The organism is Flavobacterium fragile, assembly GCF_023634865.1.
Classification (GTDB): domain Bacteria; phylum Bacteroidota; class Bacteroidia; order Flavobacteriales; family Flavobacteriaceae; genus Flavobacterium; species Flavobacterium fragile.
Genome location: NZ_JAMLJN010000001.1, coordinates 346,029 through 461,371 on the forward strand (window position 1 = coordinate 346,029; position 115,343 = coordinate 461,371).

The 115,343-nt window shown below is 32.9% G+C and carries 112 protein-coding genes, 6 tRNA genes and 1 pseudogene (2 of these 119 cut by a window edge); 68 read left to right on the forward strand and 51 right to left on the reverse strand.

What is annotated here, in order from left to right:
- The 5 genes from NAT47_RS01650 to NAT47_RS01670 all read right to left on the reverse strand — a co-directional run.
- On the reverse strand, positions 1-1,374 hold the 5' portion of the coding sequence (locus NAT47_RS01650; RefSeq protein WP_250579696.1) for an aromatic amino acid hydroxylase. Its footprint begins 384 nt before the window's first position; only the first 1,374 of its 1,758 coding nucleotides appear in the window; it begins with the start codon at positions 1,372-1,374; the stop codon falls past the left edge of the window.
- Positions 1,375-1,508: 134 nt separating this feature from the next.
- Positions 1,509-5,459 (reverse strand): T9SS type B sorting domain-containing protein, encoded by a 3,951-nt coding sequence (locus NAT47_RS01655; RefSeq protein WP_250579697.1) that lies wholly within the window; start codon positions 5,457-5,459, stop codon positions 1,509-1,511.
- Between the two features lie 123 nt (positions 5,460-5,582).
- On the reverse strand, positions 5,583-6,098 hold the full coding sequence (locus NAT47_RS01660) for a DUF4136 domain-containing protein (protein WP_250579698.1): 516 nt from the start codon (positions 6,096-6,098) through the stop codon (positions 5,583-5,585).
- 51 nt (positions 6,099-6,149) lie between these two features.
- Positions 6,150-8,135: a urocanate hydratase gene (locus tag NAT47_RS01665; protein WP_250579700.1), complete on the reverse strand. Its 1,986-nt coding sequence runs from the start codon at positions 8,133-8,135 to the stop codon at positions 6,150-6,152.
- A gap of 59 nt (positions 8,136-8,194) precedes the next feature.
- Complete coding sequence (locus NAT47_RS01670; protein WP_250579701.1) at positions 8,195-8,371, reverse strand: DUF5522 domain-containing protein; 177 nt, start codon at positions 8,369-8,371, stop codon at positions 8,195-8,197.
- Positions 8,372-8,399: 28 nt separating this feature from the next.
- On the opposite strand from NAT47_RS01670, the gene NAT47_RS01675 reads away from it, so the two are divergent.
- From NAT47_RS01675 to hemL, 5 genes are all read left to right on the forward strand, one after another.
- Entirely contained in the window at positions 8,400-8,729 is a 330-nt protein-coding gene (locus tag NAT47_RS01675) for a hypothetical protein (protein ID WP_250579702.1), read from the forward strand.
- Positions 8,730-8,855: 126 nt separating this feature from the next.
- Entirely contained in the window at positions 8,856-10,652 is a 1,797-nt protein-coding gene (locus NAT47_RS01680; protein ID WP_250579703.1) for a T9SS type A sorting domain-containing protein, read from the forward strand.
- A gap of 39 nt (positions 10,653-10,691) precedes the next feature.
- Complete coding sequence (locus tag NAT47_RS01685; protein WP_250579705.1) at positions 10,692-11,603, forward strand: 1-aminocyclopropane-1-carboxylate deaminase/D-cysteine desulfhydrase; 912 nt, start codon at positions 10,692-10,694, stop codon at positions 11,601-11,603.
- The gene (locus NAT47_RS01690; protein WP_250579707.1) at positions 11,590-12,426 is read left to right on the forward strand and encodes a glucosaminidase domain-containing protein; all 837 of its coding nucleotides are present in this window, start codon (positions 11,590-11,592) and stop codon (positions 12,424-12,426) included. The genes NAT47_RS01685 and NAT47_RS01690 overlap by 14 nt, the downstream gene beginning before the upstream one ends.
- On the forward strand, positions 12,426-13,712 hold the full coding sequence (gene hemL, locus NAT47_RS01695) for a glutamate-1-semialdehyde 2,1-aminomutase (protein WP_250579709.1): 1,287 nt from the start codon (positions 12,426-12,428) through the stop codon (positions 13,710-13,712). Before NAT47_RS01690 ends, hemL begins: the two co-directional genes overlap by 1 nt.
- A 32-nt stretch (positions 13,713-13,744) precedes the next feature.
- Here hemL and NAT47_RS01700 read toward each other — a convergent pair whose 3' ends face one another.
- From NAT47_RS01700 to lysS, 3 genes are all read right to left on the reverse strand, one after another.
- On the reverse strand, positions 13,745-14,068 hold the full coding sequence (locus NAT47_RS01700; protein ID WP_250579711.1) for a hypothetical protein: 324 nt from the start codon (positions 14,066-14,068) through the stop codon (positions 13,745-13,747).
- An 82-nt stretch (positions 14,069-14,150) separates the two neighbouring features.
- Positions 14,151-14,567, reverse strand: a complete 417-nt coding sequence (locus tag NAT47_RS01705; RefSeq protein ID WP_250579712.1) for a periplasmic heavy metal sensor — start codon at positions 14,565-14,567, stop codon at positions 14,151-14,153.
- A 102-nt stretch (positions 14,568-14,669) separates the two neighbouring features.
- On the reverse strand, positions 14,670-16,367 hold the full coding sequence (gene lysS / locus NAT47_RS01710) for a lysine--tRNA ligase (protein WP_250579714.1): 1,698 nt from the start codon (positions 16,365-16,367) through the stop codon (positions 14,670-14,672).
- A 259-nt stretch (positions 16,368-16,626) separates the two neighbouring features.
- On the opposite strand from lysS, the gene lipB reads away from it, so the two are divergent.
- The gene (gene lipB, locus NAT47_RS01715; RefSeq protein WP_250579716.1) at positions 16,627-17,331 is read left to right on the forward strand and encodes a lipoyl(octanoyl) transferase LipB; all 705 of its coding nucleotides are present in this window, start codon (positions 16,627-16,629) and stop codon (positions 17,329-17,331) included.
- A gap of 84 nt (positions 17,332-17,415) precedes the next feature.
- Here the strand turns inward: lipB and NAT47_RS01720 are convergent, their stop codons facing one another.
- On the reverse strand, positions 17,416-18,075 hold the full coding sequence (locus NAT47_RS01720; protein WP_250579959.1) for a ribonuclease HII: 660 nt from the start codon (positions 18,073-18,075) through the stop codon (positions 17,416-17,418).
- A 198-nt stretch (positions 18,076-18,273) separates the two neighbouring features.
- On the opposite strand from NAT47_RS01720, the gene NAT47_RS01725 reads away from it, so the two are divergent.
- The 31 genes from NAT47_RS01725 (at position 18,274) to NAT47_RS01875 (ending at position 51,586) form a co-directional block, all read left to right on the forward strand.
- On the forward strand, positions 18,274-21,552 hold the full coding sequence (locus NAT47_RS01725) for a SusC/RagA family TonB-linked outer membrane protein (RefSeq protein WP_250579718.1): 3,279 nt from the start codon (positions 18,274-18,276) through the stop codon (positions 21,550-21,552).
- Between the two features lie 11 nt (positions 21,553-21,563).
- Complete coding sequence (locus NAT47_RS01730; RefSeq protein WP_250579719.1) at positions 21,564-23,066, forward strand: RagB/SusD family nutrient uptake outer membrane protein; 1,503 nt, start codon at positions 21,564-21,566, stop codon at positions 23,064-23,066.
- Positions 23,067-23,083: 17 nt separating this feature from the next.
- Complete coding sequence (locus NAT47_RS01735) at positions 23,084-23,905, forward strand: hypothetical protein (RefSeq protein ID WP_250579722.1); 822 nt, start codon at positions 23,084-23,086, stop codon at positions 23,903-23,905.
- Between the two features lie 109 nt (positions 23,906-24,014).
- Positions 24,015-25,961, forward strand: coding sequence for a putative porin (locus NAT47_RS01740; RefSeq protein ID WP_250579724.1), 1,947 nt, complete (start codon positions 24,015-24,017; stop codon positions 25,959-25,961).
- A 76-nt stretch (positions 25,962-26,037) separates the two neighbouring features.
- Positions 26,038-27,399 (forward strand): pyridoxal-phosphate dependent enzyme, encoded by a 1,362-nt coding sequence (locus NAT47_RS01745; RefSeq protein ID WP_250579726.1) that lies wholly within the window; start codon positions 26,038-26,040, stop codon positions 27,397-27,399.
- A gap of 94 nt (positions 27,400-27,493) precedes the next feature.
- Entirely contained in the window at positions 27,494-28,762 is a 1,269-nt protein-coding gene (locus NAT47_RS01750; protein WP_250579727.1) for a DUF2851 family protein, read from the forward strand.
- Between the two features lie 11 nt (positions 28,763-28,773).
- The gene (locus NAT47_RS01755; protein ID WP_408610581.1) at positions 28,774-29,010 is read left to right on the forward strand and encodes a PspC domain-containing protein; all 237 of its coding nucleotides are present in this window, start codon (positions 28,774-28,776) and stop codon (positions 29,008-29,010) included.
- Between the two features lie 177 nt (positions 29,011-29,187).
- Entirely contained in the window at positions 29,188-30,066 is an 879-nt protein-coding gene (locus tag NAT47_RS01760; protein ID WP_250579728.1) for a ComEA family DNA-binding protein, read from the forward strand.
- A 37-nt stretch (positions 30,067-30,103) separates the two neighbouring features.
- Positions 30,104-31,270, forward strand: coding sequence for an acyl-CoA dehydrogenase family protein (locus NAT47_RS01765; protein WP_250579729.1), 1,167 nt, complete (start codon positions 30,104-30,106; stop codon positions 31,268-31,270).
- A 147-nt stretch (positions 31,271-31,417) separates the two neighbouring features.
- Positions 31,418-31,612: a 30S ribosomal protein S21 gene (rpsU, locus tag NAT47_RS01770; RefSeq protein ID WP_250579730.1), complete on the forward strand. Its 195-nt coding sequence runs from the start codon at positions 31,418-31,420 to the stop codon at positions 31,610-31,612.
- A 65-nt stretch (positions 31,613-31,677) separates the two neighbouring features.
- Complete coding sequence (locus NAT47_RS01775) at positions 31,678-32,568, forward strand: tyrosine-type recombinase/integrase (RefSeq protein ID WP_250579732.1); 891 nt, start codon at positions 31,678-31,680, stop codon at positions 32,566-32,568.
- 31 nt (positions 32,569-32,599) lie between these two features.
- Positions 32,600-32,902, forward strand: coding sequence for a ribosome hibernation-promoting factor, HPF/YfiA family (hpf, locus tag NAT47_RS01780; protein ID WP_250579734.1), 303 nt, complete (start codon positions 32,600-32,602; stop codon positions 32,900-32,902).
- Between the two features lie 92 nt (positions 32,903-32,994).
- Positions 32,995-33,068: transfer RNA gene (locus NAT47_RS01785), tRNA-Thr, on the forward strand.
- Between the two features lie 32 nt (positions 33,069-33,100).
- Positions 33,101-33,182: transfer RNA gene (locus tag NAT47_RS01790), tRNA-Tyr, on the forward strand.
- Positions 33,183-33,257: 75 nt separating this feature from the next.
- A tRNA-Thr gene (locus NAT47_RS01795) sits at positions 33,258-33,329 on the forward strand.
- A 57-nt stretch (positions 33,330-33,386) separates the two neighbouring features.
- Positions 33,387-34,574 carry an elongation factor Tu gene (tuf, locus tag NAT47_RS01800; RefSeq protein ID WP_250579736.1) on the forward strand — a complete coding sequence of 396 codons (1,188 nt, stop codon included), beginning with the start codon at positions 33,387-33,389 and terminating at the stop codon, positions 34,572-34,574.
- Between the two features lie 52 nt (positions 34,575-34,626).
- Positions 34,627-34,698: transfer RNA gene (locus NAT47_RS01805), tRNA-Trp, on the forward strand.
- Between the two features lie 15 nt (positions 34,699-34,713).
- Positions 34,714-34,908 (forward strand): preprotein translocase subunit SecE, encoded by a 195-nt coding sequence (gene secE / locus NAT47_RS01810; RefSeq protein WP_250579738.1) that lies wholly within the window; start codon positions 34,714-34,716, stop codon positions 34,906-34,908.
- 10 nt (positions 34,909-34,918) lie between these two features.
- Positions 34,919-35,470 (forward strand): transcription termination/antitermination protein NusG, encoded by a 552-nt coding sequence (nusG, locus tag NAT47_RS01815; RefSeq protein WP_250579740.1) that lies wholly within the window; start codon positions 34,919-34,921, stop codon positions 35,468-35,470.
- Between the two features lie 67 nt (positions 35,471-35,537).
- On the forward strand, positions 35,538-35,975 hold the full coding sequence (gene rplK, locus NAT47_RS01820) for a 50S ribosomal protein L11 (protein ID WP_026724872.1): 438 nt from the start codon (positions 35,538-35,540) through the stop codon (positions 35,973-35,975).
- A 21-nt stretch (positions 35,976-35,996) separates the two neighbouring features.
- Positions 35,997-36,686 carry a 50S ribosomal protein L1 gene (rplA, locus tag NAT47_RS01825; protein WP_250579742.1) on the forward strand — a complete coding sequence of 230 codons (690 nt, stop codon included), beginning with the start codon at positions 35,997-35,999 and terminating at the stop codon, positions 36,684-36,686.
- 22 nt (positions 36,687-36,708) lie between these two features.
- Positions 36,709-37,206: a 50S ribosomal protein L10 gene (gene rplJ / locus NAT47_RS01830; protein ID WP_250579744.1), complete on the forward strand. Its 498-nt coding sequence runs from the start codon at positions 36,709-36,711 to the stop codon at positions 37,204-37,206.
- A gap of 55 nt (positions 37,207-37,261) precedes the next feature.
- Complete coding sequence (gene rplL / locus NAT47_RS01835; RefSeq protein WP_250579746.1) at positions 37,262-37,633, forward strand: 50S ribosomal protein L7/L12; 372 nt, start codon at positions 37,262-37,264, stop codon at positions 37,631-37,633.
- A 245-nt stretch (positions 37,634-37,878) separates the two neighbouring features.
- Positions 37,879-41,691, forward strand: coding sequence for a DNA-directed RNA polymerase subunit beta (rpoB, locus tag NAT47_RS01840; protein WP_250579748.1), 3,813 nt, complete (start codon positions 37,879-37,881; stop codon positions 41,689-41,691).
- A 68-nt stretch (positions 41,692-41,759) separates the two neighbouring features.
- Positions 41,760-46,058, forward strand: coding sequence for a DNA-directed RNA polymerase subunit beta' (gene rpoC, locus NAT47_RS01845; protein WP_250579749.1), 4,299 nt, complete (start codon positions 41,760-41,762; stop codon positions 46,056-46,058).
- Positions 46,059-46,161: 103 nt separating this feature from the next.
- Positions 46,162-46,470: a DUF3467 domain-containing protein gene (locus tag NAT47_RS01850; RefSeq protein ID WP_250579750.1), complete on the forward strand. Its 309-nt coding sequence runs from the start codon at positions 46,162-46,164 to the stop codon at positions 46,468-46,470.
- 46 nt (positions 46,471-46,516) lie between these two features.
- Positions 46,517-47,020 (forward strand): GNAT family N-acetyltransferase, encoded by a 504-nt coding sequence (locus tag NAT47_RS01855; RefSeq protein WP_250579752.1) that lies wholly within the window; start codon positions 46,517-46,519, stop codon positions 47,018-47,020.
- A 49-nt stretch (positions 47,021-47,069) separates the two neighbouring features.
- Entirely contained in the window at positions 47,070-48,533 is a 1,464-nt protein-coding gene (locus tag NAT47_RS01860) for a TlpA family protein disulfide reductase (protein WP_250579754.1), read from the forward strand.
- A gap of 49 nt (positions 48,534-48,582) precedes the next feature.
- Positions 48,583-49,443, forward strand: coding sequence for a hypothetical protein (locus NAT47_RS01865; protein ID WP_250579755.1), 861 nt, complete (start codon positions 48,583-48,585; stop codon positions 49,441-49,443).
- Positions 49,434-50,381 carry a hypothetical protein gene (locus NAT47_RS01870; protein WP_250579756.1) on the forward strand — a complete coding sequence of 316 codons (948 nt, stop codon included), beginning with the start codon at positions 49,434-49,436 and terminating at the stop codon, positions 50,379-50,381. Before NAT47_RS01865 ends, NAT47_RS01870 begins: the two co-directional genes overlap by 10 nt.
- A 59-nt stretch (positions 50,382-50,440) precedes the next feature.
- A complete protein-coding gene (locus NAT47_RS01875; protein WP_250579757.1) occupies positions 50,441-51,586 on the forward strand; it encodes a hypothetical protein in 1,146 nt (381 codons plus the stop codon).
- A 5-nt stretch (positions 51,587-51,591) separates the two neighbouring features.
- On the opposite strand, the gene rluF is transcribed toward NAT47_RS01875, so the two are convergent.
- From rluF to NAT47_RS01890, 3 genes are all read right to left on the reverse strand, one after another.
- Positions 51,592-52,380 (reverse strand): 23S rRNA pseudouridine(2604) synthase RluF, encoded by a 789-nt coding sequence (gene rluF, locus NAT47_RS01880; RefSeq protein ID WP_250579758.1) that lies wholly within the window; start codon positions 52,378-52,380, stop codon positions 51,592-51,594.
- Positions 52,381-52,527: 147 nt separating this feature from the next.
- Positions 52,528-53,307, reverse strand: a complete 780-nt coding sequence (locus tag NAT47_RS01885; protein ID WP_250579759.1) for a zinc ribbon domain-containing protein — start codon at positions 53,305-53,307, stop codon at positions 52,528-52,530.
- A gap of 2 nt (positions 53,308-53,309) precedes the next feature.
- Entirely contained in the window at positions 53,310-54,404 is a 1,095-nt protein-coding gene (locus tag NAT47_RS01890; RefSeq protein ID WP_250579760.1) for a Nif3-like dinuclear metal center hexameric protein, read from the reverse strand.
- Positions 54,405-54,511: 107 nt separating this feature from the next.
- Here NAT47_RS01890 and lpxK point away from each other — a divergent pair, with 107 nt between their 5' ends.
- Entirely contained in the window at positions 54,512-55,525 is a 1,014-nt protein-coding gene (gene lpxK, locus NAT47_RS01895; protein ID WP_250579762.1) for a tetraacyldisaccharide 4'-kinase, read from the forward strand.
- Positions 55,497-56,309, forward strand: coding sequence for a purine-nucleoside phosphorylase (locus tag NAT47_RS01900; RefSeq protein ID WP_250579763.1), 813 nt, complete (start codon positions 55,497-55,499; stop codon positions 56,307-56,309). The genes lpxK and NAT47_RS01900 overlap by 29 nt, the downstream gene beginning before the upstream one ends.
- Before the next feature lie 81 nt (positions 56,310-56,390).
- Here the strand turns inward: NAT47_RS01900 and gap are convergent, their stop codons facing one another.
- From gap to recF, 8 genes and pseudogenes are all read right to left on the reverse strand, one after another.
- A complete protein-coding gene (gap, locus tag NAT47_RS01905; protein ID WP_250579764.1) occupies positions 56,391-57,401 on the reverse strand; it encodes a type I glyceraldehyde-3-phosphate dehydrogenase in 1,011 nt (336 codons plus the stop codon).
- A 96-nt stretch (positions 57,402-57,497) separates the two neighbouring features.
- Positions 57,498-58,373, reverse strand: coding sequence for a lipoyl synthase (gene lipA, locus NAT47_RS01910; protein ID WP_111567673.1), 876 nt, complete (start codon positions 58,371-58,373; stop codon positions 57,498-57,500).
- A 107-nt stretch (positions 58,374-58,480) separates the two neighbouring features.
- Positions 58,481-58,615: pseudogene (locus NAT47_RS01915) on the reverse strand (sigma factor-like helix-turn-helix DNA-binding protein); the annotation flags it as partial.
- A 44-nt stretch (positions 58,616-58,659) separates the two neighbouring features.
- Entirely contained in the window at positions 58,660-59,283 is a 624-nt protein-coding gene (locus NAT47_RS01920; protein ID WP_250579765.1) for a TlpA family protein disulfide reductase, read from the reverse strand.
- A gap of 53 nt (positions 59,284-59,336) precedes the next feature.
- Entirely contained in the window at positions 59,337-59,900 is a 564-nt protein-coding gene (locus NAT47_RS01925; protein WP_073580296.1) for an RNA polymerase sigma factor, read from the reverse strand.
- Positions 59,891-61,000, reverse strand: coding sequence for a glycosyltransferase (locus NAT47_RS01930; protein WP_250579766.1), 1,110 nt, complete (start codon positions 60,998-61,000; stop codon positions 59,891-59,893). Before NAT47_RS01930 ends, NAT47_RS01925 begins: the two co-directional genes overlap by 10 nt.
- 166 nt (positions 61,001-61,166) lie before the next feature.
- The gene (gene murB / locus NAT47_RS01935) at positions 61,167-62,174 is read right to left on the reverse strand and encodes a UDP-N-acetylmuramate dehydrogenase (protein ID WP_250579767.1); all 1,008 of its coding nucleotides are present in this window, start codon (positions 62,172-62,174) and stop codon (positions 61,167-61,169) included.
- Between the two features lie 35 nt (positions 62,175-62,209).
- A complete protein-coding gene (gene recF / locus NAT47_RS01940) occupies positions 62,210-63,289 on the reverse strand; it encodes a DNA replication/repair protein RecF (protein ID WP_250579768.1) in 1,080 nt (359 codons plus the stop codon).
- Positions 63,290-63,424: 135 nt separating this feature from the next.
- On the opposite strand from recF, the gene NAT47_RS01945 reads away from it, so the two are divergent.
- The 6 genes from NAT47_RS01945 to NAT47_RS01970 all read left to right on the forward strand — a co-directional run bounded on the left by NAT47_RS01945 (position 63,425) and on the right by NAT47_RS01970 (position 69,513).
- Complete coding sequence (locus NAT47_RS01945; RefSeq protein WP_250579769.1) at positions 63,425-64,204, forward strand: tetratricopeptide repeat protein; 780 nt, start codon at positions 63,425-63,427, stop codon at positions 64,202-64,204.
- Between the two features lie 2 nt (positions 64,205-64,206).
- On the forward strand, positions 64,207-64,692 hold the full coding sequence (gene ribH / locus NAT47_RS01950) for a 6,7-dimethyl-8-ribityllumazine synthase (protein WP_250579770.1): 486 nt from the start codon (positions 64,207-64,209) through the stop codon (positions 64,690-64,692).
- A gap of 234 nt (positions 64,693-64,926) precedes the next feature.
- Complete coding sequence (gene mutL / locus NAT47_RS01955; protein ID WP_250579772.1) at positions 64,927-66,783, forward strand: DNA mismatch repair endonuclease MutL; 1,857 nt, start codon at positions 64,927-64,929, stop codon at positions 66,781-66,783.
- On the forward strand, positions 66,783-67,580 hold the full coding sequence (locus NAT47_RS01960) for a rhomboid family intramembrane serine protease (RefSeq protein WP_250579961.1): 798 nt from the start codon (positions 66,783-66,785) through the stop codon (positions 67,578-67,580). Before mutL ends, NAT47_RS01960 begins: the two co-directional genes overlap by 1 nt.
- Before the next feature lie 35 nt (positions 67,581-67,615).
- On the forward strand, positions 67,616-68,470 hold the full coding sequence (locus NAT47_RS01965) for a rhomboid family intramembrane serine protease (protein ID WP_250579773.1): 855 nt from the start codon (positions 67,616-67,618) through the stop codon (positions 68,468-68,470).
- Complete coding sequence (locus NAT47_RS01970) at positions 68,470-69,513, forward strand: endonuclease/exonuclease/phosphatase family protein (RefSeq protein WP_250579774.1); 1,044 nt, start codon at positions 68,470-68,472, stop codon at positions 69,511-69,513. Before NAT47_RS01965 ends, NAT47_RS01970 begins: the two co-directional genes overlap by 1 nt.
- 3 nt (positions 69,514-69,516) lie before the next feature.
- On the opposite strand, the gene NAT47_RS01975 is transcribed toward NAT47_RS01970, so the two are convergent.
- The 7 genes from NAT47_RS01975 to NAT47_RS02005 form a co-directional block, all read right to left on the reverse strand.
- Complete coding sequence (locus NAT47_RS01975; RefSeq protein ID WP_250579776.1) at positions 69,517-70,128, reverse strand: WbqC family protein; 612 nt, start codon at positions 70,126-70,128, stop codon at positions 69,517-69,519.
- Positions 70,129-70,155: 27 nt separating this feature from the next.
- Positions 70,156-71,709: a signal peptidase I gene (lepB, locus tag NAT47_RS01980; RefSeq protein WP_250579778.1), complete on the reverse strand. Its 1,554-nt coding sequence runs from the start codon at positions 71,707-71,709 to the stop codon at positions 70,156-70,158.
- Between the two features lie 36 nt (positions 71,710-71,745).
- Complete coding sequence (gene dapB, locus NAT47_RS01985; protein ID WP_250579780.1) at positions 71,746-72,453, reverse strand: 4-hydroxy-tetrahydrodipicolinate reductase; 708 nt, start codon at positions 72,451-72,453, stop codon at positions 71,746-71,748.
- 44 nt (positions 72,454-72,497) lie between these two features.
- The gene (locus tag NAT47_RS01990; RefSeq protein ID WP_250579782.1) at positions 72,498-73,058 is read right to left on the reverse strand and encodes a DUF5683 domain-containing protein; all 561 of its coding nucleotides are present in this window, start codon (positions 73,056-73,058) and stop codon (positions 72,498-72,500) included.
- Positions 73,058-73,957, reverse strand: a complete 900-nt coding sequence (locus NAT47_RS01995; protein WP_250579783.1) for a ParB/RepB/Spo0J family partition protein — start codon at positions 73,955-73,957, stop codon at positions 73,058-73,060. Before NAT47_RS01995 ends, NAT47_RS01990 begins: the two co-directional genes overlap by 1 nt.
- A gap of 9 nt (positions 73,958-73,966) precedes the next feature.
- A complete protein-coding gene (locus NAT47_RS02000) occupies positions 73,967-74,731 on the reverse strand; it encodes a ParA family protein (protein WP_250579785.1) in 765 nt (254 codons plus the stop codon).
- 131 nt (positions 74,732-74,862) lie between these two features.
- Complete coding sequence (locus NAT47_RS02005) at positions 74,863-75,990, reverse strand: methionine aminotransferase (protein ID WP_250579786.1); 1,128 nt, start codon at positions 75,988-75,990, stop codon at positions 74,863-74,865.
- Between the two features lie 74 nt (positions 75,991-76,064).
- Between NAT47_RS02005 and NAT47_RS02010 the strand changes: the two genes are divergently transcribed.
- Both NAT47_RS02010 and NAT47_RS02015 read left to right on the forward strand, forming a co-directional pair.
- Positions 76,065-76,628: a hypothetical protein gene (locus NAT47_RS02010; RefSeq protein ID WP_250579787.1), complete on the forward strand. Its 564-nt coding sequence runs from the start codon at positions 76,065-76,067 to the stop codon at positions 76,626-76,628.
- Between the two features lie 66 nt (positions 76,629-76,694).
- Positions 76,695-77,615, forward strand: a complete 921-nt coding sequence (locus NAT47_RS02015; protein ID WP_250579788.1) for a glycerophosphodiester phosphodiesterase family protein — start codon at positions 76,695-76,697, stop codon at positions 77,613-77,615.
- Positions 77,616-77,683: 68 nt separating this feature from the next.
- Here the strand turns inward: NAT47_RS02015 and scpA are convergent, their stop codons facing one another.
- The 6 genes from scpA to udk form a co-directional block, all read right to left on the reverse strand.
- Positions 77,684-79,813 carry a methylmalonyl-CoA mutase gene (gene scpA / locus NAT47_RS02020; protein WP_250579790.1) on the reverse strand — a complete coding sequence of 710 codons (2,130 nt, stop codon included), beginning with the start codon at positions 79,811-79,813 and terminating at the stop codon, positions 77,684-77,686.
- Between the two features lie 11 nt (positions 79,814-79,824).
- Positions 79,825-80,118, reverse strand: coding sequence for a type II toxin-antitoxin system RelE/ParE family toxin (locus tag NAT47_RS02025; RefSeq protein ID WP_250579791.1), 294 nt, complete (start codon positions 80,116-80,118; stop codon positions 79,825-79,827).
- Positions 80,108-80,341 carry a hypothetical protein gene (locus tag NAT47_RS02030; RefSeq protein ID WP_250579792.1) on the reverse strand — a complete coding sequence of 78 codons (234 nt, stop codon included), beginning with the start codon at positions 80,339-80,341 and terminating at the stop codon, positions 80,108-80,110. The genes NAT47_RS02025 and NAT47_RS02030 overlap by 11 nt, the downstream gene beginning before the upstream one ends.
- Positions 80,342-80,588: 247 nt before the next feature.
- Positions 80,589-81,950, reverse strand: a complete 1,362-nt coding sequence (locus NAT47_RS02035) for a methylmalonyl-CoA mutase subunit beta (RefSeq protein WP_250579794.1) — start codon at positions 81,948-81,950, stop codon at positions 80,589-80,591.
- Between the two features lie 11 nt (positions 81,951-81,961).
- Positions 81,962-82,315, reverse strand: a complete 354-nt coding sequence (locus NAT47_RS02040; protein ID WP_250579795.1) for an FtsB family cell division protein — start codon at positions 82,313-82,315, stop codon at positions 81,962-81,964.
- Complete coding sequence (gene udk, locus NAT47_RS02045; RefSeq protein WP_250579797.1) at positions 82,315-82,923, reverse strand: uridine kinase; 609 nt, start codon at positions 82,921-82,923, stop codon at positions 82,315-82,317. Before udk ends, NAT47_RS02040 begins: the two co-directional genes overlap by 1 nt.
- A gap of 191 nt (positions 82,924-83,114) precedes the next feature.
- On the opposite strand from udk, the gene NAT47_RS02050 reads away from it, so the two are divergent.
- Positions 83,115-83,189: transfer RNA gene (locus tag NAT47_RS02050), tRNA-Pro, on the forward strand.
- A gap of 132 nt (positions 83,190-83,321) precedes the next feature.
- On the forward strand, positions 83,322-84,269 hold the full coding sequence (trxB, locus tag NAT47_RS02055; protein WP_250579798.1) for a thioredoxin-disulfide reductase: 948 nt from the start codon (positions 83,322-83,324) through the stop codon (positions 84,267-84,269).
- A gap of 66 nt (positions 84,270-84,335) precedes the next feature.
- Here the strand turns inward: trxB and NAT47_RS02060 are convergent, their stop codons facing one another.
- Positions 84,336-85,784 (reverse strand): glyceraldehyde-3-phosphate dehydrogenase, encoded by a 1,449-nt coding sequence (locus NAT47_RS02060; RefSeq protein WP_250579799.1) that lies wholly within the window; start codon positions 85,782-85,784, stop codon positions 84,336-84,338.
- Positions 85,785-85,915: 131 nt separating this feature from the next.
- Entirely contained in the window at positions 85,916-87,298 is a 1,383-nt protein-coding gene (locus NAT47_RS02065; protein WP_250579800.1) for a S1C family serine protease, read from the reverse strand.
- Positions 87,299-87,421: 123 nt separating this feature from the next.
- On the opposite strand from NAT47_RS02065, the gene dapF reads away from it, so the two are divergent.
- The 5 genes from dapF (at position 87,422) to NAT47_RS02090 (ending at position 91,464) form a co-directional block, all read left to right on the forward strand.
- On the forward strand, positions 87,422-88,210 hold the full coding sequence (gene dapF / locus NAT47_RS02070) for a diaminopimelate epimerase (RefSeq protein WP_250579801.1): 789 nt from the start codon (positions 87,422-87,424) through the stop codon (positions 88,208-88,210).
- A gap of 15 nt (positions 88,211-88,225) precedes the next feature.
- A complete protein-coding gene (locus NAT47_RS02075) occupies positions 88,226-88,756 on the forward strand; it encodes a GNAT family N-acetyltransferase (protein ID WP_250579802.1) in 531 nt (176 codons plus the stop codon).
- A gap of 10 nt (positions 88,757-88,766) precedes the next feature.
- Positions 88,767-89,807: an endolytic transglycosylase MltG gene (gene mltG / locus NAT47_RS02080; protein WP_250579803.1), complete on the forward strand. Its 1,041-nt coding sequence runs from the start codon at positions 88,767-88,769 to the stop codon at positions 89,805-89,807.
- Positions 89,808-89,817: 10 nt separating this feature from the next.
- On the forward strand, positions 89,818-90,723 hold the full coding sequence (locus NAT47_RS02085) for a DUF2279 domain-containing protein (protein WP_250579804.1): 906 nt from the start codon (positions 89,818-89,820) through the stop codon (positions 90,721-90,723).
- A 96-nt stretch (positions 90,724-90,819) separates the two neighbouring features.
- The gene (locus NAT47_RS02090; RefSeq protein ID WP_250579805.1) at positions 90,820-91,464 is read left to right on the forward strand and encodes a peptidoglycan-binding protein LysM; all 645 of its coding nucleotides are present in this window, start codon (positions 90,820-90,822) and stop codon (positions 91,462-91,464) included.
- Between the two features lies 1 nt (position 91,465).
- Here NAT47_RS02090 and NAT47_RS02095 read toward each other — a convergent pair whose 3' ends face one another.
- The 3 genes from NAT47_RS02095 to dnaA are packed head-to-tail and all read right to left on the reverse strand — an operon-like array spanning position 91,466 to position 94,092.
- Positions 91,466-92,200, reverse strand: coding sequence for an SAM-dependent methyltransferase (locus NAT47_RS02095; protein ID WP_250579806.1), 735 nt, complete (start codon positions 92,198-92,200; stop codon positions 91,466-91,468).
- 5 nt (positions 92,201-92,205) lie between these two features.
- A complete protein-coding gene (locus NAT47_RS02100; RefSeq protein ID WP_250579807.1) occupies positions 92,206-92,661 on the reverse strand; it encodes a low molecular weight protein-tyrosine-phosphatase in 456 nt (151 codons plus the stop codon).
- Between the two features lie 3 nt (positions 92,662-92,664).
- Complete coding sequence (gene dnaA / locus NAT47_RS02105; RefSeq protein WP_250579808.1) at positions 92,665-94,092, reverse strand: chromosomal replication initiator protein DnaA; 1,428 nt, start codon at positions 94,090-94,092, stop codon at positions 92,665-92,667.
- A 201-nt stretch (positions 94,093-94,293) separates the two neighbouring features.
- On the opposite strand from dnaA, the gene NAT47_RS02110 reads away from it, so the two are divergent.
- The gene (locus NAT47_RS02110) at positions 94,294-94,704 is read left to right on the forward strand and encodes an acyl-CoA thioesterase (RefSeq protein ID WP_250579809.1); all 411 of its coding nucleotides are present in this window, start codon (positions 94,294-94,296) and stop codon (positions 94,702-94,704) included.
- On the opposite strand, the gene NAT47_RS02115 is transcribed toward NAT47_RS02110, so the two are convergent.
- From NAT47_RS02115 to ribD, 3 genes are all read right to left on the reverse strand, one after another.
- Entirely contained in the window at positions 94,701-95,315 is a 615-nt protein-coding gene (locus NAT47_RS02115; RefSeq protein WP_250579810.1) for an IMPACT family protein, read from the reverse strand. The genes NAT47_RS02110 and NAT47_RS02115 overlap by 4 nt on opposite strands.
- A 129-nt stretch (positions 95,316-95,444) precedes the next feature.
- Positions 95,445-96,050: an HAD family hydrolase gene (locus NAT47_RS02120; RefSeq protein ID WP_250579812.1), complete on the reverse strand. Its 606-nt coding sequence runs from the start codon at positions 96,048-96,050 to the stop codon at positions 95,445-95,447.
- Complete coding sequence (ribD, locus tag NAT47_RS02125) at positions 96,043-97,086, reverse strand: bifunctional diaminohydroxyphosphoribosylaminopyrimidine deaminase/5-amino-6-(5-phosphoribosylamino)uracil reductase RibD (protein ID WP_250579814.1); 1,044 nt, start codon at positions 97,084-97,086, stop codon at positions 96,043-96,045. Before ribD ends, NAT47_RS02120 begins: the two co-directional genes overlap by 8 nt.
- Before the next feature lie 327 nt (positions 97,087-97,413).
- Here ribD and NAT47_RS02130 point away from each other — a divergent pair, with 327 nt between their 5' ends.
- Genes NAT47_RS02130 through NAT47_RS02145 form a run of 4 tightly spaced genes read left to right on the forward strand, consistent with a single transcriptional unit; the run spans position 97,414 to position 100,190 of the window.
- Entirely contained in the window at positions 97,414-97,908 is a 495-nt protein-coding gene (locus NAT47_RS02130; RefSeq protein ID WP_250579816.1) for a GNAT family N-acetyltransferase, read from the forward strand.
- Positions 97,909-97,924: 16 nt separating this feature from the next.
- On the forward strand, positions 97,925-98,854 hold the full coding sequence (locus NAT47_RS02135; protein ID WP_250579818.1) for a CDC27 family protein: 930 nt from the start codon (positions 97,925-97,927) through the stop codon (positions 98,852-98,854).
- Entirely contained in the window at positions 98,844-99,731 is an 888-nt protein-coding gene (gene prmC / locus NAT47_RS02140) for a peptide chain release factor N(5)-glutamine methyltransferase (RefSeq protein WP_250579820.1), read from the forward strand. The genes NAT47_RS02135 and prmC overlap by 11 nt, the downstream gene beginning before the upstream one ends.
- Positions 99,732-99,773: 42 nt before the next feature.
- Positions 99,774-100,190, forward strand: coding sequence for a four helix bundle protein (locus tag NAT47_RS02145; RefSeq protein WP_250579821.1), 417 nt, complete (start codon positions 99,774-99,776; stop codon positions 100,188-100,190).
- Positions 100,191-100,244: 54 nt separating this feature from the next.
- On the opposite strand, the gene NAT47_RS02150 is transcribed toward NAT47_RS02145, so the two are convergent.
- Positions 100,245-101,486, reverse strand: coding sequence for an ABC transporter permease (locus NAT47_RS02150; RefSeq protein ID WP_250579822.1), 1,242 nt, complete (start codon positions 101,484-101,486; stop codon positions 100,245-100,247).
- Between the two features lie 154 nt (positions 101,487-101,640).
- On the opposite strand from NAT47_RS02150, the gene NAT47_RS02155 reads away from it, so the two are divergent.
- From NAT47_RS02155 to NAT47_RS02165, 3 genes are all read left to right on the forward strand, one after another.
- Entirely contained in the window at positions 101,641-102,003 is a 363-nt protein-coding gene (locus NAT47_RS02155; RefSeq protein ID WP_250579823.1) for a four helix bundle protein, read from the forward strand.
- 56 nt (positions 102,004-102,059) lie between these two features.
- Positions 102,060-103,430 (forward strand): histidine--tRNA ligase, encoded by a 1,371-nt coding sequence (gene hisS / locus NAT47_RS02160; protein WP_250579824.1) that lies wholly within the window; start codon positions 102,060-102,062, stop codon positions 103,428-103,430.
- 248 nt (positions 103,431-103,678) lie between these two features.
- Entirely contained in the window at positions 103,679-104,026 is a 348-nt protein-coding gene (locus tag NAT47_RS02165; RefSeq protein WP_250579825.1) for a hypothetical protein, read from the forward strand.
- Position 104,027: 1 nt separating this feature from the next.
- Here NAT47_RS02165 and NAT47_RS02170 read toward each other — a convergent pair whose 3' ends face one another.
- The 4 genes from NAT47_RS02170 to NAT47_RS02185 form a co-directional block, all read right to left on the reverse strand.
- Positions 104,028-104,972, reverse strand: a complete 945-nt coding sequence (locus NAT47_RS02170) for a tRNA dihydrouridine synthase (protein WP_250579826.1) — start codon at positions 104,970-104,972, stop codon at positions 104,028-104,030.
- 33 nt (positions 104,973-105,005) lie between these two features.
- Entirely contained in the window at positions 105,006-105,539 is a 534-nt protein-coding gene (locus NAT47_RS02175) for a CIA30 family protein (RefSeq protein WP_250579828.1), read from the reverse strand.
- A gap of 86 nt (positions 105,540-105,625) precedes the next feature.
- Complete coding sequence (locus tag NAT47_RS02180; RefSeq protein WP_250579829.1) at positions 105,626-106,312, reverse strand: carboxylesterase family protein; 687 nt, start codon at positions 106,310-106,312, stop codon at positions 105,626-105,628.
- Between the two features lie 63 nt (positions 106,313-106,375).
- A tRNA-Met gene (locus tag NAT47_RS02185) sits at positions 106,376-106,449 on the reverse strand.
- A 154-nt stretch (positions 106,450-106,603) separates the two neighbouring features.
- Here NAT47_RS02185 and NAT47_RS02190 point away from each other — a divergent pair.
- Positions 106,604-106,996 (forward strand): START-like domain-containing protein, encoded by a 393-nt coding sequence (locus NAT47_RS02190; protein WP_250579830.1) that lies wholly within the window; start codon positions 106,604-106,606, stop codon positions 106,994-106,996.
- Between the two features lie 54 nt (positions 106,997-107,050).
- Positions 107,051-107,890 carry an aminotransferase class IV gene (locus NAT47_RS02195; RefSeq protein ID WP_250579831.1) on the forward strand — a complete coding sequence of 280 codons (840 nt, stop codon included), beginning with the start codon at positions 107,051-107,053 and terminating at the stop codon, positions 107,888-107,890.
- Here NAT47_RS02195 and NAT47_RS02200 read toward each other — a convergent pair.
- The 5 genes from NAT47_RS02200 to NAT47_RS02220 all read right to left on the reverse strand — a co-directional run bounded on the left by NAT47_RS02200 (position 107,883) and on the right by NAT47_RS02220 (position 112,427).
- On the reverse strand, positions 107,883-108,443 hold the full coding sequence (locus tag NAT47_RS02200; RefSeq protein WP_250579832.1) for a YqgE/AlgH family protein: 561 nt from the start codon (positions 108,441-108,443) through the stop codon (positions 107,883-107,885). The two genes, NAT47_RS02195 and NAT47_RS02200, sit on opposite strands and share 8 nt — an antisense overlap.
- 122 nt (positions 108,444-108,565) lie before the next feature.
- On the reverse strand, positions 108,566-108,841 hold the full coding sequence (locus NAT47_RS02205) for an HU family DNA-binding protein (RefSeq protein ID WP_073584108.1): 276 nt from the start codon (positions 108,839-108,841) through the stop codon (positions 108,566-108,568).
- A gap of 176 nt (positions 108,842-109,017) precedes the next feature.
- Positions 109,018-109,965, reverse strand: a complete 948-nt coding sequence (gene fmt / locus NAT47_RS02210) for a methionyl-tRNA formyltransferase (protein WP_250579833.1) — start codon at positions 109,963-109,965, stop codon at positions 109,018-109,020.
- Positions 109,965-111,851, reverse strand: a complete 1,887-nt coding sequence (locus NAT47_RS02215; protein WP_250579834.1) for a RecQ family ATP-dependent DNA helicase — start codon at positions 111,849-111,851, stop codon at positions 109,965-109,967. Before NAT47_RS02215 ends, fmt begins: the two co-directional genes overlap by 1 nt.
- A 36-nt stretch (positions 111,852-111,887) precedes the next feature.
- Positions 111,888-112,427 carry an AAA family ATPase gene (locus tag NAT47_RS02220; RefSeq protein WP_250579835.1) on the reverse strand — a complete coding sequence of 180 codons (540 nt, stop codon included), beginning with the start codon at positions 112,425-112,427 and terminating at the stop codon, positions 111,888-111,890.
- 126 nt (positions 112,428-112,553) lie between these two features.
- Between NAT47_RS02220 and NAT47_RS02225 the strand changes: the two genes are divergently transcribed.
- The 4 genes from NAT47_RS02225 to NAT47_RS02240 all read left to right on the forward strand — a co-directional run.
- Positions 112,554-112,838 carry a DUF493 domain-containing protein gene (locus NAT47_RS02225; protein WP_250579837.1) on the forward strand — a complete coding sequence of 95 codons (285 nt, stop codon included), beginning with the start codon at positions 112,554-112,556 and terminating at the stop codon, positions 112,836-112,838.
- A 7-nt stretch (positions 112,839-112,845) separates the two neighbouring features.
- Positions 112,846-113,547, forward strand: coding sequence for a DUF4290 domain-containing protein (locus tag NAT47_RS02230; protein WP_250579839.1), 702 nt, complete (start codon positions 112,846-112,848; stop codon positions 113,545-113,547).
- A gap of 8 nt (positions 113,548-113,555) precedes the next feature.
- Entirely contained in the window at positions 113,556-114,866 is a 1,311-nt protein-coding gene (gene murA, locus NAT47_RS02235) for a UDP-N-acetylglucosamine 1-carboxyvinyltransferase (protein ID WP_250579841.1), read from the forward strand.
- A gap of 71 nt (positions 114,867-114,937) precedes the next feature.
- Positions 114,938-115,343, forward strand: the 5' portion of a protein-coding gene (locus NAT47_RS02240; protein ID WP_250579843.1) for a sulfite exporter TauE/SafE family protein. 362 nt of this gene lie beyond the right edge of the window; 406 of the gene's 768 nt are visible here — the first part of the coding sequence; the start codon lies at positions 114,938-114,940; the stop codon falls past the right edge of the window.

The following is a 115,343-nucleotide window of genomic DNA, read 5'->3' on the forward strand; positions in this document are numbered from 1 at the left end:
GCCCACAGCCATATCATAAATACCCCAATCTGGTTGGAAAAGAACCGTGTCATTGTGGGTAACGGTGCAGTTTTTGAATTTAATCAAAAGGATTTCTCCCTGTAAATTGCGAGTCCCAGTAATAATTTCACCAACAACTTTAATGTTGCCTTCAAATTCTAAAGTCACTTGTTCGCCTTCATAAATGTCATAAGCACGCAAATCTCTCGGACTCATCTCTTCAATCGCTAAATTGATGCCTTTTAGTTTTCCAATTGGTGAACCAAAACCTTCAGGATGAGAGGATGTTCCGTGACCTACTAATTCTTTTTCTCTGTAGGAAAGTGCTGTTTTTCCTGTAGTTTGAACATAAACGGGTTTTCCCTCATGCTCAATAACATTTGTAAATACTCCTGAAATCTGAAGCCCTGTGCTCAATTCGATGGTTCCTAATGCTTTAGAATAAATCAATTTTTGAATTCCTGATAATCCTCCAGTGCGTAATGCCATTTTATTAGCAAATTCTTCTAATACTTCGCTCAATTTCGCAAAATCTGGAGTAACATAAAGTTGAGGTTGCGGTTTGGTAATATCAAAACTTTGATCAGCTGCCGAAATATCATAAGGAATTTTCTTCACATTATCCGTCATACACCAAGCGCTTTCTCCAATAGAAGAAAGTAATCCAGCGCCGTAAATTTTTGGGTTATCAACCGTTCCAATTAATCCGTATTCTACTGTCCACCAATGTAAATTTCTAATGCGCGACATTTCCGATAATTCACCCATGTTATTCTGTAAGAAATCCACTTGCTCTTCCGCTTTTTTAATTTCTTCTGCTGGTGTGTCTTCCGCTTCTTTTAAAATAGAAAGCAAACGAATTGCTTCATACAATTCATAATCACGTGCCGACGATATGGCTTTACAACCAATTTCACCAAAACGTCTCAAATATTCAGCATATTCCGGATTCGCAATGATAGGAGCGTGTCCAGCACCTTCATGAATGATATCGGGAGCCGGAGTATATTCAATATGTTCTAATTGACGAATATCACAAGCAATAACCAAAACATTATACGCTTGAAATTCCATAAAGGCATTCGGCGGAATAAATCCATCAACGGCAACTGCAGCCCAACCGATTTCTTTTAAAATTCGGTTCATGCCATACATGTTGGGAATATTGTCGATTTCCAAACCTGTTTTTTGTAAGCCTTCTAAGTACGAATTATGAGCAACTTTTGAAAGATAAGCTACATTTTTACGCATAACATAGCGCCACACGGCTTGGTTAATAGGCGTGTAGTCTTCATAGACTTGTGGTTTGATGAATTGTTTTAAATGTGGTGGTAATCTGTCAATCAACGGATTGCTTTCAAAATGCGTTTCCATAATTATTTTTCGAGTATTGGTTGTAAAAATACGTTTTTTTAATAAATCATGAAAATTACATCTTTGATAATTTGAGTAGACGATTTTTAAGAAATTTTAAATAAAAAAGGCACTTTACAGTGCCTTTAGAGAAATTATCGCTTCAAAGAGAAATGGGCTTTGAATTGTTTTGGATTGCCGTTTTCTGTGTAGTCTACTGTAAACCAATAATCAGTTGAGGGCAGTTGTTGTTGATTGTAAGTTCCGTCCCAACTTTCTTCACCTTGTAATTGTTTTATTAATTTACCGTAACGATCAAAGATATTGATTTTGTCTGTAGCTTGTAATCCTGCAATGAACCAAGTATCATTATAACCATCGCCATTAGGTGTAAAATATTGAGGATATTCAATTACATAAACTTCATAAGTTAAATAGGTACAACCTTGAGTGTCCACAGCAGTAATAGTATGTAGGCCTGAACTTACATTGGTAAATACATTAGAAGATTGAAGCGCTCCATTATCTAATTGATATTCTAAAACGCCAGTTCCACCCGTAACGGTTACCAATAATGTAGCATTTCCGCTAAAATAATTACTTTGTTCAACAGTAATTCCATCTGATGGCGTCGAAGAGGTTATGGTAGCGGTTACTATCTCTGAACTACAGTTGGTGCTTCTAACAGTTGCCATTACACCATAGGTTCCCACCTCGTCAGCCGTAAAAGTTGCCGTATTTGAATTTGGTATAGGATTGTTATTAAAATACCATATAAAGTCATGTGTAGCACTACTTAAACCAGAGTCTAAAACAAAAGTTTGGAAGGGGTTTCCAGTAGCATCCACACAAATAACACCATCGGTTAAAACGGGTTCAGGTATTGGATTCACGTTGATTCGTACCACAATTGTTTCTCCATCACAACCCGATAGAGAAGGTGTGATATAGTAGTCTACATATCCAGCTGCATTTCCTGTTGTAGTTAATGTTTGAGCAATTAAAAGATCGGTACCAGTATAGGTTCCATCCATTGCACCATCAACTCCCATGGGTTGTACTACCCAATTAATAACGGTGTTTGGCTCAAAAGTAGAAACCGTGATAGCGGTACTTTGGTTACTACACAAAACAGGTTGATTGGAGTTAGTAAATATTGAAGGTTTTGGATTAACCGTTACGGTTACCAATTCAGGATTTCCAGGACAACCGTTTAAAATAGGAGTCACTTGATAGGTTACACTTCCTGAGGATAATCCAGTGGTAGTAAGGGTTTGAATAATTTCATTTCCAGAACCATTGGTAGCTCCTGTTACACCAGCTGCATTCAAAACAATCCAATTGAATTGGGTTCCAGAAATTGAGCTTGTAAAAGAAATAGCCGTAGTTGCTCCAGAGCATATAGGCAAGTTATTATGAACAATGTTAACGTTTGGAATTGGGCTAACTAAAATTTGTACTTGAGTAGCAGGTCCCACACATCCATTAGCTTCTGCAAAAATGGTGTAGGTAAGGGCTACTGTTGTTGTAGTATTGGGTGAAACATCTAAAGTTTGGTTAATACTATTGCCAGACCCTCCTGATGCTCCTGTAATATTCGCCCCTGTCACAGTCCATGAAAATACCGCATTAGGGACATTACTAGAAAGTGAAATAGAAGTTGTTCCACCTGAACAAAACGAAGACATAGCGCTTGAGGCAATTACTACAGGAACAGGATAGATAGTCACGGTCAATTGAGTGGATACCGCGCATTGGCCATTATCTGGAGTAAAGGTGTAGGTAGTTGTTGTCGTATTATTAAAAGCGGGTGACCAAGTTCCTGTAATTCCTTCCAAAGAAGTGTTTGGTAAAGGCGATACAGTCGAACCGGTACACATGGGAAGTATAGGGTTAAAATTTGGAGTTGTACCAGAAGTTAAGGTAACACCTCCATTTAAAGTCACGTTTCCACACCCACCAACAGTAGTAATGGAATAAGAAAAATCTCCAGCAGCAGTTCCACTAATCGTTACAGTATTTCCAGAAGTGGTAGCTGTTACACCAGTTGGTAAACCTGTTACAGTTGCGCCAGTAGCTCCTCCTCCAAAAGTATATTGAATAGAGGCAATCGCATTCCCCGAACAAACAGTTTGCGTATTATTGGCAGAATCTAAGACTAAAGTTGCATTTGATGAAACGGTAATACTTCCATTTAAAGTCACGTTTCCACAACCACCAACAGTAGTAATGGAATAAGAAAAATCTCCAGTAGCAGTTCCACTAATCGTTACAGTATTTCCAGAAGTGGTAGCTGTTACACCAGTGGGTAAACCTGTTACAGTTGCGCCAGTAGCTCCTCCTCCAAAAGTATATTGAATAGGGGCAATCGCATTCCCCGAACAAATAGTTTGCGTATTATTGGCAGAATCTAAGACTAAAGTTGCATTTGATGAAACGGTAATACTTCCATTTAAAGTCACACTTCCACACCCACCAACAGTAGTTATGGTATAAGAAAAATCTCCAGCAGCAGTTCCACTAATCGTTACAGTATTTCCAGAAGTGGTTGTGGTAACACCAGTGGGTAAACCGGTTACATTCACCCCAGTAGCTCCTCCTCCAAAAGTATATTGAATGGGGGCAATCGCATTCCCCGAACAAATAGTTTGCGTATTATTGCCAGAATCTAAGACTAAAGTTGCATTTGATGAAACGGTAATACTTCCATTTAAAGTAACACTTCCACACCCACCAACAGTAGTTATGGAATAAGAAAAATCTCCAGTAGCAGTTCCACTAATCGTTACAGTATTTCCAGAAGTGGTAGCTGTTACGCCAGTTGGTAAACCTGTTACAGTTGCGCCAGTAGCTCCTCCTCCAAAAGTATATTGAATAGGGGTAATCGCATTCCCCGAACAAACAGTTTGCGTATTATTGGCAGAATCTAAGACTAAAGTTGCATTTGATGAAACGGTAATACTTCCATTTAAAGTAACGCTTCCACACCCACCAACAGTAGTAATGGAATAAGAAAAATCTCCAGTAGCAGTTCCACTAATCGTTACAGTATTTCCAGAAGTGGTAGCTGTTACACCAGTGGGTAAACCAGTTACATTCACCCCAGTAGCTCCTCCTCCAAAAGTATATTGAATAGGGGTAATCGCATTCCCCGAACAAACAGTTTGCGTGTTATTGGCAGAGTCAAGAGTTAAGGTGCTGCCTGAAATATTTATAATTATTTGATCAGATAGGGTAGCGCCACATGTATTGGTAGCAGTTAAAGTTAAAGTAATCGTGCTGCCAGATAAAGCAGAGGTAGGGACAGTGTATGAAGTCGAAAGAGTGTTAGTATTCGAAAAACTACCTGTAGTTGCTGACCAAGAAACACTAGTTTGTCCTTGCGCACTTCCTGTTAAATTAATGGTTTGTCCAGGACATGCTGTTACAGGAGAAGTTCCTGCCTCAACTGTGAAAGGAGCTATAGGAGCAATACAACCGTTGTTGATATAACTAGGTGTTCCTGATGGTGTAAAGTTTACAGTAGCTCCATTTTCTGTACCAATATTCCCAGAAGTATCTACAAGATTTGATCTTTCATAGGTTACACTATCGGAACAACCACTTCCAAAAGAAACGCTTAAGGTTCTAGTTCCAGGAATAGGATTATAGTTAGCAAAATGACCTCCAGTTCTTGAGGGATTGTTCTGAAAAATCATGTAGATTGTGGAGGCAAGGGAACTGAAAGAATTCAAATTGACATCAAGATTTTGACTTGTGACAAGAATTACAGTTGCATTTGCGGGTAAAATCCCTCCAGGTGGTTCTAAAATTAAACCACACCCGCCAGAAGCAGTTATATAGGCATTTAACTGTGTAACTTTAGCAGCTGTTGTAGCATTCTGAACGACACCTAGCCATATTTGTGCGGGAAAAGTAACTGTTAAATTGCTTGTGTTTAGAGGAGCAGGTCCAATTTTCATTCGAAACATTTCGTTTAATCCTTCATCTGCTCCATTATCGCAAGCATCTACAAGAATACTTTCGATCTGAAAACACTGAGAATAAGTTTTGTTTGATAGTAGTAACAAACCGATAGATAGGGCAAAAATCTTTAAAAAATTCATTCTTTAAAAGAAGCTTCATTTGAAAAGCAGCGGCAAATTTACAAAATCAAACGGCTTTAATATTAAGTCATAATTAATTATTAAAAAAAAAAGGTGTAAATTCTAATTTACACCTTTTTAAATTTATTTTTGAGGAGGATATTGCTCTAAAATTTTGGAAACAAATTCTTTAATTCGAGCATCTTTTTTTTCTGTGTTATTAGTTAAATAACCACTTCCTTCTCCTTGCCAGACTAATTCTTTTGTTTTAGCATCGATAATGTCAATAAAAAGGGTGCCTTCTGGAGTGGTAGTTACATTAGTGTAACCAATGCCCCAATAAGGATTCCAACCCCAACCAAAACCGTAATTTTGATAAATATCTACGCGCTCTCTTTCTTTCGTAAAAATACTAATCAAAACATCTGGATTTTCTGATTTTGAAAAACCTTTAGAGGCCATCACTTCATCAATCGAATATAAAATCCTTTTTTTGTCTAAATCTGAAATTTCAACCTTGTCTATACCGTTTTTTAGAAAAGCATAGGTGGTGTAACTATTGAAATTGGCTTTTTTATCATAGTCTGCATTGACTCTTACTGAACTACAAGAAGCAAGAGTAGCTATGAATACTATTGAAAGTAATTTTAATGTTTTCATAATATATAGTTTTAATGAATTCGATGTATATACGAATCATTTGATTTTTGATTACAGTAATGATTCGTCTACTATGTTAGGGATGGTAACTTTTAATAAAGGTTGCGTCTCCATGGCTCTTTTTATAGCAAAAATAGCACCTTCATTTCTTGCCCAACTCCTTCTTGAAATTCCGTTGTTGACATCCCAGAAAAGCATTGACTCTAAGCGTCTTGATGCTTCTTTAGTTCCATCAAGAACCATACCAAATCCACCGTTTATTACTTCGCCCCAGCCTACGCCACCTCCGTTGTGGATAGAAACCCAAGTAGCACCACGGAAACTATCACCAATCACATTGTGAATTGCCATATCAGCAGTAAATCTAGAGCCATCATAAATATTTGAGGTTTCTCTGTATGGAGAATCGGTTCCAGAAACATCATGATGGTCGCGACCTAAAATAACATAACCAATTTCTCCACGAGCAATCGCTTGATTGAAGGCTTCTGCAATTTTAATTCGGCCTTCAGCATCGGCGTAAAGTATTCTGGCTTGAGAACCAACCACTAATTTGTTTTCTTGCGCACCTTTAATCCACTGAATATTATCGGCCATTTGTTGTTGAATTTCCTCTGGTGAGTTTTTCATCATTTCTTCTAAAACATCGCAAGCAATTTTGTCGGTTTTCGCTAAATCTTCTGGATTACCTGAAGCACAAACCCATCGGAATGGTCCAAATCCATAATCAAAACACATCGGTCCCATAATGTCTTGCACATAACTCGGATATTTAAATTCTCTACCTAATGTTGGATGATCACTCATAACATCAGCTCCAGCTCTTGAAGATTCTAATAAAAAGGCATTTCCATAATCAAAGAAATAAGTGCCTTTTGCTGTGTGTTTGTTGATGGCTGCAGCATGTCGACGAAGTGTTTTTCTAACTTCTTCCTTAAAGCGCTCTGGTTCGTTAGCCATCATTTCATTTGACTCTTCAAAAGTAAAACCGATAGGATAATAACCACCCGCCCAAGGATTGTGTAACGATGTTTGATCGGAACCCAAATCAATAAGTAAATTTTCTTGATCGAAACGCTCCCATACATCCACTATGTTGCCTAAGTAAGCAATAGAAACTACTTCTTGGTTTTCTAACGCTTTTTTAACTCTTGGAACTAATTCGTCAATGGTATTAATGATTTCATTTATCCATCCTTGTTCATGACGGATTTTAGTGATTTTTGGATTGACTTCAGCACAAACGGTAACACAGCCCGCAATATTTCCAGCTTTTGGCTGAGCACCACTCATTCCTCCCAATCCAGAAGTTACAAATAATCCTCCTTTAGGTGATTTTTTAATTTTTCTAAAACCATTTAAAACCGTAATGGTAGTTCCGTGAACAATACCTTGTGGACCAATGTACATGTAACTTCCTGCAGTCATTTGTCCGTATTGCGAAACACCTAGGGCATTCATTTTTTCCCAATCGTCGGGTTTGGAGTAATTCGGGATAACCATACCGTTGGTAACGACCACTCTTGGTGCTTCTTTATGAGAAGGAAACAATCCCATGGGATGACCAGAATACATCACTAATGTTTGCTCGTCTGTCATTTCGGCCAAATATTTCATAGTGAGGCGATACTGTGCCCAATTTTGAAAAACAGCACCATTTCCACCATACGTAATTAATTCATGTGGATGTTGTGCAACAGCATAATCTAAGTTATTTTGAATCATCAGCATTATCGCTTTCGCTTGTTCACTTTTTCCAGGATATTCTGAGATAGGACGTGCATACATTTTATATTCAGGACGCAAACGATACATGTAAATTCTACCATAGGTTTCCAATTCTTCCTTGAATTCTGGAATTAAAGTTGCATGATGTTCTGGATCAAAATAACGTAAGGCATTTTTTAAGGCTAATTTTTTTTCTTCTTCTGAAAGAATTTCTTTTCGTTTTGGAGCGTGATTAATATCAACTTCAAATGGTTTTGGATTTGGTAAAACCGATGGAATTCCCTCTAATATTTGTTCTTGAAATGTCATTTTTTTTATATATTGTACTATTGTATTTTTTTTAACTAGGTACTGTTACTAAATACGGATTACTTTTTTAAAGTTCCTGTTTTTTTGTCAAAGCCATAAGGGCAATGACGACAACCGCTTTTACAACAATACCCTCTTTTTAAATGGTATTTTTCCGTAAAGCACTTGTAGCCTTCAGGGGTGTAATAGAAATCTTCGCCTTCTTTTAAATTATTTGGATTTAAATCATGATTCATAAAGGCAAATTTAGCAACTTTGTATGAAATGATAGTTATAGTTTTTAAATATTTAGTTCCCAAGGGTTTTCGGGGTCTAACCCTTTTTCCTTTTGTCTTTTTATTAAATAAAAAAGATAAAACCAATGCTGTTTTATTAAATCATGAGAGAATTCATATCAAACAACAGCTGGAATTATTGGTAGTTTTCTTTTTTGTGTGGTACGGTCTGGAGTTTGTTTTTCGCCTAATTCAATTTCGAGACAAAGCTAAGGCTTACCAAAATATTTCTTTTGAACGTGAGGCGTATCAATTTGAGCAAGATTTAGATTATGTGAATAAGCGTAATTTATTTTCTTTTTTTTCTTTTGTCATTTGATTTAATAAAAGATATAAATCTTAAGACTAGCTTAAAATGATGTTTTTCTCAATTAATAGTAACAAATTAACTGTTTTTTTTAAACGAAATTGATTATATTTGATAATCAACTTTATACACACTCTCATGAAAAGAAGTTTATTGTTTATTTTAAGCTGTCTAAGTTTTACATCCATATTCTCTCAATTGTATGTGAGTCAAAATAGTTATGTCTTCGTAAACAATCAATTTGTATTTGTAACCCAGGACGTAAATTTACAAACAAATGGTGATTTTTATTTGAGAAATAATTCTCAACTTTTACAAGGAACATCAGGAACAAGTACAAACAAAGGAGGAGGTAAGTTGTCTGTTTTTCAAGAAGGAACAGTAAATAATTACCAGTATAACTATTGGTGTTCGCCTGTAGGAAACGCCTCTGCAACACCAGGTAATGAATCATTTGGAATTACAATGCTTCACCAACCTACAGGACTTCGAACGAGCACTCCAGCAATTATTTTACCGCAAAGCAATCGCAACGGAGTTGCAAACCCTTTATCCATAGCGCCCAACTGGATTTGGAAGTTTATCCAATCTAATGCTTATGCTCAATGGATATTTGTGGGAAGCACAACTAACATTAATCCAGGAGAAGGTTTTACAATGAAAGGTACTGCAGGTACAGATTCAACGATAGCTCAACTAGAGGAAAACATCCAAAACAATCCTGGTAGTAAACAACGTTATGATTTTAGAGGTAAACCAAATGATGGTGACATAAGTGTGCCTATTGCTGATGGAAATCTAACACTAGTTGGTAATCCATATCCAAGTGCAGTTGATTTAAATGCGTATCTTATGGATGCTTCTAATGCAAGTGTAATTGATGGTCCTGCTTATTTTTGGGAGCAAGCTGAGGTTAATTCTCATTATATTTCGCAATATGAAGGAGGGTATGGGGTTTATACGCCTGTTACAAATGTTTACACACGAGCTGTATTTCTTCATTATAATTCTTCAGGAACTCCAGGTGTTCCTACTGGCGTAATTGGAACAGATATCAAAAGAAGATATGCGCCTGTTGGACAGGGTTTCATGGTTAGAGGTAAGGCTAATGGAGTTATAACAATGAAAAATTCCTTTAGAAGATACGTCAAAGAAGGAGCTTCCAATAACTCTGAATTTGCTAGAAACAACTTTAATTCTTCAAGAAATAATGTTGCTTCGAATGAAGTTGAAACTGAAGACTTATCTATTTCTTATTTAAGAATAAATGCTCTTTTCAATGATAGTAGTGTTAGACCCACCACTTTAACTTTTTTTGATACAGCTACTGATGGAGTTGATTACGGAGCAGATGCTATTTCTTCTTCTGGTATAGTTGAGGATTTTTATTTTGTAATTCCAGACGATCCTCACGAATATGTTGTTGCTGCTGTAAGATTCGATGTAAATAAAAGGATTCCAGTAGCTTTTAGATGTAACGCAACGACAAATTTTAAACTTCAAGTAAAAGAGTCGTTTAATTTTGACCCCAATCAAAATGTTTACCTTCTAGATAAATCAACAGGTATTTTTTATGATATTAAAAATAATTATTTTGATATAACTTTACCTGCTTCTAACGATAGAAATAGATTCGAAATAACGTTTACAAATACAATCTTAAGTAATCCAACGGAAGTGCTAGGGGATGTGTTTACCATCATTCAAGAGAACAGTATTAATAGTTTAAAGATTTACAATCCAGAATCTAAAGATATTGTAAACTTTGAATTGTATGATATAACAGGTAAATTGGTTTTGAAAAAACAAAATATGGGTAAGGCTACTCAATATGAATTTTCTACATCTGCTTATAGTAATGGTTTGTATGTAGTTAAATTAGATACTCGAGATAATCTAAAACTCATCAAAAAAATAATTATCGAAAATAAATAAAGTATTTTTAAATTTGGGCAGCTTTATAGCTGCTTTTTTATGGAATCTACCAACCAAAAAATAAATATCAATCTTAAGAATAATATTGAACTTTTTATCAAAAGAGAAGATTTTTTGCATCCAATAATATCAGGTAATAAATACAGAAAGTTAAAATACAATTTAGAGCAAGCAAACAAGTTGAATTATAATACTTTGCTGACGTTTGGAGGTGCTTTCTCAAATCATATTTTAGCGGTTGCAGGTGCTGGAATAGAATATGGTTTTCAAACAATTGGAGTTATAAGAGGTGAAGAATTAGAGAATAAAATCACCGAAAATCCTACCTTGTTAAAAGCTTATGAATTAGGAATGAAATTTTATTTTATAAGTCGAACTCTTTATCGAGATAAAGAAAACAAAGCGTTAATTGAACAGCTTAAAGAAAAGTTTGGTGATTTTTATTTGATTCCTGAAGGAGGCACAAATGAACTTGCGATTAAAGGATGTGAGGAAATTTTAACAGCATCAGATAAGTCCTATTTTACACATGTAGTAGGGGCAGTAGGAACAGGGGGAACAATTTCTGGAATCATTAACTCTTCAACAGAAAAACAACAAATAATTGGATTTTCTTCATTAAAAGGTGCTTTTTTGTCTGATGTTATTCGTAATTTTGTAAATAAAACCAATTGGACGGTAAACGATCATTATCATTTCGGTGGTTATGGTAAAATAAATGAAGCATTAGTATCGTTTCTTAATTCTTTCTATCAAGAAACTAAAATCCCGTTAGACCCAGTTTACACTGGAAAAATGGTATTTGGTGTGATGGATTTAATCAATCAAGATTATTTTTTACCAAATTCTAAAATTTTAATGATTCATACCGGAGGTTTACAAGGAATTAAAGGCATGAATTTTGCTCTAAAAAATAAAAATAAAGAATTAATTCAATATGATGAAAATTAGGATTATTGTTTTTTTATTAGCGCTTTCGGTAGTGAGTTGTACGAGTTCAAAATCTATTGTAAGAACTTCTGGAAAACATAAAGAGGTGCAAAAAAAGCAACCTGTAGTTCAAACAAATAAAACAAATACTAATTCGAAAACACCATCTATAGTAAGCCTGGAGGCAACTTCAAATGTTAAGACATATGCTGAGGAAATTCAATTATACATTGAAAATTTTAAAGAAATTGCCAAAAACAACATGAAATCTCATGGGATTCCAGCCAGTATAACTTTAGCACAAGGAATTTTAGAATCGGGAGCGGGTAAAGGTAAATTGGCTCAATCTGCTAACAATCATTTTGGAATAAAATGCCATACAGGATGGCAAGGTGATAGTGTGCGTCATGACGACGATGCAGAACAAGAATGTTTTAGAAAATACGAGCATCCCGCTGAGTCATATCGTGATCATTCATTATTTTTAACTTCTCGACCTCGTTATTCCAATTTGTTCAAATTAGACAGAGGCGATTATGAGTCTTGGGCTAAAGGGTTAAAAGCAGCAGGGTACGCTACCGATGTTAAATATCCGGATAAGTTAATTGGACTAATTGAGCGTTTTGAACTGTATAAATATGATAATGAAGTGTTGAGCCGAAACTTCATGCCTACGAAAAAAGAGGTTGTTTTAGCTCAAGGTAGTGATTACTATACCATTCAACAAGGGGATACTTTGTATTCTCTATCTAAAAGATTCAATCTTACAGTTGAAGACTTAAAAAAGTTAAATAATATGTCAGATAATGCCATTTCTATAGGGCAACAAATCAAAATAAAGTAATGTTATATAAAAGAAGTAGTGAATTATTTGTTGAGGCAAATAAGGTAATTCCAGGGGGGGTTAATTCACCCGTGAGAGCATTTAAAGGAGTAGGAGGTACTCCTATTTTTGTGAAAGAAGCGAAAGGTGCCTATTTATATGATGAAGATGGAAATCGTTTAATCGATTATATCAATTCTTGGGGACCTATGATCCTAGGTCACGCCTACGAGCCTGTGGTAAATGCAGTAGTTGAAAAAGCAAAAAAAGGAACTTCTTTTGGTATGCCTACAGAATTGGAAACTCAAATTGCTCAGTTAGCAGTTTCTATGGTTCCTAATATTGATAAAATCCGTTTTGTAAATTCGGGTACAGAAGCTTGTATGAGCGCCATTCGTTTGGCTAGAGGATTTACTAAACGAGATAAAATCATTAAATTTTCAGGATGCTACCACGGTCATTCGGATTCGTTTTTAATTGCCGCAGGAAGTGGTTTAAGTACGTTTGGTGTGCCAAATTCTCCTGGCGTAACTGAAGGTACAGCTAAAGATACTTTGTTGGCTGCTTACAATGATATTGATAATGTTAAGGCTCTTTTTGAAGCAAATAAAGGACAAATAGCGGCCGTTATTATTGAGCCAGTAGCAGGAAATATGGGTTGTATTCCTCCTGTAAAAGGTTTTTTAGGAGCATTAAGACAGCTGTGTACCGAAAATGAAACATTATTAATTTTTGATGAGGTGATGACGGGCTTCAGATTGGCCAAAGGGGGGGCTCAAGAATTATATGGTATTCAGGCCGATATTGTGTGTTTTGGAAAAGTAATTGGTGGAGGTCTTCCTGTGGGCGCTTTTGCTGCAAGAGAAGAAATTATGAATTATTTAGCACCAATTGGACCAGTTTATCAAGCAGGTACTTTGTCTGGAAATCCATTAGCAATGGCGGCAGGACTTGAAATGCTTAAAGCTTTGAACGCTGATAATGAAATCTTTACACGATTAGATGAAAAGACAGCCTACTTAGAGAAAGGAATTCATAGAGTTTTAACCGAAGCTAATGTTGTGTTTACAAAGAATAGAGTAGGTTCTATGATCTCGGTTCATTTTGATGCAAATCCAGTCTATGATTTTGCAACAGCTAAAAATGGAGATAATGATACCTTCAAAAAATTCTTCCACGGTTTGTTAAAACGCGGGGTGTATATAGCCCCTTCGGCATATGAAACTTGGTTTATAACCGATGCCTTAACCTATGAAGATTTGGATTTTACAATTCAGGCTGTAGGAGAAACAGCAAAAGAGTTATAAAAAAAAAGTCCCGAATAATTCGGGACTTTTTTTTATATTTTAGTTACTTTATTAAAAACACTTGAGTTCTTTTCTAACAATACCATTTCAGATTGACTTAAAAGTGATTTAATTTCTTTTCTAATTCTTAATCTCAATTCATTTTTGCCTTCTTCATTAAGGTTTAATTGAGTTAAAGATTTATGTTTGTGAAGCAAAATATCATAGACTTTAGCAGTCTTTTCACCATCTAGTTGTAAAGATTGAGATAATTCAATACTTTCCGATTTAGCTTTTTCTTCAATGTTTTTATCTTGTGCAAATACTGAAGTCGTAAAAGCAAAGAATAAAATAAATAAAGTAAATAATTTTTTCATTTTGAAATTTTTATATTTTTCTGTTTCAAAACTAAATTAAATTTATTAATAAAACAAAAAAAACATAAGGAATTAATTTTTGTTATTCTTGAATTTCTGCTTTTCTTTTCATTTTAGCTACTTTTTCTTTTCGCTCATTTTGTTTTGCTTCCCATTTTTTCATTTGTTCAGGAGTTAAAACTTTTTTCAGTTTAGCTTTTAATTCAATTTGATCATCTAATCTTTCGATTTGTTTCTCATAACGCTCATCAGCAGATAAACTTTCGCCTTTTTCTCGTTTGGCTTTCATTTCAGTTTTTAAAGCTTCCCTTTTTTTCGCTTGGTCCAAAATAATAGCTTTAACTTCTTTTTGCTGATTGCTATTTAAGTCTAAATCAAAAGTTAATCTTTTAGTTTGGAGCTCTGCAAGTTGGTCAGGACTCATTTCGCCACCTTTTCTGTTTTGTGCAAAAGTTAAGCTACTTAAGATAAGTGCTACAAATAAGATAAGTTTTTTCATAATGTATAGATTTTTATGTTTTCTTGTATATAAGACTTTGTAAATATAAAAAAGTTTAATTGAAGCAGATAAAAAAATGGAACTCATTTGAGTTCCATTTTTTTATTTCCCTAAATATTCGGCAATTTTGTGTTCGCCATCAACTACTACTCGTATCAAGCCATTTTTGCTTAACGCTTTGCTAGCAGCATCCCATTTTTTTCCGCTTAATTCCGATTTTATTTTTAAATCTCCAATCGAAATACCTTCGTTAGCTTTCAAAATTTCAATAATGTGTTTTTCATCCTCTGTTAATTCTGGGCCTTTTTTCTCTGGTCGCATTTGTGGGAAGAATAACACTTCTTGTATCGATGGATTATTCGTTAAGAACATAATCAAACGATCCATTCCAATTCCTAAGCCAGAGGTTGGAGGCATTCCATATTCTAAAGCTCTTAAGAAATCTTCGTCGATAATTCCATTGGCTTCATCATCTCCTTTTTCGGCTAAAGCCATCTGAACTTCAAAACGCTCTCTTTGGTCTATAGGATCGTTAAGCTCTGAATAGGCATTTGCGATTTCTTTTCCACAAACCATCAATTCAAAACGCTCAGTTAATTCAGGATTATCTCGGTGCGATTTACACAAAGGCGACATTTCTTTTGGATAATCCGTAATGAAAGTTGGTTGGATGAAGTTGCCTTCACATTTCTCACCAAAAATTTCATCAATCAATTTTCCTTTACCCATGGTGTCGTTCACTTCGATTCCCATAGATTTTGCTGCTTCGCGCAATTCTTCTTCTGATTTTCCAGTAATATCAAAGCCTGTGAATTGTTTGATAGCATCGGTCATCGTAACTCTAGCATAAGGCGCTTTAAAATCTACTTCGTGTTCTCCAAAAGTAGCTTTTGTAGTTCCATTTACTTGTAAAGCACAATATTCTAATAAATTTTCAGTCATTTCCATCATCCAGTTGTAGTCTTTATAAGCTACATAAATTTCCATAGCAGTAAATTCTGGATTGTGCGTTCTGTCCATTCCTTCGTTACGGAAGTTTTTCGAAAATTCGTAAACACCATCAAAACCACCAACGATTAATCTTTTTAAATACAATTCGTTAGCAATTCGCATGTACAAAGGAATATCCAAACTATTATGGTGTGTAATAAACGGACGCGCAGCCGCTCCCCCAGGGATCGATTGTAAAACGGGTGTTTCCACTTCCATATAGCCTGCTTCGTTGAAAAACGTTCTCATAGCGTTGAACAATTTTGTTCTTTTAATGAAAACTTCTTTCACTTGCGGATTTACAACTAAATCTACATAACGCATACGGTAACGCAATTCGGGATCGGTAAAGGCATCATACACTTTTCCAGTTTCATCTGTTTTTGGTAATGGAAGCGGTTTTAAAGTTTTACTTAATATTTTAAAATCGGTTACATTGACACATTGAGCACCAACTTTCGTAGTAAATAACTCACCTTCAATACCTATAAAATCGCCTAAATCAGTTAATTTTCTAAAAACTTGGTTGTAAAGTGTTTTGTCCTCGCCAGTACAAATAACATCTCTATTAAAATACAACTGCATTCTGCCTTCACTATCTTGTAATTCAGCAAAAGCCGCTTTTCCTTGATCGCGAACACTCATTAAACGACCTGCCAAAATAACCTTTTTGCCTTCTTCAAAATTTTCCTTTACTTGCTTCGAAGTGTGATTAACAGGAAATAAATCCGCTGGATATGGGTTAATACCTAATTCGCGTAACGCGTTTAGTTTGTCTCTTCTAATGATTTCTTGTTCCGAAAGTTGCATAGTATTGTGTTTAAGCGTGCAAATGTAACTATAAATTAAAAAACTGCCAACTTTCACCTGAACGCTGGATAATTTTTTTATGAGCGAATGGTTCGGGCTTTTTTTGGTTTCCATGTTCCTGCCATACGTTATATCTTTTTTATTTGTTGCCTGAGGTTCTCGAAGGCAACAAATAAAAAAGGATGTTACTCCTGTCAGGGCTAATTAGTAAACTATTCGTATCTTTGCGAAACTTTTTCAAAACACAATTTCGTTTGCTATGAATAAAAAAGTCCAACTTCAAGATTTAGGGAATAAAGATTATAAAGATACATGGGATTATCAAGAAGCATTATTCAAAGAAATTGTAGACATCAAAGTGCAAAATAGGAGAGAGGAAACTTCGATTCCAACACCAAATTATTTTTTATATGTGGAGCATCCTCATGTGTATACGTTAGGAAAAAGCGGTGATATCTCAAATTTATTACTTTCAGAAAGACAATTAGAAGCTAAAGGAGCAACCTTTTACAAAATAAATAGAGGAGGAGACATCACTTACCACGGACCAGGACAAATCGTCGGTTATCCCATTTTAGATTTAGAAAACTTTTTTACCGATATTCATAAGTACTTACGCTTTTTAGAAGAAGCTATCATTCTAACACTAGCTGAATACGGCTTACAAGCAACTCGCAGCGAAGGAGAAACCGGAGTTTGGTTCGATGTAGGAACGCCATTCGCAAGAAAAATTTGCGCTATGGGAGTTCGTGCTTCTCGTTGGGTAACCATGCACGGCTTCGCCCTAAACGTCAACGCCGATTTAGGCTACTTCGACAACATCATCCCATGTGGAATCAAGGGAAAAGCGGTAACTTCCATGCATGTAGAGTTAAAGAGAGCAGTTGATGAAGAGGAAGTAAAAGGAAAAATTCTAAAAAATTTTCAACATCTATTCGAAGCTGAAATAATAGAGATTAAGTAGGGATACTTAATAGATACTTAATAGATACTCCATACAAACCTTAGGGTTGTAGTACCCTTGCTAAATTAAATAGTTGTAAATAATTTACAAATCGAGACTTAGTTGTTCAGGTAATAGTCTAAAACTCATACGATGGTATTTGCATGGACCATACTTTTTAATTGCCTCTCTGTGATCCTTTGTTGGGTAACCCTTATTCTTATTCCAATTATACATTGGAAATTCTTCGTGTATGCTATCCATGTATTCATCTCGATAAGTTTTAGCTAAAACAGAAGCCGCTGCAATACTTAAATATTTAGCATCTCCTTTGATAATGCTAGTATTAGGGATTGATTTTAAGAGTGCTATCTCTTCTTGAGTAAAAATCTTTCCTATTTTTTGTTTCATACCTAATTTATTGTTCAAAGGTCTATTTCCATCTACTATTATATAATTAGGAATGGGGTTGAGTTTTAAAATGCATTCTTGCATGGCTTTCATTGAGGCGTTAAGAATGTTTATTTCGTCTATTTCACCTGGATGAATATGAGTAACTGCAAAGGATGTGGCTAGTTTTTCGATTTCAGGTTTTAAACTGAATCGTATTTTTTCAGTTAATTGTTTAGAATCGTTAAGTAAAGCGATTTCAATATTGGGTGGGAAGATAATTGCTCCTGCTGTTACAGGGCCAGCAATACATCCTCTACCTGCTTCGTCGGTTCCACATTCCAATATTAAATTACTGTAATTTTTAGTTAGCATCCTTTTTTTTGACAAAAATATAATTTTTGACGCAACCTTTTTGTATTATTCTCATCATTTACATGTTATTGTTTCGCAAAATGTTTTTTTAAATTGAAAACTTTAACAAAAATAAATTAGTAATATTCCGAAGTATTATTTGTTTATTTAAGAAATAATTAAGAAGTTTGCGAAATAACTAACTCAAATAAATTTAATATGAGATCGAAGTTCAAATGGATTTTTACGCTTTTAGTGGCGTTAACAATGCAGTTTTCGTTCGCGCAAGAGAAAACTGTTTCTGGGGTTGTTTCTGATGAATTAGGCCCAATCGCAGGTGCTAACGTTGTTGTAGAAGGTACAACTCGTGGTACAGCAACAGATTTTGATGGGAAATATTCTATCAAAGTAAAACAAGGTGATGTTTTAGTAATTTCTTACACAAGTAAGAAAACTGCTAAGGTTAAAATTGCTGCTTCAAATTCTTACAATGTTACATTGGAAGATGATATTGCTCAATTAGCCGAGGTAGAAGTAATTGGTGTAGGTTATACTAAAACAACAAAAGAAGCTTTTACAGGAACGGCTACAACGGTTGCTAAAGAAAATTTAGAAGCTAAAACAGTTTCTAACGTTTCTCAAGCCTTGAGAGGTGAAATCGCAGGGGTTAATGTTATTACTGGTTCTGGTGCTCCAGGTAGTGATGCTACAATCCGTATTCGTGGTTTTGGTTCTGTTAATGGTAACCAAGCTCCTTTGTATGTAGTAGATGGTGCTCCTTACAGTAGTGATATTAGTGCGATTAATCCTGCTGATATCGAAACTATGACGGTTTTAAAAGATGCAGCTGCTACTTCTATTTATGGTTCTAGAGGTGCTAATGGTGTAATCTTAATCACAACTAAACAAGGTAAAGTTGGTAAATCTGTAATCTCTGTTGATTTCAAAACGAGTGTTAACTCTTTAATGTTGCCAAACTACGATGTTATTGATTCTCCAGAAGAATATATTGAAACTGCTTGGAGTTCTCTTAAGACTAAGGGTGCATTATTGGGTTATTTAGATCCAGTAGCTTATGCAAATTCAAATTTATATGGTAGTACTTCAGAAGCTATCAACCCAGTGTATAACATCTGGAATGTTGATGGGTCTCAACTTATTGATCCTTCAACTGGAAAAGTTGCTAGTGGTGTTAGTAGAAGATTTACTCCTACAAAATGGTCTGATGCTGCTTTTGGTACAGGTTACAGATCTGAAGCTAATGTTCAATTTAGTGGAGGAAATGACAAAACTAGATACAGTACATCTTTTGGTTATTTAGATGATCAAGGGTATGCTATTAAATCTAATTATAAGCGTTACTCTGCAAGACTTAATTTAGAGCACAAACCAAAAGATTGGTTAAGAGTGGGTGGTAATATGGCTTACACTGGTGCTAGATATACTAACTCTTCAAGTGATGAAGGTAGTTCAGGTTCTTCAGGAAATATTTTTGCTTTAACAAATACTACTCCTGCTATTTATGATGTTTATTTAAGAGATCCAAATGGTAACTTAGTTGCTGACCCAATTTTTGGTGGTAACAGATACGATTATGGTGCTGAGTATGATCCAGATGGAGACGGTCCTCTTGCTCCTTTATCTTATGGAAGAAGAGCTTGGAATGCTACTAATGGTATTGCTGATGCTAAATATGACTTGTCTCAAACGGATGCAACTACTTTATTAGGTAACTTTAATTTTGGTATCGATATTACAAAAGATTTAACTTTTGAAACTCGTTACAGTGGTCAATATCAACAATTTGATGGTTCAAGTAGAAATAATCCATTTTATGGTGGATGGGCTGAGGCTTTTGGTTATTTAGGTAAAACTGTAAGTTCAACTGTAAATCAAAACTTCTTACAGTTGTTACGTTTCAACAAATCTTTTAACAATCATAACTTAGAGTTATTCGTGGCGCATGAGTCTACTGAAAATACTTATAAACAATTTTCTGCAGCTGCAACTAAAGTTATAATTCCTAACTCTTTAGATTTAGATCAGTATACAACTCCTTATGGTAGAGCTAACTCTTTTTCTCAAAGATGGACTTTAGATAGTTACTTCAGTCAATTAAATTATAACTTGAGTCAAAAATATTATTTAACGGCTTCTGTTAGAAGAGATGGTTCTTCTCGTTTCATTAACAATAAATGGGGTACTTTTGGTTCAGCTGGTTTAGGTTGGATTATTTCTAAAGAAGATTTTATGTCTAACTTAAGCTTTATTGATTTCTTGAAATTGAAAGCAAGTTATGGTGTAATCGGGGATCAAGGTGTTAGTTTACAATATGGTTGGCAAATTTCTTCAATTGAGCAAACTCCAAATGGTGATTATGCATTTACTGAAAGTTCTACCCTTGCAAATCCTGATTTAACTTGGGAAACTTCAAAAGTTGCTCAATTTGGTTTTGAATCAACTTTATTTGATGGAACTTTAGATGTAAATGTAGATTACTATGTAAAAAATACTGATAATTTATTCTTCACACAAACTTTACCTCCATTTACAGGATATACCAACATGCAAATTAATGATGGTCAATTACGTAATAGTGGTTTAGAATTTGATGTAGCTGCTCACATTTTAAAAGCTAAATCTGCGAATGAATTAAAATTAACTGTTGGATTAAATGGTGAAATTTTGAAAAATAAGATTACAGAAATGCCAACTGATGTTATTTCCGGTCAGAAAAAAGTGTTAGATGGTAGATTGTCTGAAGGTCATTCATTGTACGATTGGTATATGCGTGAGTGGGCTGGTGTTGATCCTGCTACAGGAGCTGCTATGTGGAATTTATATTACAATGACATCAATGATAATGGTGTTTTTGATAATGCTGATGCTCCTATTGGAAGTATGACAATTTACATGAGTCAGAATCCTGATGCTAACGTTAAGAAAACTACTACTACTAGTTATTCTCAAGCTACTCAAAAATATACTGGTAAGTCAGCTATTCCAGATGTAAGAGGTTCTTTCAGACTTAATGCAGCTTACAAAAACTTTGATTTAACAGCTCAGTTTGGTTATAGTATCGGTGGTTATGTTTATGATAACGGATATGCACAGTTAATGGATAATAGTAGCTTAATTGGTTCTGATAACTGGCACAGAGATATTCACAATGCTTGGAAACAGTATGGTGATGTAACGAATGTTCCAAGATTATCTTCAGGTTTTGCATCTGACGTAAATGCGAACTCAACTTCTTCTCGTTTCTTAACTAAAGCTGATTATTTATCACTTAATAACGTTAGAATTGGTTACAATATTCCAGCTGCATTCTTGACTAAAATGAATTTATCTAAATTAAATTTATATGTATCAGGTGATAATTTATTAATGTTTTCAAGAAGAGATGGTTTGAATCCACAAACATTAATTAGTTCTTCTAACTCTGGTATTTATGTTCCAATGACTACTATTAGTTTTGGTACTAAAATTGAATTCTAAAAAAAAAATATATGAAAAGAAGTTTAATTTACTTATTAGTAGCTTCATCAATCCTTTCGATTGGGTGTAGCGAAGATTTCTTAGATCCAGTAAGAAATACAGGTGTGATAACAAGTGAGGATATTGCCAATAATCTTGATTTAAATCCAGCACTTTTGGAAGGTTCCTTAAATGGTATCGGAAGTTTACTAATTACTCCTGGTGGAGTTGCTGGTACTGGTAGACACTATGATTTAGGTCAAAAAGGTGTTGATATCTGGTTAGATATGTTATCTGGAGATGTTGCTTTATCAGCTAACTCTTATGGTTGGTATGAAAACACTGCCAACTTAGTTTCTACTGTAGATTTTTCTCGTGAGGAAAATAGTATTATTTGGCGTTATTATTATAAAGTTATTGCATTATCAAATAACGTTATTAATTCTGTTGGTGGTAATGATGCTGTTCCAACTACTACAAACGGTAGACATATTTTAGGTCAAGCAAAAGCTTACAGAGCATATGCATATTTTTATTTGGCACAAATTTTCCAAAGATCATATGATCCTAGTATGCCAATTTTACCATATACAGATGGTGATATTAATAATATTTCTTTTGCTAAAGTTCCTGCTTCTCAAATTTATGATTTGATCTTAAGTGATTTAAATGATGCAATCACTTTGTTAGATGATTTTACTCCAGATAGCAAACAAAAAGTTAACAAATATATTGCTAAGGGATTATTAGCTTACACTCATGCGGCAATGGGTAATTACCCAGACGCAAAGGTAGTTGCTGATGAAATTATCAATTCAGGAGCTTATCCTTTAACTACAAGAGGTCAATTAGCGTTCCCTGGTGCAGGTGCTGGTTTCAATGATGTAGCTACTCCTTCTTGGATGTGGGCTTATGATATCACAACTGAAATGGGTCACCAATTAGTTAACTGGTGGGGACAAATGGATTATTTTACTTACAGTTATCAGTGGGCTGGTGATAGAAAAACTATCGATACTGGATTGTTAGCTTTAATTCCTTCAAACGATATCAGAAGAACTCAATTCGGTACATCAGGTACTACTAACCGTATGCCAATCAATAAGTTCTTTGCTCCTGCTAGAACAATTGGTGGTCAGCAAATTATTACGACGGATTATTTATTCATGCGTGTTGATGAGTTTTATTTGTTGAGTGCTGAAGCTGCAGCTAAATCTAATAATGAGCCTGCTGCTAAAGCTAGACTTAAGGAATTTCTTGCTGCTCGTTTAGCTTCTCCTGCTGATGTTGATGCTTATGTAGATCCATTAACTGGTAATGCTCTAAAAGAAGCTATCTATCGTCAAACTAGAATTGAATTCTGGGGTGAAGGTAAGAGTTATTTAGCTATGAAACGTAATGGTGCTACAGTATCAAGAGGTACTAACCATGTATTCCGTGCTGGTCAATCATTCTTATTCGATTCAGATGAGATGTCATTCCAAATTCCACAGTTAGAATTGGATAACAATCCACAAATTACAGGTCAAAACTAATTTAAAATAAGAAAATTATGATATTTAAAAAGTCTATAGTATTCTTTTCTGCTCTTGCCTTAACTTTTTCTTTGGCAAGCTGTGAAGAGGATTTATCAACCGACAATAATGCTGCTAATTATGTTGGTTTAGAGAATTACCAAACTGTAGAAGTTGCTGATGGACAAACTGTTGTGGTTGAAGGTCGTATTCTAGCTACTAATGTTTCTAATGTTGATAGAACTTTCAACCTTGTTGTGGATCCTTCAACTAACCATTCAGCTGGTAACTATACAGTTCCTGCAACGGTAACTATCCCTGCTGGTTCTAAAGAAGGTACTTATGATGTTACTGTTATTGGTAATAACTTGGTTGATGGTAACAAAATCGTTGTTAGTTTAGAACCTTCTGCTGATTTAAACCAAAACACCTCTTACGGTACTTTCACTAATGGTGTTTTAACTGGAGTTACTACTTCTAAATCAACTTTTAATCTTTATAGACCTTGTGCTTCAGTAAGAGCTAGACTATCTATTAAATTTGATAGCTACCCTGATGAAACTGCATGGGAATTATATGATTCTAATTTGAATTTAGTTGATTATGGTGGATTCAGTGGTCCAGGTGGAAGTTTTGTTGGTTTAGGAACTTTCGCTCCAAGAAGTACTTTCTCTGTTGTTAAATGTTTAACTCCAGGTGAATATACTTTCGTTATCTATGATGCTTATGGCGATGGTATGTATACTAGTAGTACTGTTATTGGTAATTATTCTATGAATAATCTTAACAATGGTGCTCCATTATTCAGTGGACAAGGTAACTTCGGTTCTTTTGCTGAGCATACTTTTATAATTCAATAATACATTTGAATAAATAATTAAAAACCGAAACTTTTAGTTTCGGTTTTTTTTTATTTTATGTCGGTCTTTAACATAAAATCTCCTTATTTTTGTTTTTTTAAATTTTCAGATGAGATTTTTATTATTAATATTTATTTTATTTTCTTATTTCTCAAACGCTCAAATAAGAAGAGTTGATGGAGGTATTGCTGGTCCTCCTAGAGGAGGTTCTGATAAAAATGACACTCTGGGAAGTTTCTCTTCAAAGTCTAATAAAGATATTCTTCCGAAAGCGCCACATAATTTATATAAAATCTACACACTAAAAAGAGATACTACATATGTAGATACTTCTTTGACTATTCAAAGCGAGTATAAGTATAATTTATTACGCAAAGATATTTTTGGTTTGTTACCTTTTGTAAACGAAGGTCATGTATATAATACCCTAGATTTTAGTTTGCAAAATAAAACTTTTTATCCTGATTTTGGTTTTAAGGCTAAACATTTCAACTACCTTCAAGTAGATGATATAAAATATTATTCTGTTCCTACTCCTTTAACTGAATTATATTTTAAAACGGTTATGGAACAAGGTCAAGCCTTAGATGCTTTTTTATCGGTTAATACAAAATCGAATTTAAATTTTTCTATTGCTTACAAAGGTTTACGTTCATTAGGTAAATATGTAAACAGTTTGACGAGCTCTGGGAATTTTAGATTTACAACTAGTTATTTCACCATCGATAATAGATATAATTTAAATACACATTTTACAGGACAAGATATTTCAAATCAGGAAAATGGTGGTATTGTTAATTTGAATGAATTTGAAACTAGTGAGGCACCTTATAATCAACGTGATAGGGTTAAAGTTTATTTTACTGATGCAACCTCTCTGCTAAAAGGTAATCGTTTTTTTGTGGACCATTCGTTTAAATTGAGTAAATCAAATCCAAATGGATTATTAATCAAGCATCAATTTAATCACGAATACAAGTTTTTTCAATTTACGCAACCTACAGAGAGTAGCAGATTTGGTACTACTTTAACTAATGATATTAAAGATAAAGTTCGATACAATCATTTTTACAATAAATTAGCTGTAGCTTATACAACTAAGAGTTTTGGTAATCTTGAATTTTTCCTAGATGATAATAATTATAACTATTTTTATAAAAGTGTTGTGTTTAATTCCGATGGTTCTATAGCAGTTCCTAATGCTATTTCAGATCGTATTAATATGATAGGCGGAAATTATAATTACAGTTTGTATGGAGTTGATTTTAAATTAAATCTTGCGCAAACAATATCTAATCAATCAGTGTCTAATGTAGAAGTTGGTGCTGCTTATCGAATTGATAAGGATAATCACGTGAGTTTTAATTATCAAAAACTAAATAGTATCCCAAATTTGAATTATACTCTTTTTCAAAGTGGATATGTCGATTACAACTGGTCGAATAATTTTAAAAATGAAAAGTTAAGTCAGTTTGATTTTTCTGCTAAAACTAAATGGGTCAATCTTTCAGCTACTTACAAAATTATGAATGATTATTTGTATTTTGACAATATTCAAAATACACTAACAACACTTACTGTTAAACCTTTTCAGTACGATCAAACAATCAACTATTTTTCTTTAAAAGCCAGTAAAGAATTTAAGTATCGCAACTTTGCGTTGGATAATACTTTGTTATATCAAGAGGTACAGCAATCCAACCAAGTTTTAAACGTTCCTCAGTTCGTTACTCGTAACACTTTGTATTACACCGGTTATGTCTTTAAAAAAGCAATGCAAATCCAAACGGGAATAACATTGCAATATTTTACTAAATATTTTGCTAACGATTACAATCCACTTATTGGAGAATTCTATGTTCAAAATGAAACAAAAATTGGTGATTTTCCGATGTTAGATTTTTTCATTAACGCACGAATTAGGCAGACAAGAATTTTCTTAAAAGCCGAACATTTTAATTCTTCTTTTACGGGTTATGACTATTACACGGCTCCAAATTATCCTTACCGCGACTTTATGATTCGTTTTGGATTGGTTTGGAATTTCTTTCAATAATTTGAAACGAATGGTTAGGGTGTTTTTGTAATCATAATTTTCACACTATCTTTGCAAAATATTAGAATAATCAATAATGAAATACGCAAAAAATATATTAGAAACTATTGGTAATACACCACTAGTTAAGCTTAACAAAGTAACAGCTGAAATTGATGCTCTGGTTTTAGCTAAAGTAGAAACTTTTAATCCAGGTAATTCTGCTAAAGATAGAATGGCCCTTAAAATGATCGAAGATGCAGAAGCAGATGGTCGTTTAAAGCCGGGAGGAACCATTATTGAAGGAACTTCAGGTAATACTGGAATGGGTTTGGCTTTAGCTGCAATCGTTAAAGGTTATAAGTGTATTTTTGTAATTTCAGACAAACAATCCAAAGAAAAATCAGATATTCTACGTGCTGTAGGAGCTAAAGTAATCATTTGTCCTACGGATGTTGAACCAACTGATCCTCGTTCATATTATTCCGTTTCCAAAAGATTAGGAGAAGAAATTCCAAATTCTTGGTATGTGAATCAATACGATAATCCAAGCAACTCAAAAGCAAATTACGAACAAACGGGTCCTGAGATTTGGGAGCAAACGGATGGTAAAATTACCCATTTTGTTGTAGGCGTTGGTACTGGAGGAACTATTTCTGGTATTGCTAAATATTTGAAAGAGAAAAATCCTAATATTAAAATTTGGGGAGTAGATACGTATGGCTCTGTTTTTAAAAAATATCATGAAACTGGTATTTTTGATCAGAATGAAATTTATTCTTACATTACAGAAGGAATAGGTGAGGATATTTTACCTAAGAACGTTGATTTTTCATTGATTGATGGTTTTACAAAAGTTACAGATAAAGATGCTGCCGTTTACACAAGAAAGATAGCTTTAGAAGAAGGTATTTTTGTTGGAAATTCCTCAGGAGCAGCAGTTAAAGGTTTATTACAATTAAAAGAACACTTCAAGCCAGAAGATGTTGTAGTGGTTTTATTTCACGATTCTGGTAGTCGATATGTAGGTAAAATGTTTAATGATGATTGGATGCGTGAAAGAGGTTTTCTTGAAGAAGAAATTACTAAAGCAGAAGATTTAATAAAAGAACACATTGATAAACCATTAGTAATTGTCCGAACAGAAGAATTAGTTTCGCATGCTATTGAAAGAATGAGAAAGTATAAAATTTCTCAAATTCCTGTTGTTGATGTAAATGGATTTGTTGGCTCGGTAGATGAATCCGATTTGTTTCAAAGCTATTTAGTAGATAAAAACACAGCTGAAAAGCCTATAAGAGAGGTAATGGGGAAACCTTATCCAATTGTAGCTGTAGGCACTCCAATAGAAGAAGTTTCAAAATTGATTACAAAGGATAATCAAGCTGTATTAATTGATTTAGGTAATGGAAAACATCACATCATTACAAAATATGATATCATTAGTTCTATAAAATAATAATTTTATATTCGATTTAATTAACCTGTAAATTAATTTTTGCAGGTTTTTTTATTTTTATATATTTGTTATTCAATTATATACGCCATACAAAATGAAAGAAGATTTTTTGCACTACTTGTGGCAATTCAAGAAATTTGATATTTCAAAATTACAAACCACTAAAGGAGAGTCTATTCAGATTCTTAATTCAGGTCAATACCTTCAGTTAGCTGGACCAGATTTTTTTAATGCACAACTTATTATCGGAAATCAAAAATGGGCTGGAAATGTTGAGATACATCTCAAATCATCTGATTGGTACCTACATAACCATGAAAAAGATCCAAATTATGATTCTGTGATTTTACATGTTGTTTGGGAAAATGATGTTCCCATTTTTAGAAAAGATAATTCTGAACTTCCAACATTGGAACTAAAAGAACATATTTCCTTTTCAGATTTACAGAATTATCAATCTTTAATGGCACAAAAATCATGGATATATTGCGAAAATGAAATTAAGAATGTGGATGGTTTTGTTTTTCAAAATTGGAAGGAACGTTTGTTTTTAGAGCGATTGGAAAGAAAATCAGAATTAATTTTTGAATTAGTTGAAGATTTTAATCAAGATTGGGAAGCAATTTTGTTTTGTTTACTAGCAAAGAATTTTGGATTGAACACTAACGGGGAAATTTTTTTCAAAATTGCTAAATCCATTCCGTTTTCAATTATAAGGAAAGAATCATTTTCTTTAGAATCTCTTGAGGCTTTGTTTCTGGGGCAAGCAAATTTACTTTCTTCAGATTTTCAAGATACATATGCTAAGGAGTTGCAAAAGCAGTACCTTTATTTGCTTCAGAAGTATCAATTAAAAGACATGATTACAGAATGTGTATCATTTTACAAACATCGTCCAGATAATTTTCCAACAATTCGTTTGGCGCAATTGGCTAACGTATATTTTCATCAGAAAAATCTATTTTCACAGTTGATAAGTTGTAATTCAATGAAACAATTTTATCAAATTTTTAATATTGGTGTTAGTCAATATTGGGAAACCCATTATAACTTTGACAAGAAAAGTTCTAAAAAGGTAAAAAAACTTTCTATGTCGTTCATCGATTTATTGGTTGTAAATACTATCATTCCTTTGCGTTTTGCTTATGCTTTAAGTCAGAAAAAAGATATAATAGAAGAGTTAATTGATATCGTTTCTTTAATTCCTTCTGAGAAAAATGCAATAATTGAAAAGTTTGCATCTTTTGGAGTTATATCAAAAAATGCATTTGAATCCCAATCATTATTACAATTAAAAAAAGAATATTGCGATTTTAAAAAGTGTTTAGATTGTTCTGTCGGAATCAATATTCTAAGAAAATAATTGTAATTTTGATGAAAAATTTTGAAATGATTCAGAACCTATTACATTTTTTTGAAAGGCATGGTTTTTTTGTAGCATCACGCCTTGCTGATCGTTTAGGTATGCGAGCCACTAATGTTCGTTTGTTTTTTATTTATATTTCTTTCATTACTGTTGGTTTAGGTTTTGGTCTTTATCTAACGTTAGCTTTTCTATTAAAGCTTAAAGATATGATACGAACTAAAAGAAGTTCGGTTTTTGATCTGTAAATTTTTGGTTAAACTATTAATGGTTTTTTATGAATGATTTAGCATATAACTTGTTTAACTATTCATATTTAATATTTAGCATCATAACATTTTTTTATTTAGCTTTATGAAATTTCAAAGTTATTTGATTCTATTCAAGTATTTTGATATTCATCCATTAGCCAAAATAGTTTTAATATGACTAAATTAAAGACATATTTCTTGTTTTCTAGAGATCATAGAAGTGGAATTTTTTTGTTATTTACACTCATTATTTTAGTTCAACTTGCCTACTTTTTTTTTAAAGATGATTTTTTTAATCTAAAAAATAATTCTAATGATAAGGCATGGTTATCCATACAAAACGAAATAGATAGTTTAAAAAATATCCATCAAAATAAGAAAGATACGATATTTCCATTTAATCCAAACTTTATAACCGATTACAAAGGTTATAAGTTAGGGATGTCAATTCAAGAAATTGATCGCTTGCATGCTTTTCGTAACAAAGGGGAATATGTTAATTCTGCAAAAGAATTTCAACATGTTACTAAGGTTTCGGATGCTTTTTTAGCAAAAATTAGTCCGTACTTCAAATTTCCTGATTGGGTAAAAAATAAAACAAATATTACTTCACAAAAGTTTCATAAGTTTTTACCAAAGGAAAAAGAAAAGATAATTCAAAAAGATATTAATTCAGCAAGTAGAGAAGATTTAATTGCAGTCTATGGTATCGGAGAAAAATTAGCTGATAAAATTATGCAAGAAAAAGAAAAGTTGGGTTGTTTTGTTAGTATGGGGCAATTTCAATTTATTTGGGGAATTAGTCCAGAAGCTTTGGCCGATTTAGAGAAGAGATTTACTGTTAAAAGTCAAGATGGATTGAAGAAAATTAAGATTAATGAACTGTCTCAAAAAGATTTAGTAAAGTTTCCTTATTTTAATTATGCTTTGGCCAAAGAAATTGTCATCTACAGAACTATGAATAACGGAATTAAAAATATTGACGATTTAACAAAAATTAAAGGAATGCCTAATGATAAAATACAAATAATCAACTTATATTTGGATTTTTAAAATCATACCACAAAACAAACATAACATTAATAGTTTTATGAATTCGATATATTTCACTGAAGAACACGAATTATTTAGAAAAAGTTTTAGAGATTTTTTACAGAAAGAAGTAGTACCACACATAGAGAAATGGGAAAAAACAGGAACCATTGATCGTTTTATTTGGGAAAAATTTGGTGAGATGGGTTTCTTTGGATTGAATTATCCAGAGGCTTATGGTGGAATGAATTTGGATTTATTTTACACTGTTATCTTTTTAGAAGAATTACAAAAAATTAAGTCTTCTGGTTTTGCAGCTGCTATGTGGGCTCATGCATATTTAGCAATGACACATTTAAACGCAGAAGGAGACGAGCGAATTAAACAAGATTATTTGGCGCCTAGTATAGCTGGAAAAAAAATTGGGGCATTATGCATTACAGAACCTTTTGGAGGTAGTGATGTAGCAGGAATGAGAACTAATGCAATTCGAAAAGGGGATAAATTTGTAATTAACGGTTCTAAGACTTTTATAACAAATGGGGTGTATGCTGATTATTATGTAGTGGCAGCCAAAACGAATACAGAATTAGGTAACAAAGGGATTAGTATCTTCTTGGTTGATACTAACACAAAAGGAATATCCGCTACAAAATTAGATAAATTAGGATGGAGAGCCTCTGATACTGCGGAAATAGCATTTGATAGTGTGGAAATTCCTTTGGAGAATTTAATGGGTGAAGAAGGAAAAGGTTTTCCTTATATTATGCAGCATTTCGCTTTAGAACGTCTGATAATGGCAATCAACGCTCATGCACGAGCTGAATATGCGATCGATTATACATTAGAATACATGTCACAAAGAGAAGCTTTTGGAAATACAATTAATAAGTTTCAGGCTCTAAGACATACTATGGTAGAGCATGCTACAGAAGTGGAACATTGTAAGATTTTTAATTATGCTGCTGTAGCCAGATTAATCAAAGGGGAATATGTAGTTAAAGAAGCTACTATGGCTAAATTAAAGTCTACTAAGGTTGCAGATCAAGTAATTTATGATTGTTTGCAAATGTTAGGAGGTTATGGTTATATGGAAGAATATCCTTTAGCTCGTTTGTTAAGAGATAGTCGTTTGGGACCTATTGGTGGAGGAACTTCAGAGATTTTGAAGGAAATTTTATCAAAAATGATTATTGATAATAAAGATTACAAGCCAGCAGTTTAACAAAGTAATTTAAATTATTAAAATCCTATTCAATGAATAGGATTTTTTATTTTTAATATATTAATTTAAAAAGTTTGCAAAAGTGATTTTTTAATTAAAAAAATAATTTCTACATTTGCACCCTTAACGAGAGGAGGTGTCTATATTATGTTAATTATACCAATTAAAGACGGAGAAAATATCGATAGAGCATTAAAGCGCTATAAAAGAAAGTTTGATAAAACAGGGACTGTTCGTCAATTAAGAGCACGTCAGCAATTTACGAAGCCTTCTGTAATCAAAAGAGCTCAAATTCAAAAGGCTGCTTATATTCAAGGATTAAGAGATTCATTAGAGAATTAATATTTTTGAAATAATCATACTAACCGCTAAAAATAAAGTGTAACTTTGTTTTAGCGGTTTTTTTTATGACTACAAATTTACAAGCATATCAGCACTATTTGGTAAAAGAGAAAAACTATTCTCCTTTAACTGTTCGAGCTTATGTGGATGATATTTTGTCTTTTCAGAATTATTTACTTGAGCATTCTATTGCTCTTGAAGAAGTGGTTTATTCAAATGTAAGGAATTGGATAGTTTTATTGATGGAGCAAAAAATATCGCCTACATCGATTAATCGGAAAATTTCATCCTTAAAATCATATTATAAGTTTTTGCTTAAAATAAAGCAGATTTCAGTTAATCCCTTGTTGAAACATAAATCGTTAAAAACAGCTAAGAAAATTCAAATTCCTTTTTCGGAAATTGAATTGAAAGAAGTTTTGTTAGATGATGTTGATTTAAATGATTTTGAAACGGTTCGAAATCGATTTATTGTCGAACTTTTTTACACAACTGGAATTCGCAGAGCCGAATTGATTAATCTAAAATTGAATAGCGTAGATGAAATTAAAAAAACACTCAAGGTTTTAGGAAAAAGAAATAAGGAGCGAGTGTTGCCAATCTTGGATTCTACTTTCGTTTTATATCACCAATATAAAATACAACGCTTTAAATTAGAATGTATTGAGGATAAGGATGTGTTAATTTTATCAAAAAAAGGATGTAAAATCAGCGAATCGTTTGTGTATCGATTAATAAATGATTACTTTAGTAATGTCTCAAAAAAAGAAAAAAAGAGTCCACACGTTCTTAGGCATACTTTTGCAACACATCTGTTGAATAATGGTGCCGATTTAAATTCAGTAAAAGAGTTATTAGGTCATGTCAGTTTGTCTTCAACTCAAATTTATACTCACAGTAGTTTGTCGGAGTTGAAGAAAGTATATCAAGATGCACATCCAAGAAATAAAAAATAACTCGATTGTATAACCTTTAATTAATAGGATTATGAAAGTTAACGTTCAAGCAGTAAATTTTAATGTAGACAGAAAATTAGTAGATTTTATTCAAGAAAGATTGGATAAGTTAGAAAAGTTTTATGATAAGATAGTTTCTTCTGAAGTATTTTTGAAATTAGAGAATACGAGTGATAAGGAAAATAAAACAGTTGAAATTAAAATTCATGTACCAGGTGATGAGTTTTTGGTTAAGAAAACAGCTAAAAGTTTTGAAGAGGCGGTTGACTTATCTGTCGATTCTTTGGAGCGAGTAGTTACAAAAAGAAAAGAAAAATTACGTTCTCACTCTTAAATAGAAAAAAAAATTAAAAAATGTTTTGATTCAAAAATAAATTATATACATTTGCAGTCCGTTAGAAATAGCGGACTTTTTATATTTAAGTTGCCGGTGTAGCTCAGCTGGCTAGAGCAGCTGATTTGTAATCAGCAGGTCGTGGGTTCGAGTCCCTCCATCGGCTCTAAGTTTTGGTTTCTAAAATATAAATGGATTGGGGAGATACTCAAGCGGCCAACGAGGGCGGACTGTAAATCCGCTGACTAAGTCTTCGCAGGTTCGAATCCTGCTCTCCCCACAATGAAAATTAGGATTTAGAAAAACGAATTTGGATATTTCTGAATTCTGAATTCTAACTTCTGAACTCACAAAAGCCGGTGTAGCTCAGGGGTAGAGTGCTTCCTTGGTAAGGAAGAGGTCACGGGTTCAATTCCCGTCATTGGCTCTTAAGAAAGTTTATTTTTTGAACACTAATATATAACTAAGATTAAATTATTAAATCATGGCAAAAGAAACCTTTGATCGTTCGAAGCCCCATTTAAATATTGGAACTATCGGACACGTTGACCACGGTAAAACTACATTAACTGCTGCTATTACTAAAGTATTAGCTGATGCTGGTTTATCAGAAGCAAAATCATTTGATCAAATTGATAATGCTCCAGAAGAAAAAGAAAGAGGTATTACTATTAATACATCTCACGTAGAATATTCTACAGCTAACCGTCACTATGCTCACGTTGACTGTCCAGGTCACGCGGATTACGTTAAGAACATGGTTACTGGTGCTGCTCAAATGGATGGTGCTATCTTAGTAGTTGCTGCTACAGATGGTCCTATGCCACAAACTAGAGAGCACATCCTTTTAGGTCGTCAAGTAGGTGTGCCTAGAATGGTTGTATTCATGAACAAAGTGGATATGGTTGATGATGCTGAATTATTAGAATTAGTAGAAATGGAAATCAGAGATTTATTATCTTTCTATCAATATGATGGTGATAATGGTCCTGTTATTCAAGGTTCTGCTTTAGGAGCTTTAAATGGTGAGCCAAAATGGGTTGACACAGTTTTAGCTTTAATGGATGCAGTTGATAACTGGATTGAATTACCTGCTCGTGATGTTGATAAGCCTTTCTTGATGCCAGTTGAAGACGTGTTTACAATTACAGGTCGTGGAACTGTTGCTACAGGTCGTATCGAAACTGGTGTTGCTAATACAGGTGATGCTGTTGAAATCATTGGTATGGGAGCTGAAAAATTAACTTCTACTATTACAGGTGTTGAGATGTTCCGTAAAATCCTTGATAGAGGTGAAGCTGGTGATAACGTAGGTTTATTATTGAGAGGTATCGCTAAAGAAGATATTAAAAGAGGAATGGTTATCATTAAACCAGGATCTGTTAAGCCACACGCTCACTTCAAAGCTGAGGTGTATATCTTGAAAAAAGAAGAAGGTGGACGTCACACTCCATTCCACAATAACTACCGTCCACAGTTTTATGTACGTACAACTGACGTAACAGGAACTATTTCTTTACCAGCTGGTGTAGAGATGGTTATGCCAGGTGATAACTTAACAATTGATGTTCAATTATTAAGTCCTATCGCTTTATCAGTAGGTTTACGTTTCGCTATCCGTGAGGGTGGTAGAACAGTAGGTGCTGGTCAGGTTACTGAAATTTTAGACTAATTATAAGTCGATAATAAATTTAAACCAGCAGTTCGCTGCTGGTTTTTAACAAACGGGCGTAGTACAAGGGCTAGTATAGTGGTCTCCAAAACCATTGATGGGGGTTCGAATCCCTCCGCCCGTGCAAATAAAGATTAAAATGACAAAAGTAGTTAATTACATATCAGAAGCATTTCATGAATTGAAAGCAAATGTTACTTGGCCTCTTTGGGCAGAAGTTCAGCGTTTGACAATTATTGTTGCTGTATTTTCAGTTATTTTCGCTCTACTAACTTGGGGTGTTGATGAATTATTTGTAAAAGCACTTGAAGGATTTTTTAATATTTTAAAATAATACTTACAGTATGGCTGATAATAATGTTAATAAGTGGTATGTAGTAAGAGCTGTAAGTGGTCAAGAGAATAAAGTAAAAAACTACATTGAGACAGAAGCTTCAAGACTAGGTATGGCTGATTATATATCTCAGGTTCTTGTTCCAACTGAAAAAGTTGTTCAAGTTAGAGATGGAAAAAAAATTCCCAAAGAAAGAGTTTATTTCCCAGGTTATATAATGATTGAAGCTAATTTAACTGGTGAAATACCGCATATTATTAAATCAATTCCAGGTGTTATTGGTTTTTTAGGTGAAACAAAAGGGGGAGATGCTGTTCCATTAAGACAATCTGAAGTTAATAGAATGTTAGGAAAAGTTGATGAGTTATCTATTAAAGTTGATAATTTAGCTATTCCTTATGTAGTAGGTGAAACTGTAAAAGTAGTAGACGGTCCTTTTAATGGTTTCAATGGTACTATTGAGAAGGTAAATGAAGAAAAGCGTAAACTTGAAGTAATGGTGAAAATTTTTGGTAGAAAGACACCTTTAGAGTTAAGTTTTATGCAAGTTGAAAAAGTATAATTTTTCGTTACATATATAAATCACATCAATCGCTTCCAATTGGTAGATGTGCTAAATTTTTTTAAAAATGGCAAAAGAAGTTAGTAAAGTAGTTAAACTACAAGTTAAGGGAGGTGCTGCGAATCCATCGCCACCGGTTGGACCTGCTTTGGGGGCTGCTGGGGTTAACATCATGGAGTTCTGTAAGCAATTTAATGCGAGAACACAAGACAAACCTGGCAAAGTTTTACCAGTACAAATTACTGTGTATAAAGACAAGTCTTTTGACTTTGTTGTTAAAACGCCACCTGCTGCAATTCAGTTATTAGAAGCAGCAAAATTAAAGTCTGGTTCAGGGCAACCTAACCGTAAAAAAGTAGCAAACGTTACTTGGGATCAAATTAGAACTATTGCTGAAGACAAGATGGCAGACTTAAATGCTTTTGAAATTGAAAAAGCTATGAGTATGATTGCTGGAACGGCTAGATCTATGGGTATAACAGTAACAGGAAATGCTCCTTTTTAATCTCTAAAAAGAAATTAGACAATGGCAAAATTGACAAAAAAGCAAAAAGAGGCTGCAGCAAAAATTGAGAAGAATAAACTTTACTCATTAAGAGATGCTTCTGCATTAATTAAAGAAGTTGCTTCTGCAAAATTTGATGAGTCTGTTGATATCGCAGTAAAACTTGGTGTAGATCCTAGAAAAGCGAATCAAATGGTAAGAGGTGTTGTAACATTACCTCATGGAACTGGTAAAGATGTAAGAGTATTAGCATTAGTCACTCCAGATAAAGAAGCTGAAGCTAAAGCTGCTGGTGCAGACCACGTAGGTTTAGATGATTATTTACAAAAAATTAAAGATGGTTGGACAGATGTTGATGTAATCATCACTATGCCAGCTGTTATGGGTAAATTAGGTCCATTAGGTCGTATTTTAGGTCCAAGAGGTTTAATGCCTAATCCTAAAACAGGAACAGTAACTATGGATGTTGCTAAAGCAGTGCAAGAAGTGAAAGCTGGTAAAATTGACTTTAAAGTTGATAAAACTGGTATCGTTCACGCAGGAATAGGTAGAGTATCTTTTGATGCTGACAAAATCTATGACAATGCACATGAAATCGTTCAAACATTAATCAAATTAAAACCAACTGCAGCAAAAGGTACATATATCAAGTCTATTCATATATCAAGTACTCAGAGTCCTGCTATTGCTTTAGATCCTAAAGCTGTATAATTGGTAGTTAAAAATTTTTAGTATGACTAGAGAAGAAAAATCAATCGCTATTGAAGATTTAACTGCACAGTTAGCGGATGTGAATGTTGTTTATTTAGCAGACATTTCAGGACTTGATGCAGATACTACTTCAAACTTAAGAAGAGCTTGTTTTAAAGCTGGTATTAAATTAGAAGTTGTTAAGAACACATTGTTAGAAAAGGCAATGGAAGCTTCTGATAACGACTATGGTGATTTAGCATCAGTTCTTAAAGGAAATACTTCTATGTTCATTGCTGATACTGCTAACGGTCCAGCAAAGATCATCAAAGAATTCCGTAAGAAAGGTGAAAAACCAATCTTTAAAGGAGCTTACATTAATCAAGAAATCTTTATTGGTGATAATTTATTAGATAGCTTAGTTGCTATTAAATCTAAAGAAGAAGTTATCGCAGAGATTATTGGGTTATTACAATCACCTGCTCAAAGAGTTATTGCAGCTCTTCAAAATCAACCTAACAAGGAAGAAGCAGCAGAATAATACGTTCGCACTTAATAAATTATATTTTTACAAAACATTTTAAAAGATAGAAAAAATGGCAGATTTGAAACAATTCGCAGAACAATTAGTTAACTTAACAGTTAAAGAAGTTAACGAATTAGCAACAATATTAAAAGATGAGTATGGTATCGAGCCTGCTGCTGCAGCTGTTGTAGTTGCTGCTGGTGGAGGAGATGCTGCTGCTGCTGCTGAGCAAACTGAATTTACAGTAGTATTAAAAGATGCTGGAGCTTCTAAATTAGGAGTAGTTAAAGCGGTTAAAGAATTAACTGGTTTAGGTCTTAAAGAAGCTAAAGATTTAGTTGATGCTGCTCCAACAAACGTAAAAGAAGGAGTTTCTAAAGATGAGGCTGAAGGTCTTAAGAAAGCTTTAGAAGAAGCAGGAGCTGTAGTTGAGTTAAAATAATTTATACTCACAAATAAGCTAGGTTTAGGTCTTGAGAATGTTCTCAAAGACCTAAACCATTTTGCGTATATTAAATTATTGTATTTTTTATGCGTTTTAATGTAACCAATAACGAAGAAAAAAAATAGACAATCTTTCCTGGTTTATTTTTAAAGATGTATCGGTTGCTAAATAAAAAAGGAAGTATTAAAAAGCAGTGTTTTACACAAAAAATTACTTTTTTTAAATCAAAATTTTGTCCATTGATGATAACAAATCAGACTGAAAGATTAAATTTTGCTTCGACAAAAAACATTCCACAATATCCAGATTTTCTAGATATTCAAGTGAAATCGTTTAAAGATTTTTTCCAATTGGAAACGAAATCTGACGAAAGAGGCAACGAAGGGCTGTATAATACCTTCATGGAAAATTTTCCAATTACTGATACGAGAAACCAATTCGTATTAGAGTTTCTAGATTATTTTATTGATCCACCTAGATACACTATTGAAGAGTGTATTGATAGAGGTTTAACGTATAGTGTGCCTCTTAAAGCTAGATTAAAATTATATTGTACTGACCCTGAACACGAGGATTTTGAAACAATCGTTCAAGATGTGTATTTAGGAACAATACCATATATGACACCTAGCGGTACATTCGTAATCAATGGTGCTGAGCGTGTAGTTGTATCACAATTACACAGATCTCCAGGTGTATTCTTTGGACAGTCTTTCCATGCAAATGGAACTAAATTATATTCTGCCAGAATTATTCCTTTTAAAGGTTCTTGGATTGAATTCGCTACCGATATCAACAACGTAATGTACGCGTATATCGATAGAAAGAAAAAATTACCTGTAACAACTTTATTTAGAGCAATCGGATTCGAAAGAGATAAAGATATCTTAGAAATTTTTGATTTAGCGGAAGAAATTAAAGTTTCTAAAACTGGTATAAAGAAATATGCGGGAAGAAGACTTGCTGCACGTGTATTGAATACATGGCATGAAGACTTCGTGGATGAGGATACTGGTGAAGTGGTTTCTATTGAGCGTAACGAAATTATCTTAGATCGTGATACGATTCTTGATAAAGATAATATCGAGGAAATAATTGAAGCAGACGTAAAAACAATCCTTTTACATAAAGAGGATAACAATGCGGCTGATTACACAATTATTCACAATACGTTACAAAAAGACCCAACAAACTCTGAAAAAGAGGCTGTTGAACACATTTACAGACAATTACGTAACGCGGAACCGCCTGATGAGGAAACGGCTCGTGGTATTATAGATAAATTGTTCTTCTCTGACCAACGTTATAACTTAGGTGAAGTAGGTCGTTACAGAATGAACAAAAAGTTAAACCTTGATATTCCTATGGAAAAACAAGTTTTAACGAAAGAAGATATTATTACAATCGTTAAATATTTGATCGAATTAATCAACTCTAAGGCAGAGATTGATGATATCGACCACTTATCAAACCGTCGTGTAAGAACTGTTGGTGAGCAATTATCAGCTCAGTTTGGGGTAGGTTTAGCTCGTATGGCTAGAACTATTCGTGAAAGAATGAACGTTCGTGATAACGAGGTATTTACACCTATCGATTTGATTAATGCAAAAACATTATCATCGGTAATTAACTCATTCTTTGGAACAAACCAGTTATCTCAGTTTATGGACCAAACAAATCCATTAGCAGAGATTACACACAAACGTCGTTTATCTGCCCTTGGACCTGGAGGTTTATCTAGAGAAAGAGCTGGTTTCGAGGTACGTGACGTTCACTATACGCACTACGGAAGACTATGTCCAATTGAAACTCCTGAGGGACCAAATATTGGACTTATTTCATCTTTAGGAGTTTATGCTAAAGTAAACGGAATGGGATTCATCGAAACGCCTTACCGTAAAGTAACGGATGGTGTGGTTGATTTAGAATCTACTCCAGTTTATTTAAGTGCTGAAGAAGAAGAAGGTAAAATGATTGCACAAGCAAACATTGAAATGGATGCTAAAGGTAAAATTACCGCTACGAATGTTATTGCACGTGAAGAAGGAGATTTCCCTGTGGTTGCTCCAACTGCCGTACATTACACTGACGTTGCTCCAAATCAAATTGCTTCGATTTCAGCTTCATTGATTCCTTTCTTAGAGCATGATGATGCGAACCGTGCGTTGATGGGATCTAACATGATGCGTCAGGCCGTTCCATTATTACGTCCTGAAGCTCCAATCGTAGGTACTGGTTTAGAAAGACAAGTTGCTTCTGATTCAAGAGTATTAATCAATGCGGAAGGAAACGGAACTGTTGAGTATGTTGATGCTAATATGATTACTATCAAATACGACAGAACTGAAGAAGAACGTATGGTAAGCTTTGATTCAGATGAGAAAACATATCAATTAATCAAATATAGAAAAACCAACCAAAGTACTTGTATTAACCTTAAACCTATCGTAAGAAAAGGGGATAGAGTTGCTAAAGGACAAGTATTATGTGAAGGTTATGCTACTCAAAACGGAGAATTAGCAATCGGAAGAAACTTAAAAGTGGCGTTCATGCCATGGAAAGGTTATAACTTCGAGGATGCTATCGTAATTTCTGAAAAAGTAGTACGTGATGATATTTTTACATCATTACATATTGATGATTATACATTAGAAGTTCGTGATACTAAATTAGGTAACGAAGAATTAACTAATGATATTCCAAACGTTTCTGAAGAAGCTACTAAAGATTTAGATGAAAACGGTATGATTAGAATTGGTGCAGAGGTGAAACCTGGCGACATTCTAATCGGAAAAATTACACCAAAAGGAGAATCAGATCCTACTCCAGAAGAAAAACTTTTAAGAGCTATCTTCGGGGATAAAGCAGGTGATGTAAAAGATGCTTCATTAAAAGCTTCTCCATCTTTACATGGTGTAGTTTTAGATAAAAAATTATTTGCGAAAGCAGTAAAAGATAAGAGAAAACGTTCTAAAGACAAAGAAGACGTTGATAGATTAGAAACTGAATTCGAAGTTAAGTACAACGACTTGAAAGACAAATTAATTGAAAAATTATTTGTTATCATCGATGGTAAAACTTCTCAAGGTGTAATGAACGATTTAGGTGAAGAAGTATTACCAAAAGGTAAAAAATTCACTAAAAAGATGTTACAAGGTGTAGAAGATTTTGCTCACTTAACTAAAGGTCAGTGGACAACAGATGAGCATACAAATGCAATGGTGAACGACTTAATTCACAACTACAAGATCAAATTAAACGATTTACAAGGTTGGTTAAGAAGAGAGAAATTTACTATTACTGTTGGAGATGAATTACCTTCTGGAATTTTAAAACTTGCTAAAGTTTACATCGCTAAGAAACGTAAATTAAAAGTAGGGGATAAAATGGCAGGACGTCACGGTAACAAAGGTATTGTTGCTAAAATCGTTCGTCATGAAGATATGCCATTCTTAGAAGACGGAACACCAGTAGATATCGTATTGAATCCACTTGGGGTACCATCTCGTATGAACATTGGTCAGATTTATGAAACAGTTCTTGGTTGGGCTGGTCAAAAATTAGGTAAGAAGTTTGCTACTCCAATTTTTGATGGTGCTACTTTAGATCAAATTAATGCCTTAACAGACGAAGCAGGTATTCCAAGATTCGGTCATACGTATTTATATGACGGAGGAACTGGAGAGCGTTTCCACCAACCAGCAACAGTAGGAGTTATCTATATGTTGAAATTAGGTCACATGGTAGACGATAAAATGCACGCTCGTTCTATTGGTCCTTACTCTTTAATTACGCAACAACCATTAGGAGGTAAAGCTCAATTCGGAGGTCAGCGTTTTGGAGAAATGGAGGTTTGGGCTCTTGAAGCATATGGTGCATCAAGTACGCTAAGAGAAATCTTAACTGTTAAATCGGATGACGTTATTGGTAGAGCTAAAACTTACGAAGCTATCGTTAAAGGAGAAACTATGCCAGAACCAGGATTACCTGAATCATTCAATGTATTAATGCATGAATTAAAAGGTCTTGGATTAGACATCAGATTAGAAGAATAAATTTATCCCGGGAGTAGCCAAGGTTACTCCCTTTACAACGCTTTTCATAAATCGAAAGTATTCATATCATGACAAGATTAAAAGATAAAAATACCGTTAAAAGATTTAACAAAATCACGATAGGACTTGCTTCTCCAGAATCTATTTTGGCAGAATCAAGAGGTGAGGTTTTAAAACCAGAAACAATCAACTATCGTACCCACAAACCAGAAAGAGATGGTCTTTTCTGTGAGCGAATTTTCGGTCCAGTTAAAGATTATGAGTGTGCTTGTGGTAAGTATAAAAGAATCCGCTACAAAGGAATCGTTTGTGACCGATGTGGTGTTGAAGTAACGGAGAAAAAAGTTCGTAGAGATAGAGTTGGACACATCAATCTTGTTGTGCCAATCGCTCACATTTGGTATTTCCGTTCGTTACCAAACAAAATCGGATATATTTTAGGATTACCATCTAAGAAATTAGATATGATTATTTACTACGAAAGATACGTAGTAATTCAAGCAGGTATTGCTAAAAATGCTGATGGCGAATCTTTACAAAAATTAGATTTCCTTACGGAAGAAGAGTATTTAAATATTTTAGATACACTTCCAATGGAAAATCAATATTTAGATGATAATGATCCAAATAAATTCATCGCTAAAATGGGTGCTGAATGTATTATGGATTTATTAGCTCGTACTAATTTAGATGAATTATCATACGAATTACGTCACGCTGCGAATAACGAAACATCTAAACAACGTAAGACAGAAGCCTTAAAACGTTTAAATGTTGTAGAATCATTCCGTGAGTCTAACTTAAACAGAGAAAACCGTCCTGAGTGGATGATTTTAAAAGTAATTCCAGTTATTCCACCAGAATTACGTCCGTTAGTACCACTTGATGGAGGTCGTTTCGCAACTTCAGATTTAAATGATTTATACAGAAGAGTAATCATCCGTAACAACCGTTTAAAAAGATTAATGGAGATCAAAGCTCCTGAAGTAATCTTAAGAAACGAAAAACGTATGTTACAAGAATCTGTAGATTCATTATTTGACAATACACGTAAAGCTTCTGCAGTTAAAACAGAATCTAACAGACCATTAAAGTCGTTATCAGATTCATTAAAAGGTAAACAAGGACGTTTCCGTCAAAACTTATTAGGTAAACGTGTGGATTATTCTGCTCGTTCGGTAATTGTCGTTGGACCAGAAATGAAAATGTACGAGTGTGGTTTACCAAAAGACATGGCGGCTGAACTTTACAAACCATTCGTTATTCGTAAGTTAATCGAAAGAGGAATTGTAAAAACTGTTAAGTCAGCTAAGAAAATTATCGACAAAAAAGAGCCTGTAGTATGGGATATCCTTGAAAACGTAATTAAAGGTCACCCAGTATTACTTAACCGTGCTCCTACATTACACCGTTTAGGTATTCAAGCATTCCAACCTAAATTAATCGAAGGAAAAGCAATTCAGTTACATCCATTGACATGTACGGCGTTTAATGCCGATTTCGATGGTGACCAGATGGCGGTTCACTTACCATTAGGACCAGAAGCTATTTTAGAAGCACAATTATTAATGTTGGCTTCTCACAATATCTTAAACCCTGCAAATGGTGCGCCTATCACGGTTCCTTCTCAGGACATGGTTCTGGGTCTTTACTATATGACTAAAGAGCGTTTATCAACTCCTGAGCATAAAATTTTAGGTGAAGGTTTAACTTTCTATTCTGCTGAAGAGGTAAACATCGCTTTAAATGAAGGAAAATTAGAGTTGAATGCTAGAATTAAGATTAGAGCAAAAGACTTTAATGAAAACGGTGAATTAGTTTATAAAATTATTCAAACAACTGCTGGTAGAGTATTATTTAACGAAGTAGTACCTGAAGCAGCTGGATACATCAATGAGGTATTAACTAAGAAATCATTACGTGATATTATTGGTAAAATCTTAGCGGTTACTGACGTTCCTACAACTGCAGCTTTCTTGGACAACATGAAGGATATGGGGTATAAGTTCGCATTCCGTGGAGGTTTATCATTCTCATTAGGTGATATTAGAATTCCTGAACAAAAAGAGAAATTAATTGCTGATGCTCGTGAGCAAGTAGACGCAATTTCGATGAACTATAGCATGGGTCTTATTACAAATAACGAACGTTACAACCAAGTTATTGATATCTGGACTTCAGCTAATGCTCAATTAACAGAGTTAGCAATGAAAAATATCCGTGAAGATCAACAAGGTTTCAACTCGGTATATATGATGCTTGATTCTGGAGCAAGGGGTTCTAAAGAGCAGATTCGTCAGTTAACTGGTATGCGTGGCTTGATGGCTAAGCCTAAAAAATCAACTGCTGGTGGTGGTGAAATTATTGAAAACCCAATTTTATCGAACTTTAAAGAAGGTCTTTCGATTCTTGAGTACTTTATTTCTACTCACGGTGCTCGTAAAGGTCTTGCGGATACCGCTCTTAAAACAGCCGATGCGGGTTACTTAACTCGTAGATTGCATGATGTATCTCAAGATGTTATCGTTAATTCAGTAGACTGTGGTACATTAAGAGGTATTGAAGTTTCTGCTTTAAAGAAAAATGAAGAGATTGTTGAAACTTTAGGTGAAAGAATTTTAGGTCGTGTTGCATTACAAGATGTGATTAATCCTCTTGATTCTGAAATCCTAGTTCATGCTGGTGAGCAAATTACTGAAGCTATTGTTAAGCAAATCGAAGCTTCTCCAATAGAGAAGGTTGAGGTTCGTTCTCCATTAACATGTGAGGCAACAAAAGGAATTTGTGCTAAATGTTACGGTAGAAACTTAGCAACAGGTAAGATGACACAGAAAGGTGAAGCAGTTGGAGTTATTGCAGCGCAATCAATTGGTGAGCCTGGTACACAATTAACACTTCGTACGTTCCACGTAGGAGGGGTTGCGGGAGGTATCTCTGAAGAGTCTAGTATTGTAACTCGTTTTGCAGGTAGATTAGAAATTGAAGATTTAAAAACAGTTAAAGGTGAAGATACTGAAGGAAATACTGTGGATATCGTAATTTCTCGTTCTACTGAATTGAAATTAGTAGAGCCAAAGACGGGTATTGTATTAAATACACATTATATTCCTTACGGTTCAAGTATTTTTGTAAATGATGGTGACGTTGTTGAAAAAGGCACTACAATCTGTAAATGGGATCCATATAACGGGGTAATTATTTCTGAATTTACTGGTAAAGTAGGTTACGAAGATTTAGAACAAGGACAATCGTTCATGGTTGAAATCGACGAGCAAACCGGTTTCCAAGAAAAAGTAATTTCTGAAGGTAGAAATAAAAAATTAATCCCTACGTTACACATCTATGGTAAAGATGGCGAATTAATTCGTTCATATAACTTACCAGTAGGAGCTCACCTTATGGTAAACGATGGAGAGAAAATTAAAGCAGGTAAGATTTTAGTTAAAATTCCACGTCGTTCTTCTAAAGCAGGTGATATTACAGGAGGTTTACCAAGAATTACCGAGTTATTAGAAGCTCGTAATCCTTCAAATCCAGCAGTAGTTTCTGAAATTGATGGTGTTGTAACATTTGGAAAAATTAAGAGAGGTAACCGAGAAATCGCTATCGAGTCTAAATTTGGTGAAGTGAAGAAATACCTAGTAAAACTTTCGAACCAAATTTTAGTTCAAGAGAACGACTTCGTAAAAGCGGGAACTCCACTTTCTGATGGTGCAATTACTCCAGAGGATATCTTAAGAATTCAAGGACCATCTGCTGTTCAACAGTACTTGGTAAACGAAATTCAAGAGGTATACCGTTTACAAGGGGTAAAAATCAACGATAAACACTTTGAGGTAGTAATCCGTCAGATGATGCGTAAAGTAAGAATTGTGGATCCAGGAGATACTCTATTCTTAGAAGATCAATTAGTTCATACAAGTGATTTCATCGTTGAAAATGATAAATTATATGGAATGAAAGTAGTGGAAGATGCAGGTGATTCAGAAAACTTAAAACCAGGTCAGATTGTTTCTCCACGTGAGTTAAGAGATGAAAATTCGTTATTAAAACGTAATGATAAAAACTTAGTATCAGCACGTGATATTGTTCCAGCTACGGCTACTCCAGTATTACAAGGTATTACAAGAGCATCGTTACAAACGAAATCATTCATTTCGGCTGCATCGTTCCAGGAAACTACAAAAGTATTAAATGAAGCTGCAGTAGCAGGTAAAGTTGATACTTTAGAAGGATTGAAAGAAAATGTTATTGTAGGACACAGAATTCCAGCTGGTACTGGTATGAGAGATTACGATAATATTATTGTAGGTTCTAAAGAAGAATACAATGAATTAATGGCTGCTAAAGAAGAATTTAATTACTAATTAGAGTCATTTCTAACATAAAGCCTAACAGATTTTCTGTTAGGCTTTTTTTTTACCCAAATTATACTTATTCTTGTAAAACAAAATAGCAATATTAATTATCATGGAAAATAATAACCAACAAGGACAAATTAACATCGAATTAGACGAGCAAACAGCAGAAGGGATTTACTCTAATCTAGCCATCATTAATCATTCTAATTCAGAGTTTGTAGTAGATTTTGTAACGATTATGCCTGGAGTGCCAAAAGCAAAGGTGAAATCCAGAATTATTTTAACACCACAACACGCAAAACGTTTATTAAAAGCATTAGGAGAAAATATTCACCGATTTGAAAATGCTCATGGAAAAATCGAGGAAGGTGAACAACCTTCAATTCCTTTGAATTTTGGTCCAACAGGACAAGCATAATAAACAAAAGTCTCGTATATTGCGAGACTTTTTTAGTTGATTACCTATGAAATTAGTAAAAGCAAATTCCGAACATATTCCAATTGTTATCGACTTAACCAAGAAAATTTGGCCCGTAGCGTATGGTGAAATCTTATCAAACGCACAATTGGATTACATGATTGACAAGTTCTACAACGAAACCGCTTTGCGCGAATTAATACAAAAAGGACATATTTTTTATTTAGCACAAGACGATGACGATAAGTATGTAGGTTTTGTTTCCTTTGAGATTAATTGCGAACCCAACAAAACTAAAATCCACAAAATTTACGTGTTACCCGAAACGCAAGGAACAGGTGTAGGAAGACAGTTTTTTGAACTCGTAAAAGAAAAAGCTATTGAAAACCACCAAAACGCCATTTTTTTAAACGTAAACAAATACAACAGCGCCATAAACTTTTATACCAAATTAGGTTTCTCAAAAGTAAAAGACGAAGTAATTGATATTGGAAATGGATATGTAATGGATGATTATGTGATGGAAATATTATTACGCAATAACATGTAAGAATTATCGTTATACTAAAGTCAAAAGGTGTATAATTAATCTTATAAATATGAAATATCTTCTATTTGCGTTCTTTTTTCTTCAAATTTCGTATTCTCAAAATGTTTCAATTCAATTAAAATTTCAAAATGTTACAGATTCTATTCCTATAGTTGTTAGTAAATCGATAAATGATAATGCAGCCTATTTTTTATATCATTCAGATACAATTTTTACAAAAGACAATAAAGCTGAATTAAAATTACAAGCAATTAATCCTGGTTATGTATATTTTTCCTTTTCAAAAGCAAATCCTGGTATTAATGTTTTATATGAGCCCAACGAAACAATTGTTTTAAATATATCAAAAAATCAAGACAATAAATATCATATTCACTATGAAGGAAGAAACAGTTCAATTTCCTTAGCTATAAATGTTGATACCATCTATAAATATCAAAAATTTTCTCAAAAATTAAGACCAATAATTTTTAATGCAAATAGAGGGTCTGAAATTTTAAACTTTATAAAGAAGGAACATAAATTAGAACTTGAGAAATTGAATAATTTTTATGAAAATAGAGAAATCTCAAATGATATTTATGAAATTTCAAAATTATACTTGGAATCAACATTAGCTAATAATTCGAAAAGTATAATTGAAGATATCTTTAGAATTGAAGAAGAATATACCAAAACAAAGTTACCTAAAAGTGAATTTTTAGATTTATTAAATAATTTAATGACTGAATTTAATCCGTTTGATGATAAATTTAAAAATTTTACAACATATGCTTTTTTTGATAATGTTCAATCATTTACAAGATTTATGAACGAAAGCGGTTTTGAAGAAAAACGTTATGATAGAGGATTATGGAAGAATAAAAATGTTAGGGATTACTATAATTTTATTCCATTGCATTTACAAGAAAAATTGTTTGCTCATTTATTTAGTAACGATAGATTAAACGAGAATGATTTTCAACAATTTAAGAAAGTGTTTCCAAATAGTAGATACACACTCTATTTAGAAAAATATTTAAAAAATAAAAAAGTTTCAGATTACAAACCTTTTGCTTTTGGCTATTTCATAAACGGAAAATTTGAATATAATAAGCAAGTTAATAGTGTCGATATAACCTCTATTATTAATGATAATTTTAGTGGAAAAGCTGTCTTTGTTGATTTATGGGCATCTTATTGTGCGCCTTGTTTTCAAGAATTTTCTCATTCTCAAAAGTTGTTTTCGTTTTTGAAAACAAATAATATCGAAATGTTATACTTAGCTATTGACAAAGACAAGGAAATTACTAAATGGCTTCCTAATATTAAGAATAATTATTTAGAAGGGAATCATATTTTTACTTCTGATAAAATTCAAGAATCACTTCAGAAGCTTTTAAATGAGCCTGACGGTATATATATTCCACGATATTTATTATTTAATTCAAAAGGTGAATTAGTTTTGCCATCAACAAAAAAGCCCTCTGAAGGTCAAGCTTTGTATGATGAAATTTTAAGTGCTTTGAAATAAGATGAAAATAAATCTATCATTTGCATTTTTATTATTTAGCTTGTTAGTTATGTCTCAAACTAAAAGAGATATTTTTTTACGGGATTCAATAATAAAACCGATTAATTATAAGCAAGTAACAAATAAGAAAATTTATCATAAAACGTATGACTTATTGAAGAAAATGGATTCGGAATTTGGTTATGAAAAAGATATTCATCTTAAAATTTTGGAATTTTCTTATTTTCATAATGACTTAGATAATTTTAAAAAAGATTTATTGGTTCTAGTAAAAAATTATGGGTTTAAGATTGATTATTTAACAACCAATGAAAATTATTATAACGATTTGATGAATGGAAAATTATCAAATTGGTTTAAAAAGATGTATTTAAAAAATCATTTAATTTGGGTTGAAAATAATTTCGACAAATTAAATGACATTCGAGCTTTGAACGAAATTAACATTAAAGATCAAACACTAGCTAAATTGTCTAATGTGATGCTTGATGTAAATTTAAATCAATCAGATAGTATTAAAATCTATACTATTATTCAAAGACTAAACGCTGAAAACTTGCAATTAATTTACAAGATATCTGAAAAGAATAATTGTTTTATTTTGTCTAAAAAGTTTCCAGTTATTCAAAATAACTTAAATAGTACCATCATTCATAATTTTCAGATGAATATAGACGATAGTTGGAATTTACTGTATCCATACATTAAAACTGCATATAAGAACAATGAAATTGATAATGTTATTTTTCAAAATTATGATTTCTACAGGTATTTAAAGGACGGTTATCAAGAGTTTAATTCTTATAAAATAGAACAAATTCCTCCAGATTTTAGAAAAAATCAAGATCCAATTCCATTAAAAGATGTTGGTTTTTTTAATGAATTTAAAAAAGGAATGAAATGGGATTGATTTTTTTAAAAAATTCTAAAGTAGGAATGTTTTTTCTAATTTCTATTTCTTTTATCTCATGTAAAAGTTATCAGAAAATTGGAGGTGAAAATTCAAATTATATTCCGTACTATCTAAAAGTATATGAAGCTGACAGTTTATTTTTAGTAAAAAATTATTCATCGGCTTATGAAAAGTACGACAGTCTTTTTAAATACTACGAACCTATAAATATGCCATTATATTTTGAATTTGAAAATTATTTAAAGGCTGGATTACTATCAAACAAAAAGAAAAACTTTAAAAATGAATTTAAAAAGATAGTAACCAATTATGGGTACACTAATAAAAATATAGAAAAAGATACTTTGTTGCAAATACTAGCTTTACGTTTTAAAAAATCAAAAAAAGATATAGAAAAATGGCAAAAACAATATAGCTCAAAGTTAGATACTTCTTATAGATATCAACTTACTTTAATGAATTTTAACGATCAAAAAGTTAGAAATCAAAAACCACTAAATTGGGACGAGGTTGCTAAAATTGACAAACAGAACGATTCAATTTTACGACAAATGATAAATGTAATTGGTTACCCTAATTTCAAGAATGTCGGAAGTTTTAGAAAATTAAATGAAGACGAGAAAAAAGTTGATTTAGGAGTTGAAGTTTTATTAAACCATTTTACAAGTTCAGAGGAAAGTTTTGAATTTTATAATCAAATCCTACCAAATCACATAAAAAAAGGGGAGTGTTTGCCAAAAGATTACGCTCATTTAATTGACAGGTATTGTAATAAGAATAGTAAAGATTCTTTCTTTTATTTTATTACTTTTAATCATGATTTTAAAAATAATCCATCTTTGGTTAGAATAATAAATGAAAGACGGAAAAAGAATGGTCTTCCGTCAATTGAGTATGAAAGAATTTGGTTTGAAGAGCGGTTAATGAAAATGTAAGATCTATGTCATTCTTTATAATATCTTTTATAAATAACTTTATATTTAATTTTTTTAAAATGAAAAAACTTTATGTATCCATAGTGTTGCTAATTTTTGGAAATTGTCTTGCTCAAGAACATGAAGTTTATCAGAATATTGAATTAAAAAATCAAGATAAGACAGAAATTACTTACCTTATTAAAGATTATATCAATGGTAAAGTAACTGCCGATAAGGTATTTGCAAAATTTGATATAGAAACATATAAAAGTATTGATGTTTATAAAGAAGCTTTATCATTAGGTGGTAGTTTATATCAAATAACATCAGATATTAATATTCTTTCGATTAAGAGAGAAGGCAGTAATTATTTTGTGTCAACAATGTTTTATTGGACTAATAAACAAAATGATGAAAATAAGAATACCATAACTGTTTTGGCGATTATTGATTTTTGGGTTTTAAAAGTTGATAATCAATGGAAAATAAGTAATTATATAAATTATCAAACTAAGAATTGGAGTTCAATACAAATTGGGAATTTTCTATACTTTTATCATCCAAATCATCCATTTGATGTTTTAAAAGCAGAAAATGCAAATATCTTTTACAATAAATTTTGTGATTTTTTCACTATACCAAAATCTAAATTAATTCGATATTATATTGCAAATAATTGCAACGATATTAGTCAACTTTTTGGCTATAAGTATTTTATATCAGATAGTGTAAATGATGGATTATGCGCATTTTATGATGAAGAAAATGAATTAATTGCTACAAGTACTTCATATGGTGAAATGCATTTACATGAAATAATTCACGCCATGAATGTTCATTTTCCCCAAGCTCATTATTTATTAAAAACAGGGTTGTCTTGTTATATAAATGATGCTAGCTCTAGGAATCAAGAGAATATATTTCATTTTAATAAATTTGAAAATTATATTAAAACAAATAATTTAAATTTTGAAAAATTTGAAGAGTTCGAAAATATAGATGAAATCACAAGTTTTCAATATGTTACAGGACCATTAATTTGTAATGCAATCTACAGAAAAGGAGGTAAAAAACTATTGTTGGAATATTTAAATAATACAAAAACTTCAGACGAACTCAAGAAAAAATTAATTAAAGATTTTAAAATAAAATCATTTAAAGAATTCTTTATCAATGAAGTGAAATATTATAAAGCGCAAGGAAAAAGTTTATTATATATTTAATTTCACTATCGATTCCTTTTCCCATAATTCCTCTTTCCAGTAAACTTACTTTTATTACTAGGTAAACTCGCATCTTCCGTTTTACTTGAAGGTGCAATTAATTGGTTTAATTCGGTAATTTCTTTATCAGTTAATTCACGGTATTTGCCTACTGGAACATCTAAAGAAATGTTAATAATTCTGGTGCGTTTCAAAGCTGTTACTTCGTAATCCAAATATTCACACATTCTTCGAATTTGTCTATTCAAACCTTGCGTTAAAATAATTCGGAAAACGTATTTACTAATTTGTTCTACTTTGCATTTCTTGGTAATAGTTTCTAAAATAGGAATTCCGTTTGCCATTCGGTCAATAAATCGGTCGGTAATCGGTTTGTTTACCGTTACAATATATTCTTTGTCATGGTTGTTACGAGCACGAAGAATTTTATTTACAATATCACCATCACTTGTCATGAAAATTAATCCTTCACTATCTTTATCTAAACGACCAATAGGAAATATACGTTCTGGATAATTGATATAATCTACAATGTTGTGTTTAACTTTCTGATTAGTTGTACATTCAATCCCAACCGGTTTGTTGAAAGCCAAATACACATGTTTTTTCTTTTTTTCTTCGACTAAAATACCGTTTACACGTACTTCATCACCAGGAGTTACTTTTGTTCCCATTTCAGGAACTTTCCCATTAATAGTAACTCTGCCTTGCTCTATTAATCGATCGGCTTCTCTTCGTGAACAAAAGCCTGTTTCCGATAAATACTTATTGATGCGTACTGTATTTTCTTCCATGGTGCAAAGATAGGTTTTTTAGTGAAAAGTGAAAAGTGATTAGTGAATAGTAATTTGAGAGTTATGATAACTATTCTTCCTTGCGGTTAAAAACAAAAAAAGTCCTTTTTATAAAAAGGACTTTCATTTATTTGGAAAAGGATACAATTAAATGCTAGCAAATAATTTATCCATTTTTTCTTTTTCTTCGTCAGCTAAAACACCGTCTACTAAAATTCTTCCACTGTGCTCATCCGTAATGATTTTTTTGCGAGCTGCAATTTCCATTTGTGTTTGTGGTGGAATTGTAAAGAACGAACCAGCAGAAGCGCCACGCTCAATAGAAACTACTGCTAAACCATTTCTAACACTGTTTCTAATTCTGTCATAAGCTGCTAATAAACGCTCTTCAATTTGACCTCTTAATTCTTCTGATTTACCTAATAAGAAGTTTTCTTCTTTTTCAGTTTCAGCCATAATATCACTTAATTCAGCTTTCTTATGTTTTAAGTGCGTTTGTTTACCTTCTAATTTTTCTTTAGTTTGAGCTACAACTTCTTTTTTATGTTCAATAGAAGCTTTCATTTCTTTGATGTGTTTTTCAGCCAATTGAATTTCTAATTCCTGAAACTCTACTTCTTTAGTTAAAGAGTTGAATTCTCTATTATTACGAACATTTTTTTGTTGCTCTAAATATTTTTTAATCGCAGCTTTGTGCTCGTCGATAGCATTTTTCTTTTCTTTGATTTGCTCGTCTATAGTCTCTAAATCACTTTTTAATTTCTCTAAACGAGTAGAAAGTCCTGCAACTTCATCTTCTAAATCTTCTACTTCAAGAGGCAATTCTCCTCTTACATTTCTTATTTCGTCTATTTTAGAATCAACTAGTTGTAGAGCATAAAGGGCTCTTAACTTATCTTCTACATTTAGCTCTTTGGTTGTTGCCATATTTAAAAGTACTTAACTGGATTTGTATTTTCTTCTGATAAAATAATTGCAAAATTAGTGATTTTTTCTTTAAGAAAATCAACAATATAATTTTTTGTAAATCTTTCACTTTCAAAATGCCCAATATCAGCCAAAAGGATTTGATTTTCAGCTTCATAGAATTGATGATATTTCAGATCGGCTGTTAGGTAAGCGTCTGCTCCTGAAGCAATTGCATTTTTAATTGCAAAACTACCACTTCCCCCTAAAACGGCTACTTTTTGGATTGATTTTCCTGTGAAAGCTGAGTGTCTTATGCAACCACACTGTAATTTGTCTTTTACCAATTGTAAAAAATCGGTTTCTGAAAGTGGATTTTCGAATTCACCAATTCGTCCCAAACCAATATTCTGATGTTTATTTTCTAATTGGTAAATTTCGTATGCCACTTCTTCATAAGCATGATTTTTGAACAAAGCCTTCAAGATTTTTCCTTGTAAATGCTTTTCAAATGTCATTTCAATTTTAATTTCTTCGTTTTCTACAAATTCAAAACGTTCTCCAATTTGCGGATTCGAATTCTCATTTCCTAAATAGGTTCCTATTCCTTTCGAATTAAAACTGCAATCTTCATAATTTCCAATGGTTCCAGCTCCGGCTTCAAACAGGGCATTTCGCAATTTTTCAAAATTTTCTGGAATCGTATAGGTAACTAATTTTTGAATGTAATTTTCTTTCGGAATTAAAACTTTTGAATGTTTTATACCTAGAGCATCGCAGAAAATTTTATTCACGCCTTTTTGATGATTGTCCAAGGCAGTATGAACGGCATAAATAGCAATATCATTTTTAATGGCTTTCAAAATTGCACGTTCCACATAATTCTTTCCTGTAATTTTCTTAATTCCTGAAAACAAAATAGGATGGAAGCAAACGACCAAATTACATTTTTTTGAAATCGCTTCATCTATTACCGATTGCAATGCATCATGACAAACTAAAATGCCATCAATCTCCTGATTCGGATTTCCAACTAAAAGTCCCACATTATCAAAATCTTCAGCATAACCTAATGGTGCCATTTCTTCAAGAACAGAAAGTATATTGGAAAGTTTCATAATGCAAAATTTTAAAATGTTACACAAATTAACGAAATACTACTAAGAAATGAAATGATAAAGAACATAAACTTTAAAATGAGGATAATTTATCATACTTTCGTAATATGATTTTGTTACGAAAAATACTTTTCCCATTAGCCTTTTTGTATTGGCTTGTTACGTTTTTTAGAAATTGGCTTTACGACAAAGGCATTTTTAAGAGTCATACTTTTAATATTCCAATAATTGCTGTTGGAAATCTTAGTGTTGGCGGAACAGGGAAAACACCTCAAATCGAATATTTAATCCGATTACTTTCCGAAAATTATAAAGTGGCAGTTTTAAGTCGCGGATATAAACGTTCGACCGAAGGTTTTATTTTGGCAGATGAAAATGCTACTGCGAGTTCTATTGGTGATGAACCTTTTCAGTTTTTTTCGAAATTTCCAAACATTCATGTAGCTGTTGACGCTAATCGTAAAAACGGAATTGAAAGTTTACTAAAACTTCCAAATAAACCAGATGTTATTTTATTAGATGATGCGTTTCAACACAGAAAGGTCAAAGCTGGATTCTATATTTTGCTAACGGCATATGACGATTTATTTTGTGATGATTTTATTTTGCCTTTCGGGAACTTACGCGAACCTTCTTCGGGTAAAAAAAGAGCAGATATGATAATTGTCACAAAATGTCCAAAGGATTTGTCCGATCTTGCGCAGCAGAAAATAAAAGAAAAGTTGAAGGTGAAGCAACCTGTTTTCTTCTCAACGATTCATTATGACGATTTTGTTTTTGGGAAGAACAATCAAATGTTGGTTTCACAAATTCAGTCCGAAAGCAAAGTATTGGTTGCTGGAATTGCAAAACCTAAATTATTCTTTGATTTTCTAAAAAATGAATCGGATGATACTTTGGTGTTTGCAGATCACCATCATTTTTCACAACAAGACTGTGAACAGATTTTAGCAAAAGCTAAAGGAAGAAAAATTATTACAACAGAAAAAGATTTTGTTCGATTAAATGGGTTGTTGCCCGAAAGGCAATTGCTATATTTGCCCATTAAATCAGCATTTTTAAATACAAACATTGATAAAACGATACATGATTATGTGGGAAAAAGTTCAAGAAACAGTTAGTTACATTAAAAGTAAAACCAATTTTTCTCCTGAATACGGAGTCATTTTAGGCTCAGGTTTAGGGGGATTTACAGAAGATATTACCATCGAACATACATTACCTTATACCGAAATTCCAAATTTTCCGGTTTCAACAGTTCAAGGTCATAATGGTGCTCTAGTTTTCGGAACTATTCAAGGGAAAAAAGTGGTGGCTATGCAAGGACGCTTTCATTTTTATGAAGGTTACGATATGAAGCAAGTGACTTTTCCGGTTCGTGTAATGAAATATTTAGGAGTGGAAAAGTTGATTGTTTCCAATGCTTCTGGAGGTGTGAATTCAACATATAAAGTTGGAGATGTTGCGGTAATTACAGATCACATCAATATGATGCCAGAACATCCATTACGTGGACATAACGATGAGCGTTTTGGACCAAGATTTGTTAATATGAGCGAGCCATATTCAAAAAATATGATTAATAAAGCTTTTGATTTGGCCAAAGAGTTGAATATTGATTTGAAAAAAGGAATTTATTTAGGTTTACAAGGTCCAACATTCGAAACGCTTGCCGAATACAAAATGGTAAAAGCTCTTGGTGCGGATTGTGTTGGAATGTCAACCGTTCCAGAAGTAATTGTGGCACGACATATGGAAATGGAATGTTTCGGGATTTCTGTAATTACTGATATAGGTGATGAAGATAATATTGAAGAAGTAAATCATGATGAGGTACTTTTGGCTGCTCAAAAAGCCGAACCATTGGTAAGGAATCTGATCAAAAATTTAATTGCTCAATATTAAATAAATAGAAGTCTTAAAAACAAAAGTTCTAGAATCAGCGATTGGATTACTAGAACTTTTTTTATGAACTTCATTGAGTTTTTATTTTCTAGAAATAAAAGTAATTAAATCGATAAGTCTAGAAGAATAACCGATTTCATTGTCGTACCACCCCACAATCTTAACCATTTTATCGATGACAGAAGTGAGTTGGGCATCGAATAAACAAGAATGTGTATTTCCAATAATATCTACAGAAACAATAGGATCTTCAGTATAATCTAAAATTCCTTTAAAATTAGTTTCCGCTGCTTTTTTGAATGCCTGATTGATTTCTTCAATAGAAACTTGACGTTTTACATTAAAAGTAATATCGGTCAACGAACCATCGGGAACTGGAACTCGAATTCCACAACCGCCAATTTTTGTTTCTAATTCTGGAAATATTTTTGTTAATGCTTTTGCTGCGCCAGTTGTTGTTGGAACAATAGATTGCGCTGCACCACGAGCTCTTCGTAAATCTTTATGAGGTTGATCATGTAAACTTTGGTCGGTAGTGTAGGAATGAACAGTTGTAATATATGCTTGTTCAATTTCGCACAATTCCTGAATGATTTTAATCATCGGAGCCGCATTATTCGTAGTACAACTTGCGTTAGAAATTATCGTTTCGCTTCCATTTAAAATGTGTTCGTTTACCCCTAAAACAACGGTTTTTATTTCATCAACTTCAGATGGCGCGGAAAGAATTATTTTTTTTGCACCAGCTAAAATGTGTTGGTTAATGTCTTCAAACGTTTTGAATTTTCCTGTCGATTCAATAACAATGTCAATATTTAGCGATTTCCAATCTAAATTTTTGATTTCTCTTTCGTGAAAAAATAAATAGGATTTATCGTCAATGATAATCGAGTCTTCAGAAAATGAAACTTTATGATTTAGAACCCCGTGAATGCTATCGTATTTTACCAAATGCGACATTGTTTTGTTATCCGCAATGTCGTTGATGGCAACCACTTCAATAGTAGGATGATTCAAAAGCAATCGGAACAAATTACGTCCAATTCTTCCAAAACCATTAATAGCAATTTTTATTTTTGTTTCAGGTTTCAATGTTTTTGTTTCAAGTTTCAAGTTTCAAGTTAAAAAGTTAGTGTAACCAAGCTTAATTATCAGAATTTAGGATTTAAAAAACTTCCATCATCCATCTTAATGAATATGTTTCTCTGCATGGTAAGACGAACGCACTAAAGCGCCACTTTCCACATGTCTAAAACCTAATTCTTTTCCGATTTTTTCGTATTTCGCGAATTGTTCTGGCGTGATGTATTCTTTAACTGGTAAATGTTTTTTACTTGGTTGTAAATATTGACCAATCGTAACAATATCCACTTTTGCATCAGCTAAATCGTGTAAAACTTGAATTACTTCTTCCTCAGTTTCACCTAATCCTAACATGATACCCGATTTTGTTCTTTTGATACCTTGCTCTTTTAAATAACGCAACACTTCTAAGCTTTTTTCATATTTCGCTTGAATACGCACTTCACGCGTCAAACGTTTTACGGTTTCCATGTTGTGCGAAACTACTTCTGGAGCTACTTCAATAATTCGGTCTAAATTTCTAGTATTACCTTGAAAGTCTGGAATTAAGGTTTCTAAAGTTGTATTTGGATTCATTCGGCGAATCGCTTTCACGGTTTCTGCCCAAATAATCGACCCCATATCTTTTAAATCATCACGGTCAACACTCGTAATAACCGCATGTTTGATGTTCATAATTTTGATAGAACGCGCTACTTTTTCAGGTTCGTCCCAATCAACAGTTTCAGGTCGACCGGTTTTAACACCACAAAAGCCGCACGAACGTGTACAGATATTTCCTAAAATCATGAAAGTTGCGGTTCCTTCGCCCCAACATTCGCCCATATTAGGACAACTTCCCGAGGTACAAATGGTATTCAGTTTGTATTTGTCTACTAAACCTCTAAGTTCGGTGTAGTTTTTACCCGTTGGTAATTTTACGCGCAACCATTTTGGTTTGGGTTCTCTTGGTGGAAAAACATTGTCAATAGCCGTGTCCATAATCAAAATTTTGATAGGCAAAGATACGATATGAAATTTAGAATTTTGAAGTAAGAATTTAGAAAATGAGAAAACTTTAGGAAAGTTTTAGGAAATGTAAACGCTAATTACTTCCCCGAAATAATTTCAGCTAACAATTTCTTTGCTCGTAGCAGTTTAATTTTGATATTATTTAGCGGTTCATCAATTTGTTCTGCCATTTCTTGATGCGTCATTTCTTGAAAATAACGCATTTGAATGACAAAATTCAATTGTTTAAATTGAAAATTTAGATTTTATTAAAACTTCATTTTTCTAGTTTTTCTAGAATTTGTTCTATAGCACTTCTAAATTTGTAATATGTTCCAAACATAAAAATTTTGCTATCAATAGTTTCTTTTGAACTCACACCTGTTAATTGATATTTTACAACTTTTCCATCAAAAACCAATAATGTAGTTGGATAACCAATGTTCATATTTAAATTTTTAATAAAATCCTTATTCAAGGATAATTGTCGGGACATGGTTGGATGGTTTATGTTGTGTTTTTCTATTTCATTTTTAGAATCGAATGTAATAGATATAAAGTCAACTTTATCTTTAAACTTATTATGCAATTCATTTAAAATCTCTGTTTCTCCTATACATGCCGCACATGCGCTAAACCAAAAATTATAAATTGCCAATCTTTTTGTTTTAGAACTATCAAATTCTTTTCCTTCAATATCTTTTACCACAAAATATGGAATTTCCATATCTAATAAAGATCTATTTATCTTAAGATTGATATTCTTGTAGATATCTTCATATTTTATTTTGGAATTGTTGTTTTCTGAAGAATTATTCAGTGTGTCTGTAGAAGAAATTGTCTGACAATTTGCTGTATTAATAACTATTAGAAATAAACAATATTTTAAAATATTAATCATGTAATCTTCAATTTATTTTTTTTATTAAAAATAGTAATATTTACTGTTATAATTTACTTCCCCGAAATAATCTCCGCTAATAATTTCTTTGCTCGAAGCAATTTAATTTTGATGTTATTCAGCGGTTCATCAATTTGTTCTGCCATTTCTTGATAGGTCATTTCTTGAAAATAACGCATTTGAATAACTTCTTGATAAGCGGGTTTTAATTGTTTGATGTATTGAAGTAATTGAGCTAAATTTTGTTCGATAATCAATTCGTCTTCAGCAGAATTGGAATCATCAGCAACACTATAAGCTTGATGATCTTCTTCGTCATTCATTTCAATAAATAAAGACGATTTCTTTTTGCGAAGCATATCAATATGAACGTTTTTTGCAATCGCAATCAGCCAAGTGTTAAACCCATATTCGGGATTATAAGTGGCGATTTTGTCAAATGCTTTTGCGAAAGTTTCAATGACAATATCTTCGGTGTCGGTTTCGTTTTCGGTGCGTTTTAGCATGAATCCGTATACTTCATTCCAGAAAAAATCCAATAAAAACGTGAAAGCAACTTGGTCTCCCTTTTTTGCTTTTTCAATGTTTTCTTGAATAATTACTGAATTTACTTCCAATGTAAAGGTTTTGAGATGAGGTTTCTAAAAAATACGCTTAATTGAGTAAAGATAAGTACAATTTCGATAATCGGATACCAATACATGACATCTTTTTCTTTTAGTTTTCCAGCGGCATAACCTAAAGAAATCCAAGAGAATAAATATCTAAAAACGATAATTCCAGTCACAATCATCCATTGGAATTGAAACGCCAATAAAACAATCGCCAAAACTAAAAACCAAAACTGACTAAAGAAAAATAATCCCAATTGAAATTTATCAAATCCTTTGTAGAATTTCGCAGTCGTAGCATGTCTTCTTTTTTGGTACACCCAAGACGAAAAAGTAGTTTTTGGTTCCGAAAATGTAAAACTTTCTGGAGTGTATAAAATAGCAGTATTCTTCTTTGTTGCCGCTTGATTTATAAACAAATCATCATCACCCGAACGAATTTTCATGTGATCCATAAAACCTCGAACATTGAAGAATTCTTCTTTTTTATAAGCTAAATTGCGCCCAACTCCCATATAAGGTTTGCCAATTTTTGCCCAAGAAAAATATTGCGTAGCGGTTAACATCGTTTCAAAACGAATGATTTTGTTTAGGAAAGAATTTTTCACTTTTTCGTAAGCGCCATAACCTAAAACAATCGTTTTTTCTTTTGTAAATTGAGTCGAAATTTGCAACAACCAATCGTTTGACGCTGGATAACAATCTGCATCGGTAAATACTAAATACTCGTTTTTTGCTGCTTTGATACCTAAGGTTAATGCGAATTTTTTATTACCCCAAAACGCTTCATTGTTTTGAACTTTTACCAATTTTACATTCGCATATTGCTTTTCGTAACTTTCAAATAATTCCAAAGTTTCATCGCTCGAAGCATCGTCAATTAAGACAATTTCGTAATCAGGATAGTTTTGGGTAACCAAAGTTTGAAAATACTTTTTGATATTTTCTTCTTCGTTTTTAGCACAAACAATAATAGAAATAGGTAAACGTTTCGGAGTTCCTTCGGTTTTTTTACCAAATGAGAATTTTCCGAAAATAAAAATATAATAAATGAATTGGATAAACACGATAATCGCAAAAACGATTAAGAGTATTGTTAATATCATAAAATTTAAAATTAAAATTGTAAAGATTGCAGTATTTTCAAATAGATTGAATTCAAAAGTTCACTTTCTGATGAAATCTCAGCAATTCTTTGAGTTTTCTAAAAACGATGCAACTAATGTGACTTTCATTTTTATTTTAGCTGCGAAATTACAAAAGAAATTTGACTTAAATAATATTTACTTCCGCCTCAATTGTAATTCCGAATTTTTCTAAAATCGTTTGTTGGATATTTTTTGAAAGTGCTACAATTTCAGCTCCTGTTGCAGTCCCATAATTGACTAAAACTAAAGCTTGATTTTTGTGCACACCTGCATCACCAAAACGTTTACCTTTAAAACCAGCTTGTTCAATTAACCAACCCGCAGGAACTTTTACCTCAGTTTCAGAAACTACATAATGCGGCATTTCAGGGTGAAGTGCTTTTGCTTTTTCGTAAGCTTCTTTTGTAATGATTGGATTTTTAAAGAAGCTTCCGCTGTTACCTAATTCTTTTGGATCTGGTAATTTGCTTTGACGAATAGCGATTACCGCATTGCTAACGTCTTTTAAAGTTGGGTTCTCGATGCCGTTTTGTTTTAATTCTGTTTCGATGGCACCATAAGTAGTAGAAACTTTATGATTTCTCTTCGTCAATTTAAAACTGACAGAAGTTATGATGTATTGATTTTTTAATTCGTTTTTGAAAACACTTTCTCTGTATTCGAATTTGCATTGTGTGTTGGTAAACGTTTCAATTTCTAATGTTTTCATATTCAAAGCATCGCAAGAAAACATCGTATCTTTAATTTCTACTCCATAAGCTCCGATGTTTTGAATAGGAGTTGTGCCCACATTTCCTGGAATTAAAGATAGATTTTCAATGCCGCCAAAATTTTGATTGATGCACCAAAGTACAAATTCGTGCCAATTTTCACCAGCTTGTGCTTTTACAATAACAAAATCATCGTTTTCTTCTACAATTTCTCTTCCTTTTAAATTCACATGAACGACTAATTTTTCAATATCTTGGGTTAAAAGCATATTACTTCCACCTCCTAAAATAAAAATATCGTCGTTTTTTGTTAACACTTCTTTTAATTCAGAAATCGAACTTACCGAAACAAATTGTTTCGCTTTGGCGTCAATTCCAAAAGTGTTATAATTTTTTAGAGAAAAATCGTTTTGGATATTCATTAGAATAATTTTTTTCAAATGTAATATTATGAATTTTAAATCGAAAATATTTTATACGATTGATGCGTTTCTTTGATAATCATTTCTGTTCGTTCGGCATGAGTATCAGAAATAAAAATTTGTCCAAAAACGGCATCATTTACCATAGTTACGATTTTTTGAACACGCGTTTCGTCTAATTTGTCGAAAATATCATCGAAAAGAAGAATCGGTAATTCTCCACTTTGTTTTTTCATGAATTCGAATTGTGCCAATTTCAAAGCAATCAAAAATGATTTTTGTTGACCTTGCGAACCAAATTTCTTAATCGGGAAACCATCAATCTCAAAAAACAAATCGTCTTTATGAATTCCTGCGCTGGTATATTGAATAATTCTATCTTTTTGAAGCGATTCTTCTAAAAGTGATAGTAAATCTTTTTCAAACAATTGACTTTCATAACGCAAAGCAACCGATTCATTTCCGCCTGAAATATTGGTGTGATGTTTTTGGAAAATCGGAATGAAATCGTTTAAGAACTGGTTTCTTTTTTCGAAGATTAATTGTCCAGTTTCACTAAGTTGTTCATTATAAATAGCTAAATTGTCGGCATCAAAAGTTTGATTTAAAGCGAAATATTTCAATAAAGCATTACGTTGAGCCAATGTTTTTTGATATTGAATCAACAATTGCAAATATTGGTTATCTAATGTTCCGATAACGCTATCAATAAATTTTCTGCGAGTTTCGCTTCCTTCTACAATCAAATCCGCATCAGAAGGTGAAATAATTACTAAAGGAATTAATCCCAAATGTTCTGAAAGTTTTTCGTAAACCTTTCCGTTTCGTTTAATGGTTTTTTTTTGTCCTTTTTTTAAACTGCAAACAATTTTTTCTTCTTTTCCGCTCTTTTCTAATAAGGCGTCAATCACAAAAAATTCTTCACCATGTCTAATATTTTGAATTGCCAACGGATTGAAATAGCTCTTTCCGTAGGCCAAATGGTAAATAGCATCTAAAATATTGGTTTTTCCAACGCCGTTTTTCCCAACAAAACAATTAATTTTAGCGTCAAAATCAAATTCGATTTGAGCTAAATTCTTGTAATTTATTAAAGATAACTGTTTTAAAAACACGATATATAAGCGATGTTAAATGACTAAATTTATGACTTTTTGCAAAAGTAATTTGAAAAACTCAAAAATATCTACAAAAATGGTTTTAAATTTTAATAAAAATTATATTTTTGCACCTCATTAAATTAAAAATAAATGGCAACATATAACAAAAGAGGTTACAAAGCTCCAAAACCTGAAGAAGCAAAAGTTGAAAACGAGTTTGAAGAAGTAATTGATGTTAAAGACAGTACGACTGCAGAAGTTTTTAATACATTAGACGAAACGGCTTCGAAAACTGAAGATTGGGTAGCTAAAAACCAGAAAATACTTTTAGGTATTGTAGGTGCAATCGCAATTGGAACATTGTCTTATCTGTTATACAATCGTTTTGTTGTTGAGCCTAAAGAAGAAAAAGCAGCTAATGAAATTTTTCAAGCGCAACAATATTTCCAACAAGCAGTTGATGCAACAGAAAAAAACGATTCTTTATACAACTTAGCACTTAAAGGTGGTGAAGGGAAATTAGGTTTTTTAGCAGTAGCAGAACAATATGAAGGAACTGCAGCAGGAAATTTGGCTAACTATCATGCAGGTATGGCTTATTTGAATTTAGGTGATTTCAAAAATGCAATTACTTATTTAGAGAAATTTAAATCAAATGATGCTATTTTAAAACCAATTGCTTTAGGAGCTATCGGTGATGCTTTATCAGAAACTAACAAAGTAGAGGATGCTATTGCTCATTACAAAAAAGCAGCTGAAGCTTCAGAAAATGATTTTACAACGCCAAGATATTTGTTTAAAGCTGCACAATTGTCTTTAACTGCTGGAAAAAAAGCAGAAGCTCACAAATTATTTGTTGAGATTAAAGAAAAATATGAAACTTCAAAAGAAGGAATGAATATTGATGCTTTCATTGCAATGACAGAATAAGAATGGCAACAGAAAATAAAAATTTATCTAATTACGATAAAAATACAATCCCAAATGCGAAAGATTTTCGATTTGGGATTGTTGTTTCAGAGTGGAACGAGCAAGTAACTGAAGGTTTGTATAACGGAGCTTTTGCAGCATTAACCGATTGTGGTGCTTTACCTGAAAACATTATCCGTTGGAATGTGCCTGGAAGTTTTGAATTGATTTTCGGAGCACGACAAATGCATGAAAAATTAGAGTTGGATGCTGTAATAGTAATTGGTTGTGTAATTAAAGGGGAAACAATGCACTTTGAATTTGTTTGCGAAGGCGTTACGCAAGGTATGAAAGACTTAAATCTTTTGTATGACGTACCAACTATTTTTTGTGTATTAACTGATAACAATATGCAACAATCGTTAGATAGAAGTGGAGGAAAACACGGAAATAAAGGAGTAGAAGCTGCAATTGCAGCCATAAAAATGGTTGAATTAAATAGAAAGTAAAAGGATTTCTTTAAAAATTAATATACTAATCCCGATTTTTATCGGGATTTTTTGTTAACAAAAAATTGGAGGTAATACGCACAAAAATCCCTAAATTTGAAAAAAATAATGCGCTATGTTTATGTTGGGAATTAATACATCACCAAAAAATAATAAATTTAAAGGAACTGCTTTTCGTCACGAAAGTATTGTGTCGACTTATTCGTTTAATTTTTTTATTTGTAAAACTAAATAATGGCAGCAAGTATTATTCAACTTTTACCTGATCACGTTGCCAATCAAATTGCTGCGGGAGAAGTAGTGCAACGACCAGCTTCTGTTGTGAAAGAGTTGTTGGAAAATGCCGTTGATGCCAAATCAACCGATATTAAATTAATCGTTAAAGAAGCAGGAAAAACTTTAGTTCAAGTAATAGATAATGGTTTAGGAATGAACACGACCGATGCTCGTTTGTGTTTTGAACGTCATGCTACATCTAAAATTAGAAAAGCAGAAGATTTATTTGATTTGCATACCAAAGGTTTTCGTGGCGAAGCGTTGGCTTCCATTGCTGCTATTGCGCATGTGGAATTAAAAACAAAACAAGATCAAGAAGAACTTGGAACTCACATTGTTATTGAAGGGAGTAAATTAGTAACCCAAGATGTTGCGGTACTGCCAAAAGGAACTTCGTTTGCTGTTAAGAATTTGTTTTTCAATATTCCGGCAAGAAGAAATTTCTTGAAATCAGAAACGGTTGAATTTCGTCATGTGATGGATGAATTTCAGCGTGTTGCAATGGCGCATCCATCGATTTCATTCACTTTGATTCACAACGGAAGTGAATTGTATAATTTGCCAAGTTCTAATTACCGTCAACGTATTGTAAATATTTTTGGTGGAAAAACCAATGAAAAATTAGTGCCAGTTTCGGAAGAAACGGAATTAATAACTATTTCAGGATTTGTTGGAAAACCCGAATTCGCTAAAAAGAGTAGAGGCGAACAGTTTTTCTTTGTCAACGATAGATACATCAAAAGTGCGTATTTGCATCATGCCATCATGAGTGCCTACGAAGGTTTGTTAAAAGAAGGCAATCAGCCAAGTTATTTTTTATACTTACAAGTTCCGCCACATACGATTGATATCAACATACATCCAACAAAAACCGAAATCAAATTTGACGACGAACATTCGTTATATGCGATTTTACGTTCGGCTGTAAAACATAGTTTAGGGCAATTTAACGTAGCACCTGTTTTAGATTTTGAACGAGATGCTAATTTAGACACCCCTTACGAATACAAAAACAGAGATGCTGATTTCCCAACGATTCAAGTGGATTCTAATTTTAATCCGTTTGCGGATGAAAAACCGAACTCGAAACCGTTGTCTTCTTTTGGAAGTTATAAAAGAGAAACCACTACTGCAAGTTGGGAAAGTTTGTATGTTGGTCTAAAACAGGATATACAAGAAATTGAAACTCTTTCATTCGAAAGTGAAGAAGTTACAAGTAAGTTGTTTGAAGATGATGCAGTTGAAATAAAAAACACTACAACGTATCAAATTCATAAAAAATATATTGTTAGTGCTATAAAATCGGGGATGTTGGTAATTGATCAAGGTAGAGCGCACCAACGTGTGTTATATGAACAGTTTTTAACTAATATTACGATTCAAAGAGCATCGAGCCAACAATTGTTGTTTCCATTGGAATTGTATTTTTCTTCTGATGAGATGATTTTATTGAAAGAATTGCAATCTTCGTTAGAAAATACGGGATTTGTTTTTGATGCTTTGAATACTGATTCTGTACAGATTTCTGGGTTACCAATTGGAATGGCGGAAAGCGAAGTTTCCATAGTTTTAGAGGAATTAATTAATAACTTACAAAATGAAATTCCAGAGAGTAGTTTTTCACAGAGCGATAGTATTGCCAAATCGATGGCGAAAAGCATGGCCGTAAAAACGGGAACTTATTTAACCGAAAAGGAACAAGAAAATTTAGTAAATTCTTTATTTGCGTGTAAAGAGCCTAATGTATCCCCTTTTCAAAAACCAACTTTTATCACGTTAACGGTAGAAGATTTAGATAAAAAATTTGCGATATGATGAATAATATGACCGATACTGTTAAGCAATTATTGATAATTAATGTTTTGTGTTTCATAGGTAGTTTTATTGTACCACAATCAAATGACATACTGGCATTGTATTATTTTGAGAGTGATAAATTCCAATTTTGGCAACCTATCACACACATGTTTATGCACGGAAGTCCTATGCATATTTTCTTTAATATGTTTGCTTTGATTTCTTTTGGAAGTGCATTGGAGCATTTTTGGGGAGCTAGAAAATTTTTGTTTTTCTATTTTTCTTGTGGATTGGGTGCAGCTTTGATTCATTCGGGTGTAAATTATTATGAAATACATTCTCTTCTTGATCAATTGCAAAACACTGCAATAACCACCTCTGATATTAACACCATTTTAAACACTGATTTTGTAACAGGTAATCAATTTCAGGGTAGATTGTTGTATGAAAATGCACAAGCTACTTTTGATAAATTGCATTTAAATGAAAATGATTTTCGTATTTTATTTGATGCTGCGATGAAAAATCAATCTGCAGCAGTAGGAGCTTCAGGAGCTATTTACGGATTATTAGTAGCTTTTGCTTTTATGTTCCCTAACGCTGAGTTGATGATGATGTTTATTCCAGTTCCGGTTAAAGCCAAATACTTTGTGCCTGTTATAGTATTTTTAGACTTGTTCTCAGGAGTAACAGGTTTTAGTGTATTTGGTGGAAATATTGCTCATTTTGCCCACGTAGGAGGTGCTTTGATTGGTTTCATTATGATGTGGTATTGGAAGAAAAATCAATTTAACCATAACCGTTGGGATAGATAGTTTTTTGAAAATAGAATTAAGGATAAAAAGAAAAGATGAACATTTTAGACGATTTAAAGCTACAATACAAAACAGGAGGTATGGTCCAAAAGTTAATCTTTAAGAATATTGGTTGTTTCTTGTTATCGTTGGTGTTTTTTTATAGTTTTTCTATAGGAAAATTTGAAATTCCATATTGGGTAGCCTTATCGTCTGATTTAAATACTTTTTTTAGAACACCATGGACATTAGTTACGTTCAATTTTTTTCATTACGGATTTTTTCATTTGGTTTTTAACATGATTGTGCTACACTTTTCAGGAAGATTGTTTTCAACCTATTTTACTGATAAGCAAATGTTAGGAGTCTATCTTTTAGGAGGCATTTTCTCAGGAATTATTTTTATACTCTCTTATTTTTTAATTGGGAATTCAGGTTTGTTAGTTGGAGCGAGTGGTGCTATTATGGCAATTTTGCTCAGTGCTTCAACTTATGCACCTTTTATGTTGTTGCGTATTCCTTTAATTGGAATTGTAAAATTGTGGCATGTCACTTTTGTCATTCTATTAATCGATTTGATTCAATTGCCATTAGACAATACAGGTGGACATATAGCGCATTTAGGTGGTGCACTTTTTGGTTTTCTTTATATCAAGTTATTAAAATCAGGAACCGATTTAAGTAAAGGAATTTCGATGATTTTAGATTTCTTTTTTAATCTTTCTAAACCGAAGAAAAAAACTCCTTTCAAAAAGGTGCATCGTAACACAACAAAAAAATCGGTAAATTCGTTTTCTGAAAAAGATATTACACAAAAACAGATTGATGATATTTTAGATAAAATCAGTAAATCGGGTTATGACAGTTTAACAAAAGAGGAAAAAGAATTTCTTTTTAAAGCAGGAAAATAATGCCAAAACAATCTTGGTTTCATAGAATCATGTATTTTTTTAATATAGTATTAACTATATTGACTTTTCTTGCCTATTCTTTACCTTTCTTAGCACCAAAAGCTTTTCCTTTTTTAAGTGTATTGACGCTAATTCTTCCTTTATTTTTGATTTTGAATTTCTTCTTTTTTCTTTTTTGGTTTTTGCAACTAAAAAGACAAATGTTACTTTCAGGGTTAGTATTATTACTCGGAATTACCTTTATCAATCGTTTTTATAAATTTTCCGAAACTAATCTTCCAGTTGATGATGGAGATTTTACTTTAATGAGTTATAATGTCCGACTTTTTAATTTGTATGAATGGCTGCCTCAAGGAGATGTTCCTGAGCAAATCTCAAAATTAATTGATGAAAAACGTCCAGATGTCTTGTGTTTACAAGAATTTTCTCCTAATAAAAAAGTGGCTGTAAAAAATTATCCGCACAGTTTTGTAAAGTTGTATGGTGGCAAAAATAAATATGGTCAAGCCATTTATTCTAACTATAAAATGATTGAAAAGGGAGAAATTCAGTTTCCTAATACTAGTAATAATGTCATTTATGCCGATATTTTAAAAGGTAAGGATACGTTACGAATTTATAGCATGCACTTGCAATCTATTAAAATTAGTACGGATATACATGAAAATCTAAATCAAGAAAAATCAAAGTTTATTTTTAAAAGAATTAGTGAAGCATTTACGCTTCAACAACAACAAGCAGAGATTATTAAAAAACATTTTGATGACTGTAAGTACCCAAAAATAATCTGTGGTGATTTGAATAATAGTGCTTTCTCTTACGTTTATAGAACGGTTAAAGGTGATATGAATGATGCTTTTGAACAAGCAGGAACAGGTTTTGGAAAATCGTATAATTTTAAATATTATCCGGCTAGGATTGATTATATTTTTGTTGAAAAAAATATTGAAGTGAAAGAATTTAAATCTTTAGATTCTTTTATTCAAAGCGATCATTTTCCACAATTCACAAGATTACAATTAGTTGAAAAATCGCAAGAATAGGATTTATATTTTTTGATTTTTTAAATAATCCGCTGCGTATCTTCCTTCATTAAAAAGTAAATCTAAAATACTTAAGTTGTTAAGAAAACCATGTTTTTCTTCGAATACTTGGGTGTAAGGCTCTAATTGAGTAGTATCTTTTTTTCCGTTTGCCAAATGTCTGAAATCTTCAAAATTAGGAACATCATGGAAAAATTCCGTTGTCTTATTTGTTTGGATTGTAATTCCTAAAGATTCGTTTACTAATTCAAAAATTTCCAAATTCAAATCCATTATAAATTCATGTTTTTTCTCAAATAATGGACGAAAATCATCTTCAAAATATTCAAAAAAAGGTGAAGTTCTGTAAGCAGCTTCTAACGATTTAAAGTGATTTTTTTGCCATCCAAAATCATTTTCAATACGAACATCTTTGTATTTCTGATGTTTGTCTTTTGAATGTTTAATTGGAATATTTAACATTTGAATTCCGTTTGGACTATAAATGTACATCCTATTTCTGTTCGTTTGTTTTTGGAAATTGTCTTCCATTTCAAACGTAACCAAATCTGCCCGAAGTATTGCTACATAATGACTAATCGATGGAAAGTAAGTAGGATGTATAAGAATGTTCATGGTAAATATTAATCTTTTTAAATCATATTAAGCGTCTTCTTTCTTTTTCTTCTTTTTTCTGAAGTAATCAAAAGCAAAATAACCAGCTAAAGCAATTAAGAAATATTGAAAATACGATTTTGGTTGGCCATCACCACTAACGGTTGTGAATAATCTGTCCCATCGGATACTCCAGTTTTTAATTCCGTCGTTGATTCCATCGATACTCATCCAAATGAAAATAGGCTTTCCAACGATATGGTCAGCTGGTACAAATCCCCAATAACGAGAGTCTAATGAGTTATGACGGTTATCTCCCATCATCCAATAGTAATCTTGTTTGAAAGTATAAGAAGTAACAACTTGACCATTTATACGAATTTCATCGCCGTTTACTTTTAAATCGTTTCCTTCGTATTCACCTATCACTTTTTTGTAAAAAGGTAGGGTTTCTTTATTTAATTCAACTGTTTTACCTGCCTCAGGAATGTAAATTGGTCCTAAGTTATCTACGTTCCAATCTTTTGTTCCAGGGAAAATAGATTTATCCGTTTCTTTATGAATGATACGTTCAACTTTGGTAAGTCCTGGAATATTTTTCAATCTGTCAACAGAAGCTTGTGGTAAAGCGCTAAAGATTAAGGTGTCGTTAGCAATTTGCCCAAAGGCGTCAGTTATGTTAAGTTCTTTTTTAATGTAATCTAAATCAACTGGTGTTTTTCCGTCCCAAGCTACTTTATAGGAATACTGAGGTTTTGCTCTTTCAGGAAGAATCGATTCTTTTCCGTTAATAAAAATAATTCCGTCTTTAATTTCGATTTTATCACCAGGAATAGCTGTGCAACGTTTTACGTAGTTGGTTTTCTTATCTACAGGTTTGTCATATCTTTTATCTGCCGCTTTGTACATGTGAAACAAGGTATCAGCAGGCCAATTGAATACAACAATGTCATTACGTTCTATTTTTTGCAAAGCAGGAAAACGGAAATAAGGTAATGAAGGCTTAGATAAATAAGATTTTACTTTTATTAAGGGTAAAGTATCATGAACCATCGGTGCCGCAATAGGTGTAATTGGAGTTCTAGCTCCATAATGAAATTTACTAACAAATAAAAAGTCGCCCACTAATAATGATTTTTCCAAAGAGGAAGTTGGAATAGTGTAGGGCTGGATAAAATAAGTATGCACAATGGTAGCTACCACTATAGCAAATGATAACGAACCTAAAGTGTCCATGGTTTTGTTAGGTGCAGTTAAATCGCGATTAGCGTGATATGTTGTTTCTTGTGTGTAATTTACATAAGCAATGTAAAGTCCTAAAGTAACAACTCCTAAAACCATGTCTAAGGTAGATTTTTTACCAAAAGTTCGTAAGGTTTCAATCCAAATAATTGGAAACATAAATAAATTAATCACCGGAATAAATAGCAAAAAAATCCACCATTTTGGTCGGTTGATGATTTGCATTAAAATAATTCCATTATAGGCAGGAACAAATGCTTCCCATGATTTTTTACCTGCTTTTACATATAATTTCCAAGTTCCAATTCCGTGAATTACTTGAACTAATAAGATAAAAAGTAACCAACCTGATATTTCCATTTTTAATATCGTTTAATTTTTAGATTATATAATTGTTTATTTTGAGGTTAAACCCAAAACATCTTTCATGGTGAAAACACCTTTTTTACCTACCAACCATTCAGCTGCAACAACAGCTCCTAAAGCAAAACCTTCTCTGCTGTGAGCTGTGTGCTTGATTTCGATCTGATCCACTTCACTATCGTAGAAAATACTATGTGTTCCTGGAACGTTTTCGATGCGTTTTGCTTCAATATGAATTTCGTTGCTAATTGGAGTTTCCAGTGTCCAATTGGCATAATCTGTATGCTTGATAACGCCTTCTGCTAATGTTATTGCTGTTCCACTAGGTGCATCTAATTTTTGAGTATGGTGAATTTCTTCCATCGAAACGTTATATTGTTTCAAATTAGCCATCATTTTGGCTAAGTATTCATTTAATTCAAAAAATATATTTACTCCTAAGCTAAAGTTAGATCCATAAATAAAACTTCCGCTTTTTTCTTCACATAATTGCACCATTTTAGGATAATCAGACAACCAACCTGTTGTCCCAGAAATCACTGGAATTCCATTGTTTAAGCATTCAGTAATATTGGTAACAGCACTATGTGGAACACTAAAATCAATGGCAACATCGGCATTTAATAGTCCTTCAAAAGTGTTATTCTGATCTTTTCTTAATACGATTTCATGACCCCTTTCTAAAGCTATTCGTTCAATAACTTTTCCCATTTTTCCGTATCCTAAAAGTGCAATTTTCATAATAGTTAGATGTTGATTTAATCAATTTGTTACCTAATGTTTTGTTAAAAACTATAAGTAAGTGTCATTCCATAATTGAATTTGTAATCTATTTGATTTTGATTCATATCGGGTTTTAAAGACAGATTATCGTTAACATTGAACTGCATTAAATGTGCATTAATGTTAGCATCAATAATATTTAAAATATAAATTCCAGCAGTTATTAATGCTGATAAATCTCTGTTTCTTTGATGAAATTTTTGAGCACGAATTAGTCTGTCATTATCTAAATTCCCATATAAAGGGTGACTGGGATCTGAAGTTCCATCTAATCGTCTTTTGTATTCGTCTCGATATTCGTGATATTTTTTTTGATTAAAAGTATAATTGTAAATCCCTAATCCCAAACCTGCATAAACAATTGGTACTTTCCAATATTTTTTATTGTAAACTTGACCTAAACCAGGAACAAGTGCCGAATAGAAAGCCGCTCTTGCAGGACGATTCGGATCAATAACAACTTTTACAGTGTCTTTTGGAATTAAACTAATTTCTTCTTGTGCTTTTCCATCTATGCTGAGAAAAAGACAAGCGAAAATAAATATGTAATGAAGCTTTTTCACTAAGAATTAATTAGTTTCAAGATACGATTAAAGTCTTCTTCGGAATGAAATGGAATTGTTATTTTTCCTTTTCCGTTTCCTGCTACTTTAACGTCAACTTTAGTTCCGAAATAATTAGCAAAGGCTTTTTTCTCCTCTTCTTTTACATTAAATGAGTTGCCTTTTGCAGGTTTAGCTGCTTTTGGTTTTAAACTATCTTGATAATTTTTAACCAAAGCTTCTGTTTCTCTTACCGAAAGATTTTGAGTTACGACTTTATGGTAAATATCACTCTGAATATCTTGATTTTCTATATTAATTAATGCCCTACCATGTCCCATTGAAATAAAACCGTCACGCATTCCGGTTTGGATAATTGGATCTAATTTCAACAAACGTAAATAATTGGTAATAGTCGAACGTTTTTTACCCACGCGTTCACTTAACTCTTCTTGAGTTAGGTTGATTTCATCAATTAATCTTTGATACGAAATGGCTACCTCAATAGGATCTAAATCATGACGTTGGATGTTTTCCACCAAAGCCATCACCAAAGATTCGTTATCATTAGCTAAACGGATATATGCTGGAATAGTTTTCAAACCAATTAATTTAGAAGCACGTAAACGTCGCTCTCCTGAAATCAATTGATATTTGTTGAATTCTAATTTTCTTACAGTAATAGGCTGAATTACGCCTAACTCTTTAATCGATTTGGCTAATTCTTGTAACGTTTCTTCGTTAAAATTCGTTCTCGGTTGAAACGGATTAATTTCAATCGATTCGACATCTAATTCAATAATATTTCCTACAACTTTATCTGCGTTTTTATCCTCAACCGATTTAATATCATTTTCAGGATCTTTCAATAAAGCCGATAATCCTCTTCCTAAGGCTTGTTTTTTTACCGCTTTTGTCATCTTACTCTATTATTGATTTTTCTTAATAATTTCTTCAGCTAAGTTCAAGTAATTAGAAGCACCTTTACTAGTAGCGTCATAATTAATGATACTTTCTCCAAAACTTGGAGCTTCACTCAATTTGATATTTCTTTGAATTACAGTTTCAAAAACCATGTCGTTAAAGTGTTTTTGAACTTCTTCAACTACTTGGTTCGATAAACGTAAACGAGAATCATACATGGTTAACAATAATCCTTCAATATCTAAATTTGGATTGTGAATTTTTTGCACACTTTTAATTGTGTTTAATAATTTTCCTAAACCTTCTAGGGCAAAATATTCACATTGAATTGGAATAACCACACTATCAGCAGCGGTTAAAGCATTCAAAGTTAATAAACCTAATGAAGGTGCACAATCGATTAAAATATAATCGTATTTATCTTTAACGCTTTCTAAAGCTGTTTTAAGCATGTACTCACGGTTTTCTTTGTCAACTAATTCAATTTCGATAGCCACCAAGTCAATATGAGCTGGAATCACCGAAACGTTTGGAGCCGTACAAGCTACTGTAGCTTCATCTGGAGTGGCACTATGTTCTAGAACTTGGTACGAACCAATTTCCACGCTTTCTACATCGATTCCTAAGCCCGAACTCGCGTTAGCTTGTGGGTCAGCATCGATTAAAAGTACTTTTTTTTCTAAAACACCAAGAGAAGCTGCTAAGTTAACCGATGTAGTTGTTTTACCTACACCACCTTTTTGATTGGCAATTGCAATGATTTTACCCATTTGATTAATGATAATTTTAAGCCGTAAAAATACAATTATTTATGGTTTTTTCAAGGCAATTTTGTTAACAATAGCTTAAAGCTTTATTTGTCTAGTTATTAATTGTTTTTTTTAAAATTAATCGTTGCTAATTAAATTCGATTTAGTTTTTCAGCCGCCGCCATCAAAGTTTCATCCGTTTTCGCAAAACAAAAACGTAGCATATGTCTATCCGTTGCATCATTATAAAAAACTGAAATAGGAATAGAAGCCACTCCATGATTAACAATTAATTCTTTAGCAAAATCCACATCATTTTTATTCGAAATTTGAGTGTAATTCACCACTTGAAAATACGTTCCATCGCAAGGCATTAACTCAAAACGACTGTCTTTGATAAGGTTTTGAAACAAATCACGTTTGCGTTGGTACATTTTGGAAACTTCACTAAAATCAATCAAATCCAAGTATTCCGAAATAGCGTGTTGTGAAAAACTATTTACACTAAACACTAAAAACTGATGCACTTTTTTCATTTCGTACATTAGATGTTCAGGAGCAATTAAATAACCCACTTTCCAACCCGTAACGTGTAATGATTTTCCAAAAGATGAAGCGATAATGGTTCGCTCTACTAATTTTGAACGTGTATTAAACGAAATATGCGGTTGCGTAAACGTAATGTATTCGTACACTTCGTCGCCCAAAATAAGAATTTGAGGATGTTTTTCTAAAATAGTTTCTAAAGCTTCAAAGTCACTTTCTGTCCAAATTCTACCCGTAGGATTGTGTGGATTATTAATGACAATCATTTTTGTTTTAGTCGAAATCGCGCTTTCAATTCGGTTGAAATTGGACGTGTAATCATCGTTTAAGGTAACACGAACAGGTTTTCCACCTGCTACTAAAACCGAAGGTTCATAACTATCATAACTTGGATCTAATATCAACACTTCATCACCCTGATTTACAAACGTATTAATTGCTGTGAAAACACCTTGCGTAGCGCCTGCGGTAATCAATATTTCAGTTGCAATATTGACTTTTCTGCCGTATTGATTTAAGGTTTGATTCGCAATTTTTTCCAATAACGAAGGTAAACCCGCCATTGGCGTATATTGGTGAATATTCTCTCTAATAATACGTTCCGAAATTTGTAATAAACGTTGATCTTCAGGGAAATTGGGAAATCCTTGCGATAAATTTATTGCTCTGTGTTGGTTAGCTAATTGCGACATTACAGAGAAAATACTAGTGGTGATGTTAGGTAGTTTTGACATAAAACAAAAATATAAAAAATATACACGCTTTAATTTCTTCAAATTACTTTATTTTGTGATTTAATTCTGAAATTTTGAAGATAATCATATTAACACCGATGGAAATAGAGCGAGAAAAAGTTCTTAACGCTTTAGCTCGAATTCCCAATTTGAATCATACCTACGAAGTAATTGTATCTGGAATTGGACGTGAAAGCACCGCTAAGGCGATGATGCAAATGCCACCACACGATGTTTGTGTGTTAATGGGTTTTGCTGCTGTAGTGGGAAAAGAATCCCATTTACCCTATTATTTGCACTTAGGAAAACCTATCGAAATTACGAATGCTTCATTATACGGTTTCGAAGGCGGTTTGTTTGAAAACGGAAAACCCATTGTCACCGAAAAGCCAAAATTAAATTTACCTTGTTTGTCTTCTTTAACTTCCGATAAGTTTGTAAGAACAACCGATTTAGCCGAGAAAACGGTTGTAAATATGGAAGATTATACTTTTAAATTTTTGAAGAAACCACAAGATTTTATCGTACGCATCATCTCCGATTTTTTACCTCACGAAACCGAAATCGACTTTTTTGAAGAAGTAAAAGGGATTGATTTTTTGGAAGGCGTGAAGGCTGTTGATGAATTATTAATTTGATAACGAAATTTCACTTCGTTTCAGTTATTTAGTATTTTTGATTCGTAAAATTTAAATTAGAATATTTTGAAAAAAAATGGTTTTTTATTAGTAGCCTTGTTTCATGTTTTTTTGATTTTTAGTCAAGATACATGGCACATCATAGATTTTAAAAAGAATAGTGATTTTAAATCTTTTTTCCGAGCTAAAGAAAATTTTTATCCTTTAGTAAGTGCTCACAGAGGTGGTCCAACAACTAATTTTCCTGAGAATTGTATTGCAACATTTACTAATACAATCCAATACAATCCTGCCATCATTGAAACAGATATTGCTATGACAAAGGATTCTGTTTTGGTGATGATGCACGATAATACTATAGATAGAACTACAACAGGAACAGGAAATATAAGCAATTATACTTATCAAGAATTGCAAAAATTTTCTTTGAAAGATAATCAAGGAAATGTTACTCCTTATAAAATAGAAACACTAGATGAGGTTTTAACATGGGGAAAAGGTAAGGTTGTCTATACTCTTGATGTTAAACGAGGTGTTCCATTTAAGTTGGTAATAGATGCCGTAAGAAAAAACAAAGCGGAGAATTATTCTATAATAATTACCTATAATGCCAATCAAGCGGCAGAAGTAGCTAGTTTAGCTCCTGATGTTTTACTTTCTGTATCGGCCAGAGGAAAAGAAGATGTAGAACGTTTAGAAAGTATGGGAGTAAAAGTAGAAAATATGGTAGCTTTTATTGGAACTTCATTTCCAAAGTCTGAAACTATGGATTACATGAAAAAAAGAGGAATTACCTGCATATCTGGAACTATGGGTAATATCGATAAAAGTGCACTAGTAAATGGTGACAAGGTCTATTTCGATATTGTAAATTCTGGAGTTATGATAATTTCTAGTGATCGTCCAATTGAAGTGGCTAAACAAATGGATATTTATATTAAGAAAAAGAATTTAAAATCTTCTTTCATCAAGAAAGTGAAAAAGTGATGGAATCAAAAATGTTATAAAATAAAAAACACCAACTGGAATGTTGGTGTTTTTTTATACTATTTGGATTATTCCTCTAGTAAAACCTCCAAAATCGTTATCGCGGCATCACTAATTTTTGTCCCAGGTCCAAAAACCGCTATAGCTCCGGCGTCGAATAAGAATTGGTAGTCTTGTGCTGGGATAACTCCACCCACAATTACCATAATATCTTCTCTTCCGTATTTTTTTAGTTCTTCGATAACTTGTGGCACTAAGGTTTTATGTCCCGCTGCTAACGAAGAAACACCTAAAATGTGTACGTCGTTTTCAACCGCTTGTTTGGCAGCTTCTTGAGGCGTTTGGAATAACGGACCAATGTCCACGTCAAAACCAACGTCTGCATAACCTGTTGCTACTACTTTGGCACCACGATCGTGACCGTCTTGTCCCATTTTCGCAATCATAATACGAGGACGACGACCTTCTTTCTTCGCGAAAGCATCGGCTAATTGTTTTGCTTTTTCAAAACTTTCGTCGTTTTTAATTTCTTTACTATACACGCCGCTAAAACTTCTAATTTGTGCTTTATATCTTCCGAAAACTACTTCTAAAGCATCACTAATTTCGCCTAATGTAGCTCTGTTTCGTGCTGCTTCTACTGCTAAAGATAGTAAATTTTCACCACCATTTTTAGCGCTTTCGGTTAATTTTGCTAAACATTCGGTAACTTTAGCGTTATCGCGAGTCGCTTTAATTTGGTCTAAACGCTCAATTTGTTGTTTGCGTACCATTTGGTTATCCACATCCAAAATATGTAACGGATCTTCTTTTTCCAAACGGTATTTGTTCACCCCAACAATAATATCTTGTCCACTGTCGATACGGGCTTGTTTTCGTGCTGCAGCTTCTTCAATTCTTAATTTTGGAATCCCCGCTTCAATCGCTTTGGTCATTCCGCCTAATTCTTCAACCTCTTGAATTAAAGCCCAAGCTTTTTCAGCAATTTCTGCTGTTAAACTTTCTACATAATAACTTCCTGCCCAAGGGTCAACCGTTTTACAGATTTTAGTTTCTTCTTGCAAAAAGATTTGCGTATTACGAGCAATTCGTGCGGAGAAATCGGTTGGTAAAGCAATTGCTTCGTCCAAAGCATTCGTGTGTAACGATTGAGTTCCTCCAAAAGCTGCGGCTGCTGCTTCAATAGCAGTTCGAGCCACGTTATTAAAAGGATCTTGCTCCGTTAAACTCCAACCCGAAGTTTGGCAATGCGTTCTTAAAGCTAATGATTTTTCGTCTTTTGGATTGAATTGTTTTAATAGTTTTGCCCAAAGCATACGACCAGCACGCATTTTAGCAATTTCCATAAAATGGTTCATTCCAATCGCCCAGAAAAAAGAAAGGCGAGGAGCGAAGGTGTCAATATCCATTCCAGCAGCTAAACCAGTACGAATGTATTCCAAACCATCTGCTAAAGTGTACGCCAATTCAATATCAGCAGTAGCACCCGCTTCTTGCATGTGGTAACCCGAAATCGAAATCGAGTTGAATTTCGGCATGTTTTTACTTGTATATTCAAAAATATCTGCAATAATTTTCATCGAAGGTGTTGGTGGATAAATATAGGTATTTCGCACCATGAATTCCTTCAAAATATCATTCTGAATTGTTCCCGACAATAGGTTAGGAGCAACGCCTTGTTCTTCTGCAGCTACGATGTAGAATGCCATAATTGGTAAAACTGCACCATTCATCGTCATAGAAACCGACATTTCCCCTAACGGAATTTGGTCGAAAAGTACTTTCATATCTTCCACCGAGTCAATCGCAACTCCAGCTTTACCAACATCACCCACTACTCGTTCATGGTCAGAATCGTAACCTCTGTGTGTTGCTAAATCGAAGGCAACTGAAAGTCCTTTTTGTCCAGCAGCAAGATTTCTTCTGTAAAAAGCATTACTTTCTTCCGCAGTTGAAAATCCCGCATATTGACGAATAGTCCATGGTCGGCGTACGTACATGGTAGCGTAAGGTCCGCGTAAATTGGGTGCAAAACCTGCTCCAAAACCAAGGTGTTCTAAATCGGAAATATCTTCTTTAGAATAGGTTGGTTTAACTTCGATGCCTTCGGCAGTTGTAAACTTTTGTTCCAAGTTTAACGTTTGAGGTTTCAAGTTTTTGGATTTCTCCAAAGTTAAATGTTGTATATCTTTTCTCATTGCTTTTGCAATTAAAATATTTTGTTGATTCTGCTGTTTCTCGATGTATGAAGAACAGCTTTAATCACTATTGTTTCATTATCAATACTAAAATGAATTAGATAAGGGAAAGTTTTTAATAAAACTACTCGGATTTCATCATATCTAATTTGGTATCGAAATGGATTTTCTTTTATTTGTTTAACACTATTATTAAAAGAATTAGCAAATCTTTTTGAAAGCATTGGATTGATGTTTTTATACCAAGCGATACTTTCTCGAACATCGGATTTAGCTTCTTCTAGAATTAAAATCTTAAAGTTCATCTCCAAGTTCTTTTAAAAAATCCTCGTAGTCTGTTGCACTTTTTGGATTTTTCAAATAGTTTTCAGTTCGTTCTCTAACTTCATCAATTTGCCATTGCGGAATTTGATATTCCTTGGAAGTTGGAAGAATAATTACTTCTACTTCTTCTGCATTGAAATCTTCAGGTAAAGTAATGTTTACTTGATGATTTTTTACTTTTACAAATCTTCTAATTGCTTCCATGGTCTTCTTTTTCTGTAAGTTACTAAATTATTCCGAAGCTAATCGTTCCTTTACTAATTTTTTATCAACTTATTTATTGCTACACAGTAAGGTAGAAAAAAAAATAATATTGATAGCATAATTATTAATATTGAGATTAAAAATTTTTTCAAGTTCTTGTAAGTAATTCCGACTGCTAGGTATGTTAAGCCTACAACGATAAGAATTATTGAAATTAACCAAGAAATGAAAAATAAAGTTCCCATAATTATTCCGAAGCTAATCGTTCTTGTTCTAATTTTTCAGCCAAACGTTTTTCGATGATTGGTGTGATTAATGTTTTTCTGGCGTTTTGTTTCACGAAAGGATACAATTCCAAGTCGTTTTTCATTTGGTCGTTTTTGTTGGGATACTTGTTGGTTCCTAGTAAAACTTCTTTCCCTGAATCGAAAAGTTCTTGTTCTTTTTGTGCACTTTCGTTAATTTTTCTCTGAATTGTTCCATCGATTAATTGCGAAATCAGTCCGCCATTTTTCTCGATATCTTTGAATAATTCCAAAGCTTTTTCGGCTAATTGTTCTGTTAACGTTTCAATGTAATACGCACCATCAGCAGGATTATTTACTTTGTCGAAATAACTTTCGTGTTTTAAAACTAACAATTGATTTCTCGAAATTCTATCTCCAAACTCGTTGTCTTTGTGATAAATGGCATCGTAAGCTAAATTCGCAACTGCATCGGCTCCACCTAAAATCGCCGACATACATTCGGTAGTCGTACGCAACATGTTTACATTGTAATCGTATAAGGTTTTGTTGCGTTTTGTTGGTGTTGCAATGATATGACAATCAAAATTATAATTGTATTCTGATGCTAACGTGTTGAATAAAAGGCGTAAGGCTCTTAGTTTTGCAATTTCAAAAAAGTAATTTGTTCCAACAGCAACTTCAATCGTAATCGGTTGATTGATAGCTGTAATTCTGTTGAAATATTCGTTTGCGTGTGCTAAAGTGTAAGCCAATTGTTGTACGATATTCGCACCTGCATTTTGATAAATTCCGCTTGAAATGGTTAAAAATGGAACAGTTGTTTTTGAAGCAATTGTATTAAGATTTTCAAAATCTTTTTTAAGGTTTTCAAACCAATTGCCATCTTTTGCTAATTGTCCGATTGGATCATTTTGAATAAAGATGTTAGCTTTATTTTTTGAAGCAAATTCATTGATTTTATTTGAAAATTCAACCGAAAGGAAAGGTAAATTGAAATAATAGTTTACATTTTCTAACGGAAGATTTTGCATCAATTCTTCAATGGAAACGGCATCATTTTCTAATGTAAAACGAATACTTTCAGCTCCTCTTTGTAATGTTTCTAGCGCACGAGCATTCGATTTTTTCACATCGTGAACAAAAATATTTTGAACAATTGCAAAAGGTTTTGTTGGAACAATTGCATCAAGATTTACTTCGGTTTCATCATTATGATAAAACGGTTTTACTTTAATACCTTCTGGACTTTCCCAAACTAAAGTTTCGTTGTAATCAGCACCTTTTAGTTCGTATTGAATTTGTTGCTTCCATTGTTTAGAAGAAACGGCTTCAAAATCGGAAAATAAATTATTGTTAGCCACGAATTATGTATTTAATTGTTACCAGTTGTTTTTTCGGCAGCAGCTTTTTTTTCGTCTTCAAACTCGATGATGTAGATGTCTTCGTTATCACGTTTCATGTAATACTTTTCGCGAGCGTATTTTTCTACACGATCATCGTTTTTCAACTCTTTGATTTTTATGCTGTCTTTTTTGATTTCAGTTTTATAGTACTGAATATTATCTTCAATTTCTTCAATTTCCTTGTCCAAAACACGATGTTCTAAATAGGAATAATTGTCGAAAAAAAGCATCCAAACAGAAAAAAGAATTAATACCAAAACGTAGCGATTCATAACGAATGCTAAAAACGGATATTTGGCAATTAAATTCTTGATTTTGTTCATTATGCGATTCTTTGATTAATTACGGCACGCACTACATCGATAGCTACCGTGTTGTATTTATCGTTAGGAATAATAATATCAGCAAATGCTTTTGTAGGCTCGATGAATTGTTCGTGCATCGGTTTTAAAGTAGTTTGATAACGATTCAAAACTTCTTCCATATCACGACCACGTTCTGCAATGTCACGTTTTAAGCGACGAATCAAACGCTCGTCAGAATCGGCATGAACGTATACTTTTATGTCAAACATATCTCTTAATTCGGGATTGGTTAGAATTAAGATACCTTCCACAATCATTACTTTCCTTGGATGTGTTATGACTTTATCGTCAGTTCTGTCGTGAGTAACGAAAGAATATACAGGTTGTTCAATAGTTTTTCCAGCTTTTAAATCTTTAAGATGTGCTACTAACAATTCAAAATCAATGGCTCTTGGATGATCGAAATTGATTTTAGTACGCTCTTCATAACTTAAATGATGCGTTTCCTTGTAATAAGAGTCCTGAGAAATGATACCTACTTCAGTAGCAGGTAACTCATTCATAATCTGATGAACAACTGTTGTCTTTCCACTTCCGGTTCCTCCGGCAATTCCAATAATTAGCATATAAAAGGTTGTCTTGTTTAATTTTAGCAAAAATAGAAATAATATTCTAAGTGTTTTTTGTTTTTGGTTAGAAAGTTTAGAGAATTAGTGCTAAAAAAATATAGGTTAAATAGAAGCGAAAATTTATTTTAAAAAAAGAATTGATTTGTTTGGAACAATAGAAATTAGTTATATATTTGCAACCTCATTTACGGGGTGTAGCGTAGCCCGGTTATCGCGCCTGCTTTGGGAGCAGGAGGCCGCAGGTTCGAATCCTGCCACCCCGACAAAACCTTCTTGAAACTTCAGGAAGGTTTTTTTATTTTAAAAAACTATACATTTATAGTTAAAACTAATTCATTTTTAAGAAATAATTTTAATTAAAAACTTACATTTGCTATTCTTAAAAGAATAAAGTTATGTCAGATACAATCGAAAAAGTAAAATGTTTAATTATAGGTTCTGGTCCAGCGGGTTATACTGCAGCAATTTATGCGGCTAGAGCAAATATGAATCCTGTTTTATATCAAGGACAACAACCAGGTGGTCAGTTAACCACAACTAATGAAGTAGAAAACTTTCCAGGTTATCCTGAAGGTGTAACCGGACCTGAAATGATGGTACAGTTGCAAGAGCAAGCTAAACGTTTTGGTTCAGATATTCGTGATGGATGGGCTACAAAAGTAGATTTTTCTGGACCTATTCATAAAGTTTGGATTAATGATACGATTGAAATCCACGCAGAAACGGTAATTATTTCTACTGGAGCTTCAGCTAAATATTTAGGATTAGAATCGGAGCAACATTATTTAAAATTAGGTGGTGGAGTTTCTGCTTGTGCGGTTTGTGATGGATTTTTCTACAGAAATCAAGAAGTAGTAATCGTTGGAGCAGGAGATAGCGCTTGTGAAGAAGCACATTACTTATCTAAATTATGTAAAAAAGTAACGATGTTAGTACGTAGCGATAAATTTAGAGCTTCTAAAATTATGGCAGAGCGTGTACAAAAAACAGAGAATATCGAAATTTTAATGAATACTGAAACAGAAGAAGTTTTAGGTGACGGACAAGTAGTTACTGGGGTAAAAGTTAAAAACAGAACTACCGGAGAAACAAAAGAAATTCCAGCAACTGGATTTTTCGTAGCCATCGGTCACAAACCAAACACCGATATTTTTGCAGATTACATTACGCTAGACGAAACAGGTTACATAGTAAATGTACCAGGAAGTTCTAAAACGAATGTACCAGGTGTATTTGTAGCAGGTGATGCAGCAGATCACGTATATCGTCAAGCAATTACAGCAGCAGGTACAGGTTGTATGGCAGCTTTAGATGCAGAACGTTATTTAGCAGTAAAAGAATAATTTGATTACTAATAAATAAAAAAGCTCCTATTGAAAAATAGGAGCTTTTTGTTTTGAAACCATCTACTAATAGTAGCTATATCTTCTAACTTTAGCAATGTATTTCGCTAAACGGATTACTTGGTGACTATAACCGTATTCGTTATCGTACCAAACGTACATTACAATGTTTTTTCCGTCTCCCGAAACAATGGTAGCATTACTATCAAAAATAGCAGGAGCAGAAGTTCCTACGATGTCTGAAGATACTAATTCATTGTTTAAAGAGTATTTAATTTGCTCTACAAGATCGCCTTCTAAAGCGTATTTTTTCATAATATTGTTTACTTCTTCAATTGAAGTGTTTTTTCCAACTTCTAAGTTTAATACTACTAATGAACCATTAGGAACAGGAACACGAATAGCGTTTGAAGTTAATTTTCCAGCTAATGCAGGTAATGCTTTAGCAACAGCACTTCCAGCGCCTGTTTCTGTAATAACCATATTTAAAGCAGCAGCACGACCTCTACGGTATTTTTTGTGCATGTTGTCTACTAAGTTTTGGTCATTCGTATAAGCGTGAATAGTTTCTAAGTGTCCTTTTACTACACCTAAATTATCTTCAACCGCTTTTAAAACTGGAGTAATGGCGTTTGTTGTACAAGAAGCCGCAGAGAAAATATTCACTTCGTCTGGATTGTAATCTTCATGATTTACTCCGTAAACGATATTTGGAACTCCTTTTCCTGGTGCTGTTAATAAAACTTTATCAGCTCCTTTAGAAGTTAAATGACGTTTTAAAGCTTCTTCTGTAGTGAAAGCTCCAGTATTATCGATAACTAATGCATCTTCAATTCCGTAAGCGGTATAATCAATCTCTTCTGGAGAATTTGCTGTAATGATGTGAACTGTAGTTCCGTTAATCAATAAAGCATTGTTTTCTGGATCAGCAATTACAGAACCATGAAAATCACCATGAACTGAATCATAACGTAATAAAGAAGCTCTTTTTTCTAGTAAAACTGCATCATTTTTATCTCTAGTTACAATTGCTCTTAAACGTAATTGTTGTCCTTTTCCAATTTTAGACATCATTTCACGAGCCAACAAACGACCAATTCTACCAAATCCATATAAAACCACATCTTTTGGTTTAATTTCTTGATAATCTTTAGCATTTTTTAATTTATCTATCACAAATGCTTTTGCATCATTGTATTTGTCGTCTTCTAGGTGATATTCGTATGTTAATTTCCCAATATCAATTCTTGATGGTGGTAAATCTAGGTCAACAATAGCATTGGCAATTTCAACGGAATCAAAAACATTGATTGGTTTTCCAACGAAGGCACCGGCATACTCATGTAGGTTGATAATTTCACTAACGTTTTTATCAATTAATTGATTGCGGAATAAAATCAATTCGATTGATTTGTCATACCATAAATCACTGATAATTTTGATAAATTCTACACCTGCTTTTCTTCTGTCTGCTTGAAAAGCTAATTCTTTTTCGTACAAAGAGGTATTACTCATGAGAATAAAATTTTATTGTGTTGTTATTTTTGTGCAAAAGTATAGATTTCAAACGTTTTCGTAAAATTTTTTTAATAAAAAAACCAGACATTATTTTTGTCTGGTTTTAAAGCTTGTTTATTTATGTAGTTTTACATGATAATGCTATACATTTGACCGTTTTTAGAAATGATTTGGTATCTCGCTTTCTGATTTTCTTTCTTCGCTAAATAACTTGAAACGGTTTCCATGTCTTTTGCTTTCATTCCGTCAATACTAATAATTAAAGCGCCATCTAAAATATCATTGTATTCAGTGAATTCAGGATTGTTTACTTTTTTGATTTTGATTCCTTCTTTTACGTTGAATTGTTTTTTGTCTGCCGCATCCAAATCTTCAAATTCAATTCCGTTGAATTCGTAATTCAGAATTTCTTTTTTGGTTAACTTCACCGGAAGCGTTCTTTGTTTTCCATCGCGTAAAACCGTTACTTGAATGACATCGTTTGGTCTTTTTGTGTTAATGTAACCTGTTAATTCAGCAAAGCCAGTGATCTTTTTATCGTCTAATTGTATAATAATATCTCCTTTAGTTAAGCCTGCTTTTTCTGCTCCTGAATTTTTAGTAACTAAATTAACATAGATTCCTTGTGTTTCTTTCACACCTAATTCTTTTGAGTAGCTTGAATTTAATTCTCTTCCTTCAATTCCTAAAACACCGCGTTGTACATTTCCAAATTGCATTAAATCTTCAATAATTTTTCGTGTCAAATTCGATGGAACGGCAAACGAATATCCAGCATAACTTCCTGTTGGAGAAGAAATCATCGTATTAATTCCAACTAATTCTCCACGAGTATTTACCAAAGCACCACCACTGTTTCCAGGATTTACCGCTGCATCCGTTTGAATAAACGATTGAATTCCGTTGTTCGATAAATTTCTAGCCTTTGCCGAAACAATTCCAGCTGTAACAGTAGAATTTAAGTTATACGGATTTCCAACAGCCAAAACCCATTCGCCTACTTTAATCGCGTCAGAATCTCCAAAAACCACATAAGGTAATTTTTCATCGGCTTCTACTTTTAAAAGTGCGACATCCATTTTGGAATCGGTTCCAACCAATTTTGCTTTATACGATTTGTTGTTATTTAGTGTAACTTCGATTTCAGTTGCATCCTGAATTACGTGATTATTCGTTACAATGTAGCCATCTTCGGTAATGATAACTCCAGAACCAGTTCCAATTTGTGTTTGTTCTCTATCGCCTCTGTAACCATAGAAAAATTCCATTAAAGGGTTGCTCGGAACTTTAGAAACACTCACATTTTTTACGTGAACTACAGCATGAACCGTGTTTTCGGCAGCTGTTGTAAAATCAATATTTTCTGCTCCTAAACCGACATTTCTAGAGTAATTTGGTGAAGCTACCGTAATTTTTCCTGCGTTATTAGGTTCTAAAAAGAATTTGTAAGCACCTAATGTTACAGCTCCGCTTAATAAAGAAACCGCTAATAAACTTCCAAATTTTTTCATATCATTTCATTTTATATAGTAAAATTAAAAACATTTTTTATTAGTAAAATCAGTTTAACGCCCGATTAACAATGTTTAACATCTTATTAATAATTCGTACTTTTGTATAAATTAATTTAGATAATGCAACTTACATTTTATAAATATCAAGGAACAGGAAACGACTTTGTCATGATTGATAATCGTACAGAATTTTTCCCCAAAAATAATACCAAACTTGTGGAACAATTGTGTGACAGAAGATTTGGCATAGGTGCTGATGGGTTGATTCTGTTGGAAAATCATCCACAATATGACTTTAAAATGGTATACTATAATTCCGATGGAAACGAAAGTTCCATGTGTGGAAATGGTGGAAGATGTCTTGTCGCTTTTGCCAAACAAATGGGAGTTATCAAAAATAAAGCCGAGTTTGAAGCGGTTGATGGCTATCATTATGCAACGATTGATGCGAACGGAATTGTAGCGCTACAAATGAAAGATGTTGATACGGTTAATCAACAAGAAAATTATACGTTTTTAAATACTGGTTCGCCACATCATGTGCAAATTGTAAATGATTTAAAGTCACTTGATGTAAAATCAGAAGGAGCAAAAATTCGTTATTCTAATTTGTATGGAAAAGCTGGAAGTAATGTCAATTTTGTGCACCAAATAGAAAATGACATTTTTGCAGTTCGTACCTATGAGCGTGGTGTTGAAGATGAAACTTTGTCGTGTGGAACAGGTGTAACAGCAGTTGCTATCGCCATGCATCAAATCGGAAAAACAAACAATAATATCATAGATTTAAACGTAGAAGGCGGAAAATTAAAAGTACAATTTGATGTAGATAACGGAAAATACACCAACGTTTTTTTAATCGGACCAGCAACTTTCGTTTTTGAGGGTAAAATTGAAATCAATCAATAATCAATTTTAAATATTTTGACTACACTTAAAGGAAACAACATTTATCTGCGAGCACTAGAACCCGAAGATTTAGAGTTTATCTACAAAATAGAAAATAACGAATCGGTTTGGGAAGTAAGCAATACGCAAACGCCGTACAGTCGATTTTTGATTCGTCAGTACTTGGAAAATGCGCATCAAGATATTTACGAAGCCAAACAATTGCGGTTAGCTATTTGCTTAAATGACACTTTTGAAGCAGTAGGTTTAATCGATTTATTTGATTTTGATCCGAAAAACAATCGAGCAGGAGTTGGGATTGTCATTTCAAATGAAAGTAATCGAAATTCAGGAATCGGTTCCGAAGCTTTGCAACTTGTTATCAATTACGCATTCAATCAATTGCAATTGCATCAATTATATGCAAATATTGGTTCAAAAAATGAAATTAGTATTTCCCTTTTTACTAAATTTGGCTTTCAAAAAATCGGAGTAAAAAAAGATTGGAATAAAATCAACAATCAATACGAAGATGAAGTTTTATTTCAATTAATCAATCATTTTTAAATAGAATCCCTTGAACGTAAAAAAACTTATTTCAATTATAGCTGTTGCCGGAATTGTAGTTGCAACTGCAGTAGGTGTTTATGTTTATTTTAAAGCTTTTACGCCTAATACTCAATTTTCACAAAACGAAATGTATGTTTACATTCCTACAAATTCAAATTATGAACAAGTTGTTGAAATAGTAAAACCATTGGTAAAAGATTTTGAAAAATTTGATTTTGTTGCTACATCAAGAAATTACAGTACGAATGTAAAGGCAGGAAAATTTCTCTTTAAAAAAGACATGACTAGTTTTGACATGGTTCGAAGTTTACGATTAAATGTTCCTGTTCAGGTGGCATTTAATAATCAAGAAACACTAAAGAAATTGTTGCAACGTTTGTCTTCACAACTAGAGCCAGACACGTTAGCCTTAAATGAAGCGTTTACAAACGAGGCTTTTTTAAGTGAAAATGGGTTAACAAAAGAAACAGCTTTGACATTATTTATTCCGAATACGTATGAGTTTTATTGGAATGTTTCGGCAACCAAAATGGCAGCCAAAATGGCAAAAGAGCACAGAAAATTTTGGAATAATGAACGTTTACAAAAAGCTAAAGCGCTAAATATGACTCCTGCTCAAGTGTATACTTTAGCATCAATTGTTCATAAAGAGACTGTAAAAGCAGATGAACGTCCAAGAGTTGCTGGTGCTTATTTGAATCGTATTAATCAAGACATGCCGTTACAAGCTGATCCAACAGTAATTTATGCAATTAAAGAAAAGTCAGGTGATTTTGATCAAGTTATTAAAAGAGTAGGAGGAAGTAATCTTTTTGTGAAATCTCCTTATAATACCTACATCAATAAAGGATTGCCGCCTGGTCCAATTGCTATGCCAGATATTTCCGCTATTGATGCGGTATTAAATCCAGAACAACATAATTACATTTATTTTTGTGCTGATCCTAGTAGACCAGGCTATCATGTTTTTGAAACAACCTATGAAGCTCATATGGTAAATGCTAAAAAATATGCCGAATGGGTGAATAAATTAGGAATCAAGCTATAGGCATATTCTTATGCTATTGCGATTTCTAGCTCTTTTTTTGTTGTTTTCTGGAAATGTTCTAGGTCAATCTTCTTTTGAATTTTTTTTAAGACCTTCAGATTCTCTTGTTAAGTCTAGGCGTACAAATGTTTATGTTGGCGAATCGGTTGTTCTCGGGGCTACTTTAATAGGTTTAAACCAACTTTGGTATAAAGATTACCCAAAATCGAGTTTCCACTTCATCAACGATAACAATCAGTGGTTACAAATGGATAAATTAGGCCACCTATATTCTACCTACCATTTAGGAAGAATAGGAGCCGAAATGTTGCAATGGAGTGGCGCTTCAAAAAAAGAACAACTCATTTATGGTTCCACTCTTGGATTAGGATTTTTAACGGTAGTTGAGGTTTTTGATGGATTTTCACAAGAATGGGGTGCTTCTTCAGGTGATATTATTGCTAATGTTGCAGGAACTACTTTATATGTTTCTCAAGAATTACTTTGGAAAGAGCAACGTGTTACACCTAAGTTTTCTTTTCATTCAACAAAATTTGCTGCTCAACGTCCAGAAACTTTAGGAGCTTCTTTGAATGAAGAAATTTTAAAAGATTATAACGGTCAAACTTACTGGTTGTCATTTAATATTCATTCTTTTACTAAAGATAGCTTTACGCCAAAATGGTTAAACCTTGCTATCGGCTATGGCGGAGAAGGAATGCTCTACGGAAATGATGCTGAAGCCCTTGGAAATGGATTAGTTCAAAATTCTTATCGTCAATTTTACTTAAGTTTTGATATTGATTTGACGAAAATTACTACAAAATCTCATTTTTTAAAGATACTTTTCTCTATTTTTAATGCTATAAAAATTCCGGCACCTACTTTGCAATACAATGATTTTAATGGAGTTAAAGCACACTTCATCTACTTTTAGGAATTATTAACACGCTGTAAATCAATATTGTAATTTTTTTATGTATATTTGCATGCTAATTTCAGATGGGTGACAGACGCTGAGAAATAACAATTCATGATTAAAAAAAGGTCTTATTTTTTAGGATTGACACTCCTAGTCTTAGTCGTTTCTTCTGGTTTTATAACCTTTAAAGAAGAAAAATTGGAAGGATTTCATTTGTCAAATTACAATGGTATAAAGTACCATGTTCCAAATGAATACGAATTTGAAGAAGTGTTACTTATTAAAGTACCACAAGTAGGAAAATCATTTAATGGTTTTGCACAGAAAATGGCATATAAAGAATCAAGAGGTATATTGCATTTAGTGAATCCTTTTGGTTATATGGGTAAATACCAATTTGGTAGAAGTACATTGAGAACTGTTGGTATCTATGATTTTAAAGAGTTTTTGCGTAATCCAAAATGGCAAGATGAAGCATTTAAAGCTTTAATTGCGAGAAATAAGTGGGAATTACGTAATGAAATTGAAAAGTACTCAGGTAGAGTAATCAACGGAGTAGAGATTACAGAGTCAGGATTAATTGCTGCAGCTCATTTAGGTGGTGCAAGTTCGGTGAAAAAATACTTGAGAAGTAATGGTCGAAATGGTTTTAGAGATGGTTTTGGAACATCGCTTTCAAGCTACATCAGAAAATTCTCTAACTTTGATATTTCATACATTCAAGCTGATCCAAATGCAAAAGTAGATTTAGAATAATTTACATTTTGTGAATAATAAAAATACAAGGTCGATTATGTAAATCGGCCTTTTCTTTTTTCCATTGGTTTACCGTTTTTGTTTTGATGAATTCAGTAGGTAAAGTAATATCGCAAGCTACACACAAAAGCGTGCTCGGTTGTAAAATTTGCAACAAATCTTCCATCAATTTATTATTGCGATAAGGTGTTTCAATAAATAATTGCGATTGATTTTTATCTTGTGATAAACGTTCAAAGTTTTTTAGGGCTTGTTTTTTTTCGTTTTTGTCAATTGGTAAATAACCATTAAAAGCGAAACTTTGTCCATTCATTCCGCTTGCCATCAACGCCAATAAAATAGAACTTGGCCCTACTAAAGGCACTACTTGAATTCCTTTCTCATGTGCTAATTTTACAATAACAGCACCTGGATCAGCTACTCCAGGGCAACCAGATTCACTCATTAATCCAATGTTTTCTCCTTTTAATAAAGGTTGGATGAATTCGGTATGTTCGCTAAAATCAGTGTGTTTGTTTAAAACCGAAATCTTTAAATTGGGTTGTTTTTTCTCTGGGTGAATACTTTTGATAAATTTACGAGCTGTTTTTTCGTTTTCAACTATATAGTAATCAACGAAATCAATGGTTCTTCTAATGGTTTGAGGCAGAACATCTTCAGGAACGACAGTAGTTTCTCCCGGATTGGAAAGTGTGATTGGGATTAAATATAGTTTTCCTAAAGAAGTTGATTTCATGATTTTTATCTCTTAAGTTTTCTTGCGATTTCCTCACAAGCTTGGTCTAACATGTCAAAAACGTTTTCAAATCCGTCTAGACCTCCGTAATAGGGGTCGGGAACATCGACGTTTTCGTTTGGAAAAATTTCGTTTAAAATCAGTTTGACTTTCGATTTAGCTTCTTCATTTGGAGCTAAAGCTAGAACATCTTTAAAATTGGAATTATCCATTACAAAAATATGGTCAAAAGTCTCAAAATCACTTTTTTTGAATTGTCTAGCTCTTTGATTAGTAATATCTAAACCTCTATTTTTTGCAGTAGCAATCGAACGTTTGTCTGGTAATTCTCCTGCGTGCCAACCTCCAGTTCCAGCAGAATCAACAATAAATTCTTCCGAAAGTTTAGAGCGCATAATACCTTCTGCCAAAGGAGAACGGCAAATATTTCCTAAGCAAACCATTAAGATTTTTGTAGCCATGAATTATAGCGATAACTTCTTGTTGATATCGTCAACGAATTTTCGGAATTGTTTATCGGTAGTCACCAAGTTATCAACTGTTTTGCAAGCATGAAGTACCGTTGCGTGGTCTCTATCTCCAATTTGCGAACCGATGTTTGCTAAGGAAGCTTTAGTGAATTTCTTAGCAAAGAACATAGCTAATTGTCTGGCTTGTACAACGTGACGTTTTCTAGTTTTAGATTGTAAGGTTTCAACATCCAGTTGGAAATAATCAGAAACTGTTTTTTGAATGAAATCAATTGAGATTTCACGCTTAACATTTTTAACAAATTTTTCAACTACCTGTTTAGCTAAGTCAATGGTAACTTCACGTTTGTTAAAAGAAGATTGAGCAATTAAAGAAATAATAGCACCTTCTAATTCACGAACGTTTGATTTAATATTCTTGGCAACGTATTCTATAATTTCTTCGGGCATTTCAACTCCATCACGGAATAAAATGTTTTTCAAAATTGAAATGCGTGTTTCGTAGTCTGGTTGGTGTAATTCTGCCGATAATCCCCATTTGAAACGAGATAGTAAGCGTTGCTCTATATCTTGCATGTCAACTGGTGCTTTATCAGAAGTCAAAATTACTTGTTTTCCGTTTTGATGTAAATGATTGAAGATGTGGAAAAAAACATCTTGAGTTCCTGATTTACCCGATAAAAATTGTACGTCATCGATTATCAAAACATCAATTAATTGATAGAAGTGAATGAAATCGTTACGTGTGTTTTTCTTAACTGAATCGATATATTGTTGTGTGAATATTTCAGCTGAAATATACAACACCGTTTTTTCAGGGTATTTGTCTTTTATTTCAACTCCAATTGCGTGAGCTAAGTGTGTTTTTCCCAATCCAACGCCACCAAAAATGAGTAATGGATTGAAAGAAGTTCCACCCGGTTTGTTAGCAACCGCCATACCTGCACTTCTTGCTAAACGATTTGAATCTCCTTCAAGGAAATTATCAAAACTGTAATTTGCATTTAATTGCGATTCGATTTTTAAATTTCGAATTCCGGGGATAACAAAAGGATTTTTTAATTCTGGATTTTTATTAACAATTGGCACATCAACTTCTTGAGGCTTTACTGGAGTTCTGTTGTAACTCGGAATTTGTTCAGTAAATGGAAGTTTATTGCCATAAGTGTTTTCCATCTTAATTTTATACAATAACTTTGCGCCTGGTCCTAACTCTTTAGTTAAGGCCACTTTTAATAATTTTACGTAGTGTTCTTCTAGCCATTCATAGAAGAATTTACTTGGAACCTGAATAGACAAAGCATTATCGTTTAGTTCAACTGACTGTATCGGTTCAAACCAAGTTTTGTATGCTTGATCTTGAATATTATCTTTTATGAAAGACAGACAGTTGTTCCATACCGATTGCGCAGTTTTTGTCATAGATTCAAAATTATTACGAGTTATTTTTTGTTTTGTAAGGTTACAAAATGGCAACAGAAAATGTTTTCTGTTTTTGTAATTTGGGATAGCAAATATGTGAACAAAAAATTGTAAAAAAAAATTTTTTACTATTGATTTAATGAAAAAAAATTTGTAGTGAAAAAAGTGTTTTGAAAAATAAGAATTTAAAGTCTTTTTAACATGAGAGAATATACTTACCAAGTTAGAGTTCGTTATGCTGAAACAGATCAAATGGGTGTTGTTTACCACGGAAATTATGCGCAATATTTTGAGATGGGACGCGTGGAATGGCTAAGAAATTTAGGGATTTCCTACAAGTGGATGGAAGAAAATGGTGTAATGCTTCCGGTGGTTTCGTTAACCATGAATTATAAAAAACCAGCACGTTATGATGACTTGTTAACGGTTAGAACAATATTAAAAAGTCAAACCTCAGTTAAGATAGAATTTGACTATGAAATTTACAATGAAGACAATGAGTTATTAACAACTGGTTATTCTATGTTGGTGTTTGTAGATATGAAAACTGGTCGTCCAATTTTACCTCCAGATTACGTAGTTGAAAAAATTAATTCTTTTTTAGAAGTTTAAATTTCGGTTAGTTTTATTTCGTACAAATTTTTAAAAGTGTCCAATAAGTTTTGGACATTTTTTTTTCGGGTAGCAATTTCGATTTCGCAATTCATTTCCATTTTTTGAGAGACGATTTGAAGATTTTTTTCTTTGATGATGCGCATTACTTTGTTCATGTTGGCATATTCAAATGCAATAATAAAATGCTTGTCAATAGTCCTCTCTACAATTTCTGAATTTTCTAATGCCATTTGTGCGGCTATTTTGTATGCAGAAATCAATCCGCCAACCCCTAGTTTAACACCTCCAAAATATCGAACTACTACCACTAAAACATTTGTTACATCAAAAGATTGGATTTGGCCATAAATTGGCATGCCGGCACTATTATTGGGTTCTCCATCATCATTGGCTCTGTATTGTATCTTCTCAGTTCCGATTTGATATGCATAGCACCAATGACGCGCCGAAAAATGCTCTTTGTGTAAACGTTCTAAAATCTCTTTGATTTCTTCTTCTGTAGTTACCGGAAATGCATAGCCAAAGAATTTACTATTCTTTTCTTTATACAACACTTCTTCAGAAGCAGAAGCAATAGTCTTATAGGTGTCTTTTTCTGGAAAATCCATTTAATTAGTGACTAAAAATAAGGCAATATAATGATCTTTTAATTTTTAAAAGTTTTAAAAATAAATTTCATTAATAAAGTCGCAAAGGTAGAAACATTTATCTACTAATTAAAAGTAAAAGTAAAATAGCTATGAGATGATTTTTTTATCAAATAATTGAATAACATCTTCAATTCCTGGTTTTATGTTCCACACGTGCAAGCCTAATTTTTCAGCTATATCTGTGTTTTCTTTTTTATCGTCAATGAAAAGTGTTTTTCTAGGGTTTAAATTGTGATTGTTAATTACAAATTTAAACGCATTTTCATCAGGTTTTCTCAAGCCGATTTCATAAGAGAAATAGACTTTTTCAAAACAACTGTAAAAATCACGTGCAAAAGTTTGGCCTTCTTGAAGTTCAAATTTTTCTATGTGGGTGTGGTCGGTATTACTTAATAGGAATAAACGGTATTTTGAACTTATCATTTGTAAAAATTCCAAACGATACAAAGGGAAATTTCCAAGAATTGTATTCCAAGCCTCTTTAATTTCATCTAGTTCAGCATTAGGCAGATGTTTTTGAAAACCTTTTAAAAATTCGATTTCTTCAATTTTTCCAATTTCGTATTTTTTGTTTAAAATGTCAAGATCATCATGCCATGAAGTTAATCCCAATTTTCTAAACTCGGTATCAATAGCTTGTTTGTTTAAATCAATAAAAACATCACCAAAATCAAAAATAATTGCTTCAATCATAATTCTTGAAAATTTTAAGTTCATCATTCCTTATGTCAAAACTAGCAACCGGATTTCTGGAAATAATTGGGGCTAATATGCCGTTTTGAAATGTTGTGTCTCCTCTGAAAACTCTAGCTTCATCCCATAAATTCGCACTTATAAAAGATTGTAAAGTTTTACTTCCTCCTTCAATTATAACGGATTGTATGTTGTTTTTATACAAAATAGCGCAAATTGAAGAAATCAGGTGATTATCAAAGATAACATTTTCGTAAATACAATTTTCAGTTGAAATGAAATTTTCACTTTCCGAAATAAAAAATGTTTTTTGCGAATTGTTCTTAACGTGATACTTTTCAGAAATTTTACCCGATTTATCCAACACAATTCGGATCGGATTATTTCCTGAAAAATCACGTGCATCTAATTTTGGGTTATCGTCTAAAACGGTATTTGTTCCCACTAAAATCGCTTGTTCTTCCGTACGCCATTTGTGAACCAATAGTCTTGAGTATTGATTTGTAATCCAAACGGGACTTTTTTCATCTTTCGAAACAGGTGCAATAAAACCATCAGCCGTTTCCGCCCATTTCAGAATAATATAAGGTCTTTTCTTTTGATGAAAAGTAAAAAAACGTTTATTAAGTTCGTTGCATTCGTCTTCTAAAATACCAACGGTTACATTTTTACCACTTTCGACTAGTTTTTTAATTCCGTTTCCAGCCACTTTTGCAAAAGGGTCAACGGTTCCAATTACTACATTCGGAATTTTATTTGCAATGATTAAATCGCAACACGGTGGCGTTTTTCCAAAGTGACTACAAGGTTCTAAACTCACGTAAATCGTAGCTTCTTTTAACAACGATTTGTCTTTTACTGAATTCACCGCATTGACTTCCGCATGTGGTTCGCCTGCTTTTTTGTGCCAACCCTCACCAATGATTTTACCTTCGTGCACAATCACACTTCCCACTAATGGATTAGGATAGGTAGTTCCCAAACCATTTTTGGCAAGTTCAATACAGCGTTTCATGTAAAATTCATGTGTAGTCATTATACAAAAGTAGTATTTTTAAGAGTAAAAAATAAAATTCTTCTTTGGCTTTCTTTCTTTTGGGGTACTACAACCATAGCGTATGTATGGAGTATGTATGGAGTATGTATGGAGTAGCTATTCTTTTGACCTGTCCTAAAATAACCATATAGATTAATACATAAATCCTATTATAGTTATACAAATATAATTTTAAACTTACTATACAATTGTTTTTTCATGATAAAAACTCTTATTGTAGTTCTTTTATATAGACTGTATTTGTGTATAGCTATTTTAGGACAAGACAATTAAATTTACGTATTTTTATGCCATAATAAAAATGCTATGTTAATTAGAGAAATCCAACAAAAAGATAATAAGTCGATTGCTAAGGTAATTCGTGATATTTTTCATGAACTAGATGCGCCAAAAGTAGGAACAGCTTATGCGGATCCCATTTTAGATACGTTATATGAAGTGTATCAAGCACCGCGTTCTGTTTATTATGTGGTGGAACATGAGGGAAAAGTGGTTGGTGGTTGTGGTGTTGCTCCTTTAGAGATGCTGAAACCAGTTCAGCATGACATCGTTAAAGTATGTGAGTTACAAAAAATGTATTTTGCTCCTGAAATCAGAGGAACAGGTTATGCCGAAAAAATTATTGAAAAGTGTTTGGAATTTGCCAAAACACAAGGATTTGAACTTTGTTATTTAGAAACTTTATCATTCATGACTACCGCTCAAAAACTTTACAAACGAATAGGTTTTGAAAATATAGATGGTCCAATGGGAAATACAGGTCATAACAGCTGTGAAGTTTGGATGACGAAGAAATTGTAGAATTAAGATTAAGTTTATGAAGATTAAAATTTTAGTTTTTTTATTGATTTCAGTAGTTGGTTTTTCTCAAAAGAAGAAAATCAATGAGGAATATGATTATATCAAAAATTATTATCAGTTTGTATATCAGGCTCATTATGAATATTTGAATGGAAATTATAAAAAAGCCTATGATTTATTAAAAACAGCTGAAAAAAATTGCCCGTTATTGAATCAAACGGGAATTTATGAGCCTAAAATTTTGGCAGCTTGTGCATTAAAATTAGGAAACAAAAAAGAAGCTTTTAAGTATGCGAATATTTTAGTTAAAGATCATGGTTTTGCACTTACTTTTTTTGAAAATGATACAATTCTTATTGGTCTAAAAAATTATAAAGAGTGGAAAAAATTAGAAAAAAAATATAAAAAACACCTTTTATCTTATAAAAAAAGTGTGGATTCAGAATTAAGAAATGAGCTTTTAAAAATGATGGAGGAAGACCAAAGTGTGCGAATTAATCAAGATTATGAAGGATTGAAAAGAGTCGATAGTGTTAACAATTTGAAGTTGCGAAGAATTGTAAACCAATGTGACTGTTTTCCTGATGAGATGTTTTCACAATTTGGAAATTTTTGGTTTGACGGTGAAAATTTGAGTACTACTGCATTAGTTTTTCATATAAATATTGAAGATTCTCAATACTGGAAGCCTATTTTTCTTGATTTAATTAAAAGAGGTAGAGCTCCAGCTAGTATTTATGGAAATTTAATAGATAGTATTTTAAGAAATAATGGAATATATGAATATGGAATATATCAAAATGTAGGACCTGATCGCATAAATGATTATGAAAATTTAGATAAACGAAGAATTGCTGTTGGTTTGCCATCAAGGGCATATCAAGATTTTGTTTATGAATATTGGCAAAAAATCTACGAAAAATACAAAGAGCAAAATGGAAATTAAAGCACTTAAAACCTACTTTTTCAATTCATTAAAAAACATTCAAGATGAACAAGAAATCGAAAGTTTCTTTTTTATCTTGACTGAATATTTGCATAATTTGAAACGAGTTGATCTTGCTTTGAATCCGAATTTTGAGATTTCAGAAGATGATGTTGAAAAATGGAATGCGATTTTAGCGGATTTACAAAAAGAAAAACCAATTCAGTACATCACAGGTGAAGCTTGGTTTTACGGTTTGCGATTTGAAGTCAATGAAAACACCTTAATTCCAAGACCTGAAACGGAGGAACTTGTTGAATTTATTCTAAAAGAAACTTCTAACTTCCAACTTCCAGCTTCCAGCTTAAATATTCTTGACATTGGAACAGGAACTGGATGTATTCCTATTTCATTAAAAACTAATTTACCAGAAGCAAACGTTTCAGCTATTGATGTTTCCGAAAAAGCGTTAGAAGTTGCTAAAAGAAATGCTCAATCAAATAAGGTTGAAGTCAATTTCATTCAAGCCAATATCTTAGAAGTTGAAGATTTATCGAAACTCCCTTTACCCAATGCCCAAAACCTTTTACCCTTAGATATCATCGTTTCCAATCCACCTTATGTTCGTAATTTGGAAAAAGAAGAAATTAAGAAAAATGTATTGGATTATGAGCCGCATTTAGCACTATTTGTAGAAGATACCGATGCGTTACTTTTTTATAGAAAAATTGCACAATTGGCTTTGAAAAATCTAGCTCCAAACGGGTTGTTGTTCTTCGAAATCAATCAATATTTAGGAAAAGAAACGGTTGAATTATTACAAAATTTAGGCTTCAATACTATTGAATTGAAAAAAGACATTTATGGTAATGATAGAATGGTGAAAAGTACGAGGTAAGAAATACGAAGTACGAAATGCTAAGTAAGAAGTTTAAAAGAATTGTTAAGTAAAGATTTTACATTAATAAATTATTCTAAAATTGAAAAAAAAATGAGAATAGATATGAAGGCTAGAACAAAAAAGTTTACTATTGATTGTTCTAATTTATGTTCTAAGTTGCCACATTCAAGAGAATTTAATGCTTATGTTAATCAACTTATTCGATCTTCCAGTTCGGTGGGAGCAAATTATAGAGCTTCACAACGTGCAAAATCAACTGCAGATTTTATTAATAAATTAAAAATTGTTGAGGAAGAAGCTGATGAAAGTAATTTTTTTCTTGAAATTATCCTTGAAATAAACAAAAATCAAGAATTGCATTCTGAAATTGAGGCGCTTTTGAAAGAAGGGAATGAAATTTTAGCAATTATAGTTACATCAATAAAAACCTCAAGAAATAATCAAAATTCTAAATAATAAAATTAGATATCAAACTTTCGTAACTCGTACTTTGAATTTCGTACCTTTAATTTATTCGTAACGCAACGCTTCTACAGGATCTAATTTCGATGCTTTTATCGCAGGATATAATCCAGAAACAATGGTCACTATGAATGTTGTAATAAAAGCTGCAATAATCGCCATCCAAGGAATTACAAAAGAAAATCCAAAACTAAAAGCAACTACAGTTCCAAGTAGAATTCCGAATATGATTCCTAAAATTCCACCTATTTGACTTATAACAAAGGTTTCAGTAAAAAACTGCCAAGCAATGGTGCTACGTTTTGCACCAAGCGATTTTCTAACGCCAATCTCACGTGTTCTTTCAGTTACGGAAACTAACATAATGTTCATTAAAGCAATAGTAGATCCAAAAACTGTGATAGCTCCAATAATTACTGCAATCCAATTAATCATCGAAATATTGGAGCCTAATGTTTGAATTAAATCATCACTTCTTTCAATTCCAAAGTTGTTTTTTTCAATTGGATTTAATTTTCTTACTCTGCGCATAGTTATAGTCGCATCATCAACCGCTTCATCTAATAATGCTTCATTGTTTACTTTAACATCTAAATCATAATTAATGTTTGGGGCTGAGAATAATGAACGTGCAATTTGAGTTGGAATCATAACACGTAAATCTTGACTGTTTCCAAAAGTAGAACCTTTCTCTTTTAAAACACCAATTACCTTAAATTTAGCTCCGCGAATTGAAATCGTTTTATCCAACGGATTGATATTTTCAAACAATCCTTTTTCAAAATCAGAACCTAAAATACAAACGTAATTATTGTTAGATATGTCAAATGAATTAAAATTTCTTCCTTTTGTAACTTCTAAACCTTTATTTGGGCAATAATTTTCATCTACTCCTACAACCGAAATTTCTGGATCCGTTTTTTTTTCTCCATACTTTACTTCAATGGCCGAACCAGCTGTAAACGATAGGGAAGTAGTAGTAAACGGAAAATTAAATTTGTCTTGAAAAGCCTTTGCTTCAGGATAACTAATAATAGGATTTACACGTTGATCGGTATCGTTTTGATTGATTTCAGAAGAAAAATCATATTGGCTTATCGAAAAAGTATTCGCTCCCATAGATGCAAAATTGCCAAATAAATTGTTTTCCAAGGCTTTTGTTAAAGTTAAAATTCCAACTAAAAATGTTATCCCTAAAGTAATAATCATTACAGTCAGTGCTGTACGCAAAGCCTGACTTCTAATGGAATCAAGCGCAATTTTTGTATTTTCCTTAAATAATCCTACCATGACTATAAGACTAAGTTAAGAGCGAAATGTTACACATATAAAGTAAGAATTTAGAATTTAGAATTTAGAAAGTGGAAATCCCGAAATTTTAAATCTCTGAATTGATTTTTTATACTGCTAAATATATTCGATATTTGCATTAAATAATTGGTTAATGAAAGAATTTGACTTAAAGAAGCGAACAAAATCATTTACAATTTCAATTTTGAATTTGGTAGATAATTTACCAATGAAAAATTCTACAAGAATTATTGCGAATCAATTAGGGAAATCAGGGAGTTCTGTTGGGGCAAATTACAGAGCTTCATTACGAGCAAGAAGTGATAATGAATATTTGTCAAAGATGAATATTGTTTTAGAAGAAACCGATGAATCTCATTTTTGGTTAGAAGTTCTTCAAGAATTAAATGTTGTTGATGATAATCTGTTGAATGAACTCCTAAATGAAGCAAATGAATTATCCTCAATTTTTGTAACAACCTTAAAAAACACAAAAAGCAGAATTAATAATAAATAAATTATTTTTTAGATTTCTCATTTTCAGAATTCTAAATTCTAAATTCTAAATTTAAAATGGCACAAAAACCAAGCATACCAAAAGGAACTCGTGATTTTTCACCAGCTGAAGTGGCGAAACGCAATTATATTTTTAGTACGATAAAAACCAATTTTGAGAAATTTGGCTTTCAACCTATTGAAACGCCTTCGTTTGAAAATTCGGAAACTTTAATGGGAAAATATGGTGAAGAAGGGGATCGACTGATTTTTAAGATTTTGAATTCAGGAGATTATTTAGCTAAAGCGGATGCTACTTTACTAGAAAATAGAGATAGTTTGAAGTTAACAAGTCATATTTCTGAAAAAGCCCTTCGTTACGATTTAACCGTTCCTTTTGCGCGTTATGTAGTACAACACCAAAACGAAATTGAATTTCCATTCAAGCGTTATCAAATTCAACCGGTTTGGCGTGCCGATAGACCTCAAAAAGGACGTTTTAGAGAGTTTTATCAGTGTGATGCTGATGTGGTGGGTTCGAATTCACTTTGGCAAGAAGTGGAGTTGGTGCAATTGTATGATTCGGTTTTCACGCAATTAGGTTTAGGTGGCGTTACGATTAAAATTAACAATCGTAAAATCTTATCTGGAATTGCTGAGGTAATTGGTGCTTCTGATAAATTGATTGATTTTACGGTAGCGTTAGATAAATTAGACAAAATTGGAGAAGACGGTGTGAAAAAAGAAATGTTAGAAAAAGGCATTTCGGAAACCGCAATTGAAAAAGTACAACCGTTGTTCAATTTTACCGGAACCATCAATGAGAAAATAGAAAAATTAGCTCAGTTATTAGCCAATTCTGAAGAAGGAATGAAAGGCGTTAACGAGTTGCAATTCATTTGTGATAACGTTACCATTTTAGGTTTACAAACCGCTTTTTTAGATTTAGATGTTACCTTAGCACGTGGTTTAAATTATTACACAGGTGCCATTTTTGAAGTCGCTGCACCAAAAGGTGTTGCTATGGGTTCGATTGGTGGCGGTGGACGTTATGATGACTTGACCGGGATTTTTGGATTGAAAAATATGTCGGGTGTTGGAATTTCGTTTGGTTTGGATCGAATTGCTTTGGTAATGGAGGAAGTAGGTTTGTTTCCCGAAACAGTAACGGCTACTTCAAAAGCCTTATTCCTAAACTTTGGTGATAAAGAAGCCTTGTATGCGATGCAAGCTATAGGAAAATTACGTCAAAAAGGAATTAAAGTAGAATTATATCCAGATAAAGCGAAGATTGATAAACAATTCAAACATGCCGACAGAAGAGGAATTCCATTTGCTGTAATTGTAGGAGAATCAGAAATGCAGCGTGAAGAATTTGGATTGAAAAATTTAGCTACTGGCGAACAACAAAAAGTAGATTTTGCAGCATTAATTAAGTTATTACAATAATCATAAGTCGAACTTTGTATAGAAAAATTACTCAAATCTGAATTAGGAACACAGATTTAAGTAATTTGATAAATTCAAAAAAGCTTTGTGTGCTTTGCGAAAGACTTTGCGCCTTTGTGTTAAAATTTACACAGAGATTCGCCGAGTTTTTTTGACCTTGATTGTGTTGATTAGAGTTGCACATGGCGTTTCACTTATTTTGAACTTGAATTTGATTTTTGCCCTTGAACTTGTAATTGATTTTTGACATGAATATAGACGACGAAGCAAAAAAAGTGATTTGGTCTCTTCAGAACAACAAACGTTCTGAGGAAGAACGAAATGCTTTTAAACCAACAGGCAAAAAACCACGAAATAAAAATGTAGTGTATTTGCTTTCGGCTTTGGGAATTACTTTATTAATGAGTTATGCGTTGTCTTTATTTTCCAGAGAAACAGTTCGGTTTTGTTTTTTGATTGATAGTTATTGTTTCAATTCTACTGAAAATCCAATACTTTATACCTTGTATGTTTTTATGAATCTTTGGATTTTGATTTTAGGAATAACAATCGCCTATCTTATTGGGAAGAAAATAGGCGATAGGGTTACCCTATAAATTAACCGTTTTTAAAAATCTCTTTCACAGCTGCCTCGTAATTCTTACTATTACCTGCTTTTTTAATCTTTTTAAAAGTTTTTTGCGGATTGGAAAACGACTCTGAAAAGTATTCCCAAAAGCCTAACATTTTCATGCGAATTGGCGTTGGTCCTTGTAAATACGCATCGTATTCTCGATAAATTTCATCGTGAAAGGCTTCAAAAATTTCCAATTTATTTTTAGTATATTCTGTAGTATTGTTTTTAATCATTGACGGTAAAAACGGGTCTGCGATTAAACCTCTACCAATCATCCAATGGTCGATGGAAGGAAAACGTTCTTGTAATTCTTTGAATTTAGACACCGAAGTAATATCCCCATTGTAATAGATTTTATGTTTCGTATGTTCCAAACATTTTTCAAACGAATCTAAATCCACACCGCCTTTGTACAATTGTTTTCCAATTCGGGCATGAATGGCAATATTTTTAATTGGATATTGATCTAAAATGGGAAAAACATCTAAAATCTCGGTTGGATTTTCGTAACCCATTCGCATTTTCATCGAAACAATGATGTCCGTTTCATTGTGAACCCGTTTTAAAATATGTTCAATTTGTGACGTATTGCTAATTAATCCCGAACCCATGCCACATTTGGCTACCATAGGATATGGACAACCTAAGTTCCAATTTAATTCTTTGTATCCGAATTGTTGCACATATTTTGCCACAAATAAAAACTCTTCGGCATCATTCGTTATAATTTGTGGTATGACTTCTAGCGTGGTGTTGTTTTCGGGAAGAATATCACGTTCGTACGAACCTTTAACCACTAATTTACCATTTAATTTAATGTAGGGCGAATAGAATGTATCAATACCACCAAAGTGTTTGTGAAAAGCGTTTCGGAATCTAAAATCGGTAAAACCTTGTAAAGGAGAAGATAATAATGTAATACTCATGCAGCAAAGATACTATAATTTTGGGCTGCGATTTTATTTAAGCAACTCGATTTTGTCCAATTTTAGTTCAAAAGATTCCTCTTTTTTATTTCCAATTAGAAACGCAATTTCTTCCAAAACTTTGCCATCAAAATTAGGTAGGTTTAAGGTTTGTCCTCTAAAAGATGGATATAAATCATTTAAATTCAGCGTAATATTTTCCCATTCGCCAGAGGTTTCAAAAGTGGTGATATAAGAATAATAAGCGTTAACATTGTCTTTGATTCTGAATTGATATTTTTTACCATCACCTTTAAGTCGAATACGAACTTTTGAAAAACCACTAATATCTTTTGCTTTCATTTGATGGCGCACCGATGAAAATCCTCCATTATTTTCGGTCGAAACTCTTCCAAAAAAAACACCGTTTCCATTTTCATCCATTTTAAATTTTCCGTCTGAAATACCTCCCATGACTACATCATCAATAATTCTCCATTCGCGCGGATTGGATTTTTCATTGAAGTCGAAAAGTAAAGAATTATTCATCTGGAACGACATTAGCAATAACAAGAATAACCATTTCATAGCTTAATTTTTATAAAAGTACTGAAATGAAATTATTTATTTTAAAAATTAACCTTAGGTTTCGAAGTGTTTAAGTTGAAAACGATTTACTTTCGTTTTTGTTTAAACAACCAATCATAAATGGCATCTTCATGGAACAAACGTTCTACGTTGCCGTGATTTCCGCCTTTTATGATGGTGAAGGTCACATCAGCATTTTGATCGCATTTTTTTATCGCATCCACGACTTTTTTAGATTCTGACATCGGAACGATATAATCTACATCACCATGTTGAATCCAAAGAGGAATTGTAGATAAATTACAACCATCATTAGCATTTCCACCACCACAAATTGCTACGGCTGCCGTGATTTTATCGGCGTATTTACCTGCAAAGTGTAAGGTTCCATATCCACCTAAACTCATCCCGCAAACGTAAATTCGAGATTCGTCAACGTTGTAGTTTTTCTTTACGTATTCTAAAATTTCAAGTACTTTATCTGGATTCCAATTGCCTTTAGCCAGTTGAGGTGCTACTACAATTCCAGGAATATCTCTCCCTTTGTCCATAGCTCTTAAAACACCATAGCGTTTTACTCGATTTAAATCGGTTCCAGATAAACTTTTTCCGTGTAGAAAAATTAGTAGAGGTTGTTTTTCGTTTTCTCGGGAATTATTCGGGAGATTTATCCAAAAGGGATAATCCGTTTTGTTTTTTATTGGGGTTAATTGGGCAAAACTAAAGGAGCAAACGAGAAAAAAAAGTAGTAGGTATAATTGCTTTGCCTTCATAGTCAGTGAATTATGTTAATAAAAAAACCCGAAATTTACAAAAGTAAAATTTCGGGTTATATGTAGCGAAGACGGGAGTTGAACCCGTGACCTCAGGGTTATGAATCCTGCGCTCTAACCAACTGAGCTACCTCGCCAAATGTTGGTTTTACATCATTGCTGAATGCGGGTGCAAATATATAACTAATTCTTTTCTTTGCAAATATTTTTTAACTAAAATAAATTAAAATATTTTTTTGTTAATTTGACATATTCTATATATATTTCCAAACTGAAAAATAAAAACGAACTATGAGTGTAAAAGTAAAATACGAATTAGAATTCCCCATACAATCTTCGCCACAATTATTATATCAATACATATCTACTCCGTCAGGATTATCAGAATGGTTTGCAGATAATGTAAATTCAAGAGGAGAGTATTTTACCTTCATTTGGGATGATTCTGAAGAAAAAGCAAAATTAGCTTCAAAAAAATCAGGTGAAAGAATTAAGTTTAAATGGTTAGATGAAGATGGAAGTGAAACTGATTATTTTTTTGAAATGAAAATTATTGAAGATGAAATAACAAAAGATGTCTCTATCGTAATTTCTGATTTTGCTCATTCAGATGAAATTGAAGAGTCAAAGTTATTGTGGGAAAATCAAATCTCAGACCTAAAACATGTGTTGGGTTCCGTTTAAAAACTCAATAATATCAACTATATTTGTCCCGATTTTAAAAGTCGGGATTTTTTTATGATAAATTTTAACGGAAATATTCAAGAAAACAGTTCAATTTCGATTGAAAATAATAGAGGTTTTTTATTTGGAGATAGTGTTTTTGAAACAATTAAAGTGTTGGATAACAAAGTGTTGTTTCTTGAAGATCACTATTTTAGATTGATGGCTTCAATGCGTATTTGTCGTATGGAAATTCCAATGAATTTTACTATGGAGTACTTTGAATCCCAAATTTTAAATTTGGTACAATCGCTAAATAATGCAAATTCCTACCGTGTTCGTTTTTCTGTTTACCGAGATTCAGAGGGTTTTTATTTGCCTAAATCTAGAAATGTTCAGTTTTTAGTAACGGCATCACCCTTAAGTTCAGATGTTTATACTTTTGGTAAAGAGCATTATGAAGTAGATTTATACAAAGATTTTTATATAAGTAAACAACTGTTATCGTCTTTAAAGACTAATAATAAAATGCTTCAAATTACAGGAAGTATTTTTGCGGAAGAGAATGGTTATGATAATTGTCTTGTTTTGAATGATGAAAAGAATGTAGTGGAAGCATTGCAAAGCAATATCTTTATGAAAACGGGTAATGTTGTGTTGACACCGCCAATTTCTGATGGCTGTTTAAATGGAATTATGCGTAAACAGGTACTCGAAATTGTAAAGAAAATAGAAGGAATTGAAGTAAAAGAAGCTTCTATCTCTCCGTTTGATTTGCAAAAAGCAGATGAATTGTTTTTAACGAATGTAATTTCAGGGATACAACCAATAACGAAATACCGTAAAAAAGAATACACTACAGATTTTGCCTCTGAGGTATTATTTAGATTAAATGCTAAAGTCTGTCTTAGTTAAGCGTTGGGTTTTCTGGAGCATTTGAAAACAAAATATATTCTCCCCCTTGTTCAATGATTTTTTCTTTCCAAAATTGATTACTAGCTTTGGAAAGTAATTTGTTTTTTTGAGTATTTTCGGATACAATCCAAGCGTTTTCTTGAAGTTCCATTTCTAGTTGGTTCACACTCCATCCGCTGTATCCTAAAAAGAAACGAATCTGATTTTTCGAAATTTTATCTTCATTTATAAGTTGCTTGGTAGTTTCAAAGTCACCTCCCCAATAAATTCCATTTGATATTTCGACACTATTAGGTATTACATCAGGAATGGTATGAATAAAATACAGATTGTCTTGTTCTACTGGACCTCCATTGTAAATTTCAAAAGTGGCATCAATTTCAGGAATTAAATCATTTATACTGTATGACAAAGGTTTGTTTAAAATAAATCCTATGGAACCTTCATCATTATGTTCTGCTAATAGTACTACAGAGCGATTAAAAGAAACATCGCCTAAAATAGAGGGCTCAGCAATTAGCAAATGACCTTTTTTGGGTAAAATTGATATCATAGTTTCTATAGTTTAATAACTAAAGTTATTAAAAAAAACATAAAAAATCAAAAAAATTCGATTAAGTGTAAAAAAAAGTCCCGATTTGCATCGGGACTCTCTATCTAGTAGTAACAAAAATATTATTTGTTTACTGCACCTTCTAATTCAGCACCAGCTTTGAATTTTACTACGTTTTTGGCAGCAATTTTGATAGTTTTACCAGTTTGTGGATTTCTACCATCTCTTGCAGCTCTTTTAGATACTGACCAAGAACCGAAACCTACTAAAGATACTCTTCCACCTTTTTGTAAAGTTCCTTCAACATTGCTTAAAAATGATTCTAAAGCTAATTTTGCAGCCGCTTTTGTAATTCCAGCAGAAGCTGCCATTGCATCGATTAATTCTGATTTGTTCATGATTAAAGTTATTTATAATTGGTTAAACTTAATTATTTATAGCAAATTTAGCGGTATTATTGAGCTGTGCAAGTATTTGGTAATTTTTTCGACCAAAATGTTAATAAAATAGAGTAAATGTTAATAACATTGTTTGTTTTTTTAAATTTTATGCTCAATTGTAGTGTTTTCAAGGCTTACAGTGCTATTGCATTTTCTGTTAGCTTAACACCATTCAATAATTCATGTGCCCACATCCTTTTCTTTCCTGGAAATTGTAAACTTTCAATTTTTAGAATGCCATCTTTTACGGCTACAAAAATCTCTTTTTTAGTAGTAGTAATTTTTCCAACCCTTTCTGAATGTTCTTTTTCTTCAAAACTAGCCGAGTAGATTTTTACATTCCATTCATTTTCGCCATCTTTAATATAGGTCCAAGCGGCTGGATAAGGTGACAAACCTCTAATTAAATTAAAAATAGTCATTCCAGATTGCGACCAATCAATTTTGCAATTATCCTTGTTTAGTTTGTAAGCCGTTTTTACATCAGGATGGTTTTCTTGTAAAGTAGTAGTCGCTTTTCCAGATTCGATTAATTGTAAAGTTTCTAAAACCGCCTCGCTTCCTAAATGCATCAATCGGTCATGTAATTCTCCAGCAGTTTCATTGGCTCCGATTTCTGTTTCCTTACTTAAAATCATCGCACCAGTATCAATTTTATCATCAATAAAGAAAGTGGTAACGCCTGTTTTAGTTTCGCCATTAATGATAGCCCAATTAATAGGAGCGGCCCCACGGTATTCTGGTAACAATGAAGCGTGGAGATTAAAGGTGCCTAATTTAGGCATTTTCCAAACTACTTCAGGTAACATTCTAAAGGCTACGACTACTTGTAAATTCGCTTCTAAACTTCTTAATTCAGATAAAAATTCTTCCGATTTTAAATTGGTAGGCTGTAGTAAACGCAAGTTTTTTTCTAACGCATATTCTTTAATCGCACTCATGCTTACTTTTTGTCCACGACCTGCAGGTTTGTCTGGAGCGGTGATAACGCCAACAATATCATAGTTGTTTTTGTAAATAGTATCCAAAATCCCAACAGCAAAATCGGGCGTTCCCATGAATACAATTCGTAATTTTTCCATTATATAAGGTAATATTGATTGTTTGAATTGATTTTAATACGATTATTTTCTAACAATAATTGAATTGCAAAGATAGTCGCTTCTGAAGAAATGTGAAGTTGGTTTTCAATTTCTCTTGAACTTAATGGACTTTTCGTTAATAATTGAAGAACTGATTGCGTTATTTCAACGGGATTGACTTTTTTTTTAGAAGTACAATACGAACAAATGCCACAATCCTCATTTGCAATTTCATCGAAATAAGCTAGAAGCATTTTGTTTTTACACGTATCTTCATTGGTGATGTATTGCACTACTTGTTGAAACTGATCTTCTTTTAATTGGTTTTGATGTTCTAAAAACTTCGCCACGCGATTAATAGTTAAATCATCTTCTCGAGCTTCGTTAAACGTGATGGAACTATCGTTGTTTTTTGCATGTAAAATAATGCACTGACTCGCAGCCAATTTATCAATTATTTCTTCTACTTTTTTTTCTGAGGTGTTTGCTTTTTTGGCCACCAAATGCGGATTAATCGTAGTTTCTACATCAAAAATGCCAGAATAGGTTCTCAAAATAGTGGTAATAACAGGTTCGTCGTGAGGATGTAAACTGATGTAACGAATGACTTCTTTGCTCGGAATGATAAATTGCAAACTAATTTTTTCTGTGGATTCACTTTGAAATGTAATAATACCTTGACGATCTAAAAATTGCAAACTATTAAAAGCTTTAATTACCGGAAAATGGTAATGCGCACAAAACTGATTCAAATTGAAAGCAAAACTTTCGTTATAACCTTCGCCATAAGCAATTTGGAAGTAATTATTCAATTTGATGTAAACGTCTTTTACGAATTTTTTATTGGGTAAAACATCTATAAATTGAGCCTTGGTGTAAGCAATATCAGAAGGATTGGTAACAATAATTCCGAATGCCTTTTCTCCATTTCGACCCGCTCTTCCTGCTTCTTGGTAGTAATTTTCAATGTTTTCTGGAAGTTGAATGTGAATCACCGTTTTAACATCGGGTTTGTCGATTCCCATTCCAAAAGCATTCGTAGCTACAATAACTTGCGATTTGTTTTCCAACCACGATTGCATGTTTTTTTCTTTCTCTTTTGCAGGTAAGCCACCATGATAAAACGTACAAGTAAAACCCAATTGATTCAACTGTTGCGATGTTTCAATACACGATTTTCGATTGCGAACATAGATTATCGAAGATTGCGGATTTTTTGTCAATATCTGCTGAATCTTGAATAATTTATCTTCGGTTTTAATCACGTGATACGCTAAATTTTCTCTAGTAAATGACTTCGTAAAAACTTTCGGATTTACCAAAGCCAAATGCGTACAAATATCTTCCTGAACTCTTTTATTTGCCGTTGCAGTCAAAGCTAAAAATGGAGTAGAAGGGAAGTGTGTTTTTAAAGCCGAAATTTTCAAATAAGCCGGTCTAAAATCGTGTCCCCATTGGCTCACACAATGGGCTTCGTCAATAGCAATAAGGTTAATAGGTAATTGTTTCAAACGTTCTACAATCCAGTCGTGTTGCAAACGTTCGGGTGAAAGATATAAGAACTTATAATTTCCAAATTGGCAGTTGTCTAAAATATCAATAATGTCGTCTTGAGAAACGCCACCAGTTAAGGCAATCGCTTTGATGTTTTTGCTTTGTAAATTTTGAACCTGATCTTTCATTAAAGCAATCAAAGGCGAAATTACCAAGCAAATTCCATTCAACATCATCGCCGGAATCTGAAAACAAACTGATTTTCCGCCACCCGTTGGTAAAAGCGCAAACGTATCATTACCATCTAAAACCGATTGAATAATGGCTTCTTGAGGTGCTCTAAAACTATCGTGTTTCCAGTATTTTTTAAGAATTTGTAAGGCTTCCGACATTTAAATAGGCTTTTAGAAACACTAAAATACAAAAAATTATTTACCTAATTGTTTCATGATGAAATCTACGCGATTTTCAACGGTGTCTTTAGGGACTTCAGTTATCGAATACCCATATTTTTCGTAAGTTTCCATTAAATGTTGGTGAATTAGAACGGCTTGTTCGTAATTTTCGTAACGTTCTGCATCACTCACATAAATTTCTTCCCAAGGTGGAAGTACAAAAATGGAAGTATATTTGTGCTCTTTGCAAGCCGTATCAAAAAAAGAAGGATAAGAGTCTCCAATATAGTGCATGTATGCTAAAACATCAGGTATACCTCTATCTAAAAAAACAATATTTGCTTCTTCTTGTAAAGCTGCTTTGTATTGTTTTTTTCTACCTTCCAACAATAATTCGCTAAACAAAAGCGGTTTTTCTAGAAACAATTGTTCTATGCCTTGTTCTTGTGCTTCACGAATGACTTCACGAGAAATCTCAGGATAACAAGTGTGCCCTTTAGCTTTTAAAGCTTCTATTAAGGTGGTTTTTCCAGAGCTTGGTCCACCAATTAAAACCACAATTTCTTTGTTCATATTGGAATTACTAAGGCGCAAAAGTAAGTTTTTTTAAAAATCTAATCAACTTTAAAATTTATAAGTTACTACAATACAATTCTAAACAGAATAAAGTATATTTGCTTTTCCAAAAACGAAATGATGATGGATAAGAAAACAGAAGAATTTTATGTGCGTTTAAAAGAAGAATTGGCTAACTCAACGATTTGGCCATCAGAGTATTTGTATAAATTTATTATGCCTTCTGATATTCACAGCATAGCAAAAGTTGAAGCAGCATTTAATAATATGGGTGCTGTTATTTCTACTCAACAATCTAAAACAGGTAAATTTACGAGTGTTTCAATTAGTGTGAATATGCCAAATCCGCAGAGTGTAATTGATAAATATATTGAGGTTTCTGATATAGAAGGCATCATTTCATTATAAAATAAATATGCAAGAAGAAGTAAGTAATTTAGAATATAATTCGCAGCGTCCGCATTTGATTATTCCTGAATACGGCAGACATTTACAAAAGCTAATCGATCAAGCAACAGCAATTGAAGATAGAGAAGAGCGAAATAAAGCGGCAAAATACATCATTTCTGTAATGGGTTCTTTAAATCCACACTTACGAGATGTGCCCGATTTTCAACATAAATTGTGGGATCAGTTGTTTATTATGTCTGATTTTAAATTGGATGTAAATTCACCCTATCCCATTCCTTCTGAAGATATTTTGACACAAAAACCAGATCGTTTAAAATACCCTCAAAATTTTCCAAAATACCGTTTTTATGGTAACAACATCAAATACATGATTGATGTAGCCAACAGTTGGGAAGATAGTGAATTGAAGAATGCTTTGGTTTTAGTAATTGCCAATCACATGAAAAAGTGTTACTTAAGTTGGAACAAAGATACAGTAACGGATGAAGTGATTTTTGAACATTTACTAGAACTTTCAGGAGGAAAATTAAACCTTTCAAAATCGAATGAAGAGCTTTCGAATACTCATGATTTAATGAAAGTGAATAAGAAAGTTTCAAACAAAGCACAATTTGGATCATCAAAGCCAGGTATAGTTAAGAAAAACAGTAACATCAAAGGGCACCTGAACAAAAACAATCAAAATAAAAATACATTTAAAAAATAGGCAGTTACATGGGAACATTCAAAATTGAAGGAGGAAAAGCATTAAAAGGAGAAATCACACCACAAGGCGCTAAAAACGAAGCGTTACAAGTGTTATGTCCTGTGTTATTAACTTCTGAAAAAGTAAGAGTAACCAATATTCCAGATATCATTGACGTTAATAAATTGATTACACTTTTAGGTAATTTAGGTGTTAAAATTCAAAAAAATGGCCCTGGCGATTACACGTTTCAAGCCGATGAGGTAAATGTAAACTACTTAAAAACAGAAGCGTTCAAAAAAGAAGGCGGAAGTTTAAGAGGTTCGATTATGATTGTTGGACCACTTTTAGCACGTTTTGGTTGTGGATACATTCCTAAGCCAGGAGGTGATAAAATCGGACGTCGTCGTTTAGATACGCATTTTGAAGGTTTTATTAACCTTGGTGCAAAATTCAGATATGAAAGAGAAGACCATTTCTACGGAGTAGAGATTGACGGAAGATTACAAGGAACTTATATGTTGTTAGACGAAGCTTCTGTAACAGGGACTGCTAATATCGTAATGGCAGCCGTTTTAGCGGAAGGAACAACAACAATATACAACGCGGCTTGTGAGCCATACTTACAACAGTTGTGTAAAATGTTAAACTCAATGGGTGCGAAAATCACTGGAGTTGGGTCAAACTTATTAACTATTGAAGGAGTAGAAAGCTTAGGTGGTTGCGAACACAGAATTTTACCTGATATGATTGAAATCGGTTCTTGGATTGGTCTTGCAGCAATGACAAGAAGCGAAATCACAATTAAAAATGTGAGTTGGGATAATTTAGGACAAATTCCAAGTGTGTTTAGAAAATTAGGAATCACCTTAGAAAGAAAAGGAGATGATATTTACATTCCTGCTCATAAAGATGGTTACGAAATCAAAACCGACATTGATGGTTCTATTTTAACCATAGCAGATGCTCCGTGGCCGGGTTTTACTCCTGATCTATTGAGTATCGTTCTAGTGGTGGCTACTCAAGCAAAAGGAGATGTATTAATTCATCAAAAAATGTTTGAAAGCCGTTTGTTTTTTGTGGATAAATTAATTGATATGGGAGCCAAAATTATGTTATGTGATCCACACAGAGCAGTGGTTATGGGACATAATTTCCAATCGCAATTAAAAGCTACGACCATGAGTTCGCCAGATATTAGAGCGGGAATCTCCCTATTAATCGCAGCTCTAACTGCAAAAGGAACTTCAACTATCCAAAATATTGAACAAATTGATAGAGGTTACGAGCGCATCGATGAAAGACTTCGCGCTATCGGAGCAAATATCGTAAGAGTATAAACTTAGTTTTCAGTAAGCAGTCGCAGTAAGCAGTTTTACTGTGACTGAACACTGAGACTGATTACTAAAAAATGGGAACCTACATTATCATTTTTCTCTGCATAGCTTCTTTCGTAGCTGGTTTTATAGATGCTATTGTAGGTGGTGGCGGACTTATTCAAACTCCTGCAGCTTTAATTTTGTTGCCTAATTTACCAGTAGCTTCGGTTATTGGGACACTTAAAATTCCAGGTTTTAGCGGTACGAGTATTGCGGCTTATCAATATGTGAAAAAAGTAAAAATCAATTGGAGATTATTTGTTGTTATGGCAATTGTTTCCTTTTCGTTTTCTTATTTAGGTTCAAGTTTATTAAATGTCATGAAAAACGATTTCATGAAACCAGTTCTTTTTGTCATCTTACTCATATTATTGATTTACACTTACCTAAAGAAAGATTTTGGTCATTTTCATATTAGTATTCTAACCAAACAACAGT

Excerpts from the sequence above, each read along its gene's own strand:
- NAT47_RS01655 (WP_250579697.1), bottom strand. The coding sequence starts at position 5,459 with ATGAATTTTTTAAAGATTTTTGCCCTATCTATCGGTTTGTTACTACTA.
- NAT47_RS01660 (WP_250579698.1), bottom strand. The coding sequence starts at position 6,098 with ATGAAAACATTAAAATTACTTTCAATAGTATTCATAGCTACTCTTGCT.
- NAT47_RS01665 (WP_250579700.1), bottom strand. The coding sequence starts at position 8,135 with ATGACATTTCAAGAACAAATATTAGAGGGAATTCCATCGGTTTTACCA.
- NAT47_RS01670 (WP_250579701.1), bottom strand. The coding sequence starts at position 8,371 with ATGAATCATGATTTAAATCCAAATAATTTAAAAGAAGGCGAAGATTTC.
- NAT47_RS01675 (WP_250579702.1), top strand. The coding sequence starts at position 8,400 with ATGATAGTTATAGTTTTTAAATATTTAGTTCCCAAGGGTTTTCGGGGT.
- NAT47_RS01680 (WP_250579703.1), top strand. The coding sequence starts at position 8,856 with ATGAAAAGAAGTTTATTGTTTATTTTAAGCTGTCTAAGTTTTACATCC.
- NAT47_RS01685 (WP_250579705.1), top strand. The coding sequence starts at position 10,692 with ATGGAATCTACCAACCAAAAAATAAATATCAATCTTAAGAATAATATT.
- NAT47_RS01690 (WP_250579707.1), top strand. The coding sequence starts at position 11,590 with ATGATGAAAATTAGGATTATTGTTTTTTTATTAGCGCTTTCGGTAGTG.
- hemL (WP_250579709.1), top strand. The coding sequence starts at position 12,426 with ATGTTATATAAAAGAAGTAGTGAATTATTTGTTGAGGCAAATAAGGTA.
- NAT47_RS01700 (WP_250579711.1), bottom strand. The coding sequence starts at position 14,068 with ATGAAAAAATTATTTACTTTATTTATTTTATTCTTTGCTTTTACGACT.
- NAT47_RS01705 (WP_250579712.1), bottom strand. The coding sequence starts at position 14,567 with ATGAAAAAACTTATCTTATTTGTAGCACTTATCTTAAGTAGCTTAACT.
- lysS (WP_250579714.1), bottom strand. The coding sequence starts at position 16,367 with ATGCAACTTTCGGAACAAGAAATCATTAGAAGAGACAAACTAAACGCG.
- lipB (WP_250579716.1), top strand. The coding sequence starts at position 16,627 with ATGAATAAAAAAGTCCAACTTCAAGATTTAGGGAATAAAGATTATAAA.
- NAT47_RS01720 (WP_250579959.1), bottom strand. The coding sequence starts at position 18,075 with ATGCTAACTAAAAATTACAGTAATTTAATATTGGAATGTGGAACCGAC.
- NAT47_RS01725 (WP_250579718.1), top strand. The coding sequence starts at position 18,274 with ATGAGATCGAAGTTCAAATGGATTTTTACGCTTTTAGTGGCGTTAACA.
- NAT47_RS01730 (WP_250579719.1), top strand. The coding sequence starts at position 21,564 with ATGAAAAGAAGTTTAATTTACTTATTAGTAGCTTCATCAATCCTTTCG.
- NAT47_RS01735 (WP_250579722.1), top strand. The coding sequence starts at position 23,084 with ATGATATTTAAAAAGTCTATAGTATTCTTTTCTGCTCTTGCCTTAACT.
- NAT47_RS01740 (WP_250579724.1), top strand. The coding sequence starts at position 24,015 with ATGAGATTTTTATTATTAATATTTATTTTATTTTCTTATTTCTCAAAC.
- NAT47_RS01745 (WP_250579726.1), top strand. The coding sequence starts at position 26,038 with ATGAAATACGCAAAAAATATATTAGAAACTATTGGTAATACACCACTA.
- NAT47_RS01750 (WP_250579727.1), top strand. The coding sequence starts at position 27,494 with ATGAAAGAAGATTTTTTGCACTACTTGTGGCAATTCAAGAAATTTGAT.
- NAT47_RS01755 (WP_408610581.1), top strand. The coding sequence starts at position 28,774 with ATGAAAAATTTTGAAATGATTCAGAACCTATTACATTTTTTTGAAAGG.
- NAT47_RS01760 (WP_250579728.1), top strand. The coding sequence starts at position 29,188 with ATGACTAAATTAAAGACATATTTCTTGTTTTCTAGAGATCATAGAAGT.
- NAT47_RS01765 (WP_250579729.1), top strand. The coding sequence starts at position 30,104 with ATGAATTCGATATATTTCACTGAAGAACACGAATTATTTAGAAAAAGT.
- rpsU (WP_250579730.1), top strand. The coding sequence starts at position 31,418 with ATGTTAATTATACCAATTAAAGACGGAGAAAATATCGATAGAGCATTA.
- NAT47_RS01775 (WP_250579732.1), top strand. The coding sequence starts at position 31,678 with ATGACTACAAATTTACAAGCATATCAGCACTATTTGGTAAAAGAGAAA.
- hpf (WP_250579734.1), top strand. The coding sequence starts at position 32,600 with ATGAAAGTTAACGTTCAAGCAGTAAATTTTAATGTAGACAGAAAATTA.
- tuf (WP_250579736.1), top strand. The coding sequence starts at position 33,387 with ATGGCAAAAGAAACCTTTGATCGTTCGAAGCCCCATTTAAATATTGGA.
- secE (WP_250579738.1), top strand. The coding sequence starts at position 34,714 with ATGACAAAAGTAGTTAATTACATATCAGAAGCATTTCATGAATTGAAA.
- nusG (WP_250579740.1), top strand. The coding sequence starts at position 34,919 with ATGGCTGATAATAATGTTAATAAGTGGTATGTAGTAAGAGCTGTAAGT.
- rplK (WP_026724872.1), top strand. The coding sequence starts at position 35,538 with ATGGCAAAAGAAGTTAGTAAAGTAGTTAAACTACAAGTTAAGGGAGGT.
- rplA (WP_250579742.1), top strand. The coding sequence starts at position 35,997 with ATGGCAAAATTGACAAAAAAGCAAAAAGAGGCTGCAGCAAAAATTGAG.
- rplJ (WP_250579744.1), top strand. The coding sequence starts at position 36,709 with ATGACTAGAGAAGAAAAATCAATCGCTATTGAAGATTTAACTGCACAG.
- rplL (WP_250579746.1), top strand. The coding sequence starts at position 37,262 with ATGGCAGATTTGAAACAATTCGCAGAACAATTAGTTAACTTAACAGTT.
- rpoB (WP_250579748.1), top strand. The coding sequence starts at position 37,879 with ATGATAACAAATCAGACTGAAAGATTAAATTTTGCTTCGACAAAAAAC.
- rpoC (WP_250579749.1), top strand. The coding sequence starts at position 41,760 with ATGACAAGATTAAAAGATAAAAATACCGTTAAAAGATTTAACAAAATC.
- NAT47_RS01850 (WP_250579750.1), top strand. The coding sequence starts at position 46,162 with ATGGAAAATAATAACCAACAAGGACAAATTAACATCGAATTAGACGAG.
- NAT47_RS01855 (WP_250579752.1), top strand. The coding sequence starts at position 46,517 with ATGAAATTAGTAAAAGCAAATTCCGAACATATTCCAATTGTTATCGAC.
- NAT47_RS01860 (WP_250579754.1), top strand. The coding sequence starts at position 47,070 with ATGAAATATCTTCTATTTGCGTTCTTTTTTCTTCAAATTTCGTATTCT.
- NAT47_RS01865 (WP_250579755.1), top strand. The coding sequence starts at position 48,583 with ATGTCTCAAACTAAAAGAGATATTTTTTTACGGGATTCAATAATAAAA.
- NAT47_RS01870 (WP_250579756.1), top strand. The coding sequence starts at position 49,434 with ATGGGATTGATTTTTTTAAAAAATTCTAAAGTAGGAATGTTTTTTCTA.
- NAT47_RS01875 (WP_250579757.1), top strand. The coding sequence starts at position 50,441 with ATGAAAAAACTTTATGTATCCATAGTGTTGCTAATTTTTGGAAATTGT.
- rluF (WP_250579758.1), bottom strand. The coding sequence starts at position 52,380 with ATGGAAGAAAATACAGTACGCATCAATAAGTATTTATCGGAAACAGGC.
- NAT47_RS01885 (WP_250579759.1), bottom strand. The coding sequence starts at position 53,307 with ATGGCAACAACCAAAGAGCTAAATGTAGAAGATAAGTTAAGAGCCCTT.
- NAT47_RS01890 (WP_250579760.1), bottom strand. The coding sequence starts at position 54,404 with ATGAAACTTTCCAATATACTTTCTGTTCTTGAAGAAATGGCACCATTA.
- lpxK (WP_250579762.1), top strand. The coding sequence starts at position 54,512 with ATGATTTTGTTACGAAAAATACTTTTCCCATTAGCCTTTTTGTATTGG.
- NAT47_RS01900 (WP_250579763.1), top strand. The coding sequence starts at position 55,497 with ATGTGGGAAAAAGTTCAAGAAACAGTTAGTTACATTAAAAGTAAAACC.
- lipA (WP_111567673.1), bottom strand. The coding sequence starts at position 58,373 with ATGGACACGGCTATTGACAATGTTTTTCCACCAAGAGAACCCAAACCA.
- NAT47_RS01920 (WP_250579765.1), bottom strand. The coding sequence starts at position 59,283 with ATGATTAATATTTTAAAATATTGTTTATTTCTAATAGTTATTAATACA.
- NAT47_RS01930 (WP_250579766.1), bottom strand. The coding sequence starts at position 61,000 with ATGATATTAACAATACTCTTAATCGTTTTTGCGATTATCGTGTTTATC.
- murB (WP_250579767.1), bottom strand. The coding sequence starts at position 62,174 with ATGAATATCCAAAACGATTTTTCTCTAAAAAATTATAACACTTTTGGA.
- NAT47_RS01945 (WP_250579769.1), top strand. The coding sequence starts at position 63,425 with ATGGCAACATATAACAAAAGAGGTTACAAAGCTCCAAAACCTGAAGAA.
- ribH (WP_250579770.1), top strand. The coding sequence starts at position 64,207 with ATGGCAACAGAAAATAAAAATTTATCTAATTACGATAAAAATACAATC.
- mutL (WP_250579772.1), top strand. The coding sequence starts at position 64,927 with ATGGCAGCAAGTATTATTCAACTTTTACCTGATCACGTTGCCAATCAA.
- NAT47_RS01960 (WP_250579961.1), top strand. The coding sequence starts at position 66,783 with ATGAATAATATGACCGATACTGTTAAGCAATTATTGATAATTAATGTT.
- NAT47_RS01965 (WP_250579773.1), top strand. The coding sequence starts at position 67,616 with ATGAACATTTTAGACGATTTAAAGCTACAATACAAAACAGGAGGTATG.
- NAT47_RS01970 (WP_250579774.1), top strand. The coding sequence starts at position 68,470 with ATGCCAAAACAATCTTGGTTTCATAGAATCATGTATTTTTTTAATATA.
- NAT47_RS01975 (WP_250579776.1), bottom strand. The coding sequence starts at position 70,128 with ATGAACATTCTTATACATCCTACTTACTTTCCATCGATTAGTCATTAT.
- lepB (WP_250579778.1), bottom strand. The coding sequence starts at position 71,709 with ATGGAAATATCAGGTTGGTTACTTTTTATCTTATTAGTTCAAGTAATT.
- dapB (WP_250579780.1), bottom strand. The coding sequence starts at position 72,453 with ATGAAAATTGCACTTTTAGGATACGGAAAAATGGGAAAAGTTATTGAA.
- NAT47_RS01995 (WP_250579783.1), bottom strand. The coding sequence starts at position 73,957 with ATGACAAAAGCGGTAAAAAAACAAGCCTTAGGAAGAGGATTATCGGCT.
- NAT47_RS02000 (WP_250579785.1), bottom strand. The coding sequence starts at position 74,731 with ATGGGTAAAATCATTGCAATTGCCAATCAAAAAGGTGGTGTAGGTAAA.
- NAT47_RS02005 (WP_250579786.1), bottom strand. The coding sequence starts at position 75,990 with ATGTCAAAACTACCTAACATCACCACTAGTATTTTCTCTGTAATGTCG.
- scpA (WP_250579790.1), bottom strand. The coding sequence starts at position 79,813 with ATGAGAAAAGATATACAACATTTAACTTTGGAGAAATCCAAAAACTTG.
- NAT47_RS02025 (WP_250579791.1), bottom strand. The coding sequence starts at position 80,118 with ATGAACTTTAAGATTTTAATTCTAGAAGAAGCTAAATCCGATGTTCGA.
- NAT47_RS02030 (WP_250579792.1), bottom strand. The coding sequence starts at position 80,341 with ATGGAAGCAATTAGAAGATTTGTAAAAGTAAAAAATCATCAAGTAAAC.
- NAT47_RS02040 (WP_250579795.1), bottom strand. The coding sequence starts at position 82,315 with ATGAACAAAATCAAGAATTTAATTGCCAAATATCCGTTTTTAGCATTC.
- udk (WP_250579797.1), bottom strand. The coding sequence starts at position 82,923 with ATGCTAATTATTGGAATTGCCGGAGGAACCGGAAGTGGAAAGACAACA.
- trxB (WP_250579798.1), top strand. The coding sequence starts at position 83,322 with ATGTCAGATACAATCGAAAAAGTAAAATGTTTAATTATAGGTTCTGGT.
- NAT47_RS02060 (WP_250579799.1), bottom strand. The coding sequence starts at position 85,784 with ATGAGTAATACCTCTTTGTACGAAAAAGAATTAGCTTTTCAAGCAGAC.
- NAT47_RS02065 (WP_250579800.1), bottom strand. The coding sequence starts at position 87,298 with ATGAAAAAATTTGGAAGTTTATTAGCGGTTTCTTTATTAAGCGGAGCT.
- dapF (WP_250579801.1), top strand. The coding sequence starts at position 87,422 with ATGCAACTTACATTTTATAAATATCAAGGAACAGGAAACGACTTTGTC.
- NAT47_RS02085 (WP_250579804.1), top strand. The coding sequence starts at position 89,818 with ATGCTATTGCGATTTCTAGCTCTTTTTTTGTTGTTTTCTGGAAATGTT.
- NAT47_RS02090 (WP_250579805.1), top strand. The coding sequence starts at position 90,820 with ATGATTAAAAAAAGGTCTTATTTTTTAGGATTGACACTCCTAGTCTTA.
- NAT47_RS02095 (WP_250579806.1), bottom strand. The coding sequence starts at position 92,200 with ATGAAATCAACTTCTTTAGGAAAACTATATTTAATCCCAATCACACTT.
- NAT47_RS02100 (WP_250579807.1), bottom strand. The coding sequence starts at position 92,661 with ATGGCTACAAAAATCTTAATGGTTTGCTTAGGAAATATTTGCCGTTCT.
- dnaA (WP_250579808.1), bottom strand. The coding sequence starts at position 94,092 with ATGACAAAAACTGCGCAATCGGTATGGAACAACTGTCTGTCTTTCATA.
- NAT47_RS02110 (WP_250579809.1), top strand. The coding sequence starts at position 94,294 with ATGAGAGAATATACTTACCAAGTTAGAGTTCGTTATGCTGAAACAGAT.
- NAT47_RS02115 (WP_250579810.1), bottom strand. The coding sequence starts at position 95,315 with ATGGATTTTCCAGAAAAAGACACCTATAAGACTATTGCTTCTGCTTCT.
- NAT47_RS02120 (WP_250579812.1), bottom strand. The coding sequence starts at position 96,050 with ATGATTGAAGCAATTATTTTTGATTTTGGTGATGTTTTTATTGATTTA.
- ribD (WP_250579814.1), bottom strand. The coding sequence starts at position 97,086 with ATGACTACACATGAATTTTACATGAAACGCTGTATTGAACTTGCCAAA.
- NAT47_RS02130 (WP_250579816.1), top strand. The coding sequence starts at position 97,414 with ATGTTAATTAGAGAAATCCAACAAAAAGATAATAAGTCGATTGCTAAG.
- NAT47_RS02135 (WP_250579818.1), top strand. The coding sequence starts at position 97,925 with ATGAAGATTAAAATTTTAGTTTTTTTATTGATTTCAGTAGTTGGTTTT.
- prmC (WP_250579820.1), top strand. The coding sequence starts at position 98,844 with ATGGAAATTAAAGCACTTAAAACCTACTTTTTCAATTCATTAAAAAAC.
- NAT47_RS02150 (WP_250579822.1), bottom strand. The coding sequence starts at position 101,486 with ATGGTAGGATTATTTAAGGAAAATACAAAAATTGCGCTTGATTCCATT.
- NAT47_RS02155 (WP_250579823.1), top strand. The coding sequence starts at position 101,641 with ATGAAAGAATTTGACTTAAAGAAGCGAACAAAATCATTTACAATTTCA.
- hisS (WP_250579824.1), top strand. The coding sequence starts at position 102,060 with ATGGCACAAAAACCAAGCATACCAAAAGGAACTCGTGATTTTTCACCA.
- NAT47_RS02165 (WP_250579825.1), top strand. The coding sequence starts at position 103,679 with ATGAATATAGACGACGAAGCAAAAAAAGTGATTTGGTCTCTTCAGAAC.
- NAT47_RS02170 (WP_250579826.1), bottom strand. The coding sequence starts at position 104,972 with ATGAGTATTACATTATTATCTTCTCCTTTACAAGGTTTTACCGATTTT.
- NAT47_RS02175 (WP_250579828.1), bottom strand. The coding sequence starts at position 105,539 with ATGAAATGGTTATTCTTGTTATTGCTAATGTCGTTCCAGATGAATAAT.
- NAT47_RS02180 (WP_250579829.1), bottom strand. The coding sequence starts at position 106,312 with ATGAAGGCAAAGCAATTATACCTACTACTTTTTTTTCTCGTTTGCTCC.
- NAT47_RS02190 (WP_250579830.1), top strand. The coding sequence starts at position 106,604 with ATGAGTGTAAAAGTAAAATACGAATTAGAATTCCCCATACAATCTTCG.
- NAT47_RS02195 (WP_250579831.1), top strand. The coding sequence starts at position 107,051 with ATGATAAATTTTAACGGAAATATTCAAGAAAACAGTTCAATTTCGATT.
- NAT47_RS02200 (WP_250579832.1), bottom strand. The coding sequence starts at position 108,443 with ATGATATCAATTTTACCCAAAAAAGGTCATTTGCTAATTGCTGAGCCC.
- NAT47_RS02205 (WP_073584108.1), bottom strand. The coding sequence starts at position 108,841 with ATGAACAAATCAGAATTAATCGATGCAATGGCAGCTTCTGCTGGAATT.
- fmt (WP_250579833.1), bottom strand. The coding sequence starts at position 109,965 with ATGGAAAAATTACGAATTGTATTCATGGGAACGCCCGATTTTGCTGTT.
- NAT47_RS02215 (WP_250579834.1), bottom strand. The coding sequence starts at position 111,851 with ATGTCGGAAGCCTTACAAATTCTTAAAAAATACTGGAAACACGATAGT.
- NAT47_RS02220 (WP_250579835.1), bottom strand. The coding sequence starts at position 112,427 with ATGAACAAAGAAATTGTGGTTTTAATTGGTGGACCAAGCTCTGGAAAA.
- NAT47_RS02225 (WP_250579837.1), top strand. The coding sequence starts at position 112,554 with ATGGATAAGAAAACAGAAGAATTTTATGTGCGTTTAAAAGAAGAATTG.
- NAT47_RS02230 (WP_250579839.1), top strand. The coding sequence starts at position 112,846 with ATGCAAGAAGAAGTAAGTAATTTAGAATATAATTCGCAGCGTCCGCAT.
- murA (WP_250579841.1), top strand. The coding sequence starts at position 113,556 with ATGGGAACATTCAAAATTGAAGGAGGAAAAGCATTAAAAGGAGAAATC.